This is a genomic window from Bacillus sp. TE8-1 (genome assembly GCF_008368855.1).
In the GTDB taxonomy this organism is placed as follows: domain Bacteria; phylum Bacillota; class Bacilli; order Bacillales; family Bacillaceae_G; genus Bacillus_A; species Bacillus_A cereus.
In genome coordinates this window covers 1-90,338 of sequence record NZ_QPET01000030.1, presented here as the reverse complement: position 1 = coordinate 90,338, position 90,338 = coordinate 1, and the positions used below count along the sequence as shown (strand labels likewise).

The following is a 90,338-nucleotide window of genomic DNA, read 5'->3' as shown; positions in this document are numbered from 1 at the left end:
TGGAAGCATGGTGACATGTGAGCGATGAATCTAGTATTGAAGGAATATATATGTAAAATTTCTTATTACATTTTGAAGGAATATGCCTTCATAGTTTGGTGATGATGGCAGAGAGGTCACACCCGTTCCCATACCGAACACGGAAGTTAAGCTCTCTAGCGCCGATGGTAGTTGGGACCTTGTCCCTGTGAGAGTAGGACGTCGCCAAGCAATATTATTCCGCAGTAGCTCAGTGGTAGTGCTATCGGCTGTTAACCGATCGGTCGTAGGTTCGAGTCCTACCTGCGGAGCCATTATGCTTCCATAGCTCAGCTGGTAGAGCACTTCCATGGTAAGGAAGAGGTCACCGGTTCAAGCCCGGTTGGAAGCTTGGGAATAGGTTTAAAACTTTTTTGGCCCGTTGGTCAAGTGGTTAAGACACCGCCCTTTCACGGCGGTAACACGGGTTCGAATCCCGTACGGGTCACCACTTTTGGAGGATTAGCTCAGCTGGGAGAGCACCTGCCTTACAAGCAGGGGGTCGGCGGTTCGATCCCGTCATCCTCCACCATATATATTTAAAATGTCGGAGGGGTAGCGAAGTGGCTAAACGCGGCGGACTGTAAATCCGCTCCTTCGGGTTCGGCAGTTCGAATCTGCCCCCCTCCACCATTTTCTTTAAAATAACCTGAGAGGGTTTATTTTTTTGAAAAGATAACCATACTAGTAAATATTAATGGGCTATAGCCAAGCGGTAAGGCAACGGACTTTGACTCCGTCATGCGCTGGTTCGAATCCAGCTAGCCCAGCCATTTACGAGCCATTAGCTCAGTTGGTAGAGCATCTGACTTTTAATCAGAGGGTCGAAGGTTCGAGTCCTTCATGGCTCATCATTTTTGCGGAAGTAGTTCAGTGGTAGAATACAACCTTGCCAAGGTTGGGGTCGCGGGTTCGAATCCCGTCTTCCGCTTAATTAATAAGGGGCCTTAGCTCAGCTGGGAGAGCGCCTGCCTTGCACGCAGGAGGTCAGCGGTTCGATCCCGCTAGGCTCCACCTAAATAAAAAAGCTTACATCATACGATGTAAGCTTTTTTTTGTGTTTAAAAAGACAACTTTTATACTTGTCGTTTAAAATGAAGAAAACGTAAAAATAAGGGATGGGGAGATAATTGTGAAAGTTGTTATTGCATCTGATTCATATAAAGAAAGCCTAAAAGCTATAGAAGTATGTGGAGCTATTGAAAGAGGTTTTAGAGCAATTTTTCCTAATGCAGAGTATGTGAAAATACCAATTGGAGATGGAGGAGAAGGGACGGTTGAATCACTTGTTGATGCTACAGGGGGGAGAATTATATCAATTAGTGTGACAGGACCGCTTAGAGAAGGTATACAAGCTTTTTATGGCATTTCTAAAGATAAAAAGACAGCGTTTATTGAAATGGCAGCAGCATCAGGATTACAGCACGTTCCAGTTGAAAAGCGCAACCCACTTATTACAACGACAAAAGGAACAGGAGAACTTATATTACATGCGCTAGATCAAGGAGTGGAGTACATAATTTTAGGACTTGGAGGAAGTGCTACAAATGATGGTGGGGCAGGTATGTTAGCAGCTTTAGGAGTAAGATTTATAAATGACAAGGGTGAAGTAATAGATCCATCTGGAGGCACATTACAATCGATTGTTGCTATTGATTTTTCACGAATGGACCCACGCTTAAAGGGGGTAAAGATAGAAGCGGCATGTGATGTGGATAATCCATTAGTCGGAATGCAGGGAGCATCTTTCGTATTTGGGAGACAAAAGGGTGCAAATATAGAGATGATGAAAGAGCTAGATGAGAATTTACAACATTATGCGAATATGCTTAAACGATATGTATCTTTTGATGTATCTGAAATACCTGGTGCAGGGGCAGCGGGAGGAATGGGAGCGGCTGTTATTTCAGTGTTAAAGGGAGACTTGCGTAGGGGCATTGAAATTGTATTAGATTATACAAATTTCGATAAACATATAGAAGATGCACATCTTATTATAACTGGTGAAGGTAGAATAGATAAACAAACTGCATATGGAAAGGCTCCTGTGGGTGTTGCGGGGCGTGCAAAACGTTTTTCTGTGCCTGTAATTGCTATTGGAGGGTCTGTATCATCTGATTATTCAGCTGTGTACGAGAAAGGAATAGATGCGGTATTTAGTATTACAACGAGACCGATGACACTAGAAGAAGCATATAAAGTAGCAGAAGAAAATATTGAAATGACAACGAAGAATATTGCAACAGTATGGAAAATAGCATCAGAAAAACACTTCTAAATATAGGAGTGTTTTATTATTATTATTTAATAATAGTGATTGCGATTGTTTCATTAAGTTAACTTTATACATAGAATAGTCTTAAAATTTGGTTTTCAACGTGAATATAAGTGAATAAATTGTATATCCATACAGAAAAATGTCGAGTTGAGTCAGACTATATAAAAGATTTAAAATATTTAGTGAAGGCATAAAAGGGGGATACTATCTATGAAAAAAGAAATCTCAGTTATTGGAGTTCCAATGGATTTAGGACAGATGCGTCGTGGAGTTGATATGGGACCGAGCGCGATCCGTTATGCAGGGGTAATTGAAAGAATTGAAGAAATTGGATATGACGTTAAAGATATGGGAGATATATGTATAGAGAGAGAAAAAGAGATAGATGAAAATACAAAATTAAGAAACCTTACACAAGTTGCAACTGTATGTAATGAATTAGCAAGTAAGGTGGATCATATTATAGAAGAAGGGCGTTTTCCACTTGTATTAGGTGGTGACCATAGTATTGCTATCGGTACATTAGCTGGTGTAGCAAAACATTATAAAAACTTAGGCGTTATTTGGTATGATGCACACGGTGATTTAAATACAGAGGAAACTTCACCATCTGGAAATATTCATGGTATGTCACTTGCAGCAAGTTTAGGTTATGGACATTCTTCACTTGTAGATTTATACGGAGCATATCCAAAGGTGAAAAAAGAGAATGTCGTAATTATCGGTGCGCGTGCATTGGATGAAGGAGAAAAAGATTTCATTCGCAATGAAGGTATTAAAGTGTTCTCAATGCATGAAATTGATCGTATGGGGATGACGGCTGTGATGGAAGAAACAATCGCATATTTATCTCATACCGATGGTGTACACTTATCATTAGATTTAGATGGTCTTGATCCTCATGATGCACCAGGTGTTGGAACGCCTGTAATTGGCGGTCTATCTTATCGTGAAAGTCATTTGGCGATGGAAATGTTAGCAGAAGCTGATATTATCACATCTGCTGAATTTGTTGAGGTAAATACGATTTTAGATGAGAGAAATAGAACGGCAACAACAGCAGTTGCTTTAATGGGTTCTTTATTCGGTGAAAAACTAAAATAAATGTAAGAAAAGCAACTGAGAAGTTGCTTTTTTTATTTGAAAATAAGCGTATAATAATGATTTATATTATACTGTACAATAAAAATGTTTGACATCTTACCAATTTGAGCTAAAGGGGGTTGTTTGTAATTGTCGTTTGTTTCATGTATGGTATAATTAACTAGTTGTTGGAAATACATACAGATAGAGCATAAAACAATATTTCAATATATGGATAGAATTGCTCGTAAGTAGGAGGAAGGGATAGCATGCCTTTTGAAGATACGACCATTTTGAAATATCTTAGTACGGCATTAGATATTGCCATTGTATGGTTTATTATATATAAGCTAATTCTTATAATCCGAGGGACGAAAGCTGTTCAACTTTTAAAAGGGATTACAGTTATTATCGTCGTTAAGATGATCAGTATTTTCCTTGAATTGCGTACGCTATCTTGGCTAACTGAACAAGTATTAACGTGGGGATTTTTAGCCGTTATTATTATCTTTCAGCCAGAATTGCGAAGAGCACTTGAGCAGCTAGGGCGCGGGAGTTTATTTTCGCGTGTTGGAACGCATGAGGATGATGAACCTGAAATGGTTGCAACATCGATAGCAAAAGCAACCGAATATATGGGGAAACGTAGAATTGGTGCATTAATTACTTTGTCAAAAGAGACCGGTATGGGTGATTATGTGGAAACGGGTATTCCGCTTAATGCAAACGTATCATCGGAATTACTTATTAATATTTTTATTCCAAATACACCTCTTCATGACGGAGCGGTAATTATGCAAGGAAGTACAATTAAAGCAGCAGCATGCTATCTTCCATTATCAGAAAGTCCGTTTATTTCTAAAGAATTAGGAACTAGACATCGTGCTGCAATGGGAGTTAGTGAAGTTACTGATAGTATTACAGTAGTTGTGTCTGAAGAAACTGGTCAAATTTCTTTAACGAAAAATGGTAAGTTGCATCGTGATTTGAAGACAGAACAGCTGAAAGATATGTTATTAGCTGAATTTAGTGGAAACGAAAAAACGACTTCTTCGTCTTTATGGAATTGGAGGAGAAAGCGTCATGGATAAGTTAATGGAGAATCATTGGTTTTTAAAAGGGATCTCATTACTATTGGCGTGTATGCTTTTTATGTCAGCGACGTTAACTGAAAAAAATACGACATCAGGTATATTACCTTTTGCAAATGATACGAAAGAAACATTAACTAATTATGCTATTAATCTTAAGTATGATGAGGAAAAATATATTGTAAGTGGTATTCCGGCAGAGGGCGTTAAAGTAAAATTAGAAGGCCCAAAAGCATCAGTTGCTACAGCAAAAGCAAAAAAACAATTTGACATACCGGTTGATTTGCGAGATAGTCCAAAAGGAACTTATGAGATTTCTTTAAAAACGAACGGGCTTCCAGATGATGTGAAAGGAACAGTTCAGCCATCAACAATTAAAGTTACTCTTCATGAAAAGGCGAGAAAATATGTTCATGTAGATCTGAAATTATCAAATGAGGATCAGATGCCAGCGGGGGCTACTCTAGAAAAATCAAGCCTTAAACCGGATACTGTTGAGGTAGTTGGGACGAAAGAAGAAATTGAAAGCATTTCATCTGCCAAAGCGTATGTTGATTTAAAAGGTGTTAATAAAACTGTTACAAAAACTCCCGAAGTTACATTATACAATAAAGAAGGAAAACGTTTAAATGTAAGAACAAGTCCATCTAAGATTAGTGTAACGTTGAATGTGGCAACGCAAACTACAGCCAATAATACTGAAAAAACTGTTCCTGTAACGTATACGAAGAAGGGGAGTTTAGCAGAAGGATTGGCGGTTACAAATATCAGTGTTGAACCGAGAGAAGTAACGATAGCTGGTCCAAAAGATATTTTGGATAATATACAATCTCTAGAGGGGGTCGAAGTAGATCTTAGTCAATTGACAGAGTCTACAACATTCGATGCCTCTGTTTTATTACCCAAGGGTGTAACAAGTGCAAAACCGAATCAAGTGAAGGTTTCGGTGGGAGTGCAAAAAACAAAACAAACGAAAACAAAAACGATTGATGGTATCCCAATCCAGAAAAATGGACTGTCTAAAGATGTTACTGCTCAGCTACTTTCGCCGCAAGATGGAAAGATAAGTGTTGATATTTCAGGAGAAGCAAGTATAGTAGATAAAATAACAGCTGCTCAAATAACAGCGGTAATTAATCTGCAAAATGTATCCTCAGGGACGAAAGATATTTCCATTCAAGTGAGCGGTCCTGGTAATATTTCAATAGAGCCAAAACAAAAAAGTGCTAAAGTTACTATTGTGAAGAAAGAAAAACCAGATAAAGAAGTACAGGGTAACGGTCAACAACCGGATTCAAATACGGATCAAGAAAATCAAAATGAGAAACCAAAAAATCCTGAACCTGATTCAGAAAAAGAACAGGAAAAGAATCAAAACCAAAATCAAAATCAAGATAAAGATAAAGATAAAGAAACGAGTCAAGAACCAACAGTAGATAATCAAAAAGAGCAAGAAAAAGGAGCGAATCATAATGGGTAAATATTTTGGTACAGATGGAGTACGCGGAGTTGCAAATAAGGAGTTAACACCTGAATTAGCTTTCAAAATTGGACGTTTTGGTGGTTATGTATTAACAAAAGATACAGATCGTCCAAAAGTAATTATCGGTCGTGATACACGTGTATCTGGTCATATGTTAGAAGGAGCTTTAGTAGCAGGCCTATTATCAACTGGAGCAGAAGTAATGCGCCTTGGCGTTATTTCTACACCGGGCGTTGCTTATTTAACAAAAGCACTAGATGCACAAGCGGGTGTTATGATTTCTGCATCTCATAATCCAGTACAAGATAACGGTATTAAATTCTTTGGTTCAGACGGCTTTAAATTAACAGATGAGCAAGAAGCTGAGATTGAAGCTTTATTAGACAAAGAAGTTGATGAACTACCACGTCCGACAGGTACTAATCTTGGACAAGTGAGCGATTACTTTGAAGGTGGACAAAAATATTTACAGTACATTAAACAAACTGTTGAAGAAGATTTCTCTGGCCTACATATCGCTTTAGATTGTGCACATGGTGCAACTTCTTCTCTAGCTCCATACTTATTTGCAGACCTAGAAGCTGATATTTCAACAATGGGAACTTCTCCAAACGGTATGAATATTAATGAGGGTGTAGGATCTACACATCCAGAAGGCTTAGCTGAATTGGTAAAAGAAAAAGGTGCGGATATCGGACTTGCTTTTGATGGCGATGGCGACCGTTTAATTGCTGTAGACGAAAAAGGAAACATCGTTGACGGTGATCAAATTATGTTCATTTGTGCGAAATATATGAAAGAAACTGGTCAATTAAAACATAATACAGTTGTTTCAACTGTTATGAGTAACTTAGGTTTTTACAAGGCACTTGAAGCAAATAATATTACAAGTGATAAAACAGCAGTTGGTGACCGCTACGTAATGGAAGAAATGAAGCGTGGGGGTTACAACCTAGGTGGAGAACAATCAGGCCATATTATCTTACTTGATTACATTACAACTGGTGATGGAATGTTAAGTGCACTTCAACTTGTAAACATCATGAAAATGACGAAAAAGCCATTATCTGAGCTTGCAGGAGAAATGACGAAATTCCCACAATTGTTAGTAAACGTTCGTGTAACAGATAAAAAATTAGCATTAGAAAATGAAAAAATTAAAGAAATTATTCGTGTTGTAGAGGAAGAAATGAACGGTGATGGCCGTATTCTTGTTCGTCCATCTGGAACAGAGCCACTTATTCGTGTAATGGCAGAAGCACCAACACAAGAAGTTTGTGATGCATATGTACATCGCATTGTAGAAGTTGTGAAAGCCGAAGTTGGCGCTGAATAATTAGCTGAATTTATATGAAAAAGGAGCACAAAAAGTGCTCCTTTTTCATATGTTTTATAGACGATGAAAAAAATTTCATTGACGGTTTATCCATGTTTGTTATAAGATGGTCTTGTTCTTTTTCTCAAAGGAAATATTGTAAATTATAAAAGCGCCAGAACTACAAATAGTGTAGTTGACGAGGTGGGGTTTATCGAGATTTCGGCGGATGACTCCCGGTTGTTCATCACAACCGCAAACTTTTACTTAAATCATTAAGGTGACTTAGTGGACAAAGGTGAAAGTGTGATGAGAGAAGAGGAACGGATGAAAACTAGCTGTATAAGTATATACGGACTTAAACCCAATCGAGAGGAAGGTGAAAGCCGTTACAAGCTTACAGGGCTAGCAATATGTAATCCGTTTTTTAGTATAAATAAAAATGGTATCGGACTATGTCGTTACATGTTCGCAGAGCAGTGTAAGCATTTGTAACGGCGACTAAACATGTGTGGAATCGTAGGATTTATTGGAGAGCAAGATGCAAAGGAAATTTTATTAAAAGGTTTAGAAAAGCTAGAATATCGTGGATATGATTCAGCAGGTATTGCAGTACAAGCAGAGAACGGTGTTGTTGTATACAAAGAAAAAGGCCGTATCGCAAAACTTCGTGAAATCGTAGATGAGAACGTAGCAGCAAGCGTGGGTATCGGACACACACGCTGGGCTACACACGGTGTTCCAAGTAAGGTAAACGCGCATCCGCATCAAAGTACATCAAAACGCTTTACATTAGTTCATAACGGTGTAATTGAAAACTATGAATTAGTGAAAAAGGAATATTTACAAGATGTAACGTTCGTAAGTGAAACAGATACAGAGGTTATCGTACAGCTTATGGAACAACAAGTGAGCACAGGATTAAGTGTAGAAGAAGCGTTCCGTAATACGCTATCTCTTTTACATGGCTCTTATGCAATCGGATTACTTGATGCTGAAAATCCAAACATGATTTATGTTGCTAAAAACAAAAGCCCGCTATTAGTAGGTGTTGGTGACAACTTTAATGTTGTGGCAAGCGACGCTATGGCGATGTTACAAGTTACAGATCAATTTATTGAGCTAATGGATAAAGAAATCGTAATCGTAACGAAAGAAAGTATTACAATTAAAAACTTACAAGGTGAAACGATTGAACGTGCACCGTTTACAGCGGAATTAGACGCAAGTGATATTGAAAAGGGAACATATCCTCATTTCATGCTTAAAGAAATCGATGAGCAACCACTTGTAATCCGTAATATAATTCAAAAGTATCAAGATGAAAATGGCGAAATTGAATTAAATCAAGACATCCGCAATGCGATTTTAGATAGCGATCGTATTTACATCATTGCATGTGGAACGAGTTATCATGCAGGTCTTGTTGGAAAACAATTTATCGAGAAGTTTGCAAAAATGCCAGTTGAAGTACACGTGGCAAGTGAATTCTCTTACAACATGCCATTATTAACAGAAAGACCATTCTTCATTTACATTTCACAAAGTGGTGAAACAGCTGATAGCCGTGCAGTACTTGTGCAAACAAATGAAATGGGCCATAAAGCATTAACAATTACAAACGTGCCTGGTTCTACGCTTTCTCGTGAAGCTGATTATACACTTCCGTTATACGCTGGACCAGAAATTGCAGTTGCATCAACGAAAGCTTACACAGCACAGCTTGCAGTACTTTCAATTTTAGCGGCTGATATTGCTAAAGCAAAAGGTGAAGTTCTTGATTTCGATTTAACACACGAACTAGGACTTGTAGCAAATGCAATGATAGAACTTTGTGATCAAAAAGAAGAAATGGACGCATTAGCAAAACAATTTTTAGCGACAACGCGTAACTGTTTCTTCATCGGACGTAGCGTAGACTTCTACGTAGGATTAGAAGGTGCGTTAAAACTAAAAGAAATCTCTTACATCCAAGCAGAAGGATTCGCTGGAGGAGAGTTAAAACACGGTACAATCGCTTTAATCGAAAATGGTACACCAGTTATCGCACTTGCTACACAAGAGCACGTAAACCTTGGAATTCGTGGTAACGTGAAAGAAGTAGTAGCACGCGGGGCTAACCCATGTATCATTTCAATGAAAGGCTTAGAAATGGAAGGTGACAGCTTCGTATTACCAGCTGTACACGAAGCGCTAGCACCGCTAGTAGCAGTTATTCCATTACAACTTATCTCATACTACGCAGCACTTCACCGCGAGTGTGACGTTGATAAGCCACGTAACTTAGCTAAGTCTGTTACTGTTGAGTAGGAGATTGGTAGGTTAATAAGTATAGTTATACGTTTGAAATAAATTAAAACTAAGAAAAAACTCTGTAAAAATCATTTTACAGAGTTTTTTTAGTTATTTATTGTTTTACATAACAAATTGTTACTTGTTCGTCTATGTGGAAAATCTGTAACGCTTTACCATCTAAATTTTTAACCTCATATGATGAATAAATAGGTCTTTCTAATTTCACTTCTTGACCATTTTGAGTTCCTTTTTCCACCATTAGCGTTAACTGATGGGAAGAAACGTCTGCTTGGTATGTTCCTGTTAAGTAATTATCTTTATTTGGATAAGAACCATTTGCATATGTTTCAAATGTCTTATCTGCTTTTAGGACTAACGTAGTTTTGACTCCGTCTCCGTAATCAATACCCCAATTACCTACAAGCTCTGTACCGTCTTTATAGTTGTTCTGTACATTCTTAAACTTAGCGGAATCCTCGTCTGGTGTATCAATTTTTCCTTTGAATATACCAGTTTTATCTTGGGTACTGTATGTTTTAACTGTATTACCACTAGATAAACTCGGTGAGTTAGAAGAACTAGTACCACTTGTTGTAGAAGTAGTTGTTGAACCACCCTTAGCTTCCGCTTTTAACTTATTAAATACAGGTTTCCAAATGCGTTTTGCTTCATCTAATTTATTGTTTGCTTTATCTATAATTGCATCATCCGTATCTTTAAGTGTTTTAGAGTAATCAAATAACTTCGATACTTCTTTGAAAGATTCTTTTAACTTTTGAACAGCTTTTACAATTTCCTTATGATCTTCTTTGTATTTTCCTGGTGCATCTATACGTTCTATTTTATTAAATACTTTATCTAAGTCTTTAATACTATCTCGTACCTCTTCATTTGACTTACTTCCCTTTTTATTATCCCTCACAGAAGCATCATAGTAATCTAGACGTCTTAATAAGTCTTCTTCAATGTCTACCATAAGTTGTGGGTAATCCTCAGGCAAAACCATAATCATCTTAACATCTTTACTTTCTTCTTTTGAGTTAGTTGATTTTTCCTTTGTTTCAGATGATTTACCTTCTGACTTAGTTGGATTTGTTCCTTCTGTCTTAGTTTCTTTACTTTCTTGTTTACCAGATTCAGTATTTGTTTTTTCTTTTTCTCCAAATAAATTTGTTACACTACAAGCTGACATAGAAACTACTAATCCGGATGCTAGTAAAATTTTACCTGTACTATTTTTGAAATTCTTCATATGATTTTTCAATTCTCCCTTTAAAAACATAAAATAGATGTGCTTTAGCCCCTTTAAAACTAAAAAACATACCCCTTCTATATTTATTTTATAATACCTTTCTACGTATAATATTTTACAATTAATTACAGATACGGTCAAAGTTTATCTTAGTTTAACGATGTTCACAAAAAAGATGCGAAGCTTTATTCCTTCAAGTAAAGATTCTAAGTGAGTTTTGATTAAAATTTTTTTATAAAAATCTCATACTTAGTTAAAAAGAGTAATTCTATTTTGATCAATCGTTTTTTCAAAATGAATTTTTTGTTGTTAAATAAAGATTTGTGACTTCATTTTTATCAAATTTTATTCCAAACCAACATATAGTTATAGCTTTAAAATAAATTTACAAACTTGTATCTAAAAGGGGTGTTTTTGTTTCGAAAAAGAACATCTAGAATTGGTAAGTGGATAGAACTCTATAAATTAAAGTTTTACTTTATCGACTTCACTTTTGTTTATCTGAATTTTCCGTTATCATTTTAAGTATTCGTGAACAATTTCCTTTATTACGGCAAAAAGAGACGAGAGATTTATGGACATTTCAAGGGGGTATATTGATGAAAGTGAATGAAAAAACATATTTAAGTATAGAAGAGATTATTTCATTACCAACCTTATCAAGTACAAACATAAGTGATGATGGTAAAAACGTAGTATTTGTTAAGAAAACGGCTGATTGGAAAGACAATACATATAGGAATCATGTATGGATATATGAAAAAGATAAGAAGCAGAGTTACCCATTATCAAATGGGGATATAGATAGTACACACCCATTATGGTCTCCAGATGCTAGGTGTATCGCATATCTTAGTCCAGTTGGTGATGGGGAAAATCAGATATTTGTTAAGTCACTAGATGGTTATAGAGATGTTCAAATTACTGATGAGAAAGAAGGAGTCAGTACATTCAAATGGGGTCCTACTGGAAAGGGTCTTTATTATGTTATGCAGTCAAAAGAATGTGAGGAGATAAAGAAACGTAAGGACCTATATGGAGATTTTCAACATATAGGTAAGGAACACCAGAATAATTGTTTATATTACATTGAAATAGAAAAGGTGATACAAAGTGATACAGATGAACACGAGAACAGAGTTGTTTATCAATTAACGGATGGTAAGGATTTTCATATCCATGAATTTGATATTTCAAATGATGGTAAAAAGGTTGTATTTATGGCGACACCAAGCTCAAATATGGCAGATTATATAAATGGAGATCTATACATACTCCATATTAAAGCTGGAGAGCTACAAAAGCTGAATGTGGATAAGTTGTTGGGAGGGAGTGTTTGCTTTTCTCCTGACGGCAGTAAAATATGTTACACAACAAGCATAAGAGAGAAGGATTACTATAGAAACCATATACAAGATAGTACGTTAGAGATATATGATATAAATACCGGAGAGGTAATTCAACCTGTAACAAATTTTGATAGTACGGTTATGCCATTACAGTGGACAGCTAAAGGGGTTTTAATTAGGTGGCAGAATAAAACGAATTATCTTATTGGATTGCTAGCCGAAGATGGCACTGTGGAAATATTAAGCGAAAAAGTAGATGGCTTTATAATGGATGCTTCTATAACAAAGGATGGCAAACATATATCCTACAATAAGGCTATAACAAATGAAACCTTTGAAATCTATTTAGACGATAAAAAAATAACGGATGAAAATAGCTTTTTCAAAGGGAAACTTAGAAGTAACAGGGAAATCATCTCATGGAAAAGTAGCGATGGTCTTGAAATAGAAGGTGTTTTATCAACGCCAGTAGAGTTTGACACTAATAAAAAATATCCTTTATTAGTAGTAATTCACGGTGGTCCGGCTTGGGCATCTTTTCCGATATTTTCAGACTGCTTCAATGAGAAATATCCGATTGAACAGTTTGTTGAAAAAGGCTTTATCGTTTTAGAGCCAAATTACAGAGGAAGTTCAGGTTATGGTAATGAATTTTTAAAAGCTAACTATAGAAAACAGGGGATTGCTGACTACGGTGATATTATATCTGGAGTGGATGAACTAGTAGAAAAAGGAATGGTAGACAAGGATAGAGTAGGAGCTATGGGATGGAGCAACGGTGGATATGTATCAGCTTTCTGTTCTACATTTAGTAGTCGATTTAAAGCTATTTCAGTTGGCGGTGGAATCACTAACTGGAGTACCCATTATGTAAATACAGATATACCTTACTTTATTAGAATGTATTTAGGAAATACTCCATGGAATGATCCAGAGATATATACGAAGACATCACCTATGACGTATATTAAATCAGCTTGTACGCCTACCTTAATTCAACATGGGGAAAAGGATGCAAGAATTCCAATTACAAATGCATATGATCTATATCAAGGATTAATGGATATGGAAGTTGATACAGAATTAATTATATTTAAAGGAATGGCATATAGTTCTGACCAACCAGGAGTTCATGTGGCTATTATGAAGCAGAACTTGATGTGGTTTTCACACTATATTCTTGGAGAGAGTATGGAGGGTTTTAGGAATTTGTAAGGGATGTTTGTACAAGACATAAGGTTGAAACGGTCTTCATATTGAGATGATTTATTATAAAATATATACTTAAACTACTATCAGTACATAAATCAGGGAGGACTAATATGACAGGAAATAAAAATGACTTACTAGTAGAAAAACGTGAAGAGTTATTGAAAGTATTGCAAGCTCGTTTTGAGAAAAACATGAACCGCCATGAAGGTCTTGAATGGGCTAAAGTTGAAGCGAAGCTGACTACTAATAATGAAAAAATGTGGTCACTTAACGAAATGGAAGTAACTGGTGGTGAGCCGGATGTTGTTGGTTATGATGAAGAAAAGGACGAATATACTTTCTATGATTGTTCAAAGGAGAGTCCTAAAGGCCGCAGAAGTCTTTGTTATGATCTTGAAGCGTTAGAATCAAGAAAAAAACATAAACCAGAAAATAACGTTATTGATGTTGCCAATGCTATGGGCATTGAGTTATTAACGGAAGAACAATATCGAGAGTTACAACAACTTGGAGATTTTGATATGAAATCATCGAGTTGGGTACAAACACCTTCAGATATTAGAGAGCTTGGTGGTGCTCTATTTTGCGATTATCGCTTTGGACATGTTTTCGTGTACCACAATGGAGCAGACTCTTACTATGCTGCCAGAGGTTTTCGTGGTTCGTTAAAAGTTTAAATTAGGATAAATAAGAAAAAGAGCCTATATTCAGGCTCTTTTTCTTATTTATATTTTAAAAGTAAACTGTTACTACGCAGTTTTACTTAATTTATATGTTCTGTGGTTGTTTTTACGGAAAAGTTTAGGGAAAACATAGCCATCTAATCCAATACGTCCAGCGTTCTGCCCTGCAACTAAAATGAACATAGTCAAAATAAGCAGGTTTGGGTTTACACTAACGGTTCCACTTAATAAAAATGAAAGATTCATTATGATTCCGAAAAATGCAGCTGTTTTTGTTAATCCGCCTAAAATCAAACCTAGACCTACTAAAATTTCTCCCCATTGAACTAAAAAGCTAAATAGGTCTGCGTTTGGAAGGACAAAATGTTGAAGAAAATCTGCCCACCAACTTTGTACTGCAGGATGGTCACCTGATGCTTGAGCAATAGCACCCTTTAGAAAACCGCTTGCGTCAAAAGATTGTCCGAAGACTTTGCCTATCCCAGCAGCGAGCCATGTATATCCTATGTAAAGCCGTAAAAGTAATAATATGAAAGTAGCACGTTTATCAGTTCTTAAAAAATTGATAACCATTGAAATCCCTCCAATATTGTATTTACATGTTTATTATATATCCATTGTGAATAAATTCACAATGGATATAATGTGAACAAGTTTATGATTTTTTATTTGTAAAATTGTACATAAAGCATTTTGAAATTTATTTTTGGAAGGTGAAGAATAAATGTGGTATGGGAGCTATCTATTTTAGTAGAGAGCTCCCATAGTAAACAGATTCATGTAGTTTTTTTAGCGTATCTGGGCATTACGTATTATTTCTCTGGCTTTATATAAGGAACAACTTGCGCAGTCACCCCTACAGAAGCACCGCGAATAAAATCTTGGTTTTCTAATGCTTTAAAGTTTTCCGTTTTTCCTGTTAGCATAACACCTAAAACTTTCACTTGATCAAATGGTTTGTTTTTGTTTGCTTTTAAAAACTTCTGTATATCTTCGTCATGTCCATCGTCATCGTATTGATTAAGTGAATCAATGAACTCTTTGTACGCTTCTTTAGGAGACTTGTCTGGATTGAATCCGTAAACAGGCATACCAGCAGGTCCTTTACTTTCATCTCTGATTGGTGAGGTCATATATAGCCATACGATATTTAAGTTATCTGGTATTTTTGTTTGAACCTCTTTTAATGTATAGGGTTGATTGAAAGAGATGGCAACTTCGGCAACATAGTTGTTCATTTGTAAAACTTCACCTAATTCATTTTGCACACCATCGTGATAATCTTTAATAGCCGGATTATAAAATGTCGCAAATTTATTCTTTGTTTGTTTATCATACTCATAGAAATTTGTATCTGACCAATAAAAGCCAGGTGTTAACTCATTGAAGTCAATATGAGTCAGGAACCAACCATAAGAACTTGTTAATGTGTTCCATGGGACTACATAACCGTTAATGTTTTTGGAACGGTTTGATATAATATTGCCGCCAAACATAGATGAATTACTTGTTACTTGAGAATCAATTTGTACATTCGGTTCTGCAATTGCGTTATGTAAAAAGAGATGTTCGTGAAGTTTCGTAGAGCTTTTCGCTGCGAAGTAATTGCCAACTTTATAAATGATAGGGATAAGCATCATGACAACGATAATAGAGGTAATGATGATTTTAAGCAACTGTTTCCTTTTAGCCTTTTTTAAAGCATCTTTTAAAGAAGTATCCATTAATTTTTTCCTCCTACTTTAGAATGAATTGTCTTACGTGCACGATGTAATTTTTGTTTGACGCTGTTTACTTGAATATCTAGTATTAGAGCGATTTCTTCGTATGTAAAATCGTAATAATATTTTAAAAAGAAGGCTTCTTTATATTCTAATTTTATATCTTTTAATAAATAGAAAATCTCATCTTTATTTAAAACTGTATCCAATTCTCGGTCTGTATATTGAAGTTTTGAATAGATTTCTTCAGTTAAGCAGATGTTTTGCTGTTCTTTTTTGCGTTTTAAATCAATGTATTCATTTAATGCGACTCTGAAAAACCATGGACGTATGTTACTCTCGGTTAGATTATCTAGCAATGTGTATACTTTATAGAAGGTATTTTGGATGATGTCTTCTGCATCTTCTTTTATAGCCCCTTTCGCTAGTAGTAGTTTGAACACTTCCTCCCCTAGATTGATAAGATAGGAGGTAAATATATTTTCTTTTTCCATCACTTTTCCTCCCTACACTTATACAACGAATAGGTAATGATAAATGTATACACTTAAATTTAAATTAGTTATTCACTATGGTTTATAGTACACGATACTTTATAAATAGGAGTGGTTCTTTTATTTTTTGAAATATTAAATCTTTAGTGCTAAAATAAAATTTGGAGATATATGTAAAGGAGACAAAGACTCAATATGTGGATGAACTTGTAATGATTAGAAACTAGATAGATGAATTTTGCTCTCATAAGCGAGGGTTTATTTAGTTATCTGTAAATCATTCAAGGAATGCATATTTGGATTGTACATCCCTTTTATAAGGATAGGTGCCTATTTTATGTATCTGTCTTTTTTGTGGGAAAGTTTATATCTCTTATATAAAATATGCGTCCTTTAAACTTGGAGGAGTATATGATGAACCAATTGAAAAATAAAGTAGCAGTTATTACAGGGGTAAGTCGTCTAGATGGTATAGGCGCAGCGGTTTGTAAAGAATTAGCTGAATTAGGATACGATATATTTTTTACGTATTGGACAGCTTACGATAAAGAGATGCCTTGGGGCGTTGATAAAAATGAACAAATACAATTAAAAGAAGAGTTACTAAAAAACGGTGTTAAAGTCTCAAGTATGGAGTTAGATTTAACTCAGAATGATGCACCGAAAGAGCTTATAAATAAAGTTACTGAACAATTAGGGCACCCTCATATATTAATTAATAATGCAGCATATTCTACGAATAATGATTTCTCTACGTTGACTGCTGAAGAATTAGATAAGCATTATATGGTAAATGTTCGTGCGACTACATTGCTCAGTAGTCAATTTTCCCGGGGATTTGATAAGAAATATGGTGGTAGAATTGTTAATATTACTTCGGGGCAATTTCAAGGTCCTATGGCAGGAGAACTAGCTTATGCGACAACGAAGGGAGCTATTGATGCTCTTACTAGTACGTTGTCAGCAGAGGTAGCTCATTTAGGAATAACAGTGAATGCAATTAATCCAGGACCAACCGATACAGGATGGATGACTGAAGAGATAAAACAAGGGTTAAAGCCGATGTTTCCTTTTGGTAGAATTGGTGAGCCAAGGGATGCAGCTAGACTCATTAAATTTCTAGTAAGTGAAGAAGCTGAGTGGATTACTGGGCAAGTTATTCATTCAGAAGGTGGATTTAAAAGATAAAAAAGAAGGTATCTCACCTTGGTGAGATACCTTCTTTTTTAATCTTTCTTCAATCTTCGTGCAACATCATTCCCTAAAGACTGTAATCCTTGAACGAGGATAATTAAAATAAAGACAGTTGCATACATTACTTCAGGCTCGTAGCGTAAATGTCCGAAGCGGTATGCTAAATCCCCTAGCCCGCCAGCACCTACAAGGCCAGCCATTGCTGTTGCGCCGATTAAGCCGATCGTTGCGATTGTTAATCCGAGTACAAGGGAGGGACGTGCTTCTTTCACCATAACGTGCCAAATGATTTTTATAGTAGAAACGCCCATCGCTTGGTAGGCTTCAATGACACCACGATCGACTTCTAGTAAAGCTGTCTCCATTAAACGTGCGATATAAGGGGCTGTGAAGACGACAAGCGGTACGATAACACCTTGCACGCCAATGGACGTTCCCATTAGAAACTTTGTAAAAGGTAAAATAAAGAATAATAGAATGATAAATGGAAGAGAGCGAATGATATTAATAATTGTATTAAGAATAGGATAGATGATTTTATTTTCACGCTGCCCACCAGGTCTCGTTAAAACAAGTGTAACACCAAGTGGCAGTGCAATAAGGATCGAGATGAGTAATGAAATAGATGTCATTTGAAAGGTTTGGATCGTAGCTTCCCATATGACTTTACCCCATTCATCCAAAAAGGACTTGTTTCCCATAGTCTGTTCTACCTCCTTCTACGATGATTCCTTGCTCTTGTAAAAATGATAAAGCACGGTGGATTTCATTTTGTTCCCCTTGCATATGAACGACTAGTTTCCCATATGCTTCATGTTTTAACTGCGTAATATTACCGGATAAAATATTCGGATACACTTGGAAACGTTTTGTGGCAACGGCTAAGGCAGGTTCCCCTGAAGTAGTGCCAATAAATGAAAGTGTTACAATTTCTCCAGTACTTTGTAGTTCTTTCTGTACCTCTTCTGGAATTTTCGCTGCAAATGCGCTATTTACAAATTTCTTCGTTGTTACATGTTGTGGGTTTGTGAAAATATCTTTTACAGTCCCACTTTCGACTACAGATCCATGTTCCATAACAGCAACGCGGTCACATATACGCTGGATGACATTCATTTCATGTGTAATGAGTAAAATCGTAATTCCGATTTCTTCGTTAATCTTTAATAGCAAATCAAGGATAGAATCGGTTGTTTCGGGATCTAATGCGCTCGTTGCTTCATCACTTAATAACACTTCAGGTTCATGTGATAGCGCACGAGCAATTGCAACACGCTGTTTTTGACCACCAGAAAGTTCGCTTGGATACGCATCTTTTCTATTAAAAAGATCGACAATGCGTAAATACTTTTCTACTCTTTTTTCAATTTCTGCTTTTGGAATGCCAGCAAGCTGTAATGGTAATGCGATATTTTCATAAACGGTAACAGTTTTAAGTAAATTGAATCCTTGGAAGATCATTCCGATTCTTTGTCTCGCTTTTGCTAGTTCTTTTGTCGATAACGTTGTTAAGTCTTGTTCGTTTACAATGATATTTCCTGTCGTTGGTTTTTCTAATAAATTTACACATCGAATCAATGTACTTTTACCAGCGCCACTATACCCAATGATTCCAAATACCTCGCCTTTTTCTACTTTAAGGGAAGTAGATTTAAGAGCCTCAACATTCCCTTTTTTTGTTGTAAATACTTTGGATATGTTTTTTAATTCAATCATTATCGTCAGCTCCTACCAAGATGGTAAAACTGAACCATCAAATTTTTTCTCGATAAACTCTTTTACTTCTTTAGATTGATAAGCTTTCTTTAATTTATTTACAACGGCATCATCTTTATTTTCAGTACGAACAACAACCCAGTTCACATAGGGTGAATCTTTTCCTTCGCGGAAAATAGAATCTTTCGCTGGACTTAATTTTGCACCTAATGCAAAGTTTGTGTTAATTGCAGCTGCTTTCACTTCACTTAGTTGCGTTGGTAATTGAGATGCCTCTAATTCGACAATCTTTAATTTTTTTGGATTTTCAATTACATCTTTTGCAGTCGCTTTTTCTGTAGCCTTTGGATCAACTCTTAAAACCCCTGCTTTTTCAAATAATTTTAAAGCTCGAAGTTCATTCGTTGGGTCATTTGGTACAGCAATTGCATCGCCCTCTTTTAAGTCTTTTACATCTTTTATATCTTTAGAATATACACCCATAGGGAATGTTACTGTTGAAAATACTTCAGCTAATTTCATATTGCGTTCAGCTTTAAATACATCTAAATACGATTTCGTTTGGTAGCTATTTACATCAAGGCTTTTTTCATCTAATGATACGTTTGGCGCTACATAATCATTAAATACTTTTATATCAATTTCGAGACCATCTTTTGCTGCAACTTCTTTTACCTTTTCAAAAATTTGTTCATGTGGTCCACCTGTTACACCGACAGTAATCTTTTTCTCGTCTAATGCTTTTACCTCTTTATTTGAACTCACGCTACATGCGCCTAATAATAATACTGCTCCGCTTACAATGCTTAATAATACCTTTTTCATCTATAAATCCCCCTTCATATACGTTCCAAAATAAAAAGCACCTCTCAAAAATAAGAGAGGTGCCGAATAGACGAAATAGATTCCTCTCTTATCTTCCAAAACGAAAACTCGTTTTGCAGGAATTAGCACCTTAGCTTATACGTCATAAGCTCGGTTGCCGGGCATCATCGGGCCAGTCCCTCCGCCACTCTTGATAAGAGTATGTGTATGTAGTTTTGAATATGGTACTAATAGTAAATCGTACAAAAAGAATTGTCAATGATATTTTCAGAATATATTTTATTTTAAGGTAATCGAAACGTTCCCCTTTTTATGTCCTTTTTCTACATATATATGAGCTTCAGCAATTTCTTCTAATCGGTAAGTTCTATCAATAACAGGCTTTAGCTTTTCTGTTTCAGCTAGTTGTTTTAGTAGGTTCATATCTTCTTTACTGACCTTTGCCATCATTCCGTTCACAGATACATATTTTCCATTAGGCATTAATGCATCTGTACAAAGAGACTTTTTATATTTTCCAACTGCATCAAATATAATATCATAGTGCTCGCCCCGCTTAGTAAAATCTTCTTTCATATAATCAATTACGTTGTCTGCCCCTAAAGCTGTTACTAAATCTAAATTCGAACTACTACAAATGGCTGTGACAGTCGCCCCGAAGTATTTCGCAAGTTGTACGGCAGCTGTCCCTACTGACCCAGAGGCGCCGTATATAAGTACTCGTTGCCCTTTTTTTATCTGTCCTTTTCTAAGGAAGTGCAATGCTGAAGTTCCGCCAAAAGGAATAACGGCAGCTTCTTCATATGTCACATTGGTAGGTTTTAATGCTATTAATCCACTTTCATGCACGCATGTGTATTCCGCATAACCACCAAGGTTTAGTTCTGTTAATGCAAAAACTTGATCTCCTTTTTTAAATTGTGTTACATCTGTTCCAATGTCTTCGATTTCACCGGATAACTCTACGCCAAGTATAGGTTTTCTCGGTTTTCTGAAACCTAATATGATCCGCATAGGAATCCAAAATAAGAGGGGGCTATTAAAGCCACGTATTCTACAATCTCCAGTTGATACACTTGTTGCGTGAATTTTAACTAATACTTCATTTTTTTTAGGTTTAGGCTTTTCTACATTTTGAAGCTGGAGAACATTAGGTGGTCCATACTTTGTGCAAATAATCGCTTTCATCCTGACCTCCTGAAATGAGTTGTTATTATTTACATCATATTTAAACTTTTTCTCAAACATGTTGTTATATAGGAAATAAATTTAAAGATAAATATTACGAATTATATAGATTTCATAGGAAAAGAGATGATATTATTTTTGGGAAGGAGGGGACGTTATGAAAAAATTTATTTTAATTTCAAGTTTAGTACTTGCAGTCGGTCTAGGAGTAGGGTGTAGTAATGAGAAAACAAAAAAGACTGATGAACCGAAAAAAGAAGCTGTGCAGAAAGAAAAGGAATTAACAGCGAAGGATGTTTTTAATAAAGCGAATGAAGCTTTTAAAAACGAAGAAAATGTAACGATGACATATGATGTGGGAATAAAGGCTGAAGGAACAGAGATGAATGTAATAAAGGCCAAAATGCAACTAGAGCCGAAGAAAAAAAATTCTCGTTCTGAAATGAATGTTTCTGGTACAGAGGTTGTTGTTTATGATGTGGGTGGCAAAATTGCTGGTCAGTTGAAAAATCCTAATACGGGTGAAGTTATGTCTGTACCAGAGGAACAATTAAATGCTAACGGAATGAACGCGACTCAAGGAATGGTAGATAATTTAGAGATTCCATCGGAAATTTTAAATAAAGTGAAGATGGAGAAAAGTGGAGATAATTATAAGCTGAAGTTTGCATTAAAAGGGCAAGAGACAGAGAGTATGTTAGCTAGTATGGATGAAAAGCAGAAACAAATGCTACAAGGCCAAAATGCAAAGATAGAAGAAATAGATGGGGAATATATTATTACAAAAGATTTTAAATATGAATCAGCAAAGATAGATATGGTTATGAGTAGCAATGGTGAGGATAAAGCGCATATTATTACGGATGCAAAGTTTACATCGTATGATAAATTTGATCCAATACAATTGCCAGCAGCAAAGTAATCACTGTCAAGAGAGGTACCTGAAAGAACGGGTATCTCTTTTTGTTGCTAATAAGGAGAGTGTCCTTTGAAAAAAAGAAAGATAGCAGTGGTCATTGTCGCATATACGGTTTTGCTTGCAACGTCTGTACATACGTATAAAAAACAAATTGATCATCCTATTATGAGTGATGTAGGTAAATTGCTTCCGACGAAAATAAAACGTGTTGAAAGTGCTACGGAAGAGCACTCGTTAATAAAATTAGTGCGAGATGCAAAAGTTTCAGGAGAGAAAATTTCCATTGCAGGCATGCAACATAGCCAAGGAGGACAGACATATTATCCGAATGGCACGATGCTCGATATGAAAGGATATAATAAAATATTAGAATTTGATCCAGAGAAGAAGCGGATTACAGTTCAAAGTGGTGTCACCTGGAATGATATTCAGAAGAAAATAAATCCTTATGGCCTTGCGGTACAGGTCATGCAGTCTCAAAATATTTTTACTGTTGGTGGTTCATTAAGTGTAAATGTACACGGGCGTGATATTCGTCATGAGGCACTAATTGATACAGTAGAGTCATTCAGATTGTTAATGGCAGATGGCACGGTACGTAATGTAAGTAGAGAAGAAAATGCAGAGTTATTTCCATATGTCATTGGGGGTTACGGTTTATTTGGAGTTATTTTAGATATGACGCTGAAGTTAACAGAAGATGAATTATATGAAATGCACACGAGAATGATAGATTATAAAGAATACGCATCTTATTTCAAAGAGAAAGTGAAAAGAGATGAGAATGTTCGTATGCACTTAGCACGCATTTCTGTTGCTCCAAATTCATTTTTAAAAGAGATGTATGTGACGGATTATACTTTGGCACAAAATCAAAATATGAGAGAAGAGTACAGTGAATTAAAGGAAGAAAATATTATAGCTGCACCGAAATTTTTACTTGGGTTATCACGTTATAGTGATTGGGGAAAGAATACATTTTGGGATATACAAAGAGGTTATTTTGAACGTACAGATGGAAAGTATGAGACGCGTAATAATGTTATGAGATCAGATAGTGCTTTTATGGAATATGAAAATCCAAATAGGACCGAAGTGTTACAAGAATACTTTGTGCCTATAGATGCTTTCACAGAGTATATAGATGATTTACGTAACGTATTAAATGAAGAAGAGTTTAATTTACTCAACATTACGATTCGTTACGTGGAAAAGAATGAAAATGCAGTTTTGTCCTATGCGAAAGATGATATGTTTGCGCTGGTTCTTTTGATTAACCAGGGACGCTCAGAGAGTGAGATAAAGAAAACAGAGGATGTCATTCGAAAGATGATTGATGTTACTTTAAAGCATAATGGTAGTTACTATTTGCCGTATTATTCTTATCCAACGAAAGAGCAGTTAAAGAGGGCATATCCTCGCATTGAAGAATTTCTCAAGAAAAAGAAGGAAGTAGATTCAGAAGAGAGATTTGTGAATTTATTTTATAGGGAGTATACGAAATGACATATAGAAGATTTGTGGCTTCGCAAAGTATCATCATGATGGCAGGAAGTATGGTATTTCCTTTTTATATATTATTGCTTCGAAACGTTGGAAATAGCTTCTCGCAATTTGGCTGGGCGTATGGCTTATTTGCTTTAACATCAGCGCTTGTATATCCACTAGTGGGAAAGGTATCTGATCAAGTAGGTGATAAAAAATTATTAATCATATACGCTTGGTCCATGGCAATTTTAATGCTTTGCTTTCCAATTGCCACGGAAGTTTGGCATGTGTATATTCTTCAAATTGTAATGGGCGTTTTAGGTGCTGTGCAGCGTAATACTGAGAAGACTTCGTTAGCACGAAAGGTTGCGCAGGAAAAGGCTGGTTATGAGATTGGAAAATACCATGTGTGGACATCCATTGGCGGAGCAGTAGCGGTTATTGCCACGGGATATTTAGTAGATTTCTTTACGATTGGTACAATTTTTTATATTGCATCTATTCTATATGTAGTGAGCGGGATTGTATTAAGTAGTAAAAAAATATAACTATTCCTATTTTCACCTTAATACCCTTTATTTGTTATACTAAAAGGGAATACAAAAGAAAAGGGGACAGTGCCTTTGATGAAATTTGTAGTTTTAGCTATTCTTACTTTGTTTTTGATTCCATGGACAAGAAGTAGTAGTAAGCTTCGAGCAGTGGATAAGAAGGGAGATAAGAAGGTTGTAAAGGGTAAGAAATCATCTATTTTAGTTATTCCTGTTTTATTTTGGATAGGTATTGCAATCTATGAATACTTTTGGCTAATTGATGATCGAGTAGACTCGATTCTTACTCATTATTCTGTTGCAGTAGCAATTTTAATTGGGCTTGTTTTATTTTCACAAGATCAAATAGGGAAATTAGAAGGTACATTAAAAGGACTTCTAATGTTTATTTTACTCGCAAGTTACGGCTACTTTGGTTATTTGCACGATATAGTAATCTCGCAAAAGAAATATGATTCTGTTGTTAAGGTAGAGAAAGATATTTCAGAGCCATTTACTGAAAATGACCAGCCGTTTACAGTGCCGCCAAAGACAGCGGAGAATAAGATGAAAAAAGTATTTGGTGATATTCCAAAAGTAGCTTATTTTGAGCTAGGAGAATTAACGCCACAAATGGTAAACGGCGAGGCTTTATATGTAGCGCCGATTGAAGTTTCAGGATTTTTTAAAGCGCGTAAAGCTGAGACAATTCCAGGGTATGTAACGATGTCAGGTACGAATCCTGATGCGGAAGCGAAACTGCACCTCGGTTATAAAATGAAATATGTGCCAAGCATGTTTTTTGGTAATAATTTAGAGCGTGTGGTAAGGCAAGCAGAACCAAATTTAATCTTTAAAGGAAAACCTAAATTTGAGGTTGATGATAAAGGAAAACCATATTATACAATGACGTATGGTGAATTTATTTCAGGAAGATCTGGATTTGAGGTAGAAGGTGTTGTCGTAGTAGATGCACAAACAGGTGAAGTGAAAAGATATGATAAAGGAAAGGCACCTAAATTTGTTGATGGTGTATTAAATCATGAGACTGCATCTACGTTAAATACGTACTTTGGTAAATATATTCACGGATTTTGGAATACGAAATTCTCGCAAACAGATATGAAAATTCCGACTGAGTGGGGAACGAAAGAAGGGGTGACCCCGATCTTTGGTAAAGATGGAACACTGTATTATTTTACAGACTTTACTTCTCCAAAAGAAGGAGTAGATTCAGCCCTAGGCTATTCATTAGTAGATGCACGTACAGGCAAGCTATATTACTATAATGGAAAAGAAGTAAAGGGGATTATGGATGGTTCAGCAGCTACAGAAGTAGTGGATAATTCCTTTAAGAGAGAGAAATGGCATGGGACAATGCCTGTCATTTATAACGTATACGGTAAACCAGCTTGGATTATTCCGGTTGTTGATGATGGAGGCCTAGTACGTGCACATACAGTTGTATATGCTGCTAATGCAAAAATATTTGCGACAGGTTCTTCGCAGAAAGAAGCGCTTGAGAATTATAAAAACGTAATGAGCGGTAATGGTGATACATTTAGACCAACCTCAACAGGAAAAGAAGCGCAAAAAGAAGGTATTGTACAACGTGTATATAAAGAGAAATCAGGTGAAAATACAATCGTGTACGTACTTTTAGAGAATGAACAAAAGGTATTTATGATACCGGTGAAGAAATTCCCATATGCTATGTTTACAGAAGTAGGAGACCCAATTCAAATTACATATTTAGATACGGGAGAGACGATGGCCTCAGTATCTAAATTTACGAATAGCAATGTAAAAAAGTAAAGCGATAGAATTTCTATCGCTTTTTTTACATTATGAAAGAGGAAAATGCACTGTACTTGACGTATGTTTATGATGTAACTATAATTGTTACGATTCGGTTTGTATAGGAAAGGGTGAATTGAAAAAGTGAATGAAGTTAATCATGAAATATATAAACCTGTAAAGGCAAACAGGTTATGGATGATTCTTGTATTAGGAACACTTACGGCGATTGGGCCATTATCTATTGATATGTATTTGCCTTCATTACCGAAGTTAACGGATGACTTGCAAACAGGTGCATCCCTAGCGCAGCTTACATTAACAGCTTGTTTGCTTGGGCTGTCAGTAGGACAATTATTTGTTGGCTCAATTAGTGATATTTACGGAAGACGCAAACCGCTTATTATTGCTCTTATTATTTATGTTGCTTCTTCTTTACTTTGTGCTGTCGCGCCATCTATTTGGACATTAGTGTTATTGCGCTTTCTACAAGGAGCTTCAGGATCAGCCGGTATTGTTATATCACGTGCCATGGTACGTGATATGTACTCAGGTTCTGAAATGACGAAGTTTTTCTCACTGCTTATGTTAGTAAACGGAGCAGCACCTATTTTGGCACCGATTATTGGGGGGCAATTATTACAGTTTACAACGTGGCGCGGTGTTTTCATCGTCCTTGGGGCAATTAGCGTATTTATGTTAATCTCAGCTACTTTCGTATTGCGCGAAACATTACCTCCTGAAGAAAGAGAAACGGGTGGTTTGTCAGGGACTTTGGCGACGTACGGGAAACTATTAAAGGACCGTCTGTTTATGGGATATGCATTGTCACAAGGATTAGTAACAGCGGCAATGTTTGCATACATTTCGGGCTCACCATTTGTGTTGCAGAACATATACGGAGCATCACCACAGCAATTTAGTTTATTCTTTGCGATTAACGGCATCGGTATTATTATTGCTAGTCAGGTAACGGGTCGTTTAGCGGGGAAAGTGAATGAGAAGACATTATTTGTTGCTGGTATTATTATCGCAGCTGTTGGTGGCCTATCTTTACTACTTACAATCGTACTAGGAATAGGTTTAATCGGTGTTTTATGTTCGTTATTCCTTGTCGTATCAAGTGTCGGGGTTGTATCAACAACTGGGTTTTCATTAGCGATGAGAAATCAGAAACAAGCTGCAGGAACAGCATCAGCTTTATTAGGCTTATTACAGTTCATTTCAGGAGCTCTTGTTGCGCCGCTAGTAGGTATCGGTGGAAGTAATACAGCATTACCGATGGGTATTGTTATTGCGCTTTGTGAAGTAGGAGCAGTATTATGTTATCTATTTATGGCCAGAAGAAGTGAGAAGCAGTTTGAACTGCAACAAAGACAAAATTTAGAGGCTTAATAAAAAAGAACTGATTCAAAGGGAATGTTTGAATCAGTTCTTTTTTCATTTCTTTGAAATACCTCATACAGTTTTGTAAGGTGATGTAGTAAAGCATTGCAAAAGTTATTTGTATAAAGTGACGATACTGTGACAAACATGTTGGTATATATATTACGATGTCGTCTTAAGTGTAAAAAGTAGGGCGTTCTCGGTATAATAACAAGTGGAGATAAAAGAAACTATAATGAGTAATAGCTGTAGATAAAAGGAGAAGAAGAGATGAAGAAGGTTTTGGGTATTGCTGTAATGGGAAGTATGCTCCTTCTAGCAGGGTGTAATGGAAATAAAGATACGAAAGAAATGAAAGAAAAGGTAGAGCAATCTACAGAACAAACAGAAGAAATGAAAGAATACCGTGCAGTACATGAAAAATACGATTTGAAAATGAATAAAGAAATTAATAACGCACTGCAGTTATTTGAAGTGGCAAAAGAAAAGGGCGGTAAGGAAATAACGAATGCTACATATAAAGAAGATGTGCAAAAGGTAACAACGAGCATGTTAGAAGATATTGATCATATACGTAAAGAAATTCGTGTTCCAAAATCGAAAGAGCAAGAACATGAGGTATATGTTGGTTTCTTGAATGAATCAGAACAAGCGATGAAAAAATTACAGAAGTTAGCGAAAGAAGAAGATTCATCGTTGATTCGTGATATAGAAATTAACTTTGCAACAGCATCGACATACTATAAACGTTTTCAAGCAGAAACGAAAAAATAACCTTGCCTGTGCAAGGTTATTTTTTCTTCTTACCATCTCCGTCTTCATCCTCGGATACTAATACCTTCTGTTCTTCGTGAAATTCGGAAATAGTTTGCCCGGTAATATTATCGAAAGGAGTATAAAAAGAAGTAATACGTTTCTTTTTAATAAAGAGTTTATAGAAGCCGCTGATGACAAGTATAACGATTGTTAAGGGTAATCCTATAGTAGCAAGAAGTAAGGGGTCCATCTTATAACTCCTTTAATATCATTTCTTTTTATTATAAGCCGAAAACTGTAATTTCGATAAAAGAATTAAAAACTGACTTTTCTAAATTTATCCAATTAGATTGACTTTTCAATTTTTCAGAATTATAATTCGAGATATACAATTTGAACTAAATAATAATATAGCAATTTACTTATCCAGAGAGGTAGAGGGACTGGCCCTATGACACCTCAGCAGCGGGTTCTGTAATAAGAACACCGTGCTAATTCCAGCAAGCAAGTCTTGAAAGATAAGTGATGGGCCTTTGTTTATTAAGCCTTGATCTTATTTTTTAAGATCAAGGCTTTTTGTATTCTAAAAAGAGAAAAGGGAGTAATGGAAAAAGTACGTTTATAAAACTAAGTAAATATATGTGTTTAGGGGGTTATTAGGGTGTATGTAATTAAAAAATTATCAGTTATGGTGTTCACGCTATGGGTTATTACGACGGTGACATTTCTAATTATGCATATTATTCCGGGGGATCCATTTTCATCAGATGCAAAAATCTTTCCTGAAGAAGTGATCCAAAACATGAGAGCGAAGTATCACCTTGATGAACCGTTATGGAATCAATATGTTGCTTATTTAGACGGCGTAGTTCATTTTGATTTTGGTGAATCTGTTCAATCAACCGGGCAAGGTGTATCAGAAATTATAACAACTGGTTTTGGTCCATCAGCAATTATTGGTTTACAAGCACTTATTATTTCATTGCTAGTCGGAATTGCTGCAGGTACATTTGCTGCTCTCTATCATGGGAAGGTAATTGATTACGGTGTAAGTTTACTTGCCATCCTCGGTATTTCTATTCCGAGCTTTATTTTAGCACCACTATTTATACAAGTATTCGCTATTCAATTCGAGCTCTTACCAGTAGCCTCTTGGGGAACATTCGAACATACAGTATTGCCATCCTTTGCATTAGCGTTAGGGCCAATCGCAGTTATTACAAGGTTTGTTCGTTCTAATATGATCGAAGTACTGCAGAGTGATTATATTAAGCTAGCAAGAGCAAAAGGCATACCAATTAAGAAGATTATTATAAGACATGCTCTTCGAAATGCGATTGTTCCAGTACTTACATTTGTGGGACCGTTAATGGCTGGACTTTTAACAGGGACTTTCGTTATTGAAAAAATCTTTTCAATTCCTGGCCTAGGAAAATATTTTGTAGATAGTATTTTTAACCGAGACTATCCGGTGATTATGGGAACAACGATTTTTTATAGTGCATTATTAATTGCTTGTATTTTCATTACAGATATTATTCACCGCATTGTTGATCCGCGTATTCGTTCTATTACATAAGGAGGGGGGATATTAAAATGGGAGCTTATGAAATTAATGAACAGTTATTAACGAAAGAAGAGAAAAAAGAATTAACGATAAATAAAAATCAGCAAAAGATTAGCCGAAAGAAAGAAGTGTTTCGTAAGTTTGTATCGAATCCAATCGCAGTTTTAGGATCAGTGACGTTATTACTCATTATTGTTTTCTCACTTGTTGGTGAAAGTTTAACGCCATTTACTGCGAGTGAACAAGTAAAAGAGGCAACAAACTTACCACCTAGTAGTGAGCATTGGTTCGGAACAGATGATTTGGGAAGAGATATATGGGCACGTACTTGGGCTGGCGGGAAAATTTCATTAACAGTTGGATTAGTGGCAGCTGCTCTTGATATAGGACTTGGTGTGCTAATCGGAGGATTTAGTGGATATGTGAGAGGGCGCAATCGCCTTGGGACATTAATTGATGAGTGGATTATACGAGGAATCGAAGTGTTATACGGTATCCCGTATTTATTAATTGTTATTTTACTATTAATTGTTATGAAACCAGGTCTTTTTACCATTATCATCGCCCTTGCATTAACAGGATGGATTGGTATGGCACGTCTCGTTAGGGCGCAAGTCTTATCTTTAAAACAAAGAGAGTTTGTTATTGCAGCGGAGCGATTAGGTACATCCCATATGAAAATTATATACGGGCATTTAATTCCGAACTTAACGGGCATTATTATCGTCAATTTATCATTTACAATTCCCGCAGCTATTTTCTCAGAATCATTTTTAAGCTTTATCGGACTAGGAGTGCAATCACCGGCAGCAAGCTGGGGGACGATGACGAATGATGCACTTGGGACATTACTCAGCGGGGAATGGTGGCAGCTATTCTTCCCAGCAATCATGATTGCGCTCATTATGTTCGCATTTAATGCGATTGGTGATGGTTTACAAGATGCAATTGATCCAAAAATCGTAAAACGGAATCGAAAGGAGAAAAAACATGGGACAGCTCTTATCTTTAGAAAACGTAACGTTAGCCGTTGAAAAAGAGAATAGTAACCAAGCAATTGTGAAGCATGTTTCCTTTTCTATTAGCGAAGGTGAAATAGTTGCACTTGTAGGAGAAAGTGGTTCAGGGAAAAGTGTTACAGCACAATCTATTATCGGCTTAAATCAAGAATCAATTCATATTGATGATGGAAATATATCTTTTGAATCAAAGGAATTAACGAATCTACAAGAATCAGAATGGAATCAAATTCGAGGGAAAGATATTTCGTTTATCTTTCAAGACCCACTTTCATCTTTAAATCCGACGATGAAGGTAGGAAGGCAAATTACAGAGGTGATTTTGCAACACGAAAAGAAATCGAAAAAAGAAGCAAAAGAAATTGCGATTAACTTATTAAATGATTTAGGGATACATGAAGCAGAGAAACGCTTTGAACAGTACCCACATCAATTAAGCGGAGGCATGAGGCAACGTATTTGTTTAGCAATCGCATTTGCCTGCCACCCCAAACTCGTTATTGCGGATGAACCTACGACAGCATTAGATGTAACAATTCAAAAGCAAATTATGGAGTTATTAAAGGAAAGAAAGGAAAAGCAAAATACGAGTATTTTACTAATTACGCACGATTTAGCACTTGTACGTGAAGTAGCGGATCGAGTAGTTGTGATGTATGGAGGACGTGTTGTTGAAAAAGGAACGATACAGGAGGTAATAGATTCTCCTAAACATCCATATACGAAAAGTTTATTACAAGCAATTCCGAATATGGATGATTCCGAAAAGGTATTACGTGCTATAGAAGGAACGACACCTTCCATTGAAACATTAAATAGCTTTGGTTGTCCTTTTGTAAATCGTTGTCCAGTAGCGATAAAAGAATGTATTCATCGTTTCCCAGAGAGAACAACGTATTCTAAGGAGCATAGTTCACATTGCTGGCAACATGTTCTAGAGCATAATAAAGCGAAATCAAAAGAGAAGGTGAATGCTTCATGACGACAGATTTAATTACTGTAAAGCAAGTAACAAAAACGTATGGAAGTAAAAGTAAAGAAATCACAGCGTTAAAAGACATATCACTTTCTATTCCGAAAGGAACAACACTTGGCATTATTGGTGAAAGTGGTTCAGGAAAAACAACACTTGGAAAGCTCATAGCAGGGATTGAGAGTCCAACGTCTGGTGAAATTGATTATAACGGTCAAGTCGTTCACAAGCTGAAATCAGCTCATAGGCGAGATTTTTTACAGAAAGTACAGTTCATTTTTCAAGATTCCACAGCAGCATTAAATCCGCGCTGGAAAGTACGCGATAGCGTAACGGAAGGTTATATTTCATTCGGTTTAGGTGATAAAGGATTAAAGGATAAAGTAGCGGGTGATGCGCTAGAGCGTGTTGGATTAGATAGAAGATATATTGATCGATATCCGCATGAATTTAGCGGAGGACAACGTCAACGTATCGCTATTGCAAGAGCGTTATTGTGTGAGCCAGAAGTATTGATTCTTGATGAACCAATTTCAGCATTAGACGTTTCATTGCAAATTCAAATTGTACATCTGCTGCAAAAAATCCAAAAAGAACAAGGTTATACATATTTATTCATCGCTCACGATTTACCGATGGTTCACTATTTATGTGAAAAAGTAGCTGTCTTATACAAAGGAGAACTTGTTGAATTTGGAAATACGGACGAAGTATTCCGTAATCCACAACATTCTTATACAAAAACATTATTAGCATCAACACCAAAAATTTCAGGTTAAAGGAGAATGTAGGATGAAGAAGTTTTTACTGTTTGTCATTATGACTGTTTTAGCGATTACTTCTGTCGCTTGCGGTAAGAAAGAGACGCAAAAGGCGAGTGCTGGTAAGGGAGAAGGAGATCGATTAGTAACGAATATTAGTAGTGATCCATATACACTTGATTCTGCTATTGCAACAGATAGCACGTCAGGTTATATAATTGGGCAGTTGTTTTCAAGTTTATATACGCAAGATAGTAATGGGAAATATCAAAATGAATTAGCGGAGAAAGAAGAAGTAAATGCTGATGGAACTGAATATACAATCCATTTGAAGAAAGATATTAAATGGTCAGATGGTTCTCCTATTACAGCAAATGATTTTGAATTTGCATGGAAGCGATTATTAAATCCGAAAACGGGTTCTATGAATGCGACAGAAATGTATTTTATTAAAGGGGCAGAGGCGTATAATACTGGAAAAGGTGAAGAGGGACAAGTTGGTATTCAAGTTGTTGATCCTCAAACATTAAAGGTAACCCTTGAACACCCAGTTGCTTCTATTAAACAAAAACTAGCAAGCTCACTATTTATTCCATTAGCTAAAAAGTCGATTGATGATAATAATAAATTAAAAACAGATCCAAAAGAGTTAATTACGAATGGGCCATTCACGTTAAAAGAGTGGAAGCATAACCAAGCTATTACAGTACAAAAAAATAAAGAATTCTATGATAAAAAGGTAACTCTAAAAGAAATTGAGTTTCGTATTATTCCAGACTCTAAAACAGCGTATCAATTATTTAAATCCAAAGAATTAGATTTACTAAGTGGTTTACCACAAGAGATGATCGAAAAAGAAAAAGGAAATAAAGAATATAAGCGTGTTGCAGGGTTCTCTTCTTATATTTATTCGTTTAACGTAGAAAAAGAGCCGTTTACAAATGCGAAGGTACGTAAAGCATTTTCATTAGCGGTTGATCGTAAATTTATCGTTGAAAAATTGTATAAAAATAATGCGCAAGAAGCATATGCATTCGTTCCAGAAGGAGCAAAAACACAAAGTGGCCGTGATTTCCGTAAAGAAAAAGGTGATTACGTTAAATTTGATCCAGCGGAAGCGAAAAAGTTATTAGAAGAAGGCATGAAAGAACAAGGCTGGTCTACATTACCTGAAGTAACATTAAAATTCACTACAGATACACAACATAAAAAAGTAGCAGAAGCAATGCAAGAAATGTTTAAGAAAAATCTTGGCGTAGATATTAAATTAGAAAATAAAGAGTGGAAGAGTTACATCGACACATACAAGCAAAGTGATTTCCAATTAGCTTATATGGGATGGGGCGGCTCTTTATTAGATCCAATTACTAAACTAGATTTATATGCGGGTGATGGTCCAAATAACTATGCAAAATGGCATAATAAAGAATTTGACGCTTTAATAAAAGAAGCAAAAGTTGAACAAAACGAGGATAAGCGTTTTGAATTATTGCATAAAGCGGAAGATATTATGTTTACAGATTCACCATTAATCCCAATTATTTTCCCAAGTGCTTCCTATTTACAAAAATCATCAGTATCCGGTGTCCAATTCATTATTGGTTCTAGTCCAGAATTAAGATACGCAAAAATTAAAAAATAAAGAAGTAGGCAACGGCCTACTTCTTTATTTTATTTCTCTTTTATATTCTTTTTTCGTTCCATCAGAGAAGACAACTTCTAAATCGAATTTTTGATAGTCTTTATCAAGTTTGAACACGTTCACTACTTGATCGATTACTTCTTGGTCAGGAGTATCTTTATCAAATTTTAATTCTTGTAGAAGTGGGCTTAATTTTGTGATAGCCTCGTCTCCTGTTAATTTTACATCTGCTTTATGATCTTCAATTTTTGCTTCCATTTTCTTGTCAGCTGCTACATTTTTATAGTCTGCTTCGTAGTCTTTCTTTGTATCTTGGTAGTCTGCCTTTAAATCGAATTCATTGAAGTTTAGTTTTAAATCTGCAGGAGCCTCATTTTTTGCTTCTTCAGTCGTCTTTTTATTAGAAGTTGTGTCTTCTTTGGCAGGAGCTTTACATCCTGTTAATGCAGGTACTAGCATAAGAGCTAATAAAACTGATAGTAGAATTCTCATTATAAATTCCTCCTTATGTAAATTCGTTCTATACAAGTTTTTCCCAAAAACATGTAATTATGTATGTGTTGAAAATAAATTATTATCCTGCAGTCACAAGGGCTAATCCGCAATTTAAATCAAAAACGATTTGTATGTATATGGTAAATTGAAGTTGTGAGGGAGGGGCTAAAATGCATGAAGAATATAAAGAGATAATAAAAAAATCAATTGAATATATAGAGAATCACTTACATGAGGAGCTTACAACAGAAAGAGTGGCATCTCACAGTGCCGTATCGATGTACCATTTTCATCGCATCTTTCAAAGATATGTTGGGATGAGTGTAACGGATTATATTCGAAAGAGAAGGTTAACTCATGCTGCGCAAGTTTTAGTGTCAACGGAGAGAGCTGTTATTGATATTGCACTGCAATACGGTTTTTCCTCACAAGAGGCATTTACGAGAGCTTTTAAAAGAATGTTTCAATTGCCACCAAAGAAATATCGAAAGTACTTTCAGTCATTTTATATAGAAAGAGAGGGTGTTTCAATGCAAAAAGGTATACCGAAAGGATGGATCTTAAGTGGGAGTCATCCTGCTGAATATGAGATGGGTTTAGATTATGAAGTTGTCCATCAAGGAAAAGTATCTGCATACATAAAAGCAAAAGAGAATGTTACGAACGGAGGATTTTCAACATTAATGCAAATGTTCAGAGCGGATAAATATGTAGGGAAGAGATTACGTTTTACAGCATTTGTTAAGAGTGAAAATGTAAGAGATTGGGCAGGATTGTGGATGCGAGTAGATGGAAAAGATACAGAACCGCTCGCTATGGATAATATGCAAAATCGCCCCATTAAAAATAAGAATAACTGGCAATCGTACTCGGTTGTATTAGATATAAAAGAAGAAGCACTTGGTATTGCATTTGGTGTTTTATTATCAGGAGAAGGTTGTGTGTGGCTAGATAGTATTCGCTTTGATGAAGTAGATGAAAAAATTCCTTCAACAGATTTGGCAGAGAACTTTTATGAAACACTTTTAGAAGAGCCGGTGAATCTGCAATTTGAAGAAGTAGAAAAATAAAAAACAAGGAGAAAAGATATGCTCAAATATGTAAAACTAATAAGTATTAGTTTAGTAATATCGTCTTGTATTATGGGAATTAATTATTTAGTTAGCTATCTTTGGTCAGGGCATATACCTTCTTTGACGTGGAGAACATATTTGATGTTTGTGTTTATATTTATGATGAGTTTTGGTTCAATGCAAAAAGAAGGAAAAGAGGATTATTGACAATAGTCTTTTTCGCATTTCTTTCATTAACACAAATGGTTGTAACTGTGCCACATGAAATGCTTTCTAAAACATATCAAACAATCAGTGAATTATTTCCTGCAACATATGCAGCGAATGGCTATTATACAATAATATTTGGAGGAGTTAGTTTAGAGAGAAATATTATTTCATTATTAGTTATTGTATTGGTTACACAATCAGTAGCAGTGATGACTTTAGCTATAAAAGGAATGGTAAAGGGAAGAAGAAGCTCTGTAGTTAAAGAAGTATAAAATAAAAAGGTATCCTCAATGGATACCTTTTTATTAGCACTTATTATTTTGTAACTTCTGTCCACTTGTAGTTAAACTCACCACCGAAGTCAGTTGTTACAAGTCCTTTAATGAAAGAGCGTTGTAAGTAAGAACGGCCTTGTTGGTATAAAGGAGCGACAGCGCCGTCTTGTAATAGAATTTTTTCAGCTTGCTTCATTGCTTCAAAGCGTGCTTTTTCATCGCCAGCTAAATCTGTTTTCACTTTATGAATTAGCTCATCGTACTCTTTGTTAGAGTATTTATCGAAGTTATAAGCACTATCTGTTGTAAATAAATCTAAGAATGTAATTGGATCAGCGAAGTCAGGGCCCCAGCCGTCAATACCAATTTCATAGTCACCACTTAATAGTAGTTTTAGCTGTTGTTTACGTGGTTGTGGTTTTAAATTCACTGTTAATCCATCTAGGTTCTTTTCTAATTCACCTTTTAAATATTCACCAGTCTTTTTAGCTAAAGCATTGTCACTTGTTAATAGTTCGATTGTTACTTTGTCAGTACCAAGTTCTTGTTTTGCTTTTTTCCAGTTTTCTTTCGCTGTTTTCACATCATCCTTGACTAGATTTCCATTTTCTTTACGGAAGTCATTGCCTTCTGGGCTCTTTGCAAATTTCGCAGGAACCATTCCTTCAGCTGGAACAGCGCCGTTATTTAAGATTGTTTCTACGTAAGCTTTTTTATTCATTGCGCCGTTAATAGCAAGGCGTGCATGTTGATTTTTTAATGTTTCATTTTTCTGATTTAATCGTAAGAATTGAATGCCGACTTCAGCGCGTTCTTTGAAGTTTGGATCGCTCTTATATTTATCAACAAACTCTGCAGTTAAAGCAACACGATCAATTTGTCCTGAATCATATAAGTTCACTTCTGTAGACTTATCTTTAACGACATTGAAGTTGATTTCTTCTAATTTTACAGTTTTAGCATCCCAATAGTTAGGATTTTTCTTCAATTGGAAGCTTTGTTCATGTTTCCAGTTATCTAATGTGAAAGCACCGTTATAAATTAAATGATTTGTTTCTAAACCATATTTATCGCCTTGAGACTTTAAGTACTCTTCATTAATTGGTAAGAATGTTGAGAATGTAGTTAAGCTTAAGAAGTAGGGAACAGGACGGTCTAGTTGTACTTCTAAAGTTTTGTCATCGACAGCTTTAATACCTAATTGATCAACCGGTAATTGTTTTTGGTTTATTTGTTTCGCATTCTTTATATCGAAGAATAAGAATGCATATTCAGCTGCTGTATCAGGATTTACGGCACGTTGCCAAGCGAAGACGAAGTCCTTTGCTGTAACAGGAGTACCGTTTGACCATTTTGAATCACGGAGATGGAATGTATATTTTGTTTTATCGGGACTAATGTCAACCGACTCAGCGACACCAGGAACCGGTTTATTATCTTCTCCCATTGCATATAGCCCTTCAAAAACATTACGCATTACGTTCATGGATTCCCCATCCGTTGCTTTTGCAACATCCATTGTTGGAATTTCTGAAGCGAATGATAAGTTAATTGCCTGTTTATCAGGTGCTTTATCGTTTGCTTTCGCTCCGCTTGCATTATCTTTATTTCCCCCGCAAGCAGTTAGTAATAGACTTGCCCCTAAAACAGATGCAACAACAGGTACAACTTTTTTCTTCATTGTTCGTTCCTCCCTAAATGTGTTGTTCGTAACGTCATAATGTCCGTGTCTTGAAGTAGCTATAGAAGGAGATAAAACCTATTATAAATATTTGTTTATAGGTAATCAGGTGTTCTATATGTATATACATGTTGAACTATAATCTATCGTTATATGTTTCAACGTAGTAGACATTATATTTTGATGGTTAAATATTTTGTTTCTTTGATTATTTAGAATATTGACACTGAAAAGAACTATATGTCAATAATAAAAATAGATTGTTAATTTCTTAGAATAATATATTAAAAAAGCAGATTCTCATGTGTGAGAGAATCTATTTTTAATATATTTTGCTAAAAAAACAATTGGTGTGGGCTAATAATAAGTGGGGATGAAGAAACCCCCACTTATTAAAGTTTCACTTTATTTTTCAATTTTTGCCCACTTGAAGTTTAATTGACCTGCAAAGTCTACTTGCACAATTCCTTTCACATAAGAACGTTCTAAATAAGATTCGCCTTTTTGGTAAAGAGGAGCGATAACAGAGTCTTTAAATAATATTTTCTCGGATGCTAGTAATGCTTCCCAGCGAGCTTTTTCATCACCAGCTAAAGTTGTTTTCACTTTTGCTATTGTTTCATCGAATTCCTTATTAGAGTAATGATCTAAGTTATAAGGGTTATTCGTTGTAAATAGCTCAAGGAATGTAATTGGATCCGCAAAGTCAGGGCTCCAGCCATCAATTCCGATTTCGTAGTCACCTTTTAATAAAAGCGAAACTTGTTGCTTACGCGGCTGAGGTTTTATATTTACTGTTAATCCATCTAGATTCTTTTCTAGTTGTCCTTTTAAGAATTCACCAGTTTTCTTATCAAGGTCAGCATCACTCGTTAATAATTCTAATGTTATCTTTTCAGAACCAAGCTCTTGTTTAGCTTTTTTCCATAACTCTTGTGCAGATTTTGTATCAACTTTTGTTAAATCGCCGTTTGCAGTACGGAAGTCTTTTCCTTCAGGTCCTTTTGCAAAGTTTTTTGGAACGAGACCAAATGTTGGTGTAGAGCCATCATTTAATAACGTATTTACAAAGGATTTTCTATCAATTGTTTGATCAATTGCTTGGCGTGCAGAAACGTTTTGAAGTACTTTGTTTTGTTGATTCATACGTAAAAATTGTACGCCTACGTTTGGACGTTCTTTAAAGTTAGCATCCTTTTTATATTTATCGACGAAGTCAGATGTTAGTTTTATACGATCTAATTGTTTTGACTCGAATAAATTTACTTCTGTTGATTTTTCTTTTACGACATTAAAATTGATTTCTTCTAGTTTGACAGTATCTTTATCCCAATAGGTAGGGTTCTTCTTAAATTTAAAGCTTTGTTCGTGCTTCCAATCGCTTAGTGTAAAAGCTCCATTGTACAAGATTGTATTATCTTCTAAAGCGTACTTATCACCTTGTACTTTAAAGAATTCCTCATTAATTGGTAGAAATGTTGGGAACGCTGTTAAGCTAATAAAATAAGGAACAGGACGCTCTAATTCTACCTCAAACGTATGGTCATCAACTGCTTTTACACCAAGTTGGTCGGCTGGAAGTTCTTTGTTGTTAATTTTTGTTGCGTTTTTAATATCAAAGAATAAAAATGCATATTCAGAGGCTGTTGCTGGATCTACGGCACGTTGCCAAGCGAACACAAAATCTTTAGCTGTAACAGGAGTGCCGTTTGACCATTTTGAATCTCGCAAATGGAATGTGTATTTCGTTTTATCGCCACTTACTTCATGAGATTTTGCAACACCAGGAACAGGTTTGTTACCTTCACCAAGATTATACAAACCTTCAAATACGTTTCTCATTACTTGACCAGAATCAGTATCTGTAGCACGAGCCGTATCCATTGTTCGTATTTCAGTAGGTGAAGATAAGTTTAAAACCTGTTTACTAGGTGCCTCGTCTTTTGCATTTACTCCACTTGCTTCGTTTTTATAACTACCGCAACCAGTTAATAAAATACTTACTCCTACAACTGATGCAATACCGGGTACAAACTTCTTTTTCATTTGATTTTCCTCCTAAATAATTAAGTTTGGATGATGATGAGGGAAATGAAAAATAAAAAATCCCTCTTTTCATATTGAGAAAGAGGGATTTTTACGTACAAGTTATGCACCCGTATATAAACGAAGTCCCTCATTCTATCTTTCAAGCATAAAGCTTGCAGGAAGTGGCACAGTATTCAAAATGAACCTGTTGCCGAGGTTTCAAAGGGCCAGTCCCTCCACCTCTCTTGATACAATGAGTAAACGAATAAATTTTATTAATTTTTGTGTTTCTTTGATAATTCAAAATCTTACACCTTGAATAATGAAGTGTCAACTAAATGAAATATAGTTTAAATTTTCAGTTTTCTTAAATGAAAAAACCACTGCATATGGCAGTGGTTTTTCTACTAGAAGTTAAAGTTATCTGGATCTGGACCAACGCGACGATCTTCATTTAAAGCTTGAATTGCTTTCATATCATCAGCACTTAATTCAAAGTCGAAGATGTTTGCATTTTCAATAATGCGATGTTCTTTAATTGATTTGGGAATTGTTACAACTTCGTTTTGTAAATCCCAACGTAAAATAATTTGCGCAGTTGATTTATTATATTTTGTCGCAATTTCTTGTAACGTTGGATTATCTAGTAGTTGTCCTTGCATTAATGGTGACCAAGCTTCAAGCTGGATATTATGTTCTTTACAGAATGCATGTAACTCTTCTTGTGCTAAACGTGGGTGGTATTCCACTTGGTTGACCATTGGCTTAATTTCAGCAATTTCAAATACGTCTTGTAAGTGGTGAATGTGGAAATTACTCACACCGATAGCGCGAACACGGCCATCTTTATAAAGTGTTTCTAATGCTTTCCATGATTCAGTATATTTCCCTTTTACAGGCCAATGTACTAAATATAAATCTAAATATTCTAGACCTAATTTCTCTAATGTAGTTTCAAATGCTTGAAGTGTTGTTTCATATCCTTGATCGCTATTCCATACTTTTGAGGTAATAAATAATTCTTCACGTGAAACACCGGATTCACGAATCGCTTGCCCAACGCCTTCTTCATTTTGATAGATTGCTGCAGTATCGATGCTGCGGTAGCCATTTTTAATTGCTGCTTTTACAGAATCAATTACTTCTGAACCATCTTCTACTTTAAAAACACCTAAACCAAACCAAGGCATTTTTACACCGTTATGTAATGTTGTATAGTCTTTTAAACTTGTTAAAATCATATTATTTCCCCCTAGCTTTTTTGTTTGTTGCTTCTACTGCTTTTTGAATTGCCTCTGAAAAATTATATTTGTATAAAGTTTTGAGACCCTCAGCTGTGGAACCACCTGGCGTTGTTACTTGTTCGCGAAGGTTAGCTGGATTTTGCGTTTGTTCAAGCATAGAAGCAGAGCCAGAAATCATTTGAATCACAAGATGTTTTGCGGTTTCTTCATCAACTCCATAACTTTTTGTTGCTTCAATTAAGCTTTCAGCAAAGTAATAAAGGAAGGCTGGTGCACTTCCAGTAACTGCAGTAAGCTGATGAACTTCTTCCTCAGTACAAAGTTGCGAAGTACCAATACCTTTTAAAAGTAGTTGCAAGGTTTCTTGATGTATCTCGTTTACTGATTGTCCCATTGTATATAAGGAGATAGACTTGCCAATTTCAGCAGCTGTATTAGGCATAATCCAAGCAACAGGCGTGCCTTTTGGGAGTCTAGCTTCTAAATAAGATGGTCCAATGCCAGCTGCTACCGTTACGACTAGTTGATTTGATATTAACGGAGATAGCTCAGCTAATAACTCTTCATGAGCAGAAGGTGGCATTGCTAAAACAACCGTATCAACAGATGTAACATGCTGCTTCCAATCTGTTGCAGTAGACACATTATATCGTGCTTGTAATTGTTCTAGCTTTTTTACGTTACTTCGGTTAGAAACGATAATTTCTTCAATGTATTCTTTGCTTGTTTTAAGTAATCCGGAAAATATAGCTTCTGCCATACGACCAGCACCAATAAATAGAATTCGATGTTTAGTGAGCATATCCTTTATTCCTTTCCAGTAGAGATATGTTATAAAAAACGATAACATCTTTAAGAGAATTTTGTAAAAAGAAAAGACTTATCGTAGATGGAATGGATAATGAGAAGGCGGAAATTCATGCTAATATTAGCTGTTATTAATCTCTTTATATGTGTAGCTGGTTTGCTAGAGTGGAAGAGCAATTATAAGGGACAAGAACATACAAATAACTATATCTAGAAAATAATTAGAATTGAAAAACCCCTGAAGCACATATGCTCCAGGGGTTTACTAATAGAATATAAGATTATGCTTTTGTCATACCAAGTAATACAGCGCCGCCAATAATTAAAACACTACCTAGTGCAATAAAGATCAATTGACGTTTTGTTTTCTTTTCACCTAAGAATACAATCGCACCGAATGTTGAGATAACGATTCCAGTTTGAGATAATGGGAAGCTTGTTGCTACTCCGACACGTGGTAGTGAAAGAAGTAAGAATAAGTTTCCAGTTCCCCATAGTAAACCAGATAAAGCATTACGGATTGCATATTTGTTAAATGGTTTATGTTTAGATGTCAGTACAACCGCCCCAACAAACATACCAACTGCTTGTGGTAAAATAGCAGACCAACCATCGATATTATACCAACGAATAATAATTACATATACAAGATAGCCGAAAGTAGAAACAATTAAAGTAAGAAGTCCTTTTTTCAATTGTCCAGGTGGCTGAGCATTTTCTTTATCATCTAATGATGTGAATACAACACCAACTACGATTAATAGGATTGCAATCGTTCCCAGAATGATCGTTGTAGTAGTAGTCCACTCACGGAAAGCGATAACCCCAAAGATAGAAGTTGCAACAAGTTGCATACCAGTAGAAATCGTTACAGTAGTTGAAACACCTAGTTTTTCAACTGTTTTTAATTGGTTTACTTGTCCTAAAGCCCAGAATAAACCTGAAATAAAACCAACAATTAAGATTGTCATTGTTAAAGCTGGTTGAGTAAATACATACATAATTGTTGCGAAGAATAGAGCACCGATTGTCATACCTACCGTTTGGCTATATGCACCACCGCCCATTTTTACGCTTACTAATAAGATGTTTCCCCATGCAATTGCAGGAAGAAGCGCTAATAAAATGTCCATTACAAGACTCCCTTCGGTTTGCTATACCAATATAGTTACATATCGTTCTAACGATCGGTAATGCCCCACTAATAGAGTAGAAGATTACCGATCGCTAAAACAGGATGAAGAATTCACGATATAAATGCGTTTTCATTTCTTCATTTTTTGAAACACCTCCATATAATAACAGGAAATTGCCTATTTTAGAAAGTGAATTCAAATAAAATGTATATTTTAATAAGAGGTAAAATTCAGTTATTTCCCGGTGGTATATTTTATTTCCTAAGAAATAAAGAAGCAGCTTCGAAAAAAGCTGCTTTAAGAGTTAGTAATTCTTTTATTAATAAGTTGAATACATAGTAGAAATACGAGTGACATACCGATAGTAATAACTACAAGTGTCCAGGCGAGTTGCATATTACTTGCGTCAATGGCCATGTAAATTGCAGTCGGGATTGTCTGTGTTTTACCAGGGATATTCCCGGCAAACATGAGTGTAGCACCAAACTCACCGAGCGCGCGGACAAAGCTCAAAATCATCCCGCTTAGTAAGGCAGGAAATGCGAGCGGAAGTGTAACGTGCAGAAAAACTTGATATTCACTTGCGCCAAGGTCACGAGCACTTTCTTCAATTTGTACATTTGCGATAGAAAATCCCGTTTTCGCTGATTGGTACATAAGCGGAAATGCAACAACTGTAGAAGCAATGATCGCAGCAGTAGATGTGAACATAATAGACTGCTGAAATAATGATTCAACCCACTTTCCGATCAGGCTGTTGTTTCCAAAGATGATAATGAGAAAGAAGCCGATAACAGTTGGTGGAAGTACCATTGGTAATAAAAATATGGTTTCTAATAGTACTTTATATCGCCATGAGGAGCGAGCTAGTGCTCGCCCGACAATTGTCCCTAAAATTGTAACGAGAATAGTGGCGCATGCAGCTACTCTTAAAGATAGAAAGACAGGCGATAAAATAGCATCAATGCTCATAGTAATTACGACAGGACTGTAAATCCATATTTCTTAAAGATAGATTGTGCATCTTTTGACTGCAAATACTCATAAAATGAAGTCGCCTCTTTCTTATGTTTAGATTCCTTTATAACACCTAAAGGATAGTGGATTGGCTCATGAGAAATAGCTGCTGCTGTCTCACCAATCTTTACTTTATCCGAAATGAGAGCATCTGTTTTGTATACGATACCAGCATCGACATTCCCTGTTTCTACATATGTTAACACTTGGCGAACATCTTTTGTAAATACGACTTTATTTTGAACATCATTCCAAAGGTTTTCGTGTGTTAGAGAAGCCTTTGCATATTTGCCAGCAGGTACAGATTCAGGTGTACCAAGTGCAATTTTTTTGATTTTCTCATCTTTTAAATCTTGAAATTTTGTAAGAGAACTATCTTTAGGGATGACTAGAACTAGTTCATTTCCAAGAAGATTTTTCCCTTCTTTTTCATTAATGAATCCTTTTTTTACAAGGGTTTGGAATTTATCTTCTGCTGCTGAGAAGAATAAATCAGCAGGTGCACCTTGTTCAATTTGTTGTTGAAGTGCTCCAGAAGCACCGAAGTTAAAAGAAAGTTTGATATTTGGCTCTTTTTCTTTATATTGTTTTTCGATTTCTTTTAATGCATCTTGTAAGCTTGCAGCAGCTGAGATAGTTAGTTCAACTGTTTTATCCTCTTTAGCAGCTGGCTTTGTATGCTTTTCCCCATTTGTACAAGCAGCGCTAAATATAAGAAGGAAAGAAAGTATAAGTGCCCCGATGGAACGTAATATAAATTTATTCATAAAAAAATCCCCTTTCATTTTGATACACCTAATTATAACTAAATATAACTAATTATAACTAGTTATAATTGAATATAATTTGAACATATATCTATTTTTAAAAAATAGGAGAAATATTCTTTTCTTTGTTACAATGAAAGGAGAAAGTGAGGAATCGTCTATGGATCATCATTCCTACACAACGGAAGAAGTAGCAAAGCGATTAAAAGTATCAAAATTAACTGTATACGACTTAATTAAAAAAGGAGAACTTCCTTCTTATAGAGTTGGTAGACAGATGCGCATTGATGCAGCAGATTTAGATCAATATATAAAGCAAATGAAAACAGGAAAAGTACAAGTTAATCCTGTAAAAAACGATGGTAGTAGTATCTTGAACACGTGTATTATTAGTGGTCAAGAACTAACGTTAGATATGTTAGCTAAACGTATAGAAAATCGTTTGCCAAGTTCTAATGTTTTAAGAGCGTATCAAGGTAGCTTAACGAGTTTAGTGAAAATGTATCAAGGAGAAGGAAGTATCGTTAGTTTGCATTTGTTTGATGGTGAAACGGGTACATATAATATTCCTTACGTAAAACGTATTTTAGTAGGACAGCCATGTCTTATGATTAATTTATTGTCCAGAAATGTAGGGTTTTATGTTCAAAAAGGAAATCCGAAGAAAATAAAGACATGGGCTGACATATCCGGGTCCACTATAAAGTTTGTGAATCGAGAAAAGGGTTCTGGTATTAGAGTGTTAGTGGATGAACAATTACGAATCCAAAAATTAAATAAAGCTGATATTAGTGGATATGAATGGGAAGAATCGAATCATCTTGGTGTTGCCACGCAAGTTGCAAATGGAAAAGCTGATGTAGGAGTAGGTTCAGAAAAGTTTTCGCAAATTGTAAATGTGGACTTTATTCCAATCATGAAAGAACAGTATGATTTAGTAATTTTGAAGAATAAAGAAAATGAAGAGCTGATTGAAGTTGTGAAAGACATTCTGCAATCGGAAGAATTTCATAATGAATTAAATGCGATTGGCGGATATGATATTACGAAAACAGGTCAAATTGTATATGAAATAAAGTGAAACTTTAATCAGTGGGGGGTTCTTCATCCCCCACTGATTATTAGTTGAACCAATCGGACTTTAATGGGCAGCCCGACCCCTACCTAACTTCTTTGCTTTCGCTGAATTTTGAGGTGGGGGTCTTACTGCCCATTAAAGCGGGACAAACTAAAAAGCTGCTTGTCTATAAGACGAGCAGCTTTTTCTATATATAAAGGGGTTTGGGGAAACAAAGTGTTAAATAAGACCTTGAGCAAGTGTATAAATGAAAGCCGTAAGAAGAGTAGCTCCACTTGCAAGTCCGATAAAGTCTGATTTGTTGAAAGTAATGTTGTTCATTATAATCTCTCCTTATTTGTTTAATGTAGTTGCAACAGCTTTTGCATCGACAAGTGCGGATAGCACCATGCCCATTGTATTTAAAAATTTATTTGATTTCATATTGTTCATCATGCGTATCCGCTCCTTTTCGAGTTGTTGTTGCCCTGCTTATGTCTTAATTATAGGGAATATGGATACTTGCAACTATCGAATTAGCTTACGAAAGACTTACACTTTTGTAAGAAAAAAAGACATTCATGTAAGAATGTCTTTCACAGCATATTGATATGATGATGGTCTTCAATTGTTTTTAAAAAACTACGCATTGAATTCGTCATATAGCTATCTTTACGGCGTATGAAAACCGTTGAAATACTGCCGTATTTTTCAGGGATTGCATGACAATGTACCTTACCTGCTTTAGAAAGATGATGGACAGCAGACTGTGGTACGAGTGTAATTCCGAGACCGAGTGCAACACTGTTTAATATTGTCTCTAATATATTGAATTCCATAATTCTTTTTGGTAGCAAACCTTCATCTTTAAGCCAACGTTCTAGTTTGGAGCGGTATCCACATCCTTGGTTAAAAACGAGTAGAGGCGTTGTTGTAAATTCTTCTATATGAAAGGCTTTATTTTGTGTTATAAGCATTAATTTCTCTGTACTAACATCGTATTGTTCGATTAGTGGATGTTTAATAGGACCTGATATAAAGGCGCCATCTAATTGATGATCAAGTACTTCTCTAATTAATTCTTCTGTTAGACCTGCTTGTAATGATAAATCGACATTCGGATAACTTTTATAGTAAGAAGATAAAATGGTAGGCAGTGTACTTACTGTTTCGACTGTACCGATTTTTAATATACCAGAAGGTGTTTCGCTATCTAAAAATACTTGTTTTAGTTCGTCGACATCTTGCAAAATTTTACTAACATAAACGAGCATTTTTCTTCCTTCAGCTGTTAAAGTCATTCCTCGTTTATGGCGGTAAAAGAGTGGGGTTTTTAATTCGTTTTCTAGTTGTTTAATACGTGCAGTTACATTTGATTGTACATAATTTAATTCCTTTGCTGCGCTACTTACACTACCCTGATCGGCAACGCTTTTAAAGATTTGTAAGTCTCGTAATTCCATTTTGTAATCCCCCTTGATGTTAACTATCATTATAAATGATAGTTAACATCATTTTGAATCATTTTACGTGATATATTTTTTCTTTTACAATTCTCTTTGTGCAAATAGAAAGAAACGGGGGATTGCGGTGAGAAGAGGTCAAATGATAATAGGGGCTTTGGCGTGTTTAATTGCGAGTATGTCATGGGGAGCGATGTTTCCAGTTGCTGATCATGCACTAGAATACATAGATCCATTTTATTTTTCGCTTATTCGCTATGGAGCAGTGGCGATAATGCTGATTGTATTGTTGTTAGTGAAAGAAGGAAAACAGGCATTTTGTTTAGAGGGAAGAGGAAAGTTACTCGTCTTTTTTGGAACGATGGCATTTACAGTATATAATGTCCTCATATTTTTAGGGCAAATGTTAATGGGTAAGTCGGGTGTAATGGTAGCTTCCATTATGGAAGCACTTATGCCGATGATTTCTATTTGTATTTTATGGGGATATAAGCATATAAAACCGAAGAAGTATATGATAACGAGTATGGTTATTGCTTTTGTAGGAGCTGTGTTTGTTATTACAAAAGGTGACATGAGTTTCTTTGTAACATTGAAAGATAATATGTTCCCATTAGCGTTTATATTTATTGGTGTTGTAGGGTGGGTTATTTATACGATGGGTGGTCAAACTTGTAGTGATTGGTCAATATTACGTTATTCTACGTTGACGTGTGTATTCGGTACGACTGTTACAGCGATTATAACGGTAATTATTACGTCGCTTGGATATATTTCAGTTCCGAGTATGGGAACGATTTCTATTGTGAAATATGATTTGTTATTTATGATGACATTGCCAGGTATTGTAGCGCTACTTGCTTGGAACTATGGTGTGAAAATTTTATCATCCATTAATGGGATTTTATTTATTAATTTTGTACCAATTACGACTTTAGCTATTATGATGATGCAAGGGTATCAAATCACAATGTTTGATATTATAGGGACTGTACTTGTTATTGCAGCGCTTATTCGCAATAACGTTTGTCAGAGAAAAGAAGAAAATATAAATAAGAGAGTTTTACAAGAAGAACAATTACGTCAAGCTGTTTAATAGGCAAATGGAGGATTTCACATGTTAGAAAGTTTATTGTTTTTCTTCGCCGTCGGAGTTGCCTGTGAGCTTGCAGCAATTAATCGAAATGGTCGTAAAAAGATAAAACAACAAGCTGAGCTAATACAGCTTTTAAAAGAATTGAAAGAAAGAAAAAATTAAAAAGACGACCGGGCATAGACGGTCGTCTTTTTCTATATAAAGGGGAAAGGGGACACAAGGTTATACAAGCATAGCAGCGTAAATAAAAGCAGTAAGAAGAAGAGAGCCGCTAGCTAATCCTAAAAAGTCTAATTTGTTAAAAGTGATGTTATTCATAATGAGTTCTCCTTACTTGTTTAATGTAGAAGCAACAGCTTTTGCGTCGAAAAGAGCTGATAATATCATGCCCATTGTATGTAAGAAATTGTTCATTTTCATATTGTTCATCATATCAATCGACTCCTTTTCGAATAGTTGTTGCCCTGTTTCTGACTTAATTGTATGAAATATAGTGAGAAGTAACTATCGAATTAGCTTACAAGAAAATTACACTTTTGTAAGAATTGAAATTTAACAATTCATACTTAATTTTATTACCAACTCCTAAAACTTAGTGTTATAATCGTTATAAGAATATGATTATACTTCGGATGTTTAGAAAGGAACGAAACCAATGTATAAACCAATTACATTTTTGTTGAAATATATATTTAAAACAGCTGGGAAAGTAGAAGTGCAAGGAAGAGAAAAGTTACCGGAAGGTGGTCCGTATGTTGTTGCGTGTACACATACAAGTTTTATGGATGTATTAATGTTAGCTACAGGGATGTACCCAACTCAAATTCATTACATGGCAAAAAAAGAATTATTTGAAGGGAAATTCAAAAATTGGTTCTTTAAAAATGTAAATGCATTCCCTGTAGATCGCGCGAATCCGGGACCAAGTACACTTAAAATTCCATCACGTTTATTAAAAGAAGGAAAGGTAGTAGGGATTTTTCCGAGTGGAACGAGATCAGCGGAAGATGTTTCATTAAAAGCGGGTGCTGTGACAATTGCGATGCGTTCTAATGTACCTTTAGTGCCGGCAGCTTATGTTGGTCCATCAAGTGTAAAAGAATTAATAAAGGGGAAAAAGGCACAATTGATTTTTGGAGATCCGATTCAAATTGAGGCTGGAGAACAAATAGATCGAAAAACTGCTATGAAAATGATGACAGATCAATTAAATGAGAAGTTTGAGGAGTTAAAAGAAGCTTTGCAATCAAATCAAAAATAAGAAAAGACGACCGGGCATAGACGGTCGTCTTTTTCTATATAAAGGGGAAAGGGGACACAAAGTTATACAAGCGTAGCGGCGTAAATAAAAGCAGTAAGAAGAATCGAGCCACTAGCTAGTCCTAAAAAATCTAATTTGTTAAAAGTGATGTTATTCATAATACATTCTCCTTACTTGTTTAATGTAGAAGCAACAGCTTTTGCGTCGATAAGAGCGGAAAATACCATGCCCATTGTATGTAAGAAATTGTTCGTTTTTATTTTGTTCATCATATTAATCCGCTCCTTTTCGAATAGTTGTTACCTTGTTTCTGACTTAATTGTATGAAATGTTGCGGAAAGTCACTATCGAATTAGCTTACAGAAAAATTACACTTTTGTAAGAGAAACGAATGAAGGTGTAATGATAAGAAGATTTGACATATGTTCATGGGATTCATTAAGTTAAAGATAGAGGTGAGTGTATGACTAATATTAAAGATATCGCAAAGATGGCGGGAGTTTCAGTTACGACTGTTTCGAGAGTGTTGAATGATCACCCATATGTAAGTGAAGAAAAAAGAAAAGCGGTTATAGAGATAGTTGAGAAATTGAATTACTCGCAAAACGCAAATGCTGTTCATTTATCAAAAGGGAAGACGAATATTGTTGGTGTAATTCTACCTTACATTAATCACCCGAGCTTTGATGCAATGGTAGGGGGAATGATGGAGGGAGCGTTAACTCATAATTACAGGGTGCTACTTTGCCAAACGAATTATAATAAAAAAGAAGAAATGAAAAGTTTACATATGTTAAAAACAAAACAATTGGATGGTCTTATTATTTGTTCACGTGCAAATGATTGGGAAACGATAGAACCGTATGCTTCTTACGGCACAATAATTGCTTGTGAAGATAATAATGATATTTCAAACATCTCAAGTGTATATACGAATCATTCAGCGGCCTTTCAATTAGGAATGGATTATTTGATTGAGAAAGGTTATAAAAAAATTGGTTATTGTACGGGAAGAAAATTAGGGCCGAGTAGTCAAAAGCGTTTTGATGTTTATAAACAGCAATTGCAATCTATAGACGAAGAGGTTAATGAAGAATGGATTTTTACAGAATGTTTTACACTAGAAGATGGTGTGAAAGTGGCTCATAAGTTAAAAGAGATGCAGGATCTTCCTGAAGCATTAATAGTAGCAGGCGATGAAGTTGCGATTGGGGTTATGACAGAGGTTGAAAAATTAGGGATTCAAGTTCCTGAGGATTTAGCGATTATTGGCTTTGATAATCAACCTATCTCGCAAGTGTTACAATTGACAACTATTGATCAAAATTTAAAGGAGATAGGGAAAACTGCTTTTGAAATGTTGCATAGAAAAGTGAATGAAGAGAGTTCTGAACAAGAAAAGCTGGAAATTCCATACGAACTTGTGGAACGCTCTACAGTTTAATTTTAACCCGTTATGTGTATAATCGCATAACGGATTATTTTTTTGAAATACCTTTGACAGGAAACGCGTTTCATACTTTATAAAGGAGTTAAACCGGTTTGTAACAATCCATGGATTCTTTTCAAGAATAGTATTTGGAGGGATATGCATGAATGAACTTTTATTAAGTGTGAACAAGTATATAGAGGATAACGAAAAAATGTTAGCCTTTGTAGTAGGGATCTTTGAGAAGGATAATTTTATGTTATGTTACCAACATGGAATTTTTGTTGCCACTACTAGACGTCTCCTTTTTTACGGGAAATTTCCGTACTATCCTTCAACATTTAAAGAGTACCCATATTTGCATATAGATAGCATAGATTTTCATTCGTACTTTGAGTTTACTTATAATCATGAAACGGTTAGAGCTAAGCATATTCAGAAAGGGAATGTGGAGCGATTTGTCCATGTAGTTAGAGCAAATATGAATAATTAATCAACCCTCTGTTTAAACATAATATTTCAATTTTTAAGAGGGAAAATGCGGAATAAAAACCACTTCTAAACCTCTAGGAGATAGTGATACAATGTCAAATGGGGGGAGGGTATGAACTATGGTTAATCAACGTATAAAGGAAATAACACTAATTACAATTGGTTCATTATTATTCGCAATTGGTATTAATTACTTTGCAATTCCAAACCGTTTATCGGAAGGTGGAATTATTGGTTTAACGGTTGTTACGTACTACTTATTTGATTGGTCACCAGGGATTGTGAATTTTGCTATAAATGCAATTTTACTAGCTATTGGTTATAAATTTTTTGATAAGAAAACAATGATTTATACAATTTTAGGGATTGTAGAAACATCTTTGTTTTTATACGTTACAGAACATATTGAGTATCATGTAAATAGTGATACATTATTAGCAGCTTTATTTGCTGGTTTATTTGTGGGTATTGGATTAGGCTGTATGTTCAAAGCCGGAGGTACATCGGGAGGATCAGCAATCTTAGCTCAGTTAGCAAATCAATATTTAGGTTGGAGTGTAGGTAAAGGTGTACTAATTATTGATATTGTTGTAATTGCTGGTTCTGTATTTATAATAGGGCAAGAAAAGGCAATGTATACACTTGTAGCTGTGTTCATTGGAGCGAAGGTGATTGATTTCATTGTAGAAGGAATGGACACAAAAACGGCTGTTACGATTATTTCGAATCAACCAGACTTAATTCGTGAAGCTATTACGAAAAATATGACACGCGGTGTTACTGTATTAGAAGGGCGCGGCGGATATACTGGTAAAAATAAAGAAGTTTTATATGTTGTTATTAATAAACAAGAGCTTGTTAAGTTAAAACAAGTTATTAGTCGGGTAGATGAAGATTCTTTCGTTGTTATACATGATGTACGTGATGTACTTGGCGGTGGCTTTAAAGCAAGCTAAAAGGTGAACGAGCAAATTCGTTCACCTTTTTTAATTCTTACAAAAATGTAAGTGTAATGTAATGAGATTCAATAGTAGATTTTATTCCCCCTTTTTAAAATGGATGTATATATATCCTGCAGAGGAGGAATGTTTATTATGAAGAAAAAAATGATCACTACTATAATAGCGATGATAGTGATAGTAGTAATGTTACTGCCTACGAAACTTGGACCGGTTATCGATAAATATAATCCATTTTATAAGACGAAAGAATACTATACGGTTGTGAATACAATTGGTCAGCATATTGGTGATGAGTGGTATGAATATGAATTTATTGCATTCGATGAACGTGGTAGAGAGCAGAAAATAAAGAAAACGGTTAAGCATATGTTAAAGAGAGATGAAGCATTAAAGGTTTTTGCAAAAGGACGTTACGGTGAATCGATTGAAGAGATTGAGGTTGCAAATATTCCTATAAATGCGAAGAGCAAACTTTTAACGATGAGATAGTAAAATATACCCCCAGCTATTTTTTGTCGAAAATAAAAATACTGGGTAAGGGTATTTTTAAGATTAACAAAAAAGCCTTAGTCCATATAGACTAAGGCTTTTTTATTATATAAAGAGGAAGGGGGTACATTGTAGTAGCATGGGTGAAAGGTATAAGAAGAGTAGCTACTAGCAATGTAATTTGGTTATGTGAGTGTTCTTCTTATTTGGCTTACTTCCTAACTTTATTGTACGAAATATAAGTAAGGGGAACTATCGAATTACATTACACATAACTTACAAACATGTAAGCCTTCTGTAATGTAATTCGATAGTTAAAAGATAGTAATTTTCATATAGTGTAACTAGAAAGTCTCAATGTATTACTTTCTGTTTGTAATGAAGAATGAAAAACCAACTAATTTTTAATAATCCTCATCTGAATAAAGATGGGGATCCTTTTTTAAACCTTACAACATTGTAAGGTTTACGTAAGTTAATTCGATAGTAAATTTGTCATATTTTTTGCATAATAGATACAGATAGAAAAATAATTAGGGATCTAGTAAGAAGGGAGAAGAATGGGATGCGTAAAGAAGAAGTAGTGAAGTTACCAATTAAAGATTTCTGTAGCTACTTTACTGTTGCCGTAGTGTGTATTGGATTATTTGATATCATAACAAACTTAATTGTTAAATAATATAGATGCTAAAACAAGAAAGGAAGTCCTTTCTTGTTTTTTTTATGGGGGCATAAAGATGAAATGGATTGATAGTCATATACATGTTGATCAATATAAGGATGAAGAGAAGAGCAGATTACTGAAAGAGGTGGAAAATAGTAATGAAATAAAGGGGCTTATTGCAGTATCTATGAATTATCAATCTTGTAAGGAAACGTTATCTTTAGCGAAGAAGTATCCCTTTATATATCCAGCGATAGGGTTTCATCCAGAGCAACAGATTCATAAAGAAGAGTGTGAACAGATTTATCAACTTATTGAACAGAACGCAGAGGAAATTGTTGCGATTGGTGAAGTAGGTTTGCCCTATTATTTGAGAAAAGAAGATGAAAGAATTGCTGCAGATCCATACATAGCTGTATTGAAAAAATTTATAGAACTAGCTAGTAAGTATAATTTGCCGATTGTATTACACGCAGTTTATGAAGATGCTGACATTGTATGTGATTTGCTAGAGAAATATAAAGTTTCACGTGCACACTTCCATTGGTTTAAAGGAAGCGATGAAACAATGAAACGGATGATGAGAAATGGTTATTATATTTCGATTACACCGGATGTTTTACATAAGGAGAAGATTAGAAAAATCGTTTCGTATTATCCGCTTGAATATATGATGGTAGAAACAGATGGACCGTGGGAATTTCAAGAGGGTGTTATAACGCATCCAAGAATGATTCGAGAGGTATTAAAGGAAATTAGTTCTATAAAAAACATATCCATTGATAAGGTCGCAGAAACAATATATGAAAATACAAGTCGATTTTATTTGAAAGGATAGGAGAATTATAATTTTCATAATGTAACGGAAAAAGTAAAAGTTGAATTTATTTAATAAAATGCCACGGTTTGATATATGAAAAAAACCACCGAGCGTTCCGCTCGGTGGTTTTGTATTAGGATTCTAATTTTTTCGCACGTTTTAATAATAAAAGAAAGACAATGATAACGAACCCCAGTATAAGGAAGAAGCCATATTGCTTTATATAATCAATTATGTCATTCGCACTGGTTGGTTTTTCAACGTGAATGCCGTCTTTATTCGTCGTAATATGAATATCTTTCATTTTTACTTCATTCTTTTCCTTTTGTAAATCAATCCATTCTATATTTGGAATACTTTCTAGATCCTTTAATACTTCTTTTAATGGTTTCACACCTAAGTAAGGATGATAGAATGCACCAATAACTCCATCTGATAATTTAGAAACAGATAGAGCACGTTCTTTCATTTTAGCAATAGTTTGTGGCGTATCTTCTTCAATAAATCCGACTGTTTCAGGCAATAGTTTCATTCCATGTAAAAATGACGGAGTACTTGTATAATATGGTGAGTGCATGGATTTCCAAGTTGTATCATTTAACTGTAGTTGTCCTACATAAGTTGAAAAGTACCTTGATAATATTTCATATCCTTTTTGAGACATCGTGTAATGAGGTGCTTCAAAGGCAACAGGATATAGTTTAGCATCTACAAGTTCTTGAATTCCTTTTTCGATATGATCTTTCGTATATTTTTCCTCGAATTCTTCCCCTTTTTTTACATATTGGTTATATGCCTCTATATTTGGAAAGTCATCTTTTGTCTTCGGTTTTTCATGCTTCGGTTGGCGAATTGGTTGATCTGTTTTTACATCCCAAAATTCAAAGCCCTCACCTGTTTCACTGTCATAAAATTGGTGAGTATAACCATGCATAATAATTGCTGCACCATCATCTTGCATAGAGCGTAAAAGATCAACTAGTTCTGGTCTATCTTTTAAATGTATTATCTTTCCTGTATCTGGATCTTTATATACCGGAATAACAGTAATCATGTAAGGCATCTTTTTCTCTTTTAGTAATTCAGCAATTTCTTTCAATTGATTTATATCTGCTGCTGGGTGAACATCCTCAAGGCGTAAATAAGCTTCAACTTTATTTTTCGTTGGTTTTTGGCCGAAATAAGAAAATAACATTTCACCGACGTAATGAGACATCCAGTCAAAGAGGTTAGGTGTTGCAACATAATAAGATGTTTCATGCTGAACAATTAGTGGATTAGTGTTATTTGAGCTTAAGGCGTTAGCAAGCAAAGTTCCATTCGTATCAAATAATTGAATTAATCGTTCCTCTTCTAAGGTATTTTTTAGCTTCTTGTCTGGATATTCAATTTTATTAACTCGTATATCATCACTCTTCAAAGTAATGAAAGAAAAACGCTTAGATAATTGTTCAACATTTTGTCCTAATACTAATATAGGGCCGGAGAAGTTTTCTAGAAATTGTTTCGTTTCATCAGAAAACGCTTCTTTTGTTTCACCGATATAAACAATATGTGTATAGGAGGATACGTTATTAATTGAAGTTGCTTCTTTTAATTTTTTTACGGTTATATCATTTGTAAAATGTCCTAATTGAGTATTAAGGATTTGGACATTATTTGAAACTTTATCGTCTTGTGTACTATACAAAACAAGTACTTTTGGTTTTGATGATGTTTGTGCAGAGGTGTAGGTAGGGATGAGTAGTAAAATGCTGAACAAGAGTGTTAGGCATTTTTTCATTTTGTACGCTCCTATTCTATATATAGAGTTCAGTTTACAATTATATACAATAAATGCGTTATAGTCTATGAAAGTTACATTTTTGCCCGTATTTACCAGCTGTTTTTTCACAAAATCGGTCTAAAGCATGATGATAATATGTATAGTTATTTGCTATGATAAAAGAGTAATAGAATGTAGGTAATTGTAAAGGGAAGGCTGAAAGGGGACAAATTTCAGCGGAGAAAGAGGTAGAGGTAGTGAAGAAATTCTTTGTAGGATTTTTAGTTGTTCTTGGAGTATATTTATATTTCCAAGGAAAGTCTGAAGGAATGGATAAGCTAGTGAATGGAACAAGCTATGTTGATTCAGAAGAAGCAAAACAGATGAAACAAATCATTATAGAGGAAGCGAAGAAAGTAAATCTTCCAGAATGGATACCTCTTGCAATTGCCGAGCATGAAAGTCGATTAAATCCAAGAAGTGTTGGAGATAATGGAACTTCATTCGGATTGTTTCAACTACACCGCGGCGGCGGGCTTGCACCAGAACATTTAACTGATGATGAGCTGAAAGATCCACGTACAAATGCGCAAATTGCAATGCCGCATTTAATGAAAGGATATAAGCGTGGGGTGCAAAAAGGTTTGACTGATTTTGCATTACTGAAATATATAGCGAATACATCTGGATGGCCAGGGAATTTAGGGCCAGAGTGGACGGATAATAACATGAAGTATAACATCGGATTAGAAGATGTGTACTATCGAAATAAAGGTGTAATAAAAGAGTAGGTTTTCTATACCTACTCTGTTTTTTTATGAATAATTTCATTCTTTTCTTTCGTGAAATACTGCGTGAGTTGTATTTTCACCTCTTCTAGTTTTGTAGAAACTTGCGGTATTTTATATCCTACATACAATGGTGAAACGACAAATCTAGGTACAACTTTACAAATAATTTTTCCATTTAAGTAATAGAAGAATAAGTTATAACTACTGCATCCTTTATGGAAATCTGTCAGTATGTAACGTACAGTTTGCTGAATGTAATTTGCCATTTCATCTATATATGAAATATTATCAATGATTATATTGAATTCAGTGAAGCCAATAATGGGACGCTCTGAAATATTAAGCTCAATGCGTTCATTTTTTTGAACAATTAACCCTTGGAAATTTTCTTCTTCAATATTTTCAAGATAATCTACATATTTCATTCCGATAATTTGCATGTGTGCATGATGCAAACTTCCACCTGAAAATGGACCGTGATTTTTATATAAAATCACAGATGCGAACTCTTCGTTCTTCTGTAAGTGTAACCAATGTTGAATAGAAAATTGCAGTAATTTTCTCATATGTTCTTTTGTATATGTTGCGATATGATCTTCGCAATTATCGGTTTCGATTAACACTGTTTGAAATGTATCTTGTAATGTAGGAAATTTATTTTTTAACCAAATAATAGAACCATCAGTTGCTAAAATATCCGTTAATTGTTCTTTATCGCAAAATGGACATGCAGCGCTTCTATTCCGAATACTTTCTGGTTTTTGTTTACCGATATCGTTTAAAAAATATAGTTGTTGTGTATCCATTTGTATATATGCCCCTTTAAAATATGTGTAAAAATCCCGCTTAATACATTCGGGAAAAGGAGAAGGAAATCCTCTAAAGGAATAGGGGAAAAATAAAAGACAAGATATCCTCATTACGATAGGGTACCTTGTCTTTTATTTTTTCTCTAATAGCGTGTATGGATAATATAGAACATTTTCATTATTTTTCTTTTTTCTCTTTTTTATTGTGTATAAGGTAATTGCTGTGCTTGCAATTATAATAATGGCTTTCTTCATATTCATATACCCCTTTTTATTGTTGGTTTAATTCTTGGCTAACTGCTTTTGCATCGACTAAAGCGTGTAAAATCATTTTCACCATGTTCATCATATTTCTTCACTCCTTTTTATAGTTCATTTAGTTCTTTTACAACTGCTTGTCCGTTCACTAATACCTCAAAGATTGCTTTTACGATTTCTTTTATCATGTTTGTTTCCTCCTTTTGTTTGTCTCGCTTGTTTACATCTTTATTGTATAGGGAGGCATCTTTTCGTACTATCGCTTTCCATTACGTGAACATAACAGTTTTGTAAGATTTGATGTCACTTATTGAAATGTTTAGTCTATCTTCATTATTTTCAGAAAAATGACTATTCAAACATGAAATTGGAAAGTATAATAAAGAAGTAAGTATTAAATTCCGTACGAAAGGGGTGAATGAGATGAAACGTTCTTTAGCTGCGCGTGCCAAATTTTTAGATTTTATCTATTTTTGTCGTGCGATTTTTCATGATGTAGTTGTTAACGGGATACGTATGCCCTTTTTTAACAATTGCATAGTGACTATTGAACGATAGAAATCTCTTCACCCATTTTTAATAAACGTGTGAAAAGGGAGCTATTTGGCTTCCTTTTTCTATGCCGAAAACCATGGGGAATGTTTCTTTCTCATGGTTTTTTATATTGAAAGGAGTACGGAAAATGACTATTTGTAGTGTAAATAATGTAACGAAATCTTTTGGTGGAAACATCATATTTGAAAATATATCGCTTGAAATAAAGAATGGTGAACGTGTTGGGTTAGTTGGTCGTAACGGTAGTGGGAAGACAACAATCTTTGGGCTTCTGACGGGAATGGAGAGTTTGGATGCAGGAGCCATCCATATGAAGAAAGGTACACGTATTGGTCATGTCGCACAAATTCCGAAGTTTGATGAGTTCATGACTGTATATGATGTATTGAGTTCCGCTTTTAAAGTAGAAAAGGAATTAGAAAAAGAAATGCATGCTCTAGAAAAAAATATGGCGGAGGAGCAGGAACAATCTTCTTTGCAAAAGCTAATGGAGAGGTACGGAATAATTCAAGAAAAATTTGCATTTCTCGGTGGTTATGAAATAGAGGCAAATATAATGAAGGTAGCAAATGGCTTACAAGTAACAGACTTATTTCCAAGAGTATTTACGGAATTAAGTGGAGGAGAACAGACGAAAGTAAGCCTTGCATATATGCTATTGCAGAAACCAGATTTACTTCTATTAGATGAACCAACAAATCATTTAGATTTGTTTGCAGTTGAATGGTTAGAGAAATTTTTAAAAGAATATAATGGAACAGTTATGGTTATTTCACACGATCGCTATTTCCTTGATGAAGTTGTAACGAAAATTTTTGATCTGGAAGATGGAGAGATTCACGTGTACCATACGAATTATTCTCAGTTCGTTGAGGAGAAGGAAGAAAGATTACTTCAAGAGTTTCAAGCTTATCAAGAGCAGCAAAAGAAAATAAAGAAAATGAAAGAAGCAATTAAGCGCCTACGTGAATGGGCAAATCAAGCGAATCCTCCGAATGAAGGATTGCATAAAAGAGCGAGGAATATGGAACGTGCGTTAGAGCGTATAGAGAAATTAAAGAGGCCGATTTTAGAAAGAAAACAGATGGGTCTTCAGTTTGAAGGGCAAGAGAGAAGCGGAAAAGATGTTGTTGTAATGAAAGAAGTGAGTAAAGGTTTTGCTGGCCGATCTTTATTTGAACAAGCGAATTTACATGTTCGTTTTCAAGAGCGTGCTGCTATCGTTGGTCGTAATGGTACAGGAAAGACTACATTATTAAAACTACTATTAGAAGAAATAAATCCAGACGTTGGTGAAATTCGAATTGGTAGTAGTGTCAAAATTGGTTATTTATCACAACATGCATATGAAAATATGAAGAGTAATGTATTGGAAGCATTCAGAGAGAATGTGGCTGTAACAGAAGGAGAAGCAAGACATATATTAGCTAAGTTTTTGTTTTATGGTCCAGCAGTATTTAAGAAAGTAACGCAACTTAGTGGCGGAGAAAAAATGAGATTAAGACTTGCGCAACTTATGTATCAAGACATCAATTTTCTAATTTTAGATGAGCCGACAAACCATCTTGATATTGAATCAAGGGAAGTTTTAGAGGAAGCCCTTGAGCAATATAACGGAACGATTTTAGCTGTTTCACACGATCGATATTTTTTAAATAAGTTATTTGAAAAGACGTACTGGATTGATAGATGCAAATTATTTGAGTTTGCAGGAAACTATGCATGGGCTCGTCAAAAGTGGGAAGAAAAGCTTGAGGAGGAAGTAATAAAGCATAAGCACCATGGAAGAAAAAGTGTTGAAGCAATCTCTATAAAAAAGAAAGATTCTAGAAGTTTTGCGGAGATTGAAAACGAGTTAATGCATATAGAAGAAGATATATATGCATTAGAAAGTGAAATGGAATATGTAGCTGATGTTGAAAGACTTGAAAAATTATATGAGGAAAAAACGAAGAAAGAGTTGTTACGAGCAGATTTATATAATGAATTAGAGAATATGGTGGAGTAATGAGTAGAAAGCCACTTCCTTTCAGTTTTGCTGGAGGAAGTGGCTTTTTTCATAATAATATTTTGCTTTAAAGGTTAAATGAAGCGATGTGTTTCACGTGAAACAGTAACTTAGATAAATCCATTTTCCTTAATTTGCATAGTTTGTGAAACATATGAAAATGATAAGCTGAAAAATAAATGTCATTAGTGGTTTTTCGATAGGAGTAATTACAAAAACAAAGGCTAATTATTTCCCGAGAGATAAAGTGAAACTTTAATCAGTGGGGGTCTTACTGCCCGGCAAATAGCGGAATAAATATGTGTAACAGAGACTAGTGAATGAAAACAAAAAGAGAGCAAAGTTACAGCTTTACGCGCTGAACTCTGCTCTCTTTTTGCGTGGCATCTTCTTTCGTTGAAATTATAATAGCGATCCCGAGCATGATAAAAAAAGCTAAAAAGAGGACGAACTTTGGGAAGAACGGGAATAGTAATAGCGCTCCGACTATCATAATTGTTAATAATACGTAGTGCAGGACGTATTGGAATAGGTTGTCCATATTTTCGCCCCCTTTTTTGTAATTGGTTATTAGTATTCTATGTTTCATACTGAAGGAATAGAAGTAGATTTTTAAGTTTTAATACGAATTATAGCTGAGTTTTCTTAAAGTATAAATGTAGAGTGATAATTTTGGAAAAATTCTAAAAATATTTATTTAGAAAGAATTGACAAAACATAATGAACGATATAAGCTAATAACCATAAAGTCTACCGGAAAGGTCGGAATAAGATTGTTACCCCTCAAAAACATCTATTTTTTACGATTAAAACCGACTTTTCCGATTGGCTATAAATGTTGCTGTGGGAGGCATACATAAGGTAATTCGTTCAGAGGGTATAATCATAAAAAGTTAGGGTGGGGACAATGAAGAAAAAGACAAAAAAATGGGCTGGTGTATTTTCGGTATTAATGAGTAGTTCGCTTGTGTTGTCTGCTTGTGGGGGACAGGAGGACGCGGCTTCTACAGAGCCGGTTAAACAGCAGGATTTAAAAAATGTGAAAATTGAAAAGATCGCTGCGACAGATAAAACGAAAGTGCCAGACAAAGCGAAGAATAGAAAAGATACGTTAGTAGTTGGTATTAGTAAGCCAGGCGGCGTATTTTTGCCATACTTCCAACAAAATGGTTGGGATGGAAACGTAACTTCAGTTATTTTTGCATCTCTCGTATCAACCGATAAACAAGGGAAACCAATTCCAGAATTAGCTGAGAAGTGGGACGTTTCTTCTGATCAGTTAACATATACATTCCATTTACGTAAAGATTTGAAATTTAGTGATGGATCGCCATTAACGGCGGATGATGTAGCTTTCACATTGACGCTTTTACATGATAAGGCATATGAAGGTGAAGTAGATATCTCTCAATATGCGGTTAAAGGTGGTAAAGAATATAAAGAAGGGAAAGCAACTTCAATTGAAGGTATTCAAGTTGTTGATCCACAAACAATTAAAATTACAACTGAAAAAGTGAATTCACAAGCTATATTTGTTTTAGGAGGTACAGTACTATCAAAAGCTTATTATGGAAAAGATTATAAGCAAAATACAAGCTTAGATTACTTAAAAGATTTATATGGAAAGCCATTAGCTGCGGGTCCATATAAATTTGAAAAGTATATTCCAGGTCAAGAAGTTCGTTTTGTAGCAAACGAAAATTATTATGCGGGTAAACCAAAAATTCAAAACTTCATTTATAAAATTACTTCTGGTGATACGAAGCTTCAGTTATTCCAAACAGGAGAAGTTGACCATACTGGCTTAGGTACTGGTGATGAGGTTCTTGAACAGGCTAAGGCTTTAGAATTCGCAAATATCCAAATTGAAACAGCACCGTCATTTAGTTATATTTATATGAATAATAATAAGCCTTACTTAAAGGATAAAAAGGTTCGCCAAGCACTTATTTACGGATTAGACCGCAAAAAATATGTTGATACAGCGTTAAAAGGATACGGTACAGTAGCCAATGTACCAATTCATCCAACTTCTTGGGCTTATACGGAAGAAGGAGTTAATAAATACGAATACGATAAAGAAAAAGCGAAAAAATTATTAGATGAAGCAGGGTGGAAAGTTGGTTCGGATGGAATTCGTGAAAAAGATGGTCAAAAATTAAAACTTTCTTATTTCGGTCCAAGTTCGGCTAAAGATAGTGATTTATTAATTCCGATTGCGAAAGAGAATTATAAAGAAATAGGTGTAGAGTTTAATCCTGAATTTATGGACTTTAATACGATGCTTTCTAAGGTAAACAAAGGGGATTATGATTTAGCTTCTGTTTCGACACCGATTACAAGTGATCCGAGTGAAACAGCTGGTGAATATTTGTCTACTGCAAATGAAACTAGTCTTGGTTATAAGAATGCAAAAGTAGATGAGCTAATTCAAAAAGGTATTGAAACTGTAGATATCGAAAAGCGTAAACCTATTTATAAAGAATTGTATAAAGAATTAAGTGATGATCCACCAGTAATTCTATTAAACTACCGTAGAACAATTACTGGTTATAACGGGAATATAAAAGGAATTGATCCTGAAAAGTACAACAGTATTAGTGCAAACTTACCAGTATTATCATTTGAAAAATAACGATAAGAATGTATAAGTAGAAGACATTTTTTCATTCGGTTAGTAATGTGCCGCTTTGAAAAAATGTTCTTCTATTTTAAGCATAAGATTGGAGAGAAAAAGGGTGAAAACATATATTGTTCGTAGGTTGTTACAAATGATTCCTACACTGCTTGGTACATCAATTATTATCTTTGTCCTGTTCGCACTTCTTCCTGGGGATTATATTGATTCAAACCCGAAAATTACACCGGAAAGAGCAGCTGAACTGAGGGAGTTATATGGGTTGAACAAACCAATTGTTGAGCGTTATTTTCATTGGTTAGGTAATGCATTGCAAGGGGACTTTGGCTTCTCGCTTCAATATCAAGAGCCTGTAACGTCATTATTAAATAAATTTATTTGGAATTCTTTTAGTGTAGCAATTATTGCATTGTTTTTTATTTGGCTAATTGCACTTATTATCGGTGTATTCTCGGCGACGAAGCAACATTCTTTATTCGATAAACTTGTAACAATCGGTGTTTTTGCAGCAATGTCATTCCCTTCATTCTTTATCGGTTTGTTTTTAATTAAGGTGTTTGCGGTTGACTTTAAGTTATTACCGATAGGTGGAATGATTGATGTTGGCAGTAATTCAACAGGATTTGCTTACGTGATAGAAGTTGCAAAACATATGATTTTACCAGTATTTATTTTGACACTTCTTGGGGTCGGCTCGCTAACTCGTTATTTTAGAACAAGTATGTTAGAGGTTGTAAGACAAGATTACATACGAACAGCAAGAGCGAAAGGTTTGAAGGAGAAGACGGTTATTTATAAGCATGCATTAAAAAATGCAATTTTACCGGCAATTACGTTATTAGCATTTGAATTACCTGGATTGTTTTCTGGGGCAATTATTATTGAACAAATTTTTAATTGGCCAGGGATTGGTAATATTCAATTAGAAGCATTAAATTTCCGTGACTATACAGTATTGATGGCATTTACGATGTTTCTTTCTTGTTTAACAATCGTTTCAAACTTTTTAGCAGATATCGTATATGCAGTTGTTGATCCAAGAATTCGGTTGAAGTAAGGGGGAAAGAAATGGAGACTGTTACAGTAATTACAGAAAAAAAAGAAAAAAAGAGAAGAAATGAATCATCACCATGGCGACAAGCTTTTAAAAAGATAAAGAAAAATAAGATGGCACTTGTAGGGTTTTATGCATTAATTTTTATGTTTTTATTTTGTTTTATCGGTCCGTTCTTTTCTCCATATGCATCAGGAAAAATACAAGTTGCGCTCATTAACAAACCACCTAGTTTTTCTCATTGGCTTGGTACAGATCAATTAGGAAGAGATATTTTAACAAGGCTTATGCAAGCGGGACGTATTTCATTAACCATTGGTTTAGCTTCAATGGTTTTATCGGTTATACTTGGAGCTTTATTAGGAGCGATTGCAGGTTTTTATCGTGGTATTGTGGACAATATTATTATGCGACTTGCAGATATTTTAATGTCGATGCCAGGATTACCGTTACTTATTATAATGGGTGCGATTTTATCAGAGTGGAAAGTACCGTCTGATTATCGTTTGTATGTCATTATGATTATTTTAAGTTTAGTAGGTTGGCCAGGGCTTGCACGCCTTGTAAGAGGGCAAATTTTATCACTTAGGGAGCAAGCATTTATGCAAGCTGCGGATGTGTTAGGAATAAAAGATTACCGGAAAATTATATATCACTTAATACCTAATGTTTTACCCATTTTAATTGTCGTATCTACATTAGGTGTTGCAGGTTCTATTTTGGGAGAATCCGCACTAAGTTACTTAGGTCTCGGAGTCGTTCCACCTACACCATCATGGGGGAACATGATTAGCGCAGCTAACTCATTAATCGATTTCCAAAAGCGTCCATGGTTATGGATTCCGCCTGGTTTTGCAATCTTTATAACAGTTGTATCAATTAATTTACTTGGTGATGCACTTCGTGATGCATTAGATCCAAAGATGAGACGGTAGGTGAGGAGATATGAGTAAAGCGGTAGTAGAGCTGAAAGATTTACAAACACACTTTCAGACAGAAGAAGGGACAGTAAAAGCTGTGAATCATGTTAGTTTTTCTGTTCGAGAAGGTGAAACTGTTTGTGTTGTAGGTGAATCTGGTTGCGGAAAAAGTGTAACGGCGTTATCTATTATGGGACTTATTGCTGAATCAGGCAGTGTAGTAGGTGGAGATATTTTATATGAAGGAAAAAGTCTTTTAGGAATGAAAGAGAAAGAGCTTCGTAGTTTACGAGGGAATGATATTGCGATGATTTTCCAAGAACCGATGACATCGCTAAACCCCGTCTTCACTGTAGGAGAGCAAATTGTAGAAACGTTAAGGGAGCATGAATTACTTAGTAAAAATGAAGCATATAAGAAGGCAATTGAGTTAATTCGTAAAGTTGGCATAGCCCGCGCTGATGAAATCGTCCATTCTTATCCGCATGAACTGAGCGGCGGGATGTTACAACGTATTATGATTGCTGTTGCACTTAGTTGTAATCCTAAGTTATTAATTGCGGATGAACCAACAACAGCTCTTGATGTTACTATTCAGGCTCAAATATTGGATCTACTAAGACAAGTGAAAGAAGAATTTAAAACGTCGATTTTATTAATTACACATGACTTAGGTGTCGTAGCGGAAATGGCTGATTATGTTGTCGTTATGTATGGCGGGAAAGTTATTGAAGAAGCCCCAGTACTAGAGATATTCCAAAATCCAAAACATCCTTATACGAAAGGATTATTGAAATCAAAACCAGTAATGGGAAAACGAATAGATAAACTATATTCTATTCCAGGGCAAGTTCCGAATTTAGTTGGTTTAGGTGAGTTTTGCTACTTTAGTGGGCGTTGTGAGCATTGTATGGAAATATGTGAAAAAGAAGCCCCAAATCTAAATGTAAATGATGAAAATCATAAAGTAGCTTGCTGGCTATATGAGGAGCGTGCGGAACAATGAGTGAACCATTATTAGAGGTGAAAAATCTAAAGACATATTTTCCAATTAAGGGTGGCGTATTTAGTAGAACAATTGGGCATGTAAAAGCGGTTGATGGAGTAAGTTTTACTATTAATAAAGGTGAAGTGTTTGGTCTCGTTGGCGAATCAGGGAGCGGAAAAACAACAATAGGAAAAACAATTTTACGCCTCGTTCAAAAAACGGAGGGAGAAGTGAAGTTTAAAGGGAAAGATGTTCATTCTTTATCCAAGGATGAATTAAGAAAACATCGCCCTAATATGCAGCTCGTTTTCCAAGATCCATTTAGCTCATTAAATCCGAGAATGAGAATTGGAGAAGCGCTTGGAGAGCCAATGTTGGCCCACGGATTAGCGACGAAAGAAAATGTTCGTGAAAAGGTAATTGAAGTATTGGAGTTATGTGGGTTAGCTCCTTATCATATTGACCGGTATCCCCATGAGTTTTCTGGTGGACAACGTCAGCGTATCGTAATCGCAAGAGCTATGGTATTAAATCCGGAATTTATTGTAGCTGATGAACCTGTGGCGGCACTAGATGTATCTATCCAAGCACAAATTATTAATTTATTTAGTGAGTTACAAGAGAAAAAGGGATTATCTTATTTATTCATTTCGCATGATTTAAGTGTAGTAGAACATTTATGTACGAAAATCGGAATTATGTATTTAGGTACGATTGTGGAGACAGCACCGCGTGATGAGTTATTTACCAATCCGCTACATCCTTATACGAAAGCATTGTTATCAGCTGTTCCAATACCAGATCCAACAGTGAAGCGAGAGCGAATTATACTAGAAGGGGATATTCCAAGTCCGGCAAATCCACCTTCGGGCTGTCGTTTTCATACACGTTGCCCATTTGCGACGGATGTTTGTAAAAAAATAGTACCAGAATTCCGTAATGTTGGTGCAGAGCATTTTGTTGCTTGTCATCACGTATAAAAAAGGACTCTTTCAAATTGAAAGAGTCCTTTTTTATTTACTAGATGAAGTTTGTTTCAATACAAATTGCTCGATTGCGTGAGCAACACCATGTTCATTGTTTGTTAATGTTACAACATCACATAGCTTTTTTACATCTTCTTCAGCGTTGCCCATTGCAACAGATAAGCCTGCTACTTCTAACATCGGTACATCATTAAAATTATCACCAATAGCAACTGTATCTTCAATAGGGATATTAAAATGAGCTGCCATCTGCTGTATCCCGTTTCCTTTATGTCCATTCTTATCCATAATTTCTAAGTTAGTAGGAGCTGATGCTGTAACCATAATATCAGCATCTTCTTGTAATATACTTAATAGTTGTGCGCGATGCGCTGCATTAAACGTTAAAATGAAGAATTTAGATATTTCTAGTTCTTGGTTATTTACAACATCTTCTATTTCTTTGAAATCAGTAATTAGGTTCGATTTCTTTTGCTTTTCTGTAATTCGTTCAAGTTCCTCTAATGTAACATCAAGCGCATGCTTATTTTCTTCGAATGCTTGCATCACTTGATCTTGCCATGTATATGGAGAATAAACTCCTTTATTCGTATATAGCTTATATGGGAAACCTTCAGATTCTAGTAATTTTGCAAGTTTGTACACTTTGTCGTTTTGTATACAACGCGAGTTAATTACTTTTCCATCCACATAAACAATAGCCCCATTGCTTGCTCCGACTGGAAGAGATAATTTATATTCTTCCAATAGCTTTAAAGCATCCTCTTTCGCACGACCAGAACAGATCATTACAATATGACCAGCTTCTTGTGCAGTTTGGATTGCTTGTAGGTTTTCTTTGGAGATTTCAAGATTAGATGATAGTAGTGTACCATCCATATCTAATGCGATTAATTTCAAAATGACCACCTCTTTGTTTTCATTATACATAGTTATATAGAGGAAACATATAAACTTATCTTGGAAAGACGGTATTTTATCTCATATTAAAAGTAAGTAAAAGATTAGATAGGTTTAGTGTCACTAAATAAACGATTTATAACAAAAATAGGGAGGAATATGACTACATTTCACTTTATGACTGTAATGTTACACAAATGTTACAAACGTGAACTTAGTGAAAAACGCATTAAATAAAGGTTTTTGAGGGTTATTATAAAAAAACGTAAAAAAAGTGTAATAAATTTTACGTAATTATATTGCAACGTAATAATAGTTATGTTACATTAATGTTACAAACGTTACGTTATCAAAATTAATGTAACGTTAACATAAAAACTATGAAATAAACATTTCTTAAAAATTACATATAGATAACTTATAAAAAGGGAGGATAAATGATATGAAAGAGCAAGTATTACAAGTAACAAAAGGTGATTTCGTAGGATCAGCAAGTGGAGCGGTAGTATTAACAGCGTTAATCGTATTTCTATCAAGCGTATTAGTATAATAGAAGCTTTGTAACAAAAGAAAAAGAAGGGAGAATGAAAGATATGAAAGAGCAAGTATTACAAGTAACAAAAGGTGACTTCGTAGGATCAGCAAGTGGAGCAGTAGTATTAACAGCGTTAATCGTATTTCTATCAAGCGTATTAGTATAATAGAAGCTTTGTAACAAAGGAAAAAGAAGGGAGAATGAAAGATATGAAAGAGCAAGTATTACAAGTAACAAAAGGTGACTTCGTAGGATCAGCAAGTGGAGCGGTAGTATTAACAGCATTAATCGTATTTTTATCAAGTGTATTAGTATAATAGAAGTTTTAAATCAAACAAAAAAGGAAGGAGAATGAGGGATATGAACAGTGAACAAGTGTTTCAAGTAACAAAAACAGATTTATTAGGATCCTTAGGTGGAGCAGTAATATTAACATCATTTATTCTATTCCTTGCAAATGTATTAGTATGAGATATATAAATACAATCATTCAAAAAAAATAAAGACTCTAACGTATTAGTAAGTAGTTAATATGTTGGAGTCTTTTTTATATTCTTCTTATATCCCCTCAAGTATTAAAGTTACCTCATTATCCAGCATTCATGGCTAATTAAACGCTGCGGTTGAAACTTGATTCAACGAATAATCAAAAATCCACTGAATAAAATCCCGCTTTATTTCAAAGAGAAAAAAGTCGAATTTTATATGTAAGAAAAAAAGAGGAATTTAACAGAAAAGATAGAAAATTTTAAAGGTCAGAATTTGTTAGCTTGCTAACTAATTTCTATTAATTAATGTTGGAAGCGTTTTCGGTTGGTTTTAAGTATGGACCATTTAATCTATTTACAGGGGGATGAAGATATTATGAAACAAAAATCTATGGATACGCTAGCTGCACAAATGGAGGACTTTTTTCCAGTACGTGATGTAGATCATTTGGAATTTTACGTAGGGAATGCGAAGCAATCGAGTTATTATCTTGCGAGAGCGTTCGGATTCAAAATTGTGGCTTACTCTGGATTAGAAACTGGAAACCGTGAAAAGGTATCTTATGTTCTTGTGCAAAAAAATATGCGTTTCGTTGTGTCTGGAGCTTTAAGTAGTGAAAATCGTATTGCAGAGTTTGTAAAGACTCATGGTGATGGCGTGAAGGATGTGGCACTACTTGTTGATGATGTTGATAAAGCATACTCAGAAGCAGTGAAACGTGGTGCCGTCGCAATTGCTCCACCGCAGGAATTAACAGATGAGGACGGTACATTGAAAAAAGCAGTTATTGGTACGTATGGTGATACAATTCATACGCTTGTAGAGCGTAAAAATTATAAAGGGGCATTTATGCCAGGATTCCAAAAGGTAGAATTTAATATTCCATTTGAAGAGTCTGGTTTAATTGCTGTTGATCATGTAGTTGGTAATGTTGAAAAAATGGAAGAGTGGGTTAGTTATTACGAGAATGTTATGGGCTTTAAACAAATGATTCATTTTGATGATGACGATATTAGTACAGAGTATTCGGCGTTAATGTCGAAAGTTATGACGAATGGAAGTCGTATTAAGTTTCCTATTAACGAACCAGCAGATGGAAAGAGAAAGTCACAAATTCAAGAGTATCTAGAATTCTATAATGGAGCTGGTGTACAACATCTTGCTTTATTAACAAGTGATATTGTTAAAACAGTTGAAGCGCTTCGTGCAAATGGGGTGGAGTTTTTAGATACACCTGATACTTATTATGATGAGTTAACTGCACGAGTTGGAAAAATCGATGAAGAAATTGATAAGTTAAAAGAATTAAAGATCTTAGTAGATCGTGATGATGAAGGTTACTTACTACAAATCTTTACGAAACCAATTGTAGATCGCCCGACTTTATTTATTGAAATCATTCAACGTAAAGGTTCTCGTGGATTTGGTGAAGGAAACTTTAAAGCGTTATTCGAATCAATTGAAAGAGAACAAGAGCGTCGCGGAAACTTATAAGATTTATATCCACCAGCAAAAGTCCCTTTGCTGGTGGAAATTTCATTTTTATAAGGAGGAATCAGGATGAAATTTGTTACATTTCGTCTTCCTTCAAAAGAACTACGGGCTGGATGGCTTGAAGGTGACAAAGTAATAGATATGAATCTTGCTAGTGAAGGGAAAATCCCTTCTTCTATGATTGCTTTTTTAGAGAAAGCGGATGAGTATGTAGAAGTAGTGCGGAATATTAAGAATCCAAATAAGGGTATATATGCTTTAGAAGAAGTACAATTGACAGCTGCTCTTCCTAATCCGAGTAGTATTCGAGATTTTTACGCATTTGAACAACATGTAAAAACAGCTCGCGGACGAAGAGGATTAGATGTTGTGCCTGAATGGTATGATATTCCGGTTTTTTATTTTACTAATCATCGTGCTGTAATTGGTTCCAGTGATTTTGTAATTGGTCCGAAAAAGTCTAAAAAGCTTGATTATGAGTTGGAGATTGCTTGCGTAATAGGAAGAGAAGGGCGAAATATTTCTCGTGAGCAAGCAGAGGAATATATTTTTGGTTATTGTATTATGAACGACTGGAGTGCGAGAGACTTACAAGCAACAGAAATGAAAGTAGGTCTTGGTCCAGCGAAAGGAAAAGACTTTGCAACTTCTTTAGGAGCACATCTTGTTACGAAAGAGGAATTAGACGTTTATCGTAATGGTGATCGATATAATTTAGAAATGACTGCTCATGTAAATGGAAAACTATTATCAAAAGGAAACTTCCAAGATATTTACTATACATTTGCTGAAATGATTGAACGTGCTTCAGAGGACGTTACGTTATATCCAGGAGATGTGATTGGTTCTGGGACAGTAGGAACAGGATGTATTTTAGAACTGGGTACAGAAGAGTGGCTACAAGATGGAGATGTTGTAGAACTGTCGATTACTGGTTTAGGTACACTACGTAATACGATCAAAAAAGAAAAGGAAGCGGGTGATGGGCATGTTTTATCGTCACATGGGAGAACTACCTCATAAACGACATGTACAATTTCGTAAAAAAGATGGATCGCTTTATCGTGAACAGGTAATGGGAACAAAAGGTTTTTCTGGTACGCAGTCTATTTTGTATCATCATTATATGCCGACAGAAGTAGGTCATTCTGCATTATCGCATTCTTGTCAGTTGCAGTATGAAGAGGATGTTGCTCTTTCTCATCGCCACTTTCGAACGAAAGAAAGTAAAAAAAGTGGTGATGCAATAAGTGGACGGAATTTCATACTTGGAAATGAAGATTTATTAATTGGAGTAGTGAGTCCAACAGAAAAAATGGATTATTTCTATCGTAATGGTGATGGCGACGAAATGTTATTTGTTCATTATGGAACAGGGAAAATTGAAACGATGTTTGGAACGATTCACTATAGAAAAGGCGACTATGTAACGATTCCAATTGGAACGATTTATCGTGTTATTCCAGATGAAGGAGAGACTAAGTTTCTTGTTGTAGAGGCGAATAGCCAAATTACAACGCCGCGTCGTTATCGAAATGAATACGGACAATTGTTAGAGCATAGTCCGTTTTGTGAAAGAGATCTTCGTGGTCCAGAAAAATTAGAGACATATGATGAAAAAGGCGAGTTTGTCGTAATGACAAAATCAAGAGGCTATATGCATAAACATGTTTTAGGACACCACCCGTTAGATGTTGTGGGATGGGATGGCTATTTATATCCGTGGGTATTTAATGTAGAGGATTTTGAACCAATTACAGGGCGCATTCATCAGCCACCGCCAGTACATCAAACATTTGAAGGACATAATTTTGTTATTTGCTCTTTCGTACCACGTTTATACGATTATCATCCAGAGTCAATTCCGGCACCATATTATCATAGTAATGTTAATAGTGATGAAGTTCTTTACTATGTAGAAGGAAACTTTATGAGTCGCAAAGGTGTGGAAGAAGGTTCTATTACACTTCATCCGAGCGGGATTCCCCATGGACCGCATCCGGGGAAAACAGAGGCAAGTATAGGGAAGAAAGAGACGCTTGAATTAGCTGTTATGATAGACACATTCCGTCCGCTTCGTATTGTAAAACAAGCACATGAAACAGAAGATGAAAAGTATATGTATAGCTGGATTGAACAAGGTTCATATACTGTGAAATAAGTGAAAAAAGGCATGCTCTCAATAAGGGGGCATGCCTTTTTCACGGAATCGACATGTATAATAATACCAAAAAAATAATGGAAAGATATATAGAAAGAATAATAAGGATTGTGCATATTCAGAAGAATTTCTACTTGTTTCGACAAAAGTATTGACTAGGAAAAGCGTAATGAGTAAAATAAAAAAGCGAATTAAAAATTTTCAGAAAATTTAAAACTTGGAGGGGTGAAAGATGAAGCAAATTTTTCAAAAGAAGCCAATTGCAAAGTTAATGCAAGAAAGTAAGCAAAAAACGTTAGCAAGAACATTGGGCGCGCTAGATTTAACTATGCTTGGAATCGGAGCAATTGTTGGAACTGGTATTTTTGTTCTAACGGGTGTTGTGGCAGCGAAACATTCTGGGCCAGCTATTATATTATCATTTGCGATTGCCGCTCTAGCTTGTGCCTTTGCTGCATTTTGTTATGCTGAATTTGCTTCTTCAGTTCCTGTCTCGGGCAGTGTGTATACGTATACATACGCGACGATGGGGGAAGTATTCGCATTTTTAATTGGCTGGGACTTAATGCTGGAATATTTACTTGCTACATCTGCTGTAGCGAACGGTTGGTCTGCATATTTTCAATCTTTATTAAAGGGGTTTGGAATTCATATTCCGACTATTCTCTCCTCGGCTCCTGGTACAGGTAAGGGTGGAATAATTGATCTACCTGCAGTTCTAATTATTTTAGTGATGACAGTTCTTTTATCTAGGGGTGTTCGTGAAAGTGCACGAGTAAATAACATTATGGTATTTATTAAAATAGCAGTTGTTCTTATTTTTATCTTTGCTGGTTTTAATTATGTGAAACCTGAAAACTGGACGCCTTTTATGCCATTTGGTTTAGATGGTGTAATGGCTGGAGCGGCTACAGTATTCTTCGCATTTATAGGATTTGATGCAGTTTCAACAGCGGCAGAAGAAGTGAAACGTCCGCAACGTGATTTACCAATTGGTATTATTGCATCGTTATTAATTTGTACAGTTCTTTATATCGTTGTTTCGCTTATTTTGACAGGAATTGTTCCATACGGACAGCTAAATATATCAGATCCAGTTGCTTTTGCACTTCAATTTATTGGACAAGATGGTTTAGCGGGGGTAATTTCAGTAGGAGCAATTACAGGAATTACAACAGTAATGCTAGTTATGATGTATGGGCAAGTTCGTGTTTCTTATGCGATGAGCCGAGATGGTTTACTACCGAAGCGTCTTGCTAAAGTTCATCCAAAATTTAAAACGCCATTTTTAAATACATGGACAACGGGGATTATTGCGGCACTGATTTCAGGATTAATAGATTTAAATGTTTTAGCACATCTTGTAAATATGGGGACATTGTCAGCATTTGCACTCGTAGCTGTTGCGGTAATCGTAATGAGAAGAACTCATCCAGACTTACCAAGGGCATTTAAGGCTCCGCTTGTACCATTTTTACCAGCATTAACAGTGATTTTCTGTTTATACTTAATGCTTCAATTATCGGGGACAGCATGGATTAGTTTTGGGATATGGATGGTTATTGGTATAGCGGTTTACTTCTTATATAGCCGAAAACATAGTGCTTTAAATAATAGTAAAAAAGAAGAAGATGTTGCGAATTTATAAGCGAAAAAATCCATTCTAATTCTGTTAGAATGGATTTTTTTTATTTGAAAATTTACATTTTTCTGAACTTATTATAAGATAATTGTTGGCTAACTAAAGGGGTGAAATGATGAAAAATACGTGGCGTGAGTTAAGGGAGATGGACCGTAACGTATGGATTCGATTTATTGGAGAGACGTTAAATGGAATTGCAATGATGATGTTAATGCCTTTTTTTGCATTATATTTAAAAGATAAGGTAGATTCGTTGTTGGAAGTTGGGGTTATTATGGCGCTTTCTCCAATTGCTGCAAGTTTTGGATCACTTATAGGAGGGAGAATTGCTGACATATATGGAAGAAAGCCTATTATGATATTTTCTATGGCAAGTAATGCATTATTAATGCTCGGTTTTCTATTTATAGAAGGATTTATTCCATATGCAATTTTATCTATTTTTTTAGGGTTGAGTAATTCTTTATTTCATCCAGCTGCATCAGCTATGGTCGCGGATGTAACGGCACCAGAAAAAAGAACAGAGGCATATGGTTTATTACGAATGGGACACAATATAGGTGCTGCGATTGGTCCGATAATGGGAGCATCAGTAGTTGTGTTGTCAAAGAACCTTGTGTTTATTATTGCCTCTTCTACAATGCTATTTTATGCGTTACTTGTATTACTTCTTATTCAAGAGACGATGCCAAAAAGGACAGATAAGGAAGAACATAAAGAAAAGGAAGCTGGGGCAGTTTGGAAAATTGTAATGCGAGATAAGGCATTAATGATTTACTTATTAGCAGGCATTATCATTTCGATGGGGTTTTCTCAAACCGAAGGCATGTTGCCACTACATTTTGATAATGAAATGAAGCATATTTTTGGAACGAATAATCCATATCCATATTTAATGGCGTTAAACGGACTATTAGTTGTTTTATTCCAATTTCAAATTTCAAAATGGGCTACGGATAAACCAGTCGGGAAGACGATGTTATATGGTGCGTGTTTATTCGGGATTGGATTATTTTTTATAGGGTGGTTACCGAAGTGGTTTGGAGAATTTAATACAAATGCTACAATTATTTTAATAATACTACTGTTCGTTTATGCTATATATACGTTAGGTGAGATGATTATGTCGCCTGTACAGATGACATTTGTAGCAAATTTGGCCCCTGAGCATTTGAGAGGGACTTATATGGGAGCTGCAAGTTTGCAGTGGATTACAGGAAGCGCATTTGGTCCACTTTTGGGCGGTTTTTTATTAGATCGATTACTTGGTCACTTTCTATTTACAATTTTAGCTGTAGGATGTGTAGTTGCAGGTATTGTATATGTTTCTTTAGATCGCCTTGTGGAGCAAAGGCAAAAAGACACACTAACCAAACAATCTTCTTAGTGAATAGGTGACATACACAAAAAAGGGGATTTCTACATATTTTAGGTACATAACTAGATTAGATTGCCATTTTATTTTGTGTAGTTATATAGAAAATGAAATGAAAAACCAATAAGTGATGTTATTTAATTATTTATGGAAGTTACATTTTATTTCAAATAGGAACTACCTATTTTTATAAAAAGTGCTAAAATAGAAAAATGAAAACAATTGGTTAGGGTGATTTCATTGACGAAAATTAAATTAGGTTTATTATATGGTGGAAAATCAGCTGAGCATCAAGTTTCGCTACAGACGGCTCTTGCTGCTATTAAAGCGTTAAATCAAGATAAATTCGAGATTCATCCAATTTATATTACAGAACAAGGTCAATGGATACGCGGTGAGCGTATTGAAGGCGAAGTAACAGATGTTGAAGCTTTAAAAATGAGCGGTGCAGAAAATGCGATTTCTCCGTTATCATTAAGTACAGAAATTATCCCATCTGCAGCTTCTGAGGAGAACGCTATTGACGTTATTTTCCCATTACTACATGGACCAAACGGTGAAGATGGAACGGTTCAAGGACTATTAGAATTAATGAATATCCCTTATGTAGGAAATGGTGTTCTAGCATCATCTGCTGGTATGGATAAAGTTGTTATGAAAAACATCTTTGCAGAGGCTGGTTTAAAACAAGCAAAATATGCATCCTTCATTCGTAGTGCATGGGAAAAAAATCGTGAGGAAGCTTATTCTAAAGTAGAAGATAAGTTAGGATATCCTTGCTTCGTAAAACCAGCGAACCTTGGTTCAAGTGTTGGTATTAATAAGTGTAAAAATCGTGAAGAACTTGAGGATGCATTTGTAGAGGCATTCCAATTTGATCGCAAAATTATTGTAGAAGAAAATATTGTAGGTCGTGAAGTAGAAGTTGGGGTACTAGGTAATGATGAGCCGAAATGTTCAGTTGTAGGTGAAATCGTTCCGAAAAAGGACTTCTATGATTATAAGTCGAAATATATCGATGGTGATACGGCGCTAATTATTCCAGCTGAAATGACAGAAGAAGAATCTAATGTAATTAAGCGTGATGCGATTATTGCATTCCAATCATTAGACGGTGCAGGTTTAACGCGAGCTGATTTCTTCTTAACGAAAGATGGAGAAGTGTATATTAACGAAGTAAACACAATGCCAGGATTTACACCGTTCAGTATGTTCCCTCTATTATGGCAACATACTGGGTTACCGTATCCAGAATTAATCGAAGAGCTAATTCGTTTAGCGATTGAACGTCACGAAGAAAAACAAAAAATTAAATATACAATCTAACAAAAAAGGAGGAAGCACTATTCATAGGAATAGTGCTTCCTCTATGTAAGGAGCGTTTATATATGATAAAGCGAATGTTAAAGCAAGTGGAACAGATGGTAAATGGTACTGAATTAGCAGAGCAATATGAGGGAATTACTATTCAAGGCGTGTCTATTGATACGAGAAAAATTGAAAAAGGAAACTTGTATGTTCCGATTCAAGGGGAGCGCTTCGATGGGCATGCTTTTGTAGATAAAGCTGTTGAAAATGGAGCTGTGGCTACATTATGGATGAAAGATGTAGCGAATCCACCTGAGAATCTTCCGGTTATTTTTGTAGAAGACACGCTATCGGCATTGCAAATGTTAGCGAAAAACTATCGCGATCAATTGGATGTTAAAGTTGTAGGTGTAACGGGTAGTAACGGTAAAACATCTACGAAAGATATTGTAACAAGTCTTCTTGCGACTAAATTCAAAGTGCAAAAAACAGAAGGGAACTTCAATAACCATATCGGATTACCTCTTACCATTTTAAACTTAGAAGAAAATACAGAAGTAGCAGTATTAGAGATGGGTATGTCAAGCCGAGGCGAAATTGAATTCTTATCTAAGTTAGCTCGTCCTAATGCAGCTATCATTACAAATATTGGTGAGGCACATTTAATGGATTTAGGATCTCGTGAGGCAATTGCTGAAGCGAAATTAGAAATTGTTACAGGATTACAAGAAGGTGGCGTGTTCGTATATAACGGAGATGAGCCTTTATTAACGAATCGTGTTCCTGGAATGAATTTAGCAGCAGAAACGGTTACGTTTGGTGATGCAAGAGCAAACGATTATTATCCAACGACTGTAACATTACAAGCAACTGGGACACATTTCAAAATGAATAGAGATGAAAATATTTCATTCTACTTACCGGTGTTAGGAAAACATAATGTGTATAATACACTTGCTTCAATGGCAATTGCGAAACATTTTGGTGTAACGTGGGAAGAGATGAAAGAAGGTTTAGTAACACTTCAAATGACGGGCATGCGTATGGAAATTGTGAAAACAAATAGTGGTTTAACAATTATCAACGATGCTTATAATGCAAGCCCGACGGCTATGGAAGCAGCATTCCATTTAATGAATGGTTTAGATGGTTTTGCTAAAAAAATCGTTGTGCTCGGTGATATGTTAGAACTTGGAGATCAAGAAGTACAGTTCCATTATGAGGTAGGAAAATTAATTGATCCAGCAAAAATCTCACATGTATTCACATACGGTAGATTAGGGGCTCAAATTGCTGAAGGAGCGAAAATTAATTTCCCTAATGAACGTGTAAAGGCGTATGATAATAAAGAAGAGTTAGTAAAAGATTTACAAGCAGTAGTCGATGTGAAAGATGTTGTATTAATAAAAGCATCTCGCGGTATGAAATTAGAAGAAGTAATTACGATGTTGAAATAATTGGTGTATATAAATAGGGATGATAGTTACGAAAATAGAAGAAACTTATAATAAGCGCTTACAGTAAATATAAAAAAATAAAAGTGAAGAAAAAAACTCTGAATATGAAAATAAGGTAACAGTTGGGTTTGCTTTTTACACATACAAAACTTATAATTGATAAAGTGTAATAACGTTTAGAAGTATTTTCGTGAAGAATATACGCCCGTTTATATACGTGAGCATTCAGGAAAAGGGCTTTTCCGCAAATTCGGAAAACGCCTTTTTTTAAATGATAAGTATAGGATAGAAAAGGAGAAGTAACATTGACAACATTTCGAGAATTAGGATTAAGTGATTCTTTACTGCAATCTGTTGAAAGTATGGGCTTTGAAGAGGCTACACCAATTCAAGCTGAAACAATTCCACATGCATTGCAAGGTAAAGATATTATTGGGCAAGCGCAAACAGGTACAGGGAAAACAGCAGCATTCGGATTACCACTATTAGATAAAGTGGATACACATAAAGAATCGGTTCAAGGTATTGTTATCGCGCCAACGCGTGAATTAGCAATTCAAGTTGGAGAAGAATTATACAAAATTGGTAAGCATAAACGCGTTCGTATTTTACCAATTTATGGTGGTCAAGATATTAACCGCCAAATTCGTGCTCTAAAAAAACACCCACACATTATTGTTGGTACGCCGGGTCGTATTTTAGATCATATTAACCGTAAAACACTTCGTCTGCAAAACGTAGAGACAGTTGTTCTTGACGAAGCGGATGAAATGTTAAACATGGGCTTCATTGAAGACATTGAAGCAATTTTAACAGATGTGCCAGAAACACATCAAACATTACTATTCTCAGCGACAATGCCGGATCCAATCCGCCGTATTGCTGAGCGTTTCATGACTGAGCCTCAACACATTAAAGTAAAAGCAAAAGAAGTAACAATGCCAAACATTCAGCAGTTCTATTTAGAAGTGCAAGAAAAGAAAAAGTTTGACGTGTTAACACGCTTATTAGATATTCAATCTCCAGAGCTTGCAATCGTATTCGGTCGTACAAAGCGTCGTGTTGATGAATTATCAGAAGCATTAAACTTACGTGGTTATGCTGCAGAAGGTATTCACGGTGATTTAACTCAGGCGAAACGTATGTCTGTATTACGTAAATTTAAAGAAGGTTCTATTGAAGTTCTTGTTGCAACAGACGTTGCTGCACGTGGTCTTGATATTTCAGGCGTAACGCACGTATATAACTTCGATATTCCACAAGATCCAGAATCATACGTTCACCGTATCGGTCGTACTGGTCGTGCAGGTAAAAAAGGTATTGCAATGCTATTTGTAACACCACGTGAATCAGGACAATTAAAAAATATCGAGCGTACAACAAAACGTAAAATGGACCGTATGGATGCACCGACACTTGACGAGGCATTAGAAGGTCAACAACGTTTAATCGCTGAAAAGCTTCAAAGCACAATTGAAAATGAAAACTTAGCATACTACAAGCGTATTGCAGAAGAAATGTTAGAAGAAAATGACTCTGTAACAGTAGTAGCTGCTGCTTTAAAAATGATGACTAAAGAGCCGGATACAACTCCGATCGCTTTAACATCAGAACCACCTGTTGTTTCAAGAGGCGGCGGTTCTAAAAAACGCGGCGGTAACGGAGGCGGATACCGTGATGGTAACCGTAATCGTAGTCGTGATGCACGCGGCGGTGGCGATGGACGTAATCGTGACCGTAACCGTGATGGACGTAATCGTGACGGAAACCGTGATCGCAATCGTGATGGTAACCGCGATCGTAATCGTGATGGTGGTAGTCGTGGTCGTAGAGGTGAAGGCCAAGGTCGCCCTGGTTCTTCAAATGGACGCGGCGAAAGAAAACATCATAGCCGTCCACAAGCTTAATAAAAAAAGAGAATGCCCTTTGCGGGCATTCTCTTTTTTTATTTCTATAATTGTGCATACTACATAATAGTTATGATAGAAAAGGGGCTGTTATATGCTTGTAAGGCTTGGTTACGTTGCGATGAGTGTACATTTGAAGAATGCATCTCCATCTCAAACGATGACGTATGCACAGTTTCAGAAATTAGATGATCGTGATGCTGCAATTCGTAAGCTTGAAAGAATTGCTAATTCCAATTTAGAAAATTGTTTACGTTTATTAAAGCATAATAAAGGACATGACATATCTTTCTTTCGGCTCAGTTCAAAGCTCATTCCTTTAGCGAATCATGAGGAATTGCTAGAGTGGAACTATATTCGTCCGTTAAAAGAAAATTTAAAAAAACTAGGTGAATATGCAGTTCATATGAATATGAGAATTGATTTCCATCCAGATCATTTTGTTGTACTAAATTCACCTGAGGAGAGTGTTTTTAAACAATCTGTAAAAACATTGCAGATGCACAAAAAATTATTAAAAGGCATGGGGATTGAACATAAGCAACGATGTGTACTGCATGTTGGAGGAGGATATAAAGATAAAGAACTTGCATTAGAGCGCTTTATAGAGAATTGGTCGAATGTCCCAAGGGGTATTCAAGAAATGATTATATTAGAAAATGATGATACAACCTTTACGTTAGAGGAAACATTATATTTAGGAGAAAAATTAGATATTCCCGTCGTATTTGACTTGCATCACCATATGATGAATAATGAGCAAGAAGATTGGTATGAAGATTGGGCACGTGTTGTTCATACGTGGGAAACGTCTTTGTTGCCGATTAAAATGCATATCTCTAGCCCTAGAGAGGGAAAAGATCCAAGAGCTCATGCAGATTATATTAATGTAGACGCATTTTTATCTTTTTTAAGAAGGATAAAGGGAAGTGTTCCGCAAATTGATTGTATGATTGAGGCGAAGATGAAGGATGAGTCTTTATTTCAATTAATGAGAGATTTAAGTGAACAAGTAGATGTAGAAATTATCGATGGTGCAAGCTTTTATATTAAATAAGCTTTGCACCATCGTTTTTTTTTGTTAAAAAAGGGGTTAAAATGCCACCGGTTATTAAACCTGTTAAATGACTGATCGGATTGGCAGAAGGGTTAAAGAAAGTAAATAGCAGTAATAGAAGTATCATAATTGAGAAAATGGCAATTTCTTTTGGTTTTGAAGAGCGGTATCGATTGTACAATAAAAATAACTGTGCACCTAATAGTCCGAAAATACCACCTGATGCACCTGCGTGAATATATTCAAGCGGCATAATAATATAAGAAGAAATATTTCCAGAAATTCCAGAGAGAAAAAATAGAATAAAAAAAGAAAAGTGTCCGAGTTGCTTTTCGATAGAAGAACCAAGAGCAAACAAAAAAATACTATTAGAAAGAAAATGTTGTAAGTCTACGTGTACGAGAAGAGAAGTTATGACACGCCACCATTCTCCTTTCGCGATATATTCATTAGAGGCTGCCAGTGGTAAGAGAAAAAAGTCGCCTAATATCATCATGACTAAATGAATAAGCAGTAAGGTAAGAATAGTCGGTTGTAAAGAAATATGAGTGGATCTTATTAGCATACGGTTACTATCACCCCTTTTGCATCAGAAAGATTCTCTGTTATTCTTATCAATATGAAAGAAGAAAGTTAAATAGAAGAAGGGGATTTCGAAATGATTATAGGGATTGGTATCGATATTATTGAATTAAATCGTATTGAAAAAATGCTAGATGGAAAGCTTAAATTTATGGAACGTATTTTAACGGAAAATGAACGTAATGTTGCTATGGAGCTGAAAGGAAGTCGCCTTACAGAGTTTGTAGCTGGAAGGTTTGCAGCGAAAGAGGCGTATTCAAAAGCTGTAGGTACTGGTATCGGAAAAGAAGTGAGTTTTTTAGATATTGAAGTGAAAAATGATGAAAGAGGTAAGCCAATTCTGATTACAAGTACAGAGCATATTGTTCATTTATCAATTAGTCATAGTAAGGAATTTGCTGTTGCTCAAGTTGTTTTAGAAAGCTCGTCACGCTAGTCTGCATATTTTATATCTTTGTCTCATATATTTGAGGTAGCGATAAGGAAGGTACATCTTCCATTCATTTATAGGGGCAAAGGGGCTGAATTGATGAAAAGGCGTCTGTTTTTAGTTCTTGTCGGTTTGTTGACCGTTTTTGTGTTGGCGGGTTGTATGGAAAAGAAGCAAGATGATGTCGTGAGAGATTTAGAATCAAAAGTAAAAGGGATGAAAAGTTATCAAGCTGAGGCAAAATTATCTATTAAAACAGGCAATGAGCCTCAAGAGTATAACGTAGAGATTTGGCATAAGGAACCGTCTTTTTATCGTGTGAATTTAAAAAATGCAAAAAAAGATCAGAGCCAAATTATTTTGAGAAATGAAGAAGGTGTATTTGTATTAACGCCAGCGCTTAATAAGAGCTTCCGTTTTCAAAGTGATTGGCCGCAAAATAGTAGCCAGGCTTATTTATATGAATCACTTGTAAGAGATATTTTGCAGGACAAGAAAAACCTTACTTTTGAGAAAACAGATAAGTATTATATTTTTAAAACAAAAACAAACTATCAACATCAAAATATGTTGCCGAGACAAGAGATTACATTGAATAAGAGCGACTTGACTCCAGTTTCAGTGAAGTTAATGGATAATGATCAAAATGTTCTTGTGAAAGTAGATTTCTCTAAAGTGAAATTCGATGCGAAATTTGATAAAGGTGCATTTGATACGAAACAAAATATGTCTAGAGCGCAGGTAGATGTTCAAACAACAGCGAAAGAAGACAAACCGTTTGCTATTTTGTATCCACTTGATACACCACAAGGTATGACTCTGCAAGATGAAAAAGAGTTGAAGACAGACAGTGGCAAGCGTGCGATACTCACATACACTGGAAATAAGAAATCCTTTACTTTAATACAAGAAAAGGCAAAAGTTGCAGAGGCATCATCAGCGGTAAGTGTAAGTGGAGAACCAGTTGATCTTGGGTTTACGATTGGTGCATTAACAAAAGACTCTGTAACGTGGTCGCATAACGGAGTAGAATATATGCTCGTGTCTAAAGGTTTAGAGCCGAAGGAGCTGTTAATGGTTGCTCGTTCAGTTACAGCGAAGCAGGTGAAGTAAACTTCTTAGACGTGGTGATATATGTGCACCACGTCTTTTCTTAGTTTGAAGGTGGATTTCATAAAAGAAGCATATAAAAGAATAAGCTTCGCATATCGTGTATAAGGAAGTGTATTTATGGAAGAAGCACCATTTTACCGTGACACTTGGGTGGAAGTGGATTTAGATGCCATTTATAACAACGTTACACATATTAAAGAGTTCATCCCAAGTAATGTAGAGATTTTTGCTGTAGTTAAAGCAAACGCATATGGGCACGATTATGTACCGGTGGCTAAAACGGCATTAGAAGCAGGTGCAACAAGGTTAGCTGTTGCTTTTTTAGATGAGGCTTTAGTGCTTCGGAGGGCTGGTATTACTGAGCCGATTTTAGTATTAGGTCCCTCGCCGCCGCGTGATGTAAATGTAGCTGCTGAAAATGATGTAGCGCTAACTGTTTTTCAAAAAGAATGGGTGGACGAAGCAATTAAACTTTGGGATGGTTCATCTGTAATGAAATTCCATATTAACTTTGATAGTGGTATGGGGAGAATTGGAATACGTGAAAGAAAAGAGCTAAAAGAATTTTTAAAGAGTTTAGAGGGTGCACCGTTTTTAGAGTTAGAAGGAGTATACACGCATTTTGCAACGGCAGATGAGGTTGAGACTTCTTATTTTGATAAGCAATATAACACGTTCTTAGAGCAGTTAAGTTGGTTGAAAGAATTCGGAGTGGATCCTAAGTTTGTTCATACAGCTAATAGTGCTGCGACGTTACGTTTTCAAGGGATTACATTTAATGCAGTGCGAATTGGGATTGCAATGTATGGATTATCTCCTTCTGTAGAAATACGTCCTTTTTTACCATTTGAATTAGAACCGGCGCTATCACTTCATACGAAAGTCGCTCATATTAAACAGGTAATTAAAGGTGATGGAATTAGTTATAATGTCACCTACCGAACGAAAACTGAAGAATGGATTGCGACTGTAGCGATTGGCTATGCAGATGGGTGGCTTAGAAGGTTACAAGGATTTGAAGTGCTTATAAATGGTAAAAGGGTACCGATTGTAGGGCGAGTAACAATGGATCAGTTCATGATTCATCTTCCTTGTGAAGTGCCACTTGGTACGAAAGTTACGCTTATTGGAAGGCAAGGAGATGAGTATATTAGCGCTACAGAGGTTGCGGAATACTCAGGGACTATTAATTATGAAATTATTGCAACGATCAGTTTCCGTGTGCCAAGAATATTTATACGGAATGGTAAGGTTGTAGAGATAATTAATTACTTGAACAATATATAGAAGGTAGTATGATTGCTTCTTGTCATTGGGGTGACTGTTCATTGCTGGATAATAAGCTCTTTTTGATGAGAAGCTTTTTACTTATAATCATTTTTTATATAAGTTGCACGTAAGTTTTGAAGAGGAGTTCTATTGTTTTTAGTGAGTTATGAGATAAAAAATTTAAGAAGATGAATGTTTTGTTTGTGAATTGGAAAACATAAGCAAGGAATAAGGAAGTCTTTGCAACAGGCTCCATACAATGGTATTATTACAATAGGTGTCATATATATATTTGGGTGTGTAGTTGACGGTGGAGGTGTATTTTTGTGTCCGAATCAAGTGTAACTACTGAAATCGTGGTTCGGTTGCCAAAGCAAATGGTAACGGAATTGGACGGAATTGGAAAACAAGAGAATAAGAATCGCCATGAACTAATTTGCCAGGCAACACAATTGTTATTGCGTCAACATAAGACGAAGAAACGCTACCAACATGAATCAATGCGACGTGGGTACATTGAAATGGGAAAAATTAATCTTGGTATTGCATCTGAAGCTTTCTTAGCAGAGTATGAAGCAGCTCATACAGTAGAACGCTTAGTTAGCGGGGGGTAATATTTTGATTGTAAAACGCGGCGACGTGTATTTTGCAGACCTTTCCCCAGTTGTTGGTTCTGAGCAAGGAGGCGTTCGTCCGGTTCTTGTCATTCAAAATGACATCGGAAATCGTTTTAGTCCAACGGTGATTGTAGCGGCTATTACTGCACAGATTCAAAAAGCGAAATTACCCACTCATGTGGAAATTGATGCGAAAAAGTATGGTTTTGAGAGAGATTCTGTTATTTTACTTGAGCAGATTCGAACAATCGATAAGCAACGCTTAACGGACAAAATCACTCATTTGGATGAAGTGATGATGAGTCGTGTAGATGAAGCGTTACAAATTAGTTTAGGACTAATAGATTTTTAAATCGGCAGTTTAAGTTGCTCTCTTTGAAGGGCAACTTTTTTTATTATAGAGGAGGTTACGGTTGTATATGGAAATGGTAGATAATCGACAAGCGTTAATGAAAATGTTAGTGAAAGAATTAGGCTTTACCGAAAAGCAAGTTCGTCATGTTATTCAATTAACAGAAGAAGGTAACACAGTTCCATTTATTGCTCGTTACCGAAAAGAATGGACAGGCTCTTTAGATGAGGTGCAAATTCGTACGATTTTAGAGAGATGGCAATATATGATGCAACTTGAAGATAGGAAGGAAGAAGTTCTTCGTCTTATTGATGAGAAGGGGAAACTGACAGAAGAGCTACGACAGCAAATTGTTAAAGCTACAAAGTTGCAAGAAGTAGAAGATCTATATCGTCCATATAAAGAGAAAAGAAGAACGAAAGCGACAATTGCTAAAGAAAAAGGATTAGAACCATTAGCTGAATGGTTATTGTTATATAAGAAAGAAGATCCGGCTAAAAAGGCAGTGGAATTTATTAATGTAGAGAAAGAAGTGCAATCTGCAGAAGAAGCTTTACAAGGTGCACAAGACATTATTGCAGAAATGGTTTCAGATGAAGCTGCGTATCGTAGTTGGATTCGAAATGTTACTTTTAGAAAAGGTGTTATGTCTTCGTCCGTGAAAGATGAAGAAAAAGATGAAAAGAATATATATGAAATGTATTACAGTTATGAAGAACCATTGCAAAAAGTAGTACCACATCGTGTATTAGCAATGAATCGTGGCGAGAAAGAAGATATATTGAGAGTTGCTGTTGTTCCGCCAGTAGATGAGATAGTAACTTTCTTAAATAAGAAAGTAATTCGTGATAACGATTCGAAAAGTGCACATTATGTACAATTAGCGATTGAAGATGGTTATAAACGATTAATTCAATCTTCAATCGAAAGAGAGATTCGTAAAGAATTAACAGAAACAGCTGAAGAACAAGCAATACATATTTTCTCTGAGAACTTACGTAACTTATTATTACAACCTCCGATGAAAGGGAAAGTCGTGCTAGCGGTAGATCCGGCATATAGAACTGGTTGTAAATTGTCTGTAGTAGATGATACGGGGAAAGTACTACATATCGATGTTATTTATCCGCATCCACCTGTTCGTAAATATGATGATGCAAAAACGAAAGTTCTTTCTATTATAGATAAATATCAAGTTGAAATGATTGCAATTGGTAATGGGACAGCATCTAGAGAAACAGAAGAGTTTATAGTAGATGTATTACAAAGTGTGAACCGAGATGTCTTTTATATTATTGTAAATGAAGCGGGTGCTAGTGTATATTCAGCTTCTGATTTAGCCCGTGAGGAATTCCCAAATTTACAAGTTGAAGAGAGAAGTGCCGTTTCTATTGGGAGACGTCTGCAAGATCCACTTGCTGAACTTGTGAAAATTGATCCTAAATCAGTTGGGGTTGGACAATACCAACATGATGTATCTCAAAAGAGACTGAATGAATCATTAACATTTGTAGTAGAAACAGCTGTTAACCAAGTTGGGGTTAATGTAAATACGGCTTCGGTTGCATTGTTACAATATGTTTCAGGTTTATCGAAAACTGTTGCGAAAAATATTGTGGCAAAGAGAGAAGAAGATGGGAAATTCACGAAGCGCACGGAATTAAAGAAAATCCCACGTTTAGGTGCAAAGACGTATGAACAATGTATAGGTTTCTTACGTATACTAGAAGGAGCGAATCCATTAGATCGAACAGGTATTCATCCAGAGCAATATAAAAATGTTGAATTATTATTGAAGAGTCTAGGGTTATCGATAGATGACGTAGGACAACCGCAATTACAAAAGAGATTGGAAGAAGTAGAGATTTCTAAGTTATCTCAAGAAACAGGAGTTGGGGAGCCGACGTTAGTTGATATTATAGATGCGCTTATTAGTCCAGAACGCGATATGAGGGATGAGTTGCCTAAACCACTTCTGAAAAAAGGGATTTTGAAATTAGAAGATTTAAAACGTGGTATGGAATTAGAAGGAACAGTTCGTAACGTTGTTGATTTTGGTGCTTTTGTTGATGTTGGCGTAAAGCAAGATGGTTTAGTACATATTTCTAAACTTAGCAAACAGTTTGTAAAGCATCCGTTAGATGTTGTATCAGTAGGGCAAATTGTAAAAGTATGGGTAGATGATATTGATACAAAAAAAGGACGCGTTGCACTATCTATGTTGCCGATTGAATAGTAAGAGAAGAGAGCAGATGAAACTGCTCTTTTTTTATGGAATAAAAAGTGTAATGGATTATGAGCTTTGATGTATTTTGCTATAATAAAACCAGCATTCATTTAATAACTTAATTTGATACCGGTTTTTTTCGAAATATGCACGTTGCATTTGTTTTTTTAGCCACGTAGGCATAGGAATCCCTCCTTGTTTAATCCTGCTCTCAAAAATCTAAAATGCTATTGATGAGAGGTTGGTGAGTGGATTTCTATTCATGTTTTGTTTTTAGAAACCACGCTTCTTACATGAGGATGGGTATATGTACTATTTAATATATGTATAAGAAGGGAGAAAAGTGTAAAAATATTTTTTTGTTTAGGAGGAATGAGAGTGGATGAGCAAGAAATTCAGCGACTAGTGGAAGAAGTGTCACTACAATACTTTGAGATGCCGTTCTTACATAAAGCAGTGTTTAATAATAGATTACGTACAACTGGTGGGCGTTATTTATTGAAGAGTCATAATATCGAATTGAATTATCGATATTACGAAGTGTATGGTGAAGAAGAGTTAGTCGGGATTATTAAACATGAGCTTTGTCATTATCACTTACATATTGCAGGAAGAGGGTATAAGCACAGGGACAGGGATTTTCGTGAGTTGTTAAAGAAAGTTGATGCACCACGTTTTTGTAAACGAATGATTAATGAAGAGAAGGAAAAAAAGATTTATAAGTATGAATGTATGGAGTGTTCACTTCAATATGTAAGAAGGCGTCAAATAAATACAAAAAGATATGTCTGTGGAAAGTGTAAAGGGAAACTCAAACCGATATCGAAAACATCTTGACAGTAAAAACGCAATCCAGTATATTATAAACATGTCACGTTTGAACAAGATGTTGTTAAAAACTTCTTGACTTACAGAGAGAATTTTTATAAGATACAAATTGTCTTCATTATTCCGCAGTAGCTCAGTGGTAGAGCTATCGGCTGTTAACCGATCGGTCGTAGGTTCGAGTCCTACCTGCGGAGCCATACAGAGAAGTACCCAAGTGGCTCAAGGGGCTCCCCTGCTAAGGGAGTAGATCGCTAACGCGGTGCGAGGGTTCGAATCCCTTCTTCTCTGCCATACATATTGGCCCGTTGGTCAAGTGGTTAAGACACCGCCCTTTCACGGCGGTAACACGGGTTCGAATCCCGTACGGGTCACCACTTCGGAGGATTAGCTCAGCTGGGAGAGCACCTGCCTTACAAGCAGGGGGTCGGCGGTTCGATCCCGTCATCCTCCACCATATGATTTTATATGAATAGTATTGTCGCGGGGTGGAGCAGCACGGTAGCTCGTCGGGCTCATAACCCGAAGGTCGCAGGTTCAAATCCTGTCCCCGCAACCAAATGGTCCCGTGGTGTAGTGGTTAACATGCCTGCCTGTCACGCAGGAGATCGCCGGTTCGACCCCGGTCGGGACCGCCATTTTAACTTCTGCTATATAGCAGTTGTTTTTTATTGGATATTATGTTACAATAACATTTGTCTTTGAAAAGAAGATAATTATTTCGATGGGCTATAGCCAAGCGGTAAGGCAACGGACTTTGACTCCGTCATGCGCTGGTTCGAATCCAGCTAGCCCAGCCATTTACGAGCCATTAGCTCAGTTGGTAGAGCATCTGACTTTTAATCAGAGGGTCGAAGGTTCGAGTCCTTCATGGCTCACTTTTGTTTTTTCCGCGCGGTCGTGGCGGAACGGCAGACGCGCTAGGTTGAGGGCCTAGTGGGGGAAACCCCGTGGAGGTTCAAGTCCTCTCGGCCGCACCAAAAAAATCTTAAAAAAGTACTTGTATTTGAAAATGTAGTATGATAAGATAATTGAGTCGCCAAATTACAACGACGAAAAAACATCATGAATAAGCGCCCGTAGCTCAATTGGATAGAGCGTTTGACTACGGATCAAGAGGTTAGGGGTTCGACTCCTCTCGGGCGCGCCAATTACGGGAAGTGGCTCAGCTTGGTAGAGCACCTGGTTTGGGACCAGGGGGTCGCAGGTTCAAATCCTGTCTTCCCGACCACGCGGGTGTAGTTTAGTGGTAAAACAAGAGCCTTCCAAGCTCTGGTCGAGAGTTCGATTCTCTTCACCCGCTTTTAGTTCTTTGAAAACTGAAC

Annotated in this window: 89 protein-coding genes, 21 tRNA genes, 1 rRNA gene and 3 riboswitches; of the genes, 83 read left to right on the top strand and 28 right to left on the bottom strand. The window is 35.7% G+C overall.

Features of this window, described 5'->3' with window-relative positions; genetic code table 11:
• Positions 1 to 94: 94 nt before the first annotated feature.
• The 17 genes from rrf to glmS all read left to right on the top strand — a co-directional run bounded on the left by rrf (position 95) and on the right by glmS (position 9,578).
• Positions 95 to 210: ribosomal RNA gene (gene rrf / locus DN404_RS25810) — 5S ribosomal RNA — on the top strand.
• Between the two features lie 8 nt (positions 211 to 218).
• A tRNA-Asn gene (locus tag DN404_RS25805) sits at positions 219 to 293 on the top strand.
• Between the two features lie 4 nt (positions 294 to 297).
• A tRNA-Thr gene (locus DN404_RS25800) sits at positions 298 to 370 on the top strand.
• Positions 371 to 394: 24 nt separating this feature from the next.
• Positions 395 to 469 (top strand) — tRNA-Glu (locus DN404_RS25795).
• Positions 470 to 474: 5 nt separating this feature from the next.
• A tRNA-Val gene (locus DN404_RS25790) sits at positions 475 to 550 on the top strand.
• 17 nt (positions 551 to 567) lie between these two features.
• Positions 568 to 651 (top strand) — tRNA-Tyr (locus DN404_RS25785).
• A 65-nt stretch (positions 652 to 716) separates the two neighbouring features.
• Positions 717 to 791, top strand: a tRNA-Gln gene (locus DN404_RS25780).
• A gap of 5 nt (positions 792 to 796) precedes the next feature.
• Positions 797 to 869: transfer RNA gene (locus tag DN404_RS25775), tRNA-Lys, on the top strand.
• Positions 870 to 877: 8 nt separating this feature from the next.
• A tRNA-Gly gene (locus DN404_RS25770) sits at positions 878 to 949 on the top strand.
• Between the two features lie 10 nt (positions 950 to 959).
• A tRNA-Ala gene (locus DN404_RS25765) sits at positions 960 to 1,032 on the top strand.
• Between the two features lie 118 nt (positions 1,033 to 1,150).
• Positions 1,151 to 2,296 (top strand): glycerate kinase, encoded by a 1,146-nt coding sequence (locus tag DN404_RS25760; RefSeq protein WP_149215617.1) that lies wholly within the window; start codon positions 1,151 to 1,153, stop codon positions 2,294 to 2,296.
• A gap of 210 nt (positions 2,297 to 2,506) precedes the next feature.
• Positions 2,507 to 3,400: an arginase gene (gene rocF / locus DN404_RS25755; RefSeq protein WP_000711563.1), complete on the top strand. Its 894-nt coding sequence runs from the start codon at positions 2,507 to 2,509 to the stop codon at positions 3,398 to 3,400.
• A gap of 248 nt (positions 3,401 to 3,648) precedes the next feature.
• Positions 3,649 to 4,470: a diadenylate cyclase CdaA gene (cdaA, locus tag DN404_RS25750; protein WP_149215616.1), complete on the top strand. Its 822-nt coding sequence runs from the start codon at positions 3,649 to 3,651 to the stop codon at positions 4,468 to 4,470.
• A complete protein-coding gene (locus tag DN404_RS25745) occupies positions 4,463 to 5,950 on the top strand; it encodes a CdaR family protein (protein ID WP_000359600.1) in 1,488 nt (495 codons plus the stop codon). Before cdaA ends, DN404_RS25745 begins: the two co-directional genes overlap by 8 nt.
• Positions 5,943 to 7,289, top strand: a complete 1,347-nt coding sequence (gene glmM / locus DN404_RS25740) for a phosphoglucosamine mutase (protein WP_000521476.1) — start codon at positions 5,943 to 5,945, stop codon at positions 7,287 to 7,289. Before DN404_RS25745 ends, glmM begins: the two co-directional genes overlap by 8 nt.
• Positions 7,290 to 7,577: 288 nt before the next feature.
• Entirely contained in the window at positions 7,578 to 7,763 is a 186-nt protein-coding gene (locus DN404_RS25735) for a hypothetical protein (protein WP_001206405.1), read from the top strand.
• A 12-nt stretch (positions 7,764 to 7,775) separates the two neighbouring features.
• Entirely contained in the window at positions 7,776 to 9,578 is a 1,803-nt protein-coding gene (glmS, locus tag DN404_RS25730) for a glutamine--fructose-6-phosphate transaminase (isomerizing) (protein WP_000334163.1), read from the top strand.
• Between the two features lie 97 nt (positions 9,579 to 9,675).
• Here the strand turns inward: glmS and DN404_RS25725 are convergent, their stop codons facing one another.
• Positions 9,676 to 10,827 (bottom strand): DUF3994 domain-containing protein, encoded by a 1,152-nt coding sequence (locus DN404_RS25725; protein WP_432706686.1) that lies wholly within the window; start codon positions 10,825 to 10,827, stop codon positions 9,676 to 9,678.
• 587 nt (positions 10,828 to 11,414) lie between these two features.
• Here DN404_RS25725 and DN404_RS25720 point away from each other — a divergent pair.
• On the top strand, positions 11,415 to 13,379 hold the full coding sequence (locus DN404_RS25720) for a S9 family peptidase (protein WP_149215614.1): 1,965 nt from the start codon (positions 11,415 to 11,417) through the stop codon (positions 13,377 to 13,379).
• Between the two features lie 107 nt (positions 13,380 to 13,486).
• Positions 13,487 to 14,053 carry a DUF4256 domain-containing protein gene (locus tag DN404_RS25715; RefSeq protein WP_000147394.1) on the top strand — a complete coding sequence of 189 codons (567 nt, stop codon included), beginning with the start codon at positions 13,487 to 13,489 and terminating at the stop codon, positions 14,051 to 14,053.
• A 72-nt stretch (positions 14,054 to 14,125) separates the two neighbouring features.
• Here DN404_RS25715 and DN404_RS25710 read toward each other — a convergent pair whose 3' ends face one another.
• From DN404_RS25710 to DN404_RS25700, 3 genes are all read right to left on the bottom strand, one after another.
• Complete coding sequence (locus DN404_RS25710) at positions 14,126 to 14,632, bottom strand: DoxX family membrane protein (RefSeq protein WP_000236368.1); 507 nt, start codon at positions 14,630 to 14,632, stop codon at positions 14,126 to 14,128.
• 239 nt (positions 14,633 to 14,871) lie between these two features.
• On the bottom strand, positions 14,872 to 15,783 hold the full coding sequence (locus DN404_RS25705; protein ID WP_149215613.1) for a sigma factor regulator N-terminal domain-containing protein: 912 nt from the start codon (positions 15,781 to 15,783) through the stop codon (positions 14,872 to 14,874).
• On the bottom strand, positions 15,783 to 16,274 hold the full coding sequence (locus tag DN404_RS25700; RefSeq protein ID WP_149215612.1) for an RNA polymerase sigma factor: 492 nt from the start codon (positions 16,272 to 16,274) through the stop codon (positions 15,783 to 15,785). Before DN404_RS25700 ends, DN404_RS25705 begins: the two co-directional genes overlap by 1 nt.
• Before the next feature lie 411 nt (positions 16,275 to 16,685).
• Between DN404_RS25700 and DN404_RS25695 the strand changes: the two genes are divergently transcribed.
• A complete protein-coding gene (locus tag DN404_RS25695; RefSeq protein ID WP_006920109.1) occupies positions 16,686 to 17,462 on the top strand; it encodes an SDR family oxidoreductase in 777 nt (258 codons plus the stop codon).
• Between the two features lie 38 nt (positions 17,463 to 17,500).
• On the opposite strand, the gene DN404_RS25690 is transcribed toward DN404_RS25695, so the two are convergent.
• From DN404_RS25690 to DN404_RS25675, 4 genes are all read right to left on the bottom strand, one after another.
• The gene (locus DN404_RS25690; RefSeq protein WP_000527150.1) at positions 17,501 to 18,169 is read right to left on the bottom strand and encodes a methionine ABC transporter permease; all 669 of its coding nucleotides are present in this window, start codon (positions 18,167 to 18,169) and stop codon (positions 17,501 to 17,503) included.
• Positions 18,144 to 19,184, bottom strand: coding sequence for a methionine ABC transporter ATP-binding protein (locus DN404_RS25685; RefSeq protein WP_086388403.1), 1,041 nt, complete (start codon positions 19,182 to 19,184; stop codon positions 18,144 to 18,146). Before DN404_RS25685 ends, DN404_RS25690 begins: the two co-directional genes overlap by 26 nt.
• A gap of 12 nt (positions 19,185 to 19,196) precedes the next feature.
• Entirely contained in the window at positions 19,197 to 20,009 is an 813-nt protein-coding gene (locus tag DN404_RS25680; RefSeq protein WP_086388404.1) for a MetQ/NlpA family ABC transporter substrate-binding protein, read from the bottom strand.
• A gap of 85 nt (positions 20,010 to 20,094) precedes the next feature.
• A riboswitch (SAM riboswitch) is annotated at positions 20,095 to 20,209 on the bottom strand.
• A 79-nt stretch (positions 20,210 to 20,288) separates the two neighbouring features.
• A complete protein-coding gene (locus DN404_RS25675) occupies positions 20,289 to 21,197 on the bottom strand; it encodes an NAD(P)-dependent alcohol dehydrogenase (RefSeq protein ID WP_006920103.1) in 909 nt (302 codons plus the stop codon).
• Between the two features lie 157 nt (positions 21,198 to 21,354).
• On the opposite strand from DN404_RS25675, the gene DN404_RS25670 reads away from it, so the two are divergent.
• The 6 genes from DN404_RS25670 (at position 21,355) to DN404_RS25645 (ending at position 28,091) form a co-directional block, all read left to right on the top strand.
• Complete coding sequence (locus DN404_RS25670) at positions 21,355 to 22,119, top strand: DUF6612 family protein (RefSeq protein WP_000713522.1); 765 nt, start codon at positions 21,355 to 21,357, stop codon at positions 22,117 to 22,119.
• 66 nt (positions 22,120 to 22,185) lie between these two features.
• Positions 22,186 to 23,622, top strand: a complete 1,437-nt coding sequence (locus tag DN404_RS25665) for an FAD-binding oxidoreductase (protein WP_006920102.1) — start codon at positions 22,186 to 22,188, stop codon at positions 23,620 to 23,622.
• A complete protein-coding gene (locus tag DN404_RS25660; RefSeq protein WP_000222367.1) occupies positions 23,619 to 24,152 on the top strand; it encodes an MFS transporter in 534 nt (177 codons plus the stop codon). The genes DN404_RS25665 and DN404_RS25660 overlap by 4 nt, the downstream gene beginning before the upstream one ends.
• 78 nt (positions 24,153 to 24,230) lie before the next feature.
• On the top strand, positions 24,231 to 25,949 hold the full coding sequence (locus DN404_RS25655; protein WP_000674048.1) for a DUF3981 domain-containing protein: 1,719 nt from the start codon (positions 24,231 to 24,233) through the stop codon (positions 25,947 to 25,949).
• A 117-nt stretch (positions 25,950 to 26,066) separates the two neighbouring features.
• Positions 26,067 to 27,326, top strand: coding sequence for a multidrug effflux MFS transporter (locus tag DN404_RS25650; RefSeq protein WP_231009439.1), 1,260 nt, complete (start codon positions 26,067 to 26,069; stop codon positions 27,324 to 27,326).
• Between the two features lie 261 nt (positions 27,327 to 27,587).
• Positions 27,588 to 28,091 (top strand): hypothetical protein, encoded by a 504-nt coding sequence (locus DN404_RS25645; RefSeq protein WP_149215611.1) that lies wholly within the window; start codon positions 27,588 to 27,590, stop codon positions 28,089 to 28,091.
• Between the two features lie 16 nt (positions 28,092 to 28,107).
• On the opposite strand, the gene DN404_RS25640 is transcribed toward DN404_RS25645, so the two are convergent.
• A complete protein-coding gene (locus tag DN404_RS25640) occupies positions 28,108 to 28,323 on the bottom strand; it encodes a DUF3951 domain-containing protein (protein WP_149215610.1) in 216 nt (71 codons plus the stop codon).
• 169 nt (positions 28,324 to 28,492) lie between these two features.
• A riboswitch (SAM riboswitch) is annotated at positions 28,493 to 28,598 on the top strand.
• A 136-nt stretch (positions 28,599 to 28,734) separates the two neighbouring features.
• On the opposite strand from DN404_RS25640, the gene DN404_RS25635 reads away from it, so the two are divergent.
• Genes DN404_RS25635 through DN404_RS25615 form a run of 5 tightly spaced genes read left to right on the top strand, consistent with a single transcriptional unit; the run spans position 28,735 to position 34,035 of the window.
• Positions 28,735 to 29,652 carry an ABC transporter permease gene (locus DN404_RS25635; RefSeq protein ID WP_006920097.1) on the top strand — a complete coding sequence of 306 codons (918 nt, stop codon included), beginning with the start codon at positions 28,735 to 28,737 and terminating at the stop codon, positions 29,650 to 29,652.
• A 17-nt stretch (positions 29,653 to 29,669) separates the two neighbouring features.
• On the top strand, positions 29,670 to 30,674 hold the full coding sequence (locus tag DN404_RS25630) for an ABC transporter permease (protein ID WP_149215609.1): 1,005 nt from the start codon (positions 29,670 to 29,672) through the stop codon (positions 30,672 to 30,674).
• Positions 30,631 to 31,641, top strand: a complete 1,011-nt coding sequence (locus DN404_RS25625) for an ABC transporter ATP-binding protein (RefSeq protein ID WP_149215608.1) — start codon at positions 30,631 to 30,633, stop codon at positions 31,639 to 31,641. The genes DN404_RS25630 and DN404_RS25625 overlap by 44 nt, the downstream gene beginning before the upstream one ends.
• Complete coding sequence (locus tag DN404_RS25620) at positions 31,638 to 32,411, top strand: ABC transporter ATP-binding protein (RefSeq protein ID WP_000205682.1); 774 nt, start codon at positions 31,638 to 31,640, stop codon at positions 32,409 to 32,411. The genes DN404_RS25625 and DN404_RS25620 overlap by 4 nt, the downstream gene beginning before the upstream one ends.
• A gap of 13 nt (positions 32,412 to 32,424) precedes the next feature.
• The gene (locus DN404_RS25615) at positions 32,425 to 34,035 is read left to right on the top strand and encodes a peptide ABC transporter substrate-binding protein (RefSeq protein WP_000714125.1); all 1,611 of its coding nucleotides are present in this window, start codon (positions 32,425 to 32,427) and stop codon (positions 34,033 to 34,035) included.
• 24 nt (positions 34,036 to 34,059) lie between these two features.
• On the opposite strand, the gene DN404_RS25610 is transcribed toward DN404_RS25615, so the two are convergent.
• Positions 34,060 to 34,527, bottom strand: a complete 468-nt coding sequence (locus DN404_RS25610) for a YusW family protein (RefSeq protein ID WP_001221552.1) — start codon at positions 34,525 to 34,527, stop codon at positions 34,060 to 34,062.
• A gap of 173 nt (positions 34,528 to 34,700) precedes the next feature.
• Here DN404_RS25610 and DN404_RS25605 point away from each other — a divergent pair, with 173 nt between their 5' ends.
• Genes DN404_RS25605 through DN404_RS25595 form a run of 3 tightly spaced genes read left to right on the top strand, consistent with a single transcriptional unit; the run spans position 34,701 to position 36,085 of the window.
• Positions 34,701 to 35,600, top strand: a complete 900-nt coding sequence (locus DN404_RS25605) for a helix-turn-helix transcriptional regulator (protein ID WP_149215607.1) — start codon at positions 34,701 to 34,703, stop codon at positions 35,598 to 35,600.
• A gap of 18 nt (positions 35,601 to 35,618) precedes the next feature.
• On the top strand, positions 35,619 to 35,810 hold the full coding sequence (locus tag DN404_RS25600) for a hypothetical protein (protein WP_000922547.1): 192 nt from the start codon (positions 35,619 to 35,621) through the stop codon (positions 35,808 to 35,810).
• Entirely contained in the window at positions 35,807 to 36,085 is a 279-nt protein-coding gene (locus DN404_RS25595) for a hypothetical protein (RefSeq protein WP_000156944.1), read from the top strand. Before DN404_RS25600 ends, DN404_RS25595 begins: the two co-directional genes overlap by 4 nt.
• A 43-nt stretch (positions 36,086 to 36,128) precedes the next feature.
• On the opposite strand, the gene DN404_RS25590 is transcribed toward DN404_RS25595, so the two are convergent.
• From DN404_RS25590 to modA, 7 genes are all read right to left on the bottom strand, one after another.
• Positions 36,129 to 37,769 carry a peptide ABC transporter substrate-binding protein gene (locus DN404_RS25590; RefSeq protein ID WP_000731090.1) on the bottom strand — a complete coding sequence of 547 codons (1,641 nt, stop codon included), beginning with the start codon at positions 37,767 to 37,769 and terminating at the stop codon, positions 36,129 to 36,131.
• A gap of 405 nt (positions 37,770 to 38,174) precedes the next feature.
• Complete coding sequence (locus tag DN404_RS25585) at positions 38,175 to 39,815, bottom strand: peptide ABC transporter substrate-binding protein (RefSeq protein ID WP_016124193.1); 1,641 nt, start codon at positions 39,813 to 39,815, stop codon at positions 38,175 to 38,177.
• 132 nt (positions 39,816 to 39,947) lie between these two features.
• A riboswitch (SAM riboswitch) is annotated at positions 39,948 to 40,052 on the bottom strand.
• 152 nt (positions 40,053 to 40,204) lie between these two features.
• A complete protein-coding gene (locus DN404_RS25580; RefSeq protein ID WP_000604203.1) occupies positions 40,205 to 41,038 on the bottom strand; it encodes an aldo/keto reductase in 834 nt (277 codons plus the stop codon).
• Between the two features lies 1 nt (position 41,039).
• Entirely contained in the window at positions 41,040 to 41,843 is an 804-nt protein-coding gene (proC, locus tag DN404_RS25575) for a pyrroline-5-carboxylate reductase (RefSeq protein WP_149215606.1), read from the bottom strand.
• 286 nt (positions 41,844 to 42,129) lie between these two features.
• The gene (locus tag DN404_RS25570) at positions 42,130 to 42,981 is read right to left on the bottom strand and encodes a GRP family sugar transporter (RefSeq protein WP_000353544.1); all 852 of its coding nucleotides are present in this window, start codon (positions 42,979 to 42,981) and stop codon (positions 42,130 to 42,132) included.
• A gap of 300 nt (positions 42,982 to 43,281) precedes the next feature.
• Positions 43,282 to 43,956, bottom strand: a complete 675-nt coding sequence (gene modB / locus DN404_RS25565) for a molybdate ABC transporter permease subunit (RefSeq protein WP_119682844.1) — start codon at positions 43,954 to 43,956, stop codon at positions 43,282 to 43,284.
• Positions 43,957 to 43,961: 5 nt separating this feature from the next.
• Positions 43,962 to 44,768, bottom strand: coding sequence for a molybdate ABC transporter substrate-binding protein (gene modA / locus DN404_RS25560; RefSeq protein ID WP_149215605.1), 807 nt, complete (start codon positions 44,766 to 44,768; stop codon positions 43,962 to 43,964).
• 160 nt (positions 44,769 to 44,928) lie between these two features.
• Between modA and DN404_RS25555 the strand changes: the two genes are divergently transcribed.
• Entirely contained in the window at positions 44,929 to 45,849 is a 921-nt protein-coding gene (locus DN404_RS25555; protein ID WP_006919713.1) for a substrate-binding domain-containing protein, read from the top strand.
• A gap of 216 nt (positions 45,850 to 46,065) precedes the next feature.
• Here DN404_RS25555 and DN404_RS25550 read toward each other — a convergent pair whose 3' ends face one another.
• Both DN404_RS25550 and DN404_RS25545 read right to left on the bottom strand, forming a co-directional pair.
• On the bottom strand, positions 46,066 to 46,167 hold the full coding sequence (locus tag DN404_RS25550) for a DUF3948 family protein (RefSeq protein WP_001060017.1): 102 nt from the start codon (positions 46,165 to 46,167) through the stop codon (positions 46,066 to 46,068).
• 254 nt (positions 46,168 to 46,421) lie between these two features.
• Positions 46,422 to 47,288: a LysR family transcriptional regulator gene (locus DN404_RS25545; protein ID WP_000423031.1), complete on the bottom strand. Its 867-nt coding sequence runs from the start codon at positions 47,286 to 47,288 to the stop codon at positions 46,422 to 46,424.
• A 127-nt stretch (positions 47,289 to 47,415) separates the two neighbouring features.
• Here DN404_RS25545 and DN404_RS25540 point away from each other — a divergent pair, with 127 nt between their 5' ends.
• Both DN404_RS25540 and DN404_RS25535 read left to right on the top strand, forming a co-directional pair.
• Positions 47,416 to 48,384 carry a DMT family transporter gene (locus DN404_RS25540; protein ID WP_149215604.1) on the top strand — a complete coding sequence of 323 codons (969 nt, stop codon included), beginning with the start codon at positions 47,416 to 47,418 and terminating at the stop codon, positions 48,382 to 48,384.
• A gap of 21 nt (positions 48,385 to 48,405) precedes the next feature.
• Positions 48,406 to 48,546 carry a YrzO family protein gene (locus DN404_RS25535; protein WP_000894065.1) on the top strand — a complete coding sequence of 47 codons (141 nt, stop codon included), beginning with the start codon at positions 48,406 to 48,408 and terminating at the stop codon, positions 48,544 to 48,546.
• Between the two features lie 60 nt (positions 48,547 to 48,606).
• Here the strand turns inward: DN404_RS25535 and DN404_RS25530 are convergent, their stop codons facing one another.
• The gene (locus DN404_RS25530) at positions 48,607 to 48,702 is read right to left on the bottom strand and encodes a DUF3948 family protein (RefSeq protein ID WP_064774791.1); all 96 of its coding nucleotides are present in this window, start codon (positions 48,700 to 48,702) and stop codon (positions 48,607 to 48,609) included.
• 337 nt (positions 48,703 to 49,039) lie between these two features.
• Between DN404_RS25530 and DN404_RS25525 the strand changes: the two genes are divergently transcribed.
• Complete coding sequence (locus tag DN404_RS25525) at positions 49,040 to 49,645, top strand: lysophospholipid acyltransferase family protein (RefSeq protein WP_000277778.1); 606 nt, start codon at positions 49,040 to 49,042, stop codon at positions 49,643 to 49,645.
• Positions 49,646 to 49,707: 62 nt separating this feature from the next.
• Here DN404_RS25525 and DN404_RS25520 read toward each other — a convergent pair whose 3' ends face one another.
• A complete protein-coding gene (locus tag DN404_RS25520; RefSeq protein ID WP_001059999.1) occupies positions 49,708 to 49,803 on the bottom strand; it encodes a DUF3948 family protein in 96 nt (31 codons plus the stop codon).
• Between the two features lie 305 nt (positions 49,804 to 50,108).
• Here DN404_RS25520 and DN404_RS25515 point away from each other — a divergent pair, with 305 nt between their 5' ends.
• From DN404_RS25515 to DN404_RS25495, 5 genes are all read left to right on the top strand, one after another.
• Entirely contained in the window at positions 50,109 to 51,089 is a 981-nt protein-coding gene (locus DN404_RS25515) for a LacI family DNA-binding transcriptional regulator (RefSeq protein ID WP_006919721.1), read from the top strand.
• Between the two features lie 148 nt (positions 51,090 to 51,237).
• Positions 51,238 to 51,567, top strand: a complete 330-nt coding sequence (locus DN404_RS25510) for a PH domain-containing protein (RefSeq protein ID WP_001004230.1) — start codon at positions 51,238 to 51,240, stop codon at positions 51,565 to 51,567.
• Between the two features lie 118 nt (positions 51,568 to 51,685).
• Entirely contained in the window at positions 51,686 to 52,522 is an 837-nt protein-coding gene (locus DN404_RS25505) for a YitT family protein (protein ID WP_000248038.1), read from the top strand.
• 138 nt (positions 52,523 to 52,660) lie between these two features.
• The gene (locus DN404_RS25500; protein ID WP_000728422.1) at positions 52,661 to 53,017 is read left to right on the top strand and encodes a YxeA family protein; all 357 of its coding nucleotides are present in this window, start codon (positions 52,661 to 52,663) and stop codon (positions 53,015 to 53,017) included.
• Between the two features lie 737 nt (positions 53,018 to 53,754).
• Complete coding sequence (locus tag DN404_RS25495; RefSeq protein WP_016124200.1) at positions 53,755 to 54,519, top strand: TatD family hydrolase; 765 nt, start codon at positions 53,755 to 53,757, stop codon at positions 54,517 to 54,519.
• A 115-nt stretch (positions 54,520 to 54,634) separates the two neighbouring features.
• Here the strand turns inward: DN404_RS25495 and DN404_RS25490 are convergent, their stop codons facing one another.
• On the bottom strand, positions 54,635 to 56,284 hold the full coding sequence (locus tag DN404_RS25490; protein ID WP_149215603.1) for a DUF2334 domain-containing protein: 1,650 nt from the start codon (positions 56,282 to 56,284) through the stop codon (positions 54,635 to 54,637).
• Positions 56,285 to 56,523: 239 nt separating this feature from the next.
• Here DN404_RS25490 and DN404_RS25485 point away from each other — a divergent pair, with 239 nt between their 5' ends.
• Positions 56,524 to 57,057, top strand: a complete 534-nt coding sequence (locus DN404_RS25485) for a transglycosylase SLT domain-containing protein (protein ID WP_000713249.1) — start codon at positions 56,524 to 56,526, stop codon at positions 57,055 to 57,057.
• 11 nt (positions 57,058 to 57,068) lie between these two features.
• Here the strand turns inward: DN404_RS25485 and DN404_RS25480 are convergent, their stop codons facing one another.
• Positions 57,069 to 57,863, bottom strand: coding sequence for a DUF4931 domain-containing protein (locus tag DN404_RS25480; RefSeq protein WP_025710407.1), 795 nt, complete (start codon positions 57,861 to 57,863; stop codon positions 57,069 to 57,071).
• Between the two features lie 135 nt (positions 57,864 to 57,998).
• Positions 57,999 to 58,127 carry a hypothetical protein gene (locus tag DN404_RS25475; RefSeq protein WP_002023099.1) on the bottom strand — a complete coding sequence of 43 codons (129 nt, stop codon included), beginning with the start codon at positions 58,125 to 58,127 and terminating at the stop codon, positions 57,999 to 58,001.
• A gap of 420 nt (positions 58,128 to 58,547) precedes the next feature.
• Here DN404_RS25475 and DN404_RS31065 point away from each other — a divergent pair, with 420 nt between their 5' ends.
• Both DN404_RS31065 and abc-f read left to right on the top strand, forming a co-directional pair.
• A complete protein-coding gene (locus tag DN404_RS31065; RefSeq protein WP_000830643.1) occupies positions 58,548 to 58,682 on the top strand; it encodes an RAxF-45 family protein in 135 nt (44 codons plus the stop codon).
• Between the two features lie 124 nt (positions 58,683 to 58,806).
• Positions 58,807 to 60,687: a ribosomal protection-like ABC-F family protein gene (abc-f, locus tag DN404_RS25470; protein ID WP_000150889.1), complete on the top strand. Its 1,881-nt coding sequence runs from the start codon at positions 58,807 to 58,809 to the stop codon at positions 60,685 to 60,687.
• 343 nt (positions 60,688 to 61,030) lie between these two features.
• Here abc-f and DN404_RS25460 read toward each other — a convergent pair whose 3' ends face one another.
• On the bottom strand, positions 61,031 to 61,228 hold the full coding sequence (locus DN404_RS25460; protein WP_000369248.1) for a hypothetical protein: 198 nt from the start codon (positions 61,226 to 61,228) through the stop codon (positions 61,031 to 61,033).
• 366 nt (positions 61,229 to 61,594) lie between these two features.
• Between DN404_RS25460 and DN404_RS25455 the strand changes: the two genes are divergently transcribed.
• From DN404_RS25455 to DN404_RS25435, 5 genes are all read left to right on the top strand, one after another.
• The gene (locus DN404_RS25455; protein ID WP_000730692.1) at positions 61,595 to 63,322 is read left to right on the top strand and encodes an ABC transporter substrate-binding protein; all 1,728 of its coding nucleotides are present in this window, start codon (positions 61,595 to 61,597) and stop codon (positions 63,320 to 63,322) included.
• A 103-nt stretch (positions 63,323 to 63,425) separates the two neighbouring features.
• Complete coding sequence (locus tag DN404_RS25450; protein WP_000860748.1) at positions 63,426 to 64,382, top strand: ABC transporter permease; 957 nt, start codon at positions 63,426 to 63,428, stop codon at positions 64,380 to 64,382.
• 11 nt (positions 64,383 to 64,393) lie between these two features.
• Positions 64,394 to 65,314, top strand: coding sequence for an oligopeptide ABC transporter permease (gene opp4C / locus DN404_RS25445; protein ID WP_000451077.1), 921 nt, complete (start codon positions 64,394 to 64,396; stop codon positions 65,312 to 65,314).
• A 10-nt stretch (positions 65,315 to 65,324) separates the two neighbouring features.
• Positions 65,325 to 66,305, top strand: coding sequence for an ABC transporter ATP-binding protein (locus DN404_RS25440; RefSeq protein WP_000030789.1), 981 nt, complete (start codon positions 65,325 to 65,327; stop codon positions 66,303 to 66,305).
• Positions 66,302 to 67,267, top strand: a complete 966-nt coding sequence (locus tag DN404_RS25435; protein WP_001294518.1) for an ABC transporter ATP-binding protein — start codon at positions 66,302 to 66,304, stop codon at positions 67,265 to 67,267. Before DN404_RS25440 ends, DN404_RS25435 begins: the two co-directional genes overlap by 4 nt.
• Positions 67,268 to 67,300: 33 nt before the next feature.
• On the opposite strand, the gene DN404_RS25430 is transcribed toward DN404_RS25435, so the two are convergent.
• Positions 67,301 to 68,173 carry a Cof-type HAD-IIB family hydrolase gene (locus DN404_RS25430; protein ID WP_149215602.1) on the bottom strand — a complete coding sequence of 291 codons (873 nt, stop codon included), beginning with the start codon at positions 68,171 to 68,173 and terminating at the stop codon, positions 67,301 to 67,303.
• Positions 68,174 to 68,615: 442 nt separating this feature from the next.
• Here DN404_RS25430 and DN404_RS25425 point away from each other — a divergent pair, with 442 nt between their 5' ends.
• From DN404_RS25425 to uvsE, 13 genes are all read left to right on the top strand, one after another.
• Complete coding sequence (locus DN404_RS25425) at positions 68,616 to 68,723, top strand: DUF3948 family protein (protein WP_000664237.1); 108 nt, start codon at positions 68,616 to 68,618, stop codon at positions 68,721 to 68,723.
• 34 nt (positions 68,724 to 68,757) lie between these two features.
• Entirely contained in the window at positions 68,758 to 68,874 is a 117-nt protein-coding gene (locus DN404_RS25420) for a DUF3948 family protein (protein WP_000654250.1), read from the top strand.
• A gap of 34 nt (positions 68,875 to 68,908) precedes the next feature.
• Positions 68,909 to 69,025, top strand: a complete 117-nt coding sequence (locus DN404_RS25415) for a DUF3948 family protein (RefSeq protein WP_000654250.1) — start codon at positions 68,909 to 68,911, stop codon at positions 69,023 to 69,025.
• Between the two features lie 43 nt (positions 69,026 to 69,068).
• Entirely contained in the window at positions 69,069 to 69,179 is a 111-nt protein-coding gene (locus DN404_RS25410) for a DUF3948 family protein (protein WP_001083690.1), read from the top strand.
• 393 nt (positions 69,180 to 69,572) lie between these two features.
• The gene (gene hppD / locus DN404_RS25405; RefSeq protein ID WP_000810922.1) at positions 69,573 to 70,691 is read left to right on the top strand and encodes a 4-hydroxyphenylpyruvate dioxygenase; all 1,119 of its coding nucleotides are present in this window, start codon (positions 69,573 to 69,575) and stop codon (positions 70,689 to 70,691) included.
• 66 nt (positions 70,692 to 70,757) lie between these two features.
• Positions 70,758 to 71,714, top strand: a complete 957-nt coding sequence (locus tag DN404_RS25400) for a fumarylacetoacetate hydrolase family protein (RefSeq protein WP_000674004.1) — start codon at positions 70,758 to 70,760, stop codon at positions 71,712 to 71,714.
• The gene (locus DN404_RS25395) at positions 71,680 to 72,852 is read left to right on the top strand and encodes a homogentisate 1,2-dioxygenase (RefSeq protein WP_013141710.1); all 1,173 of its coding nucleotides are present in this window, start codon (positions 71,680 to 71,682) and stop codon (positions 72,850 to 72,852) included. Before DN404_RS25400 ends, DN404_RS25395 begins: the two co-directional genes overlap by 35 nt.
• A 232-nt stretch (positions 72,853 to 73,084) precedes the next feature.
• Positions 73,085 to 74,500, top strand: coding sequence for a branched-chain amino acid transporter BcaP (locus tag DN404_RS25390; RefSeq protein ID WP_000809361.1), 1,416 nt, complete (start codon positions 73,085 to 73,087; stop codon positions 74,498 to 74,500).
• 109 nt (positions 74,501 to 74,609) lie between these two features.
• Complete coding sequence (locus DN404_RS25385; protein ID WP_049108565.1) at positions 74,610 to 75,881, top strand: MDR family MFS transporter; 1,272 nt, start codon at positions 74,610 to 74,612, stop codon at positions 75,879 to 75,881.
• Positions 75,882 to 76,109: 228 nt separating this feature from the next.
• On the top strand, positions 76,110 to 77,195 hold the full coding sequence (locus tag DN404_RS25380; protein ID WP_016124207.1) for a D-alanine--D-alanine ligase: 1,086 nt from the start codon (positions 76,110 to 76,112) through the stop codon (positions 77,193 to 77,195).
• Between the two features lie 62 nt (positions 77,196 to 77,257).
• Positions 77,258 to 78,634, top strand: a complete 1,377-nt coding sequence (murF, locus tag DN404_RS25375; RefSeq protein WP_000595957.1) for a UDP-N-acetylmuramoyl-tripeptide--D-alanyl-D-alanine ligase — start codon at positions 77,258 to 77,260, stop codon at positions 78,632 to 78,634.
• Positions 78,635 to 78,939: 305 nt separating this feature from the next.
• Complete coding sequence (gene cshA, locus DN404_RS25370) at positions 78,940 to 80,541, top strand: degradosome RNA helicase CshA (protein WP_000206585.1); 1,602 nt, start codon at positions 78,940 to 78,942, stop codon at positions 80,539 to 80,541.
• A gap of 94 nt (positions 80,542 to 80,635) precedes the next feature.
• A complete protein-coding gene (gene uvsE, locus DN404_RS25365; protein WP_000961166.1) occupies positions 80,636 to 81,598 on the top strand; it encodes a UV DNA damage repair endonuclease UvsE in 963 nt (320 codons plus the stop codon).
• Here uvsE and DN404_RS25360 read toward each other — a convergent pair.
• A complete protein-coding gene (locus tag DN404_RS25360; RefSeq protein ID WP_000908523.1) occupies positions 81,591 to 82,163 on the bottom strand; it encodes a rhomboid family intramembrane serine protease in 573 nt (190 codons plus the stop codon). The genes uvsE and DN404_RS25360 overlap by 8 nt on opposite strands.
• A 93-nt stretch (positions 82,164 to 82,256) precedes the next feature.
• Here DN404_RS25360 and acpS point away from each other — a divergent pair, with 93 nt between their 5' ends.
• The 6 genes from acpS to DN404_RS25330 all read left to right on the top strand — a co-directional run bounded on the left by acpS (position 82,257) and on the right by DN404_RS25330 (position 88,197).
• A complete protein-coding gene (gene acpS, locus DN404_RS25355) occupies positions 82,257 to 82,616 on the top strand; it encodes a holo-ACP synthase (RefSeq protein ID WP_000583415.1) in 360 nt (119 codons plus the stop codon).
• Between the two features lie 156 nt (positions 82,617 to 82,772).
• A complete protein-coding gene (locus tag DN404_RS25350) occupies positions 82,773 to 83,723 on the top strand; it encodes a LolA family protein (protein WP_002004297.1) in 951 nt (316 codons plus the stop codon).
• 117 nt (positions 83,724 to 83,840) lie between these two features.
• A complete protein-coding gene (gene alr / locus DN404_RS25345) occupies positions 83,841 to 85,010 on the top strand; it encodes an alanine racemase (RefSeq protein ID WP_000390615.1) in 1,170 nt (389 codons plus the stop codon).
• A 308-nt stretch (positions 85,011 to 85,318) separates the two neighbouring features.
• Entirely contained in the window at positions 85,319 to 85,606 is a 288-nt protein-coding gene (locus DN404_RS25340) for an antitoxin EndoAI (protein WP_000004570.1), read from the top strand.
• A gap of 4 nt (positions 85,607 to 85,610) precedes the next feature.
• Positions 85,611 to 85,961, top strand: coding sequence for a type II toxin-antitoxin system endoribonuclease NdoA (gene ndoA, locus DN404_RS25335; protein WP_000635965.1), 351 nt, complete (start codon positions 85,611 to 85,613; stop codon positions 85,959 to 85,961).
• 67 nt (positions 85,962 to 86,028) lie between these two features.
• Positions 86,029 to 88,197 (top strand): Tex family protein, encoded by a 2,169-nt coding sequence (locus DN404_RS25330; RefSeq protein WP_000426236.1) that lies wholly within the window; start codon positions 86,029 to 86,031, stop codon positions 88,195 to 88,197.
• 57 nt (positions 88,198 to 88,254) lie between these two features.
• Here DN404_RS25330 and cmpA read toward each other — a convergent pair whose 3' ends face one another.
• Positions 88,255 to 88,371 carry a cortex morphogenetic protein CmpA gene (cmpA, locus tag DN404_RS25325; RefSeq protein ID WP_001143642.1) on the bottom strand — a complete coding sequence of 39 codons (117 nt, stop codon included), beginning with the start codon at positions 88,369 to 88,371 and terminating at the stop codon, positions 88,255 to 88,257.
• Positions 88,372 to 88,566: 195 nt separating this feature from the next.
• On the opposite strand from cmpA, the gene DN404_RS25320 reads away from it, so the two are divergent.
• The 13 genes from DN404_RS25320 to DN404_RS25260 all read left to right on the top strand — a co-directional run bounded on the left by DN404_RS25320 (position 88,567) and on the right by DN404_RS25260 (position 90,316).
• Positions 88,567 to 89,025 carry a SprT family protein gene (locus DN404_RS25320; RefSeq protein ID WP_000344237.1) on the top strand — a complete coding sequence of 153 codons (459 nt, stop codon included), beginning with the start codon at positions 88,567 to 88,569 and terminating at the stop codon, positions 89,023 to 89,025.
• Positions 89,026 to 89,138: 113 nt separating this feature from the next.
• A tRNA-Asn gene (locus DN404_RS25315) sits at positions 89,139 to 89,213 on the top strand.
• Positions 89,214 to 89,216: 3 nt separating this feature from the next.
• Positions 89,217 to 89,307: transfer RNA gene (locus tag DN404_RS25310), tRNA-Ser, on the top strand.
• A gap of 8 nt (positions 89,308 to 89,315) precedes the next feature.
• Positions 89,316 to 89,390, top strand: a tRNA-Glu gene (locus tag DN404_RS25305).
• Between the two features lie 4 nt (positions 89,391 to 89,394).
• Positions 89,395 to 89,470 (top strand) — tRNA-Val (locus DN404_RS25300).
• A 25-nt stretch (positions 89,471 to 89,495) separates the two neighbouring features.
• A tRNA-Met gene (locus DN404_RS25295) sits at positions 89,496 to 89,572 on the top strand.
• A 3-nt stretch (positions 89,573 to 89,575) separates the two neighbouring features.
• Positions 89,576 to 89,651: transfer RNA gene (locus tag DN404_RS25290), tRNA-Asp, on the top strand.
• A gap of 87 nt (positions 89,652 to 89,738) precedes the next feature.
• Positions 89,739 to 89,813, top strand: a tRNA-Gln gene (locus tag DN404_RS25285).
• 5 nt (positions 89,814 to 89,818) lie between these two features.
• A tRNA-Lys gene (locus tag DN404_RS25280) sits at positions 89,819 to 89,891 on the top strand.
• A gap of 16 nt (positions 89,892 to 89,907) precedes the next feature.
• Positions 89,908 to 89,993 (top strand) — tRNA-Leu (locus tag DN404_RS25275).
• 93 nt (positions 89,994 to 90,086) lie between these two features.
• Positions 90,087 to 90,163: transfer RNA gene (locus tag DN404_RS25270), tRNA-Arg, on the top strand.
• Positions 90,164 to 90,167: 4 nt separating this feature from the next.
• Positions 90,168 to 90,244: transfer RNA gene (locus DN404_RS25265), tRNA-Pro, on the top strand.
• A gap of 1 nt (position 90,245) precedes the next feature.
• Positions 90,246 to 90,316, top strand: a tRNA-Gly gene (locus DN404_RS25260).
• Positions 90,317 to 90,338: the final 22 nt, after the last annotated feature.

Excerpts from the sequence above, each read along its gene's own strand:
- DN404_RS25695 (WP_006920109.1), top strand. The coding sequence starts at position 16,686 with ATGATGAACCAATTGAAAAATAAAGTAGCAGTTATTACAGGGGTAAGT.
- DN404_RS25570 (WP_000353544.1), bottom strand. The coding sequence starts at position 42,981 with ATGGACATTTTATTAGCGCTTCTTCCTGCAATTGCATGGGGAAACATC.
- DN404_RS25670 (WP_000713522.1), top strand. The coding sequence starts at position 21,355 with ATGAAAAAATTTATTTTAATTTCAAGTTTAGTACTTGCAGTCGGTCTA.
- DN404_RS25395 (WP_013141710.1), top strand. The coding sequence starts at position 71,680 with ATGTTTTATCGTCACATGGGAGAACTACCTCATAAACGACATGTACAA.
- DN404_RS25675 (WP_006920103.1), bottom strand. The coding sequence starts at position 21,197 with ATGAAAGCGATTATTTGCACAAAGTATGGACCACCTAATGTTCTCCAG.
- DN404_RS25330 (WP_000426236.1), top strand. The coding sequence starts at position 86,029 with ATGGAAATGGTAGATAATCGACAAGCGTTAATGAAAATGTTAGTGAAA.
- abc-f (WP_000150889.1), top strand. The coding sequence starts at position 58,807 with ATGACTATTTGTAGTGTAAATAATGTAACGAAATCTTTTGGTGGAAAC.
- DN404_RS25420 (WP_000654250.1), top strand. The coding sequence starts at position 68,758 with ATGAAAGATATGAAAGAGCAAGTATTACAAGTAACAAAAGGTGACTTC.
- DN404_RS25495 (WP_016124200.1), top strand. The coding sequence starts at position 53,755 with ATGAAATGGATTGATAGTCATATACATGTTGATCAATATAAGGATGAA.
- DN404_RS25545 (WP_000423031.1), bottom strand. The coding sequence starts at position 47,288 with ATGGAATTACGAGACTTACAAATCTTTAAAAGCGTTGCCGATCAGGGT.
- proC (WP_149215606.1), bottom strand. The coding sequence starts at position 41,843 with ATGCTCACTAAACATCGAATTCTATTTATTGGTGCTGGTCGTATGGCA.
- DN404_RS25525 (WP_000277778.1), top strand. The coding sequence starts at position 49,040 with ATGTATAAACCAATTACATTTTTGTTGAAATATATATTTAAAACAGCT.
- cmpA (WP_001143642.1), bottom strand. The coding sequence starts at position 88,371 with ATGCCTACGTGGCTAAAAAAACAAATGCAACGTGCATATTTCGAAAAA.
- DN404_RS25480 (WP_025710407.1), bottom strand. The coding sequence starts at position 57,863 with ATGGATACACAACAACTATATTTTTTAAACGATATCGGTAAACAAAAA.
- DN404_RS25360 (WP_000908523.1), bottom strand. The coding sequence starts at position 82,163 with ATGCTAATAAGATCCACTCATATTTCTTTACAACCGACTATTCTTACC.
- DN404_RS25580 (WP_000604203.1), bottom strand. The coding sequence starts at position 41,038 with ATGATTTTAACAAGTTTAAAAGACTATACAACATTACATAACGGTGTA.
- DN404_RS25350 (WP_002004297.1), top strand. The coding sequence starts at position 82,773 with ATGGAAAAGAAGCAAGATGATGTCGTGAGAGATTTAGAATCAAAAGTA.
- DN404_RS25415 (WP_000654250.1), top strand. The coding sequence starts at position 68,909 with ATGAAAGATATGAAAGAGCAAGTATTACAAGTAACAAAAGGTGACTTC.
- DN404_RS25660 (WP_000222367.1), top strand. The coding sequence starts at position 23,619 with ATGACATATAGAAGATTTGTGGCTTCGCAAAGTATCATCATGATGGCA.
- DN404_RS25625 (WP_149215608.1), top strand. The coding sequence starts at position 30,631 with ATGGGACAGCTCTTATCTTTAGAAAACGTAACGTTAGCCGTTGAAAAA.
- DN404_RS25615 (WP_000714125.1), top strand. The coding sequence starts at position 32,425 with ATGAAGAAGTTTTTACTGTTTGTCATTATGACTGTTTTAGCGATTACT.
- uvsE (WP_000961166.1), top strand. The coding sequence starts at position 80,636 with ATGCTTGTAAGGCTTGGTTACGTTGCGATGAGTGTACATTTGAAGAAT.
- acpS (WP_000583415.1), top strand. The coding sequence starts at position 82,257 with ATGATTATAGGGATTGGTATCGATATTATTGAATTAAATCGTATTGAA.
- DN404_RS25705 (WP_149215613.1), bottom strand. The coding sequence starts at position 15,783 with ATGGATACTTCTTTAAAAGATGCTTTAAAAAAGGCTAAAAGGAAACAG.
- DN404_RS25530 (WP_064774791.1), bottom strand. The coding sequence starts at position 48,702 with ATGAATAACATCACTTTTAACAAATTAGACTTTTTAGGATTAGCTAGC.
- rocF (WP_000711563.1), top strand. The coding sequence starts at position 2,507 with ATGAAAAAAGAAATCTCAGTTATTGGAGTTCCAATGGATTTAGGACAG.
- DN404_RS25490 (WP_149215603.1), bottom strand. The coding sequence starts at position 56,284 with ATGAAAAAATGCCTAACACTCTTGTTCAGCATTTTACTACTCATCCCT.
- DN404_RS25605 (WP_149215607.1), top strand. The coding sequence starts at position 34,701 with ATGCATGAAGAATATAAAGAGATAATAAAAAAATCAATTGAATATATA.
- modA (WP_149215605.1), bottom strand. The coding sequence starts at position 44,768 with ATGAATAAATTTATATTACGTTCCATCGGGGCACTTATACTTTCTTTC.
- DN404_RS25435 (WP_001294518.1), top strand. The coding sequence starts at position 66,302 with ATGAGTGAACCATTATTAGAGGTGAAAAATCTAAAGACATATTTTCCA.
- cdaA (WP_149215616.1), top strand. The coding sequence starts at position 3,649 with ATGCCTTTTGAAGATACGACCATTTTGAAATATCTTAGTACGGCATTA.
- glmS (WP_000334163.1), top strand. The coding sequence starts at position 7,776 with ATGTGTGGAATCGTAGGATTTATTGGAGAGCAAGATGCAAAGGAAATT.
- DN404_RS25400 (WP_000674004.1), top strand. The coding sequence starts at position 70,758 with ATGAAATTTGTTACATTTCGTCTTCCTTCAAAAGAACTACGGGCTGGA.
- DN404_RS25440 (WP_000030789.1), top strand. The coding sequence starts at position 65,325 with ATGAGTAAAGCGGTAGTAGAGCTGAAAGATTTACAAACACACTTTCAG.
- DN404_RS25680 (WP_086388404.1), bottom strand. The coding sequence starts at position 20,009 with ATGAAAAAGGTATTATTAAGCATTGTAAGCGGAGCAGTATTATTATTA.
- DN404_RS25620 (WP_000205682.1), top strand. The coding sequence starts at position 31,638 with ATGACGACAGATTTAATTACTGTAAAGCAAGTAACAAAAACGTATGGA.
- DN404_RS25460 (WP_000369248.1), bottom strand. The coding sequence starts at position 61,228 with ATGGACAACCTATTCCAATACGTCCTGCACTACGTATTATTAACAATT.
- DN404_RS25610 (WP_001221552.1), bottom strand. The coding sequence starts at position 34,527 with ATGAGAATTCTACTATCAGTTTTATTAGCTCTTATGCTAGTACCTGCA.
- glmM (WP_000521476.1), top strand. The coding sequence starts at position 5,943 with ATGGGTAAATATTTTGGTACAGATGGAGTACGCGGAGTTGCAAATAAG.
- DN404_RS25630 (WP_149215609.1), top strand. The coding sequence starts at position 29,670 with ATGGGAGCTTATGAAATTAATGAACAGTTATTAACGAAAGAAGAGAAA.
- DN404_RS25590 (WP_000731090.1), bottom strand. The coding sequence starts at position 37,769 with ATGAAGAAAAAAGTTGTACCTGTTGTTGCATCTGTTTTAGGGGCAAGT.
- DN404_RS25745 (WP_000359600.1), top strand. The coding sequence starts at position 4,463 with ATGGATAAGTTAATGGAGAATCATTGGTTTTTAAAAGGGATCTCATTA.
- DN404_RS25685 (WP_086388403.1), bottom strand. The coding sequence starts at position 19,184 with ATGATTGAATTAAAAAACATATCCAAAGTATTTACAACAAAAAAAGGG.
- DN404_RS25515 (WP_006919721.1), top strand. The coding sequence starts at position 50,109 with ATGACTAATATTAAAGATATCGCAAAGATGGCGGGAGTTTCAGTTACG.
- DN404_RS25585 (WP_016124193.1), bottom strand. The coding sequence starts at position 39,815 with ATGAAAAAGAAGTTTGTACCCGGTATTGCATCAGTTGTAGGAGTAAGT.
- DN404_RS25535 (WP_000894065.1), top strand. The coding sequence starts at position 48,406 with ATGTTAGAAAGTTTATTGTTTTTCTTCGCCGTCGGAGTTGCCTGTGAG.
- DN404_RS25655 (WP_000674048.1), top strand. The coding sequence starts at position 24,231 with ATGAAATTTGTAGTTTTAGCTATTCTTACTTTGTTTTTGATTCCATGG.
- hppD (WP_000810922.1), top strand. The coding sequence starts at position 69,573 with ATGAAACAAAAATCTATGGATACGCTAGCTGCACAAATGGAGGACTTT.
- DN404_RS25475 (WP_002023099.1), bottom strand. The coding sequence starts at position 58,127 with ATGAATATGAAGAAAGCCATTATTATAATTGCAAGCACAGCAATTACC.
- DN404_RS25715 (WP_000147394.1), top strand. The coding sequence starts at position 13,487 with ATGACAGGAAATAAAAATGACTTACTAGTAGAAAAACGTGAAGAGTTA.
- DN404_RS25390 (WP_000809361.1), top strand. The coding sequence starts at position 73,085 with ATGAAGCAAATTTTTCAAAAGAAGCCAATTGCAAAGTTAATGCAAGAA.
- DN404_RS25505 (WP_000248038.1), top strand. The coding sequence starts at position 51,686 with ATGGTTAATCAACGTATAAAGGAAATAACACTAATTACAATTGGTTCA.
- DN404_RS25455 (WP_000730692.1), top strand. The coding sequence starts at position 61,595 with ATGAAGAAAAAGACAAAAAAATGGGCTGGTGTATTTTCGGTATTAATG.
- DN404_RS25645 (WP_149215611.1), top strand. The coding sequence starts at position 27,588 with ATGAAGAAGGTTTTGGGTATTGCTGTAATGGGAAGTATGCTCCTTCTA.
- DN404_RS25550 (WP_001060017.1), bottom strand. The coding sequence starts at position 46,167 with ATGAACAACATTACTTTCAACAAATCAGACTTTATCGGACTTGCAAGT.
- DN404_RS25700 (WP_149215612.1), bottom strand. The coding sequence starts at position 16,274 with ATGGAAAAAGAAAATATATTTACCTCCTATCTTATCAATCTAGGGGAG.
- opp4C (WP_000451077.1), top strand. The coding sequence starts at position 64,394 with ATGGAGACTGTTACAGTAATTACAGAAAAAAAAGAAAAAAAGAGAAGA.
- DN404_RS31065 (WP_000830643.1), top strand. The coding sequence starts at position 58,548 with ATGAAACGTTCTTTAGCTGCGCGTGCCAAATTTTTAGATTTTATCTAT.
- alr (WP_000390615.1), top strand. The coding sequence starts at position 83,841 with ATGGAAGAAGCACCATTTTACCGTGACACTTGGGTGGAAGTGGATTTA.
- DN404_RS25425 (WP_000664237.1), top strand. The coding sequence starts at position 68,616 with ATGAAAGAGCAAGTATTACAAGTAACAAAAGGTGATTTCGTAGGATCA.
- DN404_RS25555 (WP_006919713.1), top strand. The coding sequence starts at position 44,929 with ATGGATCATCATTCCTACACAACGGAAGAAGTAGCAAAGCGATTAAAA.
- DN404_RS25520 (WP_001059999.1), bottom strand. The coding sequence starts at position 49,803 with ATGAATAACATCACTTTTAACAAATTAGATTTTTTAGGACTAGCTAGT.
- murF (WP_000595957.1), top strand. The coding sequence starts at position 77,258 with ATGATAAAGCGAATGTTAAAGCAAGTGGAACAGATGGTAAATGGTACT.
- DN404_RS25510 (WP_001004230.1), top strand. The coding sequence starts at position 51,238 with ATGAATGAACTTTTATTAAGTGTGAACAAGTATATAGAGGATAACGAA.
- DN404_RS25710 (WP_000236368.1), bottom strand. The coding sequence starts at position 14,632 with ATGGTTATCAATTTTTTAAGAACTGATAAACGTGCTACTTTCATATTA.
- DN404_RS25385 (WP_049108565.1), top strand. The coding sequence starts at position 74,610 with ATGAAAAATACGTGGCGTGAGTTAAGGGAGATGGACCGTAACGTATGG.
- DN404_RS25600 (WP_000922547.1), top strand. The coding sequence starts at position 35,619 with ATGCTCAAATATGTAAAACTAATAAGTATTAGTTTAGTAATATCGTCT.
- DN404_RS25720 (WP_149215614.1), top strand. The coding sequence starts at position 11,415 with ATGAAAGTGAATGAAAAAACATATTTAAGTATAGAAGAGATTATTTCA.
- DN404_RS25640 (WP_149215610.1), bottom strand. The coding sequence starts at position 28,323 with ATGGACCCCTTACTTCTTGCTACTATAGGATTACCCTTAACAATCGTT.
- DN404_RS25410 (WP_001083690.1), top strand. The coding sequence starts at position 69,069 with ATGAACAGTGAACAAGTGTTTCAAGTAACAAAAACAGATTTATTAGGA.
- DN404_RS25500 (WP_000728422.1), top strand. The coding sequence starts at position 52,661 with ATGAAGAAAAAAATGATCACTACTATAATAGCGATGATAGTGATAGTA.
- modB (WP_119682844.1), bottom strand. The coding sequence starts at position 43,956 with ATGAGCATTGATGCTATTTTATCGCCTGTCTTTCTATCTTTAAGAGTA.
- DN404_RS25690 (WP_000527150.1), bottom strand. The coding sequence starts at position 18,169 with ATGGGAAACAAGTCCTTTTTGGATGAATGGGGTAAAGTCATATGGGAA.
- DN404_RS25735 (WP_001206405.1), top strand. The coding sequence starts at position 7,578 with ATGAGAGAAGAGGAACGGATGAAAACTAGCTGTATAAGTATATACGGA.